This window comes from Stenotrophomonas maltophilia (genome assembly GCF_039555535.1).
GTDB classification, from domain to species: domain Bacteria; phylum Pseudomonadota; class Gammaproteobacteria; order Xanthomonadales; family Xanthomonadaceae; genus Stenotrophomonas; species Stenotrophomonas maltophilia_Q.
Window position 1 is genome coordinate 2,526,121 of the sequence record NZ_CP154630.1, and the last position, 115,343, is coordinate 2,641,463.

Annotated in this window: 103 protein-coding genes and 1 pseudogene (1 of these 104 running past the window's edge); 69 read left to right on the forward strand and 35 right to left on the reverse strand. The window is 65.2% G+C overall.

From position 1 onward, the window contains the following. Nucleotides 1-1,856 precede the first annotated feature (1,856 nt). The 3 genes from AASM09_RS11690 to AASM09_RS11700 form a co-directional block, all read right to left on the reverse strand. Complete coding sequence (locus tag AASM09_RS11690) at nt 1,857-2,417, reverse strand: cyclin-dependent kinase inhibitor 3 family protein (protein ID WP_026070517.1); 561 nt, start codon at nt 2,415-2,417, stop codon at nt 1,857-1,859. Between the two features lie 95 nt (nt 2,418-2,512). Beyond that, nucleotides 2,513-2,947 (reverse strand): NIF family HAD-type phosphatase, encoded by a 435-nt coding sequence (locus AASM09_RS11695; RefSeq protein WP_017354503.1) that lies wholly within the window; start codon nt 2,945-2,947, stop codon nt 2,513-2,515. A 95-nt stretch (nt 2,948-3,042) separates the two neighbouring features. Next, nucleotides 3,043-3,843 carry a hypothetical protein gene (locus AASM09_RS11700; protein ID WP_017354504.1) on the reverse strand — a complete coding sequence of 267 codons (801 nt, stop codon included), beginning with the start codon at nt 3,841-3,843 and terminating at the stop codon, nt 3,043-3,045. A gap of 95 nt (nt 3,844-3,938) precedes the next feature. Between AASM09_RS11700 and AASM09_RS11705 the strand changes: the two genes are divergently transcribed. Beyond that, nucleotides 3,939-4,184, forward strand: coding sequence for a helix-turn-helix domain-containing protein (locus AASM09_RS11705; protein WP_017354505.1), 246 nt, complete (start codon nt 3,939-3,941; stop codon nt 4,182-4,184). A 432-nt stretch (nt 4,185-4,616) separates the two neighbouring features. Here AASM09_RS11705 and AASM09_RS11710 read toward each other — a convergent pair whose 3' ends face one another. Further along, complete coding sequence (locus AASM09_RS11710; RefSeq protein ID WP_146257381.1) at nt 4,617-5,804, reverse strand: hypothetical protein; 1,188 nt, start codon at nt 5,802-5,804, stop codon at nt 4,617-4,619. 119 nt (nt 5,805-5,923) lie between these two features. On the opposite strand from AASM09_RS11710, the gene AASM09_RS11715 reads away from it, so the two are divergent. The 9 genes and pseudogenes from AASM09_RS11715 (at nt 5,924) to AASM09_RS11755 (ending at nt 15,713) form a co-directional block, all read left to right on the forward strand. Next, nucleotides 5,924-6,163, forward strand: a complete 240-nt coding sequence (locus AASM09_RS11715) for a hypothetical protein (protein WP_049399270.1) — start codon at nt 5,924-5,926, stop codon at nt 6,161-6,163. Between the two features lie 532 nt (nt 6,164-6,695). Continuing rightward, nucleotides 6,696-7,439, forward strand: a complete 744-nt coding sequence (locus AASM09_RS11720; RefSeq protein ID WP_343368463.1) for a hypothetical protein — start codon at nt 6,696-6,698, stop codon at nt 7,437-7,439. After that, on the forward strand, nt 7,436-9,286 hold the full coding sequence (locus tag AASM09_RS11725) for a hypothetical protein (protein ID WP_049399271.1): 1,851 nt from the start codon (nt 7,436-7,438) through the stop codon (nt 9,284-9,286). The genes AASM09_RS11720 and AASM09_RS11725 overlap by 4 nt, the downstream gene beginning before the upstream one ends. A gap of 80 nt (nt 9,287-9,366) precedes the next feature. Beyond that, entirely contained in the window at nt 9,367-10,290 is a 924-nt protein-coding gene (locus tag AASM09_RS11730) for an ATP-binding protein (RefSeq protein ID WP_329761816.1), read from the forward strand. A gap of 1,717 nt (nt 10,291-12,007) precedes the next feature. After that, a pseudogene (locus AASM09_RS11735) lies at nt 12,008-12,216 on the forward strand (integrase); the annotation flags it as partial. Between the two features lie 215 nt (nt 12,217-12,431). Continuing rightward, nucleotides 12,432-13,397, forward strand: a complete 966-nt coding sequence (locus AASM09_RS11740) for a CBASS oligonucleotide cyclase (RefSeq protein ID WP_026070609.1) — start codon at nt 12,432-12,434, stop codon at nt 13,395-13,397. 7 nt (nt 13,398-13,404) lie between these two features. After that, nucleotides 13,405-13,920: a hypothetical protein gene (locus AASM09_RS11745; protein WP_026070608.1), complete on the forward strand. Its 516-nt coding sequence runs from the start codon at nt 13,405-13,407 to the stop codon at nt 13,918-13,920. Beyond that, the gene (locus tag AASM09_RS11750) at nt 13,920-14,852 is read left to right on the forward strand and encodes an AAA family ATPase (RefSeq protein WP_017355006.1); all 933 of its coding nucleotides are present in this window, start codon (nt 13,920-13,922) and stop codon (nt 14,850-14,852) included. The genes AASM09_RS11745 and AASM09_RS11750 overlap by 1 nt, the downstream gene beginning before the upstream one ends. Nucleotides 14,853-14,987: 135 nt before the next feature. Then, on the forward strand, nt 14,988-15,713 hold the full coding sequence (locus AASM09_RS11755; RefSeq protein WP_026070607.1) for a DUF6602 domain-containing protein: 726 nt from the start codon (nt 14,988-14,990) through the stop codon (nt 15,711-15,713). An 888-nt stretch (nt 15,714-16,601) separates the two neighbouring features. Here AASM09_RS11755 and AASM09_RS11760 read toward each other — a convergent pair. Then, nucleotides 16,602-17,042 carry a hypothetical protein gene (locus AASM09_RS11760; RefSeq protein ID WP_049429269.1) on the reverse strand — a complete coding sequence of 147 codons (441 nt, stop codon included), beginning with the start codon at nt 17,040-17,042 and terminating at the stop codon, nt 16,602-16,604. Between the two features lie 393 nt (nt 17,043-17,435). Between AASM09_RS11760 and AASM09_RS11765 the strand changes: the two genes are divergently transcribed. Next, on the forward strand, nt 17,436-17,888 hold the full coding sequence (locus AASM09_RS11765) for a hypothetical protein (RefSeq protein WP_152906575.1): 453 nt from the start codon (nt 17,436-17,438) through the stop codon (nt 17,886-17,888). Then, nucleotides 17,885-19,393 (forward strand): S1 family peptidase, encoded by a 1,509-nt coding sequence (locus tag AASM09_RS11770; protein WP_100443508.1) that lies wholly within the window; start codon nt 17,885-17,887, stop codon nt 19,391-19,393. The genes AASM09_RS11765 and AASM09_RS11770 overlap by 4 nt, the downstream gene beginning before the upstream one ends. An 89-nt stretch (nt 19,394-19,482) precedes the next feature. On the opposite strand, the gene AASM09_RS11775 is transcribed toward AASM09_RS11770, so the two are convergent. Continuing rightward, the gene (locus AASM09_RS11775) at nt 19,483-20,490 is read right to left on the reverse strand and encodes a ComEC/Rec2 family competence protein (RefSeq protein WP_157805961.1); all 1,008 of its coding nucleotides are present in this window, start codon (nt 20,488-20,490) and stop codon (nt 19,483-19,485) included. A gap of 154 nt (nt 20,491-20,644) precedes the next feature. Next, a complete protein-coding gene (locus AASM09_RS11780; protein WP_157804744.1) occupies nt 20,645-22,174 on the reverse strand; it encodes a sigma 54-interacting transcriptional regulator in 1,530 nt (509 codons plus the stop codon). A 280-nt stretch (nt 22,175-22,454) separates the two neighbouring features. Between AASM09_RS11780 and AASM09_RS11785 the strand changes: the two genes are divergently transcribed. From AASM09_RS11785 to AASM09_RS11795, 3 genes are all read left to right on the forward strand, one after another. Next, entirely contained in the window at nt 22,455-23,063 is a 609-nt protein-coding gene (locus tag AASM09_RS11785; RefSeq protein WP_049429274.1) for a hypothetical protein, read from the forward strand. A 336-nt stretch (nt 23,064-23,399) separates the two neighbouring features. After that, entirely contained in the window at nt 23,400-26,315 is a 2,916-nt protein-coding gene (locus tag AASM09_RS11790; protein WP_343368464.1) for a hypothetical protein, read from the forward strand. Continuing rightward, the gene (locus tag AASM09_RS11795; protein WP_049429277.1) at nt 26,312-26,896 is read left to right on the forward strand and encodes a phage tail protein; all 585 of its coding nucleotides are present in this window, start codon (nt 26,312-26,314) and stop codon (nt 26,894-26,896) included. Before AASM09_RS11790 ends, AASM09_RS11795 begins: the two co-directional genes overlap by 4 nt. Nucleotides 26,897-26,913: 17 nt before the next feature. Here the strand turns inward: AASM09_RS11795 and AASM09_RS11800 are convergent, their stop codons facing one another. Next, nucleotides 26,914-27,474 (reverse strand): hypothetical protein, encoded by a 561-nt coding sequence (locus AASM09_RS11800; RefSeq protein ID WP_049429278.1) that lies wholly within the window; start codon nt 27,472-27,474, stop codon nt 26,914-26,916. Then, entirely contained in the window at nt 27,471-29,615 is a 2,145-nt protein-coding gene (locus AASM09_RS11805; RefSeq protein WP_049429279.1) for a serine/threonine-protein kinase, read from the reverse strand. Before AASM09_RS11805 ends, AASM09_RS11800 begins: the two co-directional genes overlap by 4 nt. Before the next feature lie 582 nt (nt 29,616-30,197). Between AASM09_RS11805 and AASM09_RS11810 the strand changes: the two genes are divergently transcribed. Both AASM09_RS11810 and AASM09_RS11815 read left to right on the forward strand, forming a co-directional pair. Beyond that, nucleotides 30,198-32,381 (forward strand): hypothetical protein, encoded by a 2,184-nt coding sequence (locus AASM09_RS11810; protein ID WP_049429280.1) that lies wholly within the window; start codon nt 30,198-30,200, stop codon nt 32,379-32,381. 74 nt (nt 32,382-32,455) lie between these two features. Further along, a complete protein-coding gene (locus AASM09_RS11815) occupies nt 32,456-32,941 on the forward strand; it encodes a TspO/MBR family protein (RefSeq protein ID WP_049429281.1) in 486 nt (161 codons plus the stop codon). Nucleotides 32,942-32,957: 16 nt separating this feature from the next. On the opposite strand, the gene AASM09_RS11820 is transcribed toward AASM09_RS11815, so the two are convergent. Next, a complete protein-coding gene (locus AASM09_RS11820; protein WP_049429282.1) occupies nt 32,958-33,251 on the reverse strand; it encodes a hypothetical protein in 294 nt (97 codons plus the stop codon). Between the two features lie 266 nt (nt 33,252-33,517). On the opposite strand from AASM09_RS11820, the gene AASM09_RS11825 reads away from it, so the two are divergent. The 3 genes from AASM09_RS11825 to AASM09_RS11835 are packed head-to-tail and all read left to right on the forward strand — an operon-like array spanning nt 33,518 to nt 38,611. After that, complete coding sequence (locus tag AASM09_RS11825; RefSeq protein WP_049429283.1) at nt 33,518-35,755, forward strand: ATP-binding protein; 2,238 nt, start codon at nt 33,518-33,520, stop codon at nt 35,753-35,755. Next, nucleotides 35,752-36,159, forward strand: a complete 408-nt coding sequence (locus AASM09_RS11830) for a response regulator (RefSeq protein WP_049429284.1) — start codon at nt 35,752-35,754, stop codon at nt 36,157-36,159. Before AASM09_RS11825 ends, AASM09_RS11830 begins: the two co-directional genes overlap by 4 nt. Nucleotides 36,160-36,211: 52 nt before the next feature. After that, entirely contained in the window at nt 36,212-38,611 is a 2,400-nt protein-coding gene (locus AASM09_RS11835) for a hybrid sensor histidine kinase/response regulator (protein ID WP_049429285.1), read from the forward strand. Nucleotides 38,612-38,613: 2 nt separating this feature from the next. Here the strand turns inward: AASM09_RS11835 and AASM09_RS11840 are convergent, their stop codons facing one another. From AASM09_RS11840 to AASM09_RS11850, 3 genes are read right to left on the reverse strand one after another with little or no spacing between them, the layout of a single operon-like run. Continuing rightward, entirely contained in the window at nt 38,614-39,306 is a 693-nt protein-coding gene (locus tag AASM09_RS11840) for an oxidoreductase (RefSeq protein ID WP_100443511.1), read from the reverse strand. A 17-nt stretch (nt 39,307-39,323) separates the two neighbouring features. Then, nucleotides 39,324-39,995, reverse strand: coding sequence for a ChrR family anti-sigma-E factor (locus AASM09_RS11845; protein WP_049429287.1), 672 nt, complete (start codon nt 39,993-39,995; stop codon nt 39,324-39,326). Beyond that, on the reverse strand, nt 39,992-40,615 hold the full coding sequence (locus AASM09_RS11850) for a sigma-70 family RNA polymerase sigma factor (protein ID WP_049429288.1): 624 nt from the start codon (nt 40,613-40,615) through the stop codon (nt 39,992-39,994). Before AASM09_RS11850 ends, AASM09_RS11845 begins: the two co-directional genes overlap by 4 nt. A gap of 132 nt (nt 40,616-40,747) precedes the next feature. On the opposite strand from AASM09_RS11850, the gene AASM09_RS11855 reads away from it, so the two are divergent. The 12 genes from AASM09_RS11855 (at nt 40,748) to AASM09_RS11910 (ending at nt 52,602) form a co-directional block, all read left to right on the forward strand. Continuing rightward, on the forward strand, nt 40,748-41,515 hold the full coding sequence (locus AASM09_RS11855; protein WP_049429300.1) for a hypothetical protein: 768 nt from the start codon (nt 40,748-40,750) through the stop codon (nt 41,513-41,515). An 81-nt stretch (nt 41,516-41,596) separates the two neighbouring features. Continuing rightward, entirely contained in the window at nt 41,597-42,547 is a 951-nt protein-coding gene (locus AASM09_RS11860; protein ID WP_049429289.1) for an acyl-CoA desaturase, read from the forward strand. A gap of 1 nt (nt 42,548) precedes the next feature. Beyond that, a complete protein-coding gene (locus tag AASM09_RS11865) occupies nt 42,549-43,826 on the forward strand; it encodes an NAD(P)/FAD-dependent oxidoreductase (RefSeq protein ID WP_049429290.1) in 1,278 nt (425 codons plus the stop codon). Continuing rightward, nucleotides 43,823-44,590: a DUF1365 domain-containing protein gene (locus tag AASM09_RS11870; RefSeq protein WP_049429291.1), complete on the forward strand. Its 768-nt coding sequence runs from the start codon at nt 43,823-43,825 to the stop codon at nt 44,588-44,590. The genes AASM09_RS11865 and AASM09_RS11870 overlap by 4 nt, the downstream gene beginning before the upstream one ends. After that, nucleotides 44,587-45,846 carry an SAM-dependent methyltransferase gene (locus AASM09_RS11875; protein WP_049429292.1) on the forward strand — a complete coding sequence of 420 codons (1,260 nt, stop codon included), beginning with the start codon at nt 44,587-44,589 and terminating at the stop codon, nt 45,844-45,846. The genes AASM09_RS11870 and AASM09_RS11875 overlap by 4 nt, the downstream gene beginning before the upstream one ends. A 1-nt stretch (nt 45,847) precedes the next feature. Next, entirely contained in the window at nt 45,848-46,396 is a 549-nt protein-coding gene (locus AASM09_RS11880) for a DUF2878 domain-containing protein (protein WP_049429293.1), read from the forward strand. Continuing rightward, complete coding sequence (locus AASM09_RS11885; protein WP_100443512.1) at nt 46,393-47,178, forward strand: DUF1295 domain-containing protein; 786 nt, start codon at nt 46,393-46,395, stop codon at nt 47,176-47,178. The genes AASM09_RS11880 and AASM09_RS11885 overlap by 4 nt, the downstream gene beginning before the upstream one ends. Then, entirely contained in the window at nt 47,175-48,248 is a 1,074-nt protein-coding gene (locus AASM09_RS11890) for an SAM-dependent methyltransferase (RefSeq protein ID WP_100443513.1), read from the forward strand. Before AASM09_RS11885 ends, AASM09_RS11890 begins: the two co-directional genes overlap by 4 nt. A gap of 8 nt (nt 48,249-48,256) precedes the next feature. Then, entirely contained in the window at nt 48,257-48,790 is a 534-nt protein-coding gene (locus AASM09_RS11895) for a lipocalin family protein (protein ID WP_049429296.1), read from the forward strand. 96 nt (nt 48,791-48,886) lie between these two features. Beyond that, nucleotides 48,887-49,393 (forward strand): GNAT family N-acetyltransferase, encoded by a 507-nt coding sequence (locus AASM09_RS11900; RefSeq protein ID WP_049429301.1) that lies wholly within the window; start codon nt 48,887-48,889, stop codon nt 49,391-49,393. A 30-nt stretch (nt 49,394-49,423) separates the two neighbouring features. Continuing rightward, on the forward strand, nt 49,424-50,281 hold the full coding sequence (locus AASM09_RS11905) for a response regulator transcription factor (protein WP_239669337.1): 858 nt from the start codon (nt 49,424-49,426) through the stop codon (nt 50,279-50,281). Between the two features lie 14 nt (nt 50,282-50,295). Then, a complete protein-coding gene (locus tag AASM09_RS11910) occupies nt 50,296-52,602 on the forward strand; it encodes an ATP-binding protein (protein WP_080355012.1) in 2,307 nt (768 codons plus the stop codon). Here AASM09_RS11910 and AASM09_RS11915 read toward each other — a convergent pair whose 3' ends face one another. The 9 genes from AASM09_RS11915 to AASM09_RS11955 all read right to left on the reverse strand — a co-directional run bounded on the left by AASM09_RS11915 (nt 52,603) and on the right by AASM09_RS11955 (nt 62,645). Beyond that, the gene (locus AASM09_RS11915) at nt 52,603-53,358 is read right to left on the reverse strand and encodes a SapC family protein (RefSeq protein WP_012480151.1); all 756 of its coding nucleotides are present in this window, start codon (nt 53,356-53,358) and stop codon (nt 52,603-52,605) included. 110 nt (nt 53,359-53,468) lie between these two features. Beyond that, the gene (locus tag AASM09_RS11920; protein ID WP_005409616.1) at nt 53,469-53,741 is read right to left on the reverse strand and encodes a hypothetical protein; all 273 of its coding nucleotides are present in this window, start codon (nt 53,739-53,741) and stop codon (nt 53,469-53,471) included. Between the two features lie 205 nt (nt 53,742-53,946). Beyond that, nucleotides 53,947-55,983, reverse strand: a complete 2,037-nt coding sequence (fusA, locus tag AASM09_RS11925) for an elongation factor G (RefSeq protein WP_049429298.1) — start codon at nt 55,981-55,983, stop codon at nt 53,947-53,949. 426 nt (nt 55,984-56,409) lie between these two features. Continuing rightward, nucleotides 56,410-57,159, reverse strand: a complete 750-nt coding sequence (locus tag AASM09_RS11930; protein ID WP_049429299.1) for a hypothetical protein — start codon at nt 57,157-57,159, stop codon at nt 56,410-56,412. A gap of 62 nt (nt 57,160-57,221) precedes the next feature. After that, a complete protein-coding gene (locus AASM09_RS11935) occupies nt 57,222-57,983 on the reverse strand; it encodes a heme ABC transporter ATP-binding protein (RefSeq protein ID WP_100443516.1) in 762 nt (253 codons plus the stop codon). After that, nucleotides 57,980-59,023, reverse strand: a complete 1,044-nt coding sequence (locus tag AASM09_RS11940; RefSeq protein ID WP_049432193.1) for a FecCD family ABC transporter permease — start codon at nt 59,021-59,023, stop codon at nt 57,980-57,982. Before AASM09_RS11940 ends, AASM09_RS11935 begins: the two co-directional genes overlap by 4 nt. Then, a complete protein-coding gene (locus tag AASM09_RS11945) occupies nt 59,020-60,066 on the reverse strand; it encodes a heme/hemin ABC transporter substrate-binding protein (protein WP_049432196.1) in 1,047 nt (348 codons plus the stop codon). The genes AASM09_RS11940 and AASM09_RS11945 overlap by 4 nt, the downstream gene beginning before the upstream one ends. A gap of 51 nt (nt 60,067-60,117) precedes the next feature. After that, complete coding sequence (locus AASM09_RS11950; RefSeq protein WP_049432199.1) at nt 60,118-61,494, reverse strand: YncE family protein; 1,377 nt, start codon at nt 61,492-61,494, stop codon at nt 60,118-60,120. Between the two features lie 122 nt (nt 61,495-61,616). Further along, nucleotides 61,617-62,645 carry an alpha/beta hydrolase gene (locus AASM09_RS11955; RefSeq protein WP_049432203.1) on the reverse strand — a complete coding sequence of 343 codons (1,029 nt, stop codon included), beginning with the start codon at nt 62,643-62,645 and terminating at the stop codon, nt 61,617-61,619. Nucleotides 62,646-62,925: 280 nt separating this feature from the next. On the opposite strand from AASM09_RS11955, the gene AASM09_RS11960 reads away from it, so the two are divergent. Then, nucleotides 62,926-63,300: a hypothetical protein gene (locus AASM09_RS11960; protein ID WP_049432205.1), complete on the forward strand. Its 375-nt coding sequence runs from the start codon at nt 62,926-62,928 to the stop codon at nt 63,298-63,300. 73 nt (nt 63,301-63,373) lie between these two features. On the opposite strand, the gene AASM09_RS11965 is transcribed toward AASM09_RS11960, so the two are convergent. From AASM09_RS11965 to AASM09_RS11985, 5 genes are all read right to left on the reverse strand, one after another. Then, on the reverse strand, nt 63,374-63,763 hold the full coding sequence (locus AASM09_RS11965) for a DUF805 domain-containing protein (RefSeq protein ID WP_049432207.1): 390 nt from the start codon (nt 63,761-63,763) through the stop codon (nt 63,374-63,376). A 189-nt stretch (nt 63,764-63,952) separates the two neighbouring features. Continuing rightward, nucleotides 63,953-65,230, reverse strand: a complete 1,278-nt coding sequence (locus AASM09_RS11970) for a replication-associated recombination protein A (protein ID WP_227199431.1) — start codon at nt 65,228-65,230, stop codon at nt 63,953-63,955. Nucleotides 65,231-65,447: 217 nt separating this feature from the next. Then, nucleotides 65,448-66,086, reverse strand: a complete 639-nt coding sequence (gene lolA / locus AASM09_RS11975) for an outer membrane lipoprotein chaperone LolA (protein WP_049432212.1) — start codon at nt 66,084-66,086, stop codon at nt 65,448-65,450. Nucleotides 66,087-66,197: 111 nt separating this feature from the next. Continuing rightward, nucleotides 66,198-68,141: a DUF3857 domain-containing protein gene (locus tag AASM09_RS11980; RefSeq protein WP_049432215.1), complete on the reverse strand. Its 1,944-nt coding sequence runs from the start codon at nt 68,139-68,141 to the stop codon at nt 66,198-66,200. A gap of 39 nt (nt 68,142-68,180) precedes the next feature. Beyond that, nucleotides 68,181-70,541 carry a DNA translocase FtsK gene (locus tag AASM09_RS11985; protein WP_100443517.1) on the reverse strand — a complete coding sequence of 787 codons (2,361 nt, stop codon included), beginning with the start codon at nt 70,539-70,541 and terminating at the stop codon, nt 68,181-68,183. Nucleotides 70,542-70,774: 233 nt separating this feature from the next. Between AASM09_RS11985 and trxB the strand changes: the two genes are divergently transcribed. Both trxB and AASM09_RS11995 read left to right on the forward strand, forming a co-directional pair. Next, nucleotides 70,775-71,746 carry a thioredoxin-disulfide reductase gene (trxB, locus tag AASM09_RS11990; RefSeq protein WP_014037154.1) on the forward strand — a complete coding sequence of 324 codons (972 nt, stop codon included), beginning with the start codon at nt 70,775-70,777 and terminating at the stop codon, nt 71,744-71,746. Between the two features lie 102 nt (nt 71,747-71,848). Next, complete coding sequence (locus AASM09_RS11995; protein ID WP_049432217.1) at nt 71,849-72,973, forward strand: GNAT family N-acetyltransferase; 1,125 nt, start codon at nt 71,849-71,851, stop codon at nt 72,971-72,973. A 121-nt stretch (nt 72,974-73,094) separates the two neighbouring features. Here AASM09_RS11995 and AASM09_RS12000 read toward each other — a convergent pair whose 3' ends face one another. Beyond that, the gene (locus AASM09_RS12000) at nt 73,095-74,363 is read right to left on the reverse strand and encodes a hypothetical protein (protein ID WP_049432220.1); all 1,269 of its coding nucleotides are present in this window, start codon (nt 74,361-74,363) and stop codon (nt 73,095-73,097) included. A gap of 71 nt (nt 74,364-74,434) precedes the next feature. Here AASM09_RS12000 and aat point away from each other — a divergent pair, with 71 nt between their 5' ends. The 3 genes from aat to AASM09_RS12015 all read left to right on the forward strand — a co-directional run bounded on the left by aat (nt 74,435) and on the right by AASM09_RS12015 (nt 76,066). Continuing rightward, nucleotides 74,435-75,175 (forward strand): leucyl/phenylalanyl-tRNA--protein transferase, encoded by a 741-nt coding sequence (aat, locus tag AASM09_RS12005; protein WP_049432237.1) that lies wholly within the window; start codon nt 74,435-74,437, stop codon nt 75,173-75,175. Between the two features lie 86 nt (nt 75,176-75,261). After that, nucleotides 75,262-75,480 (forward strand): translation initiation factor IF-1, encoded by a 219-nt coding sequence (infA, locus tag AASM09_RS12010; protein ID WP_005409596.1) that lies wholly within the window; start codon nt 75,262-75,264, stop codon nt 75,478-75,480. A 202-nt stretch (nt 75,481-75,682) separates the two neighbouring features. Then, nucleotides 75,683-76,066, forward strand: coding sequence for a hypothetical protein (locus AASM09_RS12015; protein WP_049432224.1), 384 nt, complete (start codon nt 75,683-75,685; stop codon nt 76,064-76,066). A 75-nt stretch (nt 76,067-76,141) separates the two neighbouring features. Here the strand turns inward: AASM09_RS12015 and clpA are convergent, their stop codons facing one another. Beyond that, on the reverse strand, nt 76,142-78,427 hold the full coding sequence (gene clpA, locus AASM09_RS12020; protein ID WP_049432227.1) for an ATP-dependent Clp protease ATP-binding subunit ClpA: 2,286 nt from the start codon (nt 78,425-78,427) through the stop codon (nt 76,142-76,144). A 138-nt stretch (nt 78,428-78,565) separates the two neighbouring features. Here clpA and AASM09_RS12025 point away from each other — a divergent pair, with 138 nt between their 5' ends. Next, a complete protein-coding gene (locus AASM09_RS12025) occupies nt 78,566-79,378 on the forward strand; it encodes an APH(6) family putative aminoglycoside O-phosphotransferase (RefSeq protein WP_049432229.1) in 813 nt (270 codons plus the stop codon). A gap of 201 nt (nt 79,379-79,579) precedes the next feature. On the opposite strand, the gene clpS is transcribed toward AASM09_RS12025, so the two are convergent. Further along, entirely contained in the window at nt 79,580-79,906 is a 327-nt protein-coding gene (clpS, locus tag AASM09_RS12030) for an ATP-dependent Clp protease adapter ClpS (protein ID WP_049432234.1), read from the reverse strand. A 112-nt stretch (nt 79,907-80,018) separates the two neighbouring features. On the opposite strand from clpS, the gene AASM09_RS12035 reads away from it, so the two are divergent. The 7 genes from AASM09_RS12035 to AASM09_RS12065 all read left to right on the forward strand — a co-directional run bounded on the left by AASM09_RS12035 (nt 80,019) and on the right by AASM09_RS12065 (nt 85,022). Beyond that, nucleotides 80,019-80,489, forward strand: coding sequence for a hypothetical protein (locus AASM09_RS12035; protein WP_049427058.1), 471 nt, complete (start codon nt 80,019-80,021; stop codon nt 80,487-80,489). A gap of 1 nt (nt 80,490) precedes the next feature. Next, nucleotides 80,491-80,952 carry an NUDIX hydrolase gene (locus AASM09_RS12040; protein ID WP_049427056.1) on the forward strand — a complete coding sequence of 154 codons (462 nt, stop codon included), beginning with the start codon at nt 80,491-80,493 and terminating at the stop codon, nt 80,950-80,952. Then, complete coding sequence (gene mnmA / locus AASM09_RS12045) at nt 80,949-82,091, forward strand: tRNA 2-thiouridine(34) synthase MnmA (RefSeq protein WP_049427054.1); 1,143 nt, start codon at nt 80,949-80,951, stop codon at nt 82,089-82,091. Before AASM09_RS12040 ends, mnmA begins: the two co-directional genes overlap by 4 nt. Then, entirely contained in the window at nt 82,088-82,702 is a 615-nt protein-coding gene (gene hflD, locus AASM09_RS12050) for a high frequency lysogenization protein HflD (protein ID WP_049427052.1), read from the forward strand. Before mnmA ends, hflD begins: the two co-directional genes overlap by 4 nt. A gap of 163 nt (nt 82,703-82,865) precedes the next feature. Beyond that, complete coding sequence (locus AASM09_RS12055) at nt 82,866-84,056, forward strand: methyl-accepting chemotaxis protein (protein ID WP_049427835.1); 1,191 nt, start codon at nt 82,866-82,868, stop codon at nt 84,054-84,056. 98 nt (nt 84,057-84,154) lie between these two features. Further along, nucleotides 84,155-84,370 (forward strand): hypothetical protein, encoded by a 216-nt coding sequence (locus AASM09_RS12060; RefSeq protein WP_049427834.1) that lies wholly within the window; start codon nt 84,155-84,157, stop codon nt 84,368-84,370. A gap of 124 nt (nt 84,371-84,494) precedes the next feature. Continuing rightward, nucleotides 84,495-85,022 (forward strand): hypothetical protein, encoded by a 528-nt coding sequence (locus tag AASM09_RS12065; RefSeq protein ID WP_049427832.1) that lies wholly within the window; start codon nt 84,495-84,497, stop codon nt 85,020-85,022. A 76-nt stretch (nt 85,023-85,098) separates the two neighbouring features. Here AASM09_RS12065 and AASM09_RS12070 read toward each other — a convergent pair whose 3' ends face one another. After that, nucleotides 85,099-87,858, reverse strand: a complete 2,760-nt coding sequence (locus tag AASM09_RS12070; protein ID WP_100443518.1) for a bifunctional diguanylate cyclase/phosphodiesterase — start codon at nt 87,856-87,858, stop codon at nt 85,099-85,101. A 131-nt stretch (nt 87,859-87,989) separates the two neighbouring features. On the opposite strand from AASM09_RS12070, the gene AASM09_RS12075 reads away from it, so the two are divergent. Both AASM09_RS12075 and AASM09_RS12080 read left to right on the forward strand, forming a co-directional pair. After that, nucleotides 87,990-90,092 carry a PAS domain-containing sensor histidine kinase gene (locus tag AASM09_RS12075; protein WP_100443519.1) on the forward strand — a complete coding sequence of 701 codons (2,103 nt, stop codon included), beginning with the start codon at nt 87,990-87,992 and terminating at the stop codon, nt 90,090-90,092. Nucleotides 90,093-90,096: 4 nt separating this feature from the next. Beyond that, complete coding sequence (locus AASM09_RS12080; RefSeq protein ID WP_049432160.1) at nt 90,097-91,869, forward strand: EAL domain-containing protein; 1,773 nt, start codon at nt 90,097-90,099, stop codon at nt 91,867-91,869. A gap of 44 nt (nt 91,870-91,913) precedes the next feature. Here AASM09_RS12080 and AASM09_RS12085 read toward each other — a convergent pair whose 3' ends face one another. The 4 genes from AASM09_RS12085 to flgA all read right to left on the reverse strand — a co-directional run bounded on the left by AASM09_RS12085 (nt 91,914) and on the right by flgA (nt 94,598). Next, nucleotides 91,914-93,134 carry an ATP-binding protein gene (locus tag AASM09_RS12085; RefSeq protein WP_049432157.1) on the reverse strand — a complete coding sequence of 407 codons (1,221 nt, stop codon included), beginning with the start codon at nt 93,132-93,134 and terminating at the stop codon, nt 91,914-91,916. A gap of 91 nt (nt 93,135-93,225) precedes the next feature. Then, nucleotides 93,226-93,564, reverse strand: a complete 339-nt coding sequence (locus AASM09_RS12090; RefSeq protein WP_006366325.1) for a flagellar protein FlgN — start codon at nt 93,562-93,564, stop codon at nt 93,226-93,228. Then, nucleotides 93,561-93,866, reverse strand: coding sequence for a flagellar biosynthesis anti-sigma factor FlgM (gene flgM, locus AASM09_RS12095; protein ID WP_049432154.1), 306 nt, complete (start codon nt 93,864-93,866; stop codon nt 93,561-93,563). The genes AASM09_RS12090 and flgM overlap by 4 nt, the downstream gene beginning before the upstream one ends. Nucleotides 93,867-93,941: 75 nt before the next feature. Beyond that, the gene (gene flgA / locus AASM09_RS12100; protein WP_049432152.1) at nt 93,942-94,598 is read right to left on the reverse strand and encodes a flagellar basal body P-ring formation chaperone FlgA; all 657 of its coding nucleotides are present in this window, start codon (nt 94,596-94,598) and stop codon (nt 93,942-93,944) included. A gap of 238 nt (nt 94,599-94,836) precedes the next feature. Here flgA and AASM09_RS12105 point away from each other — a divergent pair, with 238 nt between their 5' ends. From AASM09_RS12105 to rpoN, 21 genes are all read left to right on the forward strand, one after another. Then, nucleotides 94,837-95,781, forward strand: coding sequence for a chemotaxis protein (locus AASM09_RS12105; protein ID WP_049432150.1), 945 nt, complete (start codon nt 94,837-94,839; stop codon nt 95,779-95,781). Between the two features lie 146 nt (nt 95,782-95,927). Then, nucleotides 95,928-96,323 (forward strand): flagellar basal body rod protein FlgB, encoded by a 396-nt coding sequence (gene flgB / locus AASM09_RS12110; RefSeq protein ID WP_005409576.1) that lies wholly within the window; start codon nt 95,928-95,930, stop codon nt 96,321-96,323. 3 nt (nt 96,324-96,326) lie between these two features. Next, nucleotides 96,327-96,734, forward strand: coding sequence for a flagellar basal body rod protein FlgC (gene flgC / locus AASM09_RS12115; RefSeq protein ID WP_033835497.1), 408 nt, complete (start codon nt 96,327-96,329; stop codon nt 96,732-96,734). A 23-nt stretch (nt 96,735-96,757) separates the two neighbouring features. Next, a complete protein-coding gene (locus tag AASM09_RS12120) occupies nt 96,758-97,441 on the forward strand; it encodes a flagellar hook capping FlgD N-terminal domain-containing protein (protein WP_005413273.1) in 684 nt (227 codons plus the stop codon). A gap of 32 nt (nt 97,442-97,473) precedes the next feature. Further along, on the forward strand, nt 97,474-98,697 hold the full coding sequence (gene flgE, locus AASM09_RS12125) for a flagellar hook protein FlgE (RefSeq protein ID WP_049432148.1): 1,224 nt from the start codon (nt 97,474-97,476) through the stop codon (nt 98,695-98,697). A 32-nt stretch (nt 98,698-98,729) separates the two neighbouring features. Continuing rightward, nucleotides 98,730-99,479: a flagellar basal body rod protein FlgF gene (locus AASM09_RS12130; RefSeq protein WP_049432144.1), complete on the forward strand. Its 750-nt coding sequence runs from the start codon at nt 98,730-98,732 to the stop codon at nt 99,477-99,479. Between the two features lie 102 nt (nt 99,480-99,581). Further along, complete coding sequence (flgG, locus tag AASM09_RS12135) at nt 99,582-100,367, forward strand: flagellar basal-body rod protein FlgG (RefSeq protein WP_005409571.1); 786 nt, start codon at nt 99,582-99,584, stop codon at nt 100,365-100,367. 22 nt (nt 100,368-100,389) lie between these two features. Then, nucleotides 100,390-101,082, forward strand: coding sequence for a flagellar basal body L-ring protein FlgH (gene flgH / locus AASM09_RS12140; protein ID WP_049432141.1), 693 nt, complete (start codon nt 100,390-100,392; stop codon nt 101,080-101,082). Nucleotides 101,083-101,084: 2 nt separating this feature from the next. After that, the gene (locus AASM09_RS12145) at nt 101,085-102,221 is read left to right on the forward strand and encodes a flagellar basal body P-ring protein FlgI (protein WP_100443520.1); all 1,137 of its coding nucleotides are present in this window, start codon (nt 101,085-101,087) and stop codon (nt 102,219-102,221) included. Nucleotide 102,222: 1 nt separating this feature from the next. After that, complete coding sequence (flgJ, locus tag AASM09_RS12150) at nt 102,223-103,422, forward strand: flagellar assembly peptidoglycan hydrolase FlgJ (RefSeq protein WP_049432140.1); 1,200 nt, start codon at nt 102,223-102,225, stop codon at nt 103,420-103,422. Between the two features lie 8 nt (nt 103,423-103,430). Next, nucleotides 103,431-105,311, forward strand: a complete 1,881-nt coding sequence (flgK, locus tag AASM09_RS12155; protein ID WP_049432138.1) for a flagellar hook-associated protein FlgK — start codon at nt 103,431-103,433, stop codon at nt 105,309-105,311. After that, entirely contained in the window at nt 105,308-106,510 is a 1,203-nt protein-coding gene (gene flgL, locus AASM09_RS12160; protein WP_049432134.1) for a flagellar hook-associated protein FlgL, read from the forward strand. The genes flgK and flgL overlap by 4 nt, the downstream gene beginning before the upstream one ends. A 418-nt stretch (nt 106,511-106,928) precedes the next feature. Then, a complete protein-coding gene (locus AASM09_RS12165) occupies nt 106,929-108,149 on the forward strand; it encodes a flagellin (protein WP_100443521.1) in 1,221 nt (406 codons plus the stop codon). A 72-nt stretch (nt 108,150-108,221) separates the two neighbouring features. Then, nucleotides 108,222-109,412 (forward strand): flagellin, encoded by a 1,191-nt coding sequence (locus AASM09_RS12170; RefSeq protein WP_099482075.1) that lies wholly within the window; start codon nt 108,222-108,224, stop codon nt 109,410-109,412. 86 nt (nt 109,413-109,498) lie between these two features. Continuing rightward, nucleotides 109,499-110,677 (forward strand): flagellin, encoded by a 1,179-nt coding sequence (locus AASM09_RS12175; RefSeq protein WP_072166967.1) that lies wholly within the window; start codon nt 109,499-109,501, stop codon nt 110,675-110,677. 440 nt (nt 110,678-111,117) lie between these two features. Continuing rightward, the gene (gene fliD, locus AASM09_RS12180; RefSeq protein ID WP_049427437.1) at nt 111,118-112,536 is read left to right on the forward strand and encodes a flagellar filament capping protein FliD; all 1,419 of its coding nucleotides are present in this window, start codon (nt 111,118-111,120) and stop codon (nt 112,534-112,536) included. A 128-nt stretch (nt 112,537-112,664) separates the two neighbouring features. Continuing rightward, the gene (gene fliS, locus AASM09_RS12185; RefSeq protein WP_049427435.1) at nt 112,665-113,081 is read left to right on the forward strand and encodes a flagellar export chaperone FliS; all 417 of its coding nucleotides are present in this window, start codon (nt 112,665-112,667) and stop codon (nt 113,079-113,081) included. Then, a complete protein-coding gene (locus tag AASM09_RS12190; RefSeq protein WP_049427432.1) occupies nt 113,078-113,371 on the forward strand; it encodes a hypothetical protein in 294 nt (97 codons plus the stop codon). The genes fliS and AASM09_RS12190 overlap by 4 nt, the downstream gene beginning before the upstream one ends. Then, complete coding sequence (locus tag AASM09_RS12195) at nt 113,368-113,946, forward strand: PilZ domain-containing protein (protein WP_049427430.1); 579 nt, start codon at nt 113,368-113,370, stop codon at nt 113,944-113,946. The genes AASM09_RS12190 and AASM09_RS12195 overlap by 4 nt, the downstream gene beginning before the upstream one ends. A gap of 92 nt (nt 113,947-114,038) precedes the next feature. Then, nucleotides 114,039-114,671, forward strand: a complete 633-nt coding sequence (locus AASM09_RS12200) for a response regulator (RefSeq protein WP_049427439.1) — start codon at nt 114,039-114,041, stop codon at nt 114,669-114,671. 411 nt (nt 114,672-115,082) lie between these two features. After that, a protein-coding gene (rpoN, locus tag AASM09_RS12205) for an RNA polymerase factor sigma-54 (RefSeq protein ID WP_100443522.1) crosses the window boundary here: on the forward strand, nt 115,083-115,343 show its start. 1,149 nt of this gene lie beyond the right edge of the window; 261 of the gene's 1,410 nt are visible here — the first part of the coding sequence; its start codon is at nt 115,083-115,085; the stop codon falls past the right edge of the window.

A 115,343-nucleotide genomic window follows, 5' to 3' on the forward strand; every position in this document is an offset into this window, starting at 1 on the left:
GCTAAGTAGCTCAACAGTAGAGCCTCTGGCCAACGTGCAAACCCACGGCCGTACGGATCTTAACCATAGGTGGAAGCCCTCCCGCTCAAGCCTACGCCTTTCAGCAAGCTCCGCTCTGAGCTGACGCCGGCGAACTTGGCGGGCTATCTCCAAGTGTGGCGAGTACTCCCCCTTGCCATGATAGGCAACCTTCAGGACGTAGCCCCGGGCCCTGGTAGGAATCGGTGAGTACGAAGCTCGAACACGCGCAAAGAAGTACCCCGCGAAAACGGCAGTTGCGACGAGAACAACATGAAGTTCGCTCGGGGCGATACGGTATCCACTCGCGGTGAAGAACTGGACGCAAACAAGTCCATCACAACCCGTAGGAATCAACGTTCGATACAACGTCGTCCCGGGAACATACAAGAGAAAAATGAAGCCATAGGCGCACCATTTCCAGCAATGAACTCGCTGATCCAGCACCGGCTCCCAACTGAGCTCTCTTTTGGGGCGGCGCAGAACGTAAGCGCCAATGAAGAGCAGCGAAGGAACGCCCAATAGCAGCAGCAGGTCGATGATCTTCTGAATTGAGTACATGGCAGGGTACTTAGAACGTCGCTCCGGAGCTCCTGGGCAAACGGGATGCCATCGACTGGATTCGTGGCCGGGACGACCCGCCAGGAGTCTGGACAGGGCTGTATCGGCCGCGCGACATGGAACTTGAACCACTGATTCGTCCATGCTCAATGGCCTACTCGCGCTCCTCGGCATAGCACGGCTCCCCAAAGAACCTAGAACACCGCTGGAGGAAGCGACGGGACTTTCACTCACAACTCCAGCGCAGCCACGGACAGCAGTGTGGCGATATCTGAAGATCAGATAGACGCGGACTCGCCTCGCTGCTATGCTGGTGAGCTAGGCGAGCGATCTGAGAGACAAGTGGCCTATGTTGTCACCCAACCGACCCTCATTTCGCATTGGCCAGAGTTGGACGATTTCGTTCGTTCAATCGGCCCGTTCTTAGCCTGCGCCTGGTGCGCACTGGAGCGCTCAAGGACCGTAAGCGGGCCTGTTGCCGCCGAGGGCTTGGCCTCAGCCGCACTCGATACGCTTGCCTCACTTCGCGTACTGCAGCGCATTCCCATCGCAGCCCCCAATTCCGGGGCGAGGTCCTTGTATGAGCCTCTGGCATGGACCTATCAGGCCGCTTGGTCACGTCAGGACGTGAGTCTGGAGGCCAGGTTGACCAGTACGCTTACCCGATGGGCTGCCGAATGCCCGTCCACTGCCAAACGGACCTTGGGAACCTCGCTCGCAGAGAGCGAAGCCCGTGCATACCTGGCCAACCTGCTACGCAAGTATCGGCTATCTCCCACGCTGGGCAATGGCCTGAGATCGACCCAGCTCCCGGAGTGGAATGCACTGAGCTTGGGACGCAAGAGGTATGTACTGTGGGCCGGCATGCGCAACGTTGCGTCGGAGTTCCTGAAAGCTGATCTGGACGAGGAGGCCGCCCGTCGGGTACTTGATCGAGAGATCAGCAGGAGATGCACTTGGCTCGTTAGCCGAGTTCAATCGGGAGCACTTGGCCCGACTGACTTTTGCTTCGTGCCAGGCCATGGCTGGCGTCAGCCGTTGATCTTGGACGTGGCAATGGAGACGTTTATCCCTCTGGGCAGACAGTACTGGCTGCAGCCAAGTAGCGACTGGAGGCTTTAGCGGATACTCTCCGCGCCGCGTCCACTAGTGGGCGCGCGACCCAGCGAATCCGGTGTCAGCGGTCGACTAGATCGCGTAGGTATCGGTGGCGCCAATAGCCAGGGCTGGCCTTGAACGACTGATGAGCTCGCCACGCGTTTGATCTGGAAGGGCAACTACGAGCGCAGTCCCTGTGCCCATTGCTGCAGGAAATCCTCCTGGACAGCGGTCTCGATGGCACCCGGCCTGACACGTCGCACCGAGCCAATGGCAGCCTGCGCTGTTCGCTCAGCCCCTGACTGCAGTAGAAGCATCGCTGCGACAGTGCCGGCTCGCCCCAGCCCACCCTTGCAGTGGACCACAATGCGCAGGCCCGAATGCAAACTCCGAACGAGCATTGACCCCAGTACTGGCCATCGTTCGAGCAACCTCTGGTCAGGTGCTGCGCCATCCGTGATTGGAAGGCCATGCCATGAGATGCCCTGCCCTTCAACCACTTGAGGCAAGCACTCGATCCGCAACTCACTGAACTCCCACGGCTCGAGTAGCGTGATCAGGTGGCTGGCTCCCCAACACTGAATCACAGAGACATCCACATCGATGTCTCTCGCCCATGCCCCCGTCATCGCAACTTCTTGGTACTTACCTGGCGCGAAGGTCACACCAATTGCCCCTCCCCTTTCGCCAACCGGGAGTTCCGCGATAGCTAAAGGGTGGGTCAAACTTGTTCGAATCATGTCGGATCTCCTGAACGACAGCCCATTCCTATGCAGCAACCGGCGCTGCTGGCTGGAAGAGCTGCACCCGCCAACCCACTCACTAAGCACACCAACTACAACGGAACAACCAATCGTTCCTTCAGCATCTCAAGGGCCACTTCCAGGCCGGCGTCATCCGCGTCATATGGAGCGCCGAACAAAGAGACCTCAATCCAATAGCGCTCCTGCCCCGGATGGATGTAGTCCGCGTGATCGTCCAGCAACAGCGCTGCACCCAGGATCGGAGACACATACCGGAGGTCCTTCGTTGCCCCTCCCCAGAATGTATATGGCAACTCAGCGAACCAGCCTGGCGCGCTCCCTTCCTCGACCAGCAGCCGCGAAATCCTGCGGAAAGCTGCCTCAGGGACCGTGGTGTAGATGACCAGATGCTCGAAGAGTTCATGAGCGACCTCAAGGAACTGATAAAGCCCTGGGCGTGGAATCTGGCTGACAGCATTTGAGATCAGCGTCCCCTCGAGATCGAGAGCAAGGATGGTCGGTCGCATTGAGCGCTAGGATCCTCATCAGCAGTTGGACACTTGGATCTGGAGCGTTCCGCGCTGCGCTTGGTCATCGGACGCAGTTGCGGAACGCCAATGAGTCAGATATCTGAGAACTTCTCGGCTTGCTTAAGCTGATTCTCCAGAGACTGGATCTTTTCCCTATAGTTGGCAGCTATGTAGGGCTTGTCATTGAAGTCCAAAGCCGTCTGAGGAATTAGTTCGAGCTCGACTCGCGTTGAAGACGCTTGTCGAATTGCCAGTGTCGACCACGCATCATCACCTTTTACGAAGCCAACATTGAAGCGCGCCGTGACGCCGCGGCTCGGCTTGAGGCCATCAATCGATCGGAAGTCGCTGTGCACCCGCGACTTTGCCGTGGGCTGAGCTTCGCCATTGATGTAGAGCGTCGCCGCCCAGCTGGCCTGGCTGAGCGCCAAAGTTGAGCTATTCGCAATTCGCGCCTCAATGACCGGCTTCGGGCCAAAGAAGCTGTCCTCGATCCGTAACGTTGCGCCACTCGCACGCACTCTTTCTAGTTCGGTGATCGTCGGCCGCTGCGCGTTGGCCTGCTCCTGCAGAGCAAGAATTTCTTTTGGATGGGCATCCCTAATCTGCTTGATGTGCCCCCTAACCACCTGTCTTATAGATGCATTCGGGTAGGCCTTGTTCAGCTCAGCCAGATCAAGGCCGGCAACGGCCCAGTTGAAGGCATCCCGCTCATGGGCACTCAGCTCGGCGTCAATTGCGTCAATCGACGCTCTGTATTGCTCCTGCGTGCCGTCAGTGACCAACTTCCTGTCTACTGGACCGCTGCAGGCGGCAACTAGGACCGTCAGAGCAAGCAGCAAGCCCTGCCTGCCCCAGCCAGCTGCGTCGCGTCGACGTTGTTCTTTGATCATGCCCTTCCCCTGTCAATGAGAAGCACAGGATATCTGGTTTTTAGATATCGGAGAACTGGATATAGCTTCTGAAGCCGCTCAACCAGGGTGCGGCCGTGGCCAAGACAATCCATCGCAAGGAATACGCCGCCCTGATTGAGACCGTCAGAGACGCGCGCTTGGCTGCTGGCCTTACCCAAGTACAAGTGTCCAGCAAGCTGGGGCGCAGCCAGTCGTTCATTAGCGATGTTGAGACAGGGAAGCGCAGGGTTGACGTCGTGGAGCTTAGGGACATAGCGCGCCTGACAGGCCTATCCCTGGGCAAGCTCATTGCCGACTTTGAGAAGCGACTCAAAGACTGACTTTACTGAGCTAAGGCTCAGTCTTCTTCAGATGCGTACCACTAGGCTCACGCCTAGTGCCCACCCCACTATCCCGCTCAACGAGCATGCGACCACTTTGAGCAAATGGCTTCTTGCCAGTTCTGGCTACACAGGACTGGCTGGTCAAGTGGTGGCCTCCAGCGCACCATCCGAGCTAGAAGGGAAAGCATTCATAAGCCCTGTCGGCGCGCTTGACTGACGATTCCTTCGCAATAAGAGGTTCAGCGCTTCAAGGAAATCCCTTTGGGGCGACCTCTTCGTACTGACCATAGCTTAAAAGGCTCGGCATGCATTGCAGAACCAGCATGCGCATCTCCCCGCAAGAACAGTGACCTCCACCGCGCGGCTAGCGTTGATACCTCTCCCTTGTTGACGCCACTTCAAGGTAACGAAAGATCCTGGAGGCGCATCTCACGGCTCATCAACCATGGGATGCGGATGCTCAACGTCAACCAGCATGTCGACAGAACGCATGAACTTCAGAAGCACTGCGCCCAGAGGCTTGATGCGGGTGTAAGGCGAGCTTCCGATGCTAGAAGTGGGCAGGACTTCCGCCACGCATGCCGCTACCGGACTGATTGGCGCAAACTGCTTGAGAGTTGCAACCTCGCCGTGACAAACATCCTCCGGCACGTCCAGCAGCCCAAGAAACAGGTCGTCAATTGCATCTTGAGTCGGCAAAGATCCGCCGAGCTCAGTCCCAGCCAGCTGCGCGAATGCTCCTTGCCTTGTCAGATCATTCACGAAAGCAAGATAGTGCGAGTGAAACCGGGCGAAGAATGTATCCACCCCACCTGTGCGAGGAGTCACCGGAAGCATGCACGGATAGTCATCTGCGAAGAATACCCCCTTCGCCGAATTGCTACTAAACGCGCTGGAATCCGTATTGCCAAGTGGAAACCCAACATCCTTTGGCAACAGCGATCCCCTACGAAGCCTGACCACCCGCTGCTCCATCAACAGCTGGATTGCCGTGCATGCGTCGGGGCGCAATCCCCAAACAGCACAAAAACGAATAATTGCCCAGCGTAGTGCATCCCGGACATCTACTGCAGTCTCGAGCCTACCGCTGTCTATAGCTAACAGATAGTTACACGCACACAGGCCTATCGCGTCCAAGGAGCCACCTTCGGCCACGTTGAACATGGACTCCAAGGCATCTACCCGACTTGGCGCATAGCTGCTGAGGCCAGGGAGATTGTGATGAGAAGCCACCAGGCGTTCGGTGATGGACGGCATCAGTAGCCCAAGACGCTCCATTAGTGATCGACGTACGCCCCGCAATTGCTCCGCAGTGGGAGCCTCTGTGCTGCAGATCATCCAGATCGGATGCTCGAAGGCCTCCTTTGCAGCCGCGAACGCTGGATCCCCATGCACCGAGTCAATCAAGTATCCACCAGGACCGCGTAGCTTCCCTGGATGATGCCCCTTGCTGAAGAACCGGTAGAAGGATCGGGGACGACCGTTGGCCGCTTGCGCGTGTATATCGAGCCCAACTCTAGGCAAGAGCAACTGATCAAGATCATCCCAGGTCAGTCGATCGCCATGCAGCCTTCGCACAACGCAGGCCCACACGCTATTGCGGACGACCAGCGCCACGTCTGTTGGAATCTTGCCACGAGGCATACTTATGGATCTTCTGAAGCGGGACTAAAGAATCCCCTAGAACTGGCTGCAATTGTGCATGATGGGGTCCAACGGTAGCTAGGAGTTGCGTCATGCCTATCCAGAATCCAGAAGCAGCAGTCTCCACCGAACTCAGTCGCGAGCTGCTAGAGCGGCATGGGGAGCTCATGGGCGGCAGCGACCTCCAGCGGAACCTTGGCTTTCCAAACGGCCGCACCTTCGGCCGAGCCGTCCAGCGTGAACTTTTGCCGGTTCGCACCTTTCCGCTGCCAGGTCGGCGGGGGTTGTTCGCCAAAACGCGAGATGTCGCTGAGTGGCTGAACTCGCTGTAATTCCTGAGCACGCGAGCTGAGGCCGAAGCCAAAAGGCCCGCACCACTTCTGATCTGCTGAAACTCACCTAGGCGCACAGTGCGCCCCTGAACGGCTTGACGCCAAAACTCCAGCTTCAAAGGAGGCATTTAGCCCCCCAGTTCATCAAATCTCCGACCCCGGAAATGAAATCGCCCCCGCAGCAACGGGGGCGATAGCCTCTCGCCGGAGCGAGAGGGGGTGAAGCTCTACGATAACGTATGTAGGCTCCCGCAATTCCGACTTCGTGTCAAGCGGCAAAGCTGCTTGAGCGGGCATCTGCGCGCTCCGACTGCCATCGTATGGCAATCGGCACGGCACCCCATGCCCGAAATCCCCAATGACCCTGCTGGCCATTGCCGCCAGTACCGAGCCTCATTCTCCGAGGCCAACCGGGAAGTCGATCGATGAAGATCCAACACTCAGCTGACCATGCATTGAGTCATCCCTCAATCGCGATTGCGCAGCGCCACTCCTCGACCATGCGAACTGCAGTCATCCACAAGGAGGCAGCATGAGCAACCACGCGACCAATCCCGTGAGCCCGTTCCAAGGCGTAGCGTCTGCACGCGCCTCCGACCCGCTCCACAATGGGAAGGATCGACCGCTGCCCCCCCGTGAACTAACCGCTGGCCAGATCAAGAGGGGGGACATCTTCACCTTCTTTAGCCCGAAAGAGAACCGGACGGTTACCGTACACGGCCCCCTGCAACTCGCGCTTCGACTGCAATTGGAGTTTGATCCATCAGTGGCGGCCGTGACCGAGAGGCCTCGGTCCATCCCGGTAGGACTTGACAGCATGGAACTCCATTTCTGGTTTCAGAGGCGCGGAGGCCAGGAGATCTATGCAAACGTCATTCCGAATTCGCAGACAGTACCCGGCGTGGATGGCAAGCGTCGTCCTCGCGAGCTGGACCGGCTTCGTTCAGCAGCCAAGGATGCAGGCATCTCTTTGTGGCTAATCACGGAGGACGAACTCAAGGCGCCCGGCGGCAGGAATGAGCTCTGCTACCAACTGCTCGGGTTCTGCCAGTCAGCCAAGGATCTGGGGAGCAGCCTGGCGTTGCGACAGGAAATCGCCGCGACCATCGAGCGAAGCGGCAGCATCAGTGCAGATGAACTCATCCATGAGCTCAGGCACCACCCTCGAACTCACATTCAGGGGGTCGTGGCTGAGTTGCTTCACGTCGGATTTCTGGCGACCGATGCATTTCCTCGAATGACGGGGCGATCAAGGATCTGGAGGGCCGACCCATGAGTTCCAAGTTCAATGCCGTCGACCTCGAGTCGATCCGGGCAACTCCAAGGCCAAATGGGATCGTACTTCCAGCTGATCAACAGTCGGAATTTCAAGCCCGCCTGTCAGCACTCACCAGCGTCCTTGATGGGGCAACCTTGGTCGACGCAGCCCTTCGATGGGGCGTGCCGCGAAATACCCTCTCTCGAATGATCCGGACCGCACTGCTCTTCGACGAGAGCGGTCATCGAGTCGGATACCGAGCCTGCATTCCCTATGCGCGATTCAGCGTGTCAGATCGCAACAACTCGGTCGTCCCCGATAGTTCACATCCGTTCGCCATAGATGCTGTCCTGCAAGCGATCCCCGAACTCGGCGATGCAGTCGCAAGATTCAAGGGCGCCTTGCCAACACAGTCCAAAAGGAGCCCCGCGTTCGACAGGCTGCATTCCCAGTTCGTGAAGGTGCTGACTGGGAAGGGCTTTCAGGCCATGTATCCGCTCAACATCCGTGACAAGGGAAGACGAGCACTGACCTCCCTCATAAAGCGCATCCGAGGCACAAAGAGCGAAAATGAGATGCTCTTGGCTGCGGATGAGCCTACTTCCACCCGAATCGAGAACCTACTCAGCATTCGGCCATTTGATCGAGTTGAGTACGACGAGCATTCCGTCGACATCGACGCATGGCTGGCCATGCCGATGGCGGACGGCTCATTCCGGCTAGAGAAGATTAGTCGGATCTGGCTACTGGCAGTTGTTGATGTCGGGAGTGGCGCCATCCTTGGTTGGGAAATGGTGCTTGGCCGGAAGTACGAGCAACACGATGTAGTCAGCCTGTTCGCGAAGATCATGAGCCCCTGGCAACCAAGGGATCTGAGCACGTCGAACTTGAGCTACTCGACTAGTGCATGGATGCCGTCGATCTACCTAGTGGATGAGGTAGTGATGAGAAGCGCAATGATCGCAATGGACAACGACTCATCCCATCACGCCAAGATGACAGTCCGAAATCTCATTGATCATCACAAGGGAATCCTGCACTTTGGACGATCCGGGATGGGCGAAGGTCGCCCCTACATCGAGGCTCTATTCAAGAAGATTGAGAATGGCCTGCTGCGCCACATCGCCGGCGGCTTTGCTCCCGCAACGCAAGTGAATGAGCGTCAAGTCACTACAAAGCTTGACGGGAAAGACCACCCCATTCTCCTGGAGGTCTTGAAAGACCTCATTGACACCTATGTTACCTCGCACAATGTGACGAGCCGGTCCACTCGCGAACCCAGGTCGCCCAAGCGAATCATTGATGAGCATCTGGCATCTGGGGAGTGGGTGTGGCATGCACCTGGCACCGAAGATGACGTGAGAAACATGACCGTTAGGCGGATGAAGGTGACCATCAGAGGCTCCAGAAGGAGTGGTGTACCTCCCCTCGTCTATCTCGACCACGCTAGGTACAGGTCACCAACACTGTCTGGACAGTGGCACCTGATTGGGCAGTCATTTGACGCAACCTACGAAGACTGGCGAGACATTCGCAAGCTGACCCTCTGGAGAGGCGGTAAGCGTGTACTCACACTTCACGCTCTCGCCCCATATGCGAGCGTGGCCCACACGCTGTCGATCAGGAAGCGCGCGGCACGCTGGGCGAAGAGCGACGCGTCACGGGAGCCCGGTAACTACTGTTTAGCCGACAACATTGAGGCCTATCACGCAGCCGTCCGATCGGCGGCCGCTGGCGTCAGGGACAGCGCCTCGCTCATGGCAGCTGGCGATGTGCCCAAGCCACCTTCCACGACCAACAGTCAGGGGCAAGGCTCTCCACTGATGGGAATCCGCAGGGCCACGTTCAACACGAGGCTCCGCTGATGAAGGCCCCGGCGAGCCTTGAGAACCACCCAATGCACGCGCGACATCGCCCCAATATCCAGACTCTCCCCTTACTGCGAATGGCATCTGGATTCGCCACGTGCCTGGAGTATGGGCGGCCGAGCCTGAGGATCATTGGCGATGGCCGGTGTGGGAAGTCAACTGCCACGCGAATACTTGAAACCACCACTTCTTGGCGACCATTTCCTATTGGATTCCTCCGGATGGTCGTCGGAAAACCGACTACCCCTAGCGAAGGCAACTTCTTCCGCGAGGTCATCCTTGGACTGGGCATGAGGGCAACAACCGTAGCCAGCCCACAGGATCTCCTCCTCAGGATCATCCGGGCAATTGAGCAGGAAGCCGCTAGAGCATCGGCCGACGTGGTCGTGATTGCGATCGATACGGCTGAGCAGCTCACGCTCAAGGACTACGCCCACCTTGCAAAGCTTCAGAACCACTTCCTCGGATCATCAGTGCAACCGTTCTTTCTCTTCATCCACCAGAGCAACAGCGTGATTGGAGGCGCAGACGATCTTAGTCAGCTGGCGCCGCCACATCTGTATGGCCGATTCTTTGTCGACAGCCATCCTTTTACCGGGCTTCTCTGGGACATCCCGACGGAGGACGCTGACGTGCAGGACGCATGTGATGTCGCCTTGGCATTTCGCCAGCTTGACCAAGTTATGAGGTGGCCGGACGAGGGAGGAAAGACCTACACCGAAGCATTCGCACCCTATGCTTACAGCGTTGGCTGGCGCCTTGAGAAGGAGACCGAAGCGATACGCGAACGAATTGAGAACCTTGCCAATCAAGGCAACTATCCCGTTCCCAAGGATTGGCTCATGGCCTCCTTCAACCAGTTTGTCTACCACCTACTCACCAAGATCGCTGCTGGGCGCAACGATTTCGAAGGGCTTACTACCCAGCACATTGATGAAGCTCTCCTGCGCAGCGCATACGCCGGCTTCGAAAGCTCAAGAAATAGGGCCGTAGGCAAATGAGGAGCGGCGCTCAGCTGGTCGGCGGCAACCTCCGACTTGTTCCATACCAATCGGCTTTTGGCTGCGTCGCGAGGCTATCGCGACTGAACCAGGCCAGGCGGGTCACGGAGTACTCACAACTCCTCGGAATCAAGCCAAACAGAAACATCAACCTGCTCTTGAGCCTGACGACCTCGCAAGTACAACAAGAGGCACTCTCTACAACCCTTGGGATCGAGACTCCGCCCGAGTGGGACTTGGCGGCGTGGTATCCGTTCATGACGGACGACCCGAGACTGCCCTCCCATCTCAGGTTGAGGTACTGCCTTCCTTGCATCAGACTCGGGTATCACACCACACTGCATCAGCTGCCCTGGATTTCCACGTGTCCCTGGCATGGCGTTCGCCTGCGCCAGAGTTGCCCACGATGCAATGGATTTCCGGTGACAGTCGCTGGCACGCCCACGAAGTTGCTCACCTGTGCGTGCGGCTTTGACCTTATGAATGAGTCGGCTTCCGCCTTGCAGAGACACCCCCACCCCAATGCCACGGCGTATCTACAGGCCTACCTCAACTGGTGTGCGGAGCAAAGGCGTACAAGTCGGCTGATCGTAACTCCAGGGGTACACGTTGATCCCAGCAGGATTTCCAGCCTTGTGGACCTTCCTCCTGGCCTGGCGCTACGCCAGGCCAGGAGGGTCTGCAACGCTAAAAGGTACAGGCTCACGACACACCCAGATCAACAATCACCACCAGCAGGCGCAGATACAGCACTACGTGCAAACCATACGGGCTCTGAGGACGACTCAGGCCCAATCCTCCGTTACATTGACCAGAATGCAGCCAGAGGTTCCCGACGAGGTCGATCAGATCAGGCCTTTAGCCCTCAAGGCGAGCGAGTCGCCGGAGCTCGGGATCAACCGGCTCCGGATGGATGGAGCAGCTACGCCGCGACCAGGCCAGGCGGGCGCTATCGAGTGATTCACCCCAACTATTTGAACTTCGTAGATGAGCTCCTGGGCAAATTCAGCCATTCCAGCCCGCAGCGGGTGAGCAACTCGGGATTGGGACTACGAGTGAGACTAGCGGTGCTCGCCCAGGGCTACGCGGACGGCATCCTCCTCTCGGAGCATGAGGGCAACTTGAGCGCGCTTCCGGAGCGTTATAGATCGCCCAGTCCCATTGCGCTTTTGGATACGAGCCATCCACACGAATTGCGCGTGGCGTTCGGATAACGCAACCCTAAGCAAAGGCATCGATCGCCCCACCCTAAACTTCTGACGCACAACTCAGCTGCCGAGATAGAGAAGCCGCCTGTTTGCACCTGGAAATGGGCGGCACCCATTTATTCGTAGCATTTGCCAACAACAGCAATCGAATCCACGCCAGGGCCAGGCGCCTTCAATCCGTGATGCTGATGCACCAGTCAATGCCAGATGGCGCCATCGGGCAGAGACTCTGGCTGGTCTACCATCAGTAGATAGTCAGGAGCAAGATGACGCTGAGGGTTCGGCGCCGCGCGATAGGCCTGAATGACGTACTGGACCAGCGGGACTTCCACCCCAAACCGAAGACCTTAGGTGCCCCGCATGTACTCCTCGCGCACCATCTGCCGTTGTGCGCCAGTCAGTTGCGGATACTGCCCACCGCTAGGATCACCGATGACGCGCTGTCCTGCCGCGTGCGGGCACCCGGGTTGACTTGGCGATAGGCGCCCCACACCACCGCCGTGGTCATCCAGCACCGCGCCGCACTCGCCGGCCTGGAGGGGACTTCGGCGGACACAACCTGCGCTCGGGCTTCATCACCGAAGGGGCGCACCAAGGCTTGGCGCTGCCCGCCCTGATGGCGAATACCGATCACCGCTCGGTGGCCAGCGCGGCTGGCTACTTCCAGCAGGGCGGCGCCCAGCACAACCCGGCCGCACGGCTGCTCGACGCGGATTGAGCCCGTCCCAGGCGCGCCGCGTCCCGGCACCCACCCACGCCCTTGAAACTGTGAAAGCCATCCCAATGTTGATCGGGAGCTATCAGCTTTCCGGCCCGTGATCGGGGAAGAGTCGCAGTTCCTGCGACAACGAGCCGGCAAGTTGGCAGCGGGGAAGTCGCAGTACCACCTCACCTATCCGCCGGTCGGCACGCGCCCGGCTTGGAGATCGATGCATGGGAACGCAGCACGTAGGCCATAGGGAGCTTGTCAATTTTGCCGACGATCGGGTCAATCTGCCACGCGATAAAGCCAATGAGCTACGCGCGCAGGCGCGTGGACTGAGAGAGCGTCTGGAGACCTACCTAGGGCAGCACCCGGATTTCACCCTTCGAAAGATGATCCTTTCGGGAAGTCTGGCAAAAGGCACCGCATTGCGGTCGCTCAACGACATTGACGTGGCCTGTTACATCAGTGGGGCAGACGCCCCCAAGGACATTGGGAGGCTGCTGGAGTACTTGGCAGAGCGGCTTCGAAAGGCTTATCCAAATTTCAAGCCCGAACAAGTCAAGCCCCAGACTTACTCCGTAACAGTCTCGTTCCAAGGTTCTGGGCTGGATGTGGACGTGGTGCCGATCCTCTATGACGGCGATCCTGACTGGTATGGCAACCTAGTCAGTCAGGATGATGGCTCGTTCTTGAGAACCAGCATTCCCCGGCACCTAGAGTTTGCCAAGCGGCGTAAACAATTGCAGCCTTCGGATTTTGTGCAGGTGGTGCGCTTGGTCAAGTTCTGGGCAAGGCGCATGAAGACGGAAGTTCCCGGCTTTCGTTTCAAGTCCTTCATGATCGAGATGATCCTGGCAAAGCTGTGCGATGAGGGGCGTGATTTCTCCAACTACCCCGAAGCGCTCCAGCACTTCTTCACCTACGTGGCGCAGAGCGGCCTTCGCGAACAAATCGCATTCCAGGATTACTACCCTACCGCCATTATCGCCGCCTTCTCCGAGCCTATGCAGATCATTGATCCGGTGAACGAGAAGAACAACGTGGCCAAATTGTACGGTCACGCGCAGGTCGATGCCATTGTCGAGGCGGCATTGGATGCCGGCGACGCGATTGATGCGGCACTGGCTGCACCGACCAAGCAGGAGACCGTGCGCTACTGGCAAAAGGTCTTCGGCTCTTCCTTCCAAGCGTGAGGGCCCTATGACTGGCAGCTACACACAATCAAGCACCAGCACCTTTACGATCACTCATGCCCGCCACATGGCAGCGAAATTGGCCGCCGACCTCAAGCGTATGCAGCGCTTCTATGGGGCGCCCAGCGATGACAGAATCGCCGCTTATGAGACCGAAGTGGTTGAATTGTTGAAGGCCGGCTATCTGGACACAGTCACCTACGGTTTCAAGCGGGGTGATAACTGGATCGAGCCCACACTGCGCTACACCGCAAAAGATCTTGCAGGCATGTCCGGAATCGATGACGATCCCGGCAAGCTCCGCCCAGGCGCAGATGTATCCGGGGCGAGCTTCTACAACTACCTGACGTATTCCTCTGCCTGGTTCACGCTGTCGGCTCCTCAGCGGGAGTCATTTGAAAAGTCGCTTCCATTTCAGCGTACCGGGGCAGCCGAGCCTGGTATCAGCGGAAGCCTGGTGTCTGACCGCAGCTACTCTGCGGGTGGCAAGGCACTCGACCGCCTCAGTGTCAGGAGCTACTAATGCACTCAAAGCCAACCCTTGACGAGTTGTTTGATCAACGTCGCATCTATCCGGACATCGACGCCCGCACCCGATTGGATCGGCTGATTGGCGTGGACGATCAGAAGGCTCGCTTGTCGAAGATTCTCGGCCTGCTAGTCCACCCAGCTGGCCTGGAATTGTGGGCCAAGCGCCATCACCCAGGTGCCGCAACGCTGCTTGATTCCGTACTGCGCCGACCTCCTTTGGTCATTCTTTCCGGTGACGTCGGCTCTGGCAAAACCGAATTGGCAGAGACTATCGGTGATGCCGTGGCGCGACAGGAGAAGATTGATATCACCTTGTTCCCGCTCAGCCTGGCCACCCGAGGCAAGGGACAGGTTGGCGAGATGACCCAGCTACTCACCACAGCGTTCGACTACGCGCTGGCAGAAGCGACCAAATTGCAAGGTCGCGGAAAAAGCACCGGAGGGGTCATCTTGCTGGTGGATGAGGCCGATGCGCTGACCCAGTCTCGGGAATCGGCGCAGATGCACCATGAGGATCGAGCAGGGGTCAATGCCTTCATCAGGGGTATCGATCGTCTGGCGCAGACGAAGGTGCCCGCCGCCGTGATCATGTGCACCAATCGCCTCAACGCGCTGGATCCGGCCGTACGCCGTCGCGCCGCTGACATTTTGACCTTCAACCGTCCTGATTCAGCTCAGCGACGCTACGTCCTGGAACACCAGTTGCGACCGCTGGGTCTATCCTCCGTGCAGATCGAAGGGCTGGTAGAGGCCACTGGAGCGAAGGATGGACAAGAGGTCGGCTTCACCTACTCTGACATCACACAGCGGTTGATCCCCTCGATCGTACTAGATGCTTATCCAGACCGATCGATTGAGAGCAAACGCGCGCTTGAGATTGCTCGCCCAATGCAGCCAACGCCGGCGTTTCAGGATCATGGCTGAGATGCCTTCCCAGCACGCGCCGGGGCGCCGCTGACACTGTTTCGTGTGGCACAGCTGGCTGCCCCACCCCAGTCGCTGCTATTTCACATTGTTGACCAGGCAAGCGCCTGCTGCTGAGTGTATGGAGGTCCCAAGATGTCCCAATGGTCACTTTCACAGCTGCTTTCTTCATTGCATGAGGATGTTCAGCTGCGCCTTGCCACTGTCCGGAAGACGTTCAATCACCCAGGGTCCAAGGGGGATGCCAGTGAGAACGTGTGGATCAGCTTGCTGGATACCTACCTACCAAAGCGCTATCAAGCTGCGAAGGCACACGTGGTGGATAGTCAAGGAAATTTCAGCCAGCAGATTGATGTGGTGATTTTCGATCGGCAGTATTCACCGTTTATTTTCACCTACGAGGGTGAAATCATTGTTCCTGCCGAGAGCGTCTATGCGGTGTTCGAAGCCAAGCAGACAGCGAATGCAGAGCTGGTGGCGTACGCCCAGCAGAAGGTGGCAAGCGTTCGACAGTTGCAGCGCACTAGCCTGCCAATCCCGCACGCGGGTGGGGTCTATCCGCCAAAGGCCTTGATGCCAATTCTTGGCGGGCTGCTGACCTTTGAAAGTGACTGGAGTCCAGCGCTTGGGCCCTCCCTGGAAAGGGCACTGACCGCCAATCCCGGCGACGGGCGCTTGGACCTTGGCTGCGTTGCTGCGCATGGTCACTTCTTCTTTGACCATTCCAAGGATCGCTATCTCTTTGTGAATGAGAACAAGCCCGCGACGGCGTTCCTCTTCAAACTCATCGCCCAACTTCAGTTCAGTGGGACCGTACCGATGATTGATGTTGAGGCTTACGGCCAGTGGCTGACGAAGTGATGGCTTGGTCATGGCAGCTGTTGGGCGCGACATGAGGCATGCCTGCCCGGGTACTCCGCGCTGTTTAGCGAGGAAGCTTGCCTGAGGGAGACGCCTCTAGGCTTCACGCGCTTCGTGCCCAGCTCGAGGTGCACCGAGTGAGGTCGCTGCCTTCCGGCCCGGAGCACGGATGTTTCAACTTGGGGCGTCGCGCGATTAGCTTGTGCACAATCAGCGTCAGCGGGCCAGCGCGAGGCTGGCTGAATCTCTAGCGATGCCGCGACTATCCCTTCCTCCGAGTCCGAGTCCGAGCCCCACCTCGACCACGTGGCGGGGCCGACCTAAAGGAAGAGGTTCGCAACCTCCAATGGCCACCTCGACTGCTGCGAGAGCGGCTCGGCCACAATCATCGATAGCCTGCCGGACAAGAGCATTCCAGTCCCCACAGCATTGATTACGCTCGTTTGAACTACGCCGCCGGGCACAGCCGCTCCATTGGCTTTGCCTCAAATTAGAAGCCGTGCATTGGCGCCGCACCAAATTCATGCACTAGCGTTGTGCAATGTCCAACTACACAGCATTGGCGCGCGCGCGATTGTGGTGCAACACCGCATCGATCCATTGATTAATCAATGAGATACAGAATCATAGTTTTGCGCGTGCAACACCTGCTCAATCTTGGCGTTTGATTGTGGGTCATCGCAACCTGGCCGGGCCGTGGGCCTGTGTGATCAACCGTAAGGCATCGTAGTTGGGAGTGCTGCTCAGCTGCCCACCCTTGCCGGGATCATCTCGCAGCGGGACGACTGCAGAACGTGCAGCTGGATCTGAAGCCAGCGCCCCTGCAGCTGCTTGGCGCCTACAGCCACCGCCATTCGGTCACCGCTCGGGTCCGGGCGGCGCTGGAGTTCATACAGGCCCGGCTGCATCCGACTGTGCGAACAGCTCCATTCGCTCCGCGCCAAACGGATCGCTCTGGAAACAGGGCCGGTCAACCTCGGTGATGACATGTGCAGGCTTGTCACGCAGCTGATACTCACCTGCATCCGCCGCGTTGAACCTGGGATTCGGCGTGACGGCGGTCTTCTCGATGACGTTGAACTCCGGCCAGCCACATTCAGCGGCAATGCTGATCAAAAGCTCGTCGATCAGTGCGGCGTCATTGTCGCTGCTGGTCATCACTACCGCACCCTGCCCTGTATGCGTGTCGCCATACAGCTGAGTCCGGAAGCCACCGCTACCGCCGCAATGGCCGAAGCTGGTTCCGTCCCCCAGCTTTTCAACAAACAATGCCAGTTCGTAGTCGCCCAGTGCGCAGGTGAGGCCGCGCGACCCGGCTTGCCGCGCCATCGACAACAAGCCACGTGTTGGACATGTGTGCAGATTCTCGTGCAGAACCAGTAAGGGACGGGATCGGGTATTAATATCGAAGAATCAAATGGCTTTCAGTGATGGGTACCTGCCAGAACTCACGCAGTAGCGGCGGAGGCTGGGCATGGATATTGAGCGCTTCACCGCTCCTCCGGCACGACAGCACGCTTGCTATCAGCTGTGCCGCTCCACGGTACGCAGGCAGCCGTGCCTGGCGTAAGCCCTGAAAGGGCAATGCGCGTTTGTGAGAAAAGTCACGGTTGCCAATCGTGAGGGGAATTAATGTTTGATCCATCGGCATTATATTTAGCCGGAACGGGACTCTGATATTCCCAGCCTGGCAAAATGGCTTGAAGCGGAGGGGCAATGCGCATGGCATCCTGGCGTTTCTCAATCAGACGGGCAGCTTTCACGCTTGCGATGATCGCTGCCGGCATTTCAACCACCCCATCGGCAGTGGCTCGGGAGACCCGGTCGGTCGTGCTGGTCAGGCTTTCGCCCGCGGCCAGCGCAGTCCTCGCCACAGGCCTGCTTAGAGGCAGGCTGAAGCCCATCAACGGCTGTGTTTACTTCGTTGATCAGAATGGCACGGCCTACCTCGCGGCGTGGCCTTATGGCTACTCGCTGGCGCTGGATGGAGGGACGCCGATCGGCATTCAGGGCGCGGGATCAGGACAGGTCCTGAAATTCGGGGTTGCAGCCTCTTTCGGGGGTGGCCACGCGGCTGAACTGCCCCGATCGAGCCTTGCCACCAACATCCCGGCGGGCTGCAGCGGCCCGATGATGACCATGCACTTGATTCGCCAGGCAAAGGAGTCGCCATGATCAACCTGATTCCGAACAACTGCATCCGCCTGCTGACATGGCTGGCGCTCAGTTCAATTGCATTCGGTTCACATGCGCGTGCGGGAGTTGAGAACCCCTCCGCTTATACGTACTCGCGCATTTTCGGCGTGTCTGAGGCCGAGGCCAGGTATCGATCGTTGAAGTCGGTCGCTGCAGCGCCCTTGGAGGCGAGGATCCAAGCAGCGGAACCCGCAACCTTTGGCGGCCTGTATGTAGAACACCAACCAGACTTCAGAATCGTCGTCATGTTCACCAGGAAGCCTGCCGAGACGTTGGCGAAGTACACCCAGGATCCTGTCTTTGTCGCTGGCACGTCCCCCCAATCCCTTGAGATGCTGCTGGCTACCCAGGCCGAGGGCGGCGCCCAGCTCCAGGCAAGAGGTGTCGAGTTCGAGTCGGGGCTTGATGTCAAACGGTCTTTGGTGACCTTCTATGTGAAGGACGAGGTCGCCGCCAGGCGTACGCTACGGCCGCTGCTCGGTGCAGTCGATTTTGTGAAGATCAAGGCGGTCAAAGGGTTCACTGTCACCACAGCGATCCAGGGCGGCAACAGAATCGCCGGGGCTACCATTGCGTGCACCACCGGTTTCAACGTCTTCGACGCAGAGCGTGAGCTTGGCATTCTCACCGCAGGCCATTGTGACAATGCCGCCAGCTATCAGGGTGTCGCAGCGCCTATGGTATTCCAGGCGGAGCAGGACGCTGGCGACTACGATGTCCAGTGGCACAAGGAATCAGCCACCGGGCCACGCCAGCCACAGGCAAATGAGATCACCCTGATCAACGGACCGTCGCCGACCCTCGAGATCACCAGCGTACTCCCCTCGACGGCAATGCATCTGGGCGATGTTGTCTGCAAGAGCGGAATCAGCGGTCATTACGCGTGCGGCACCATCCAGGACATGAACTCAATGTCCAACTACAACGGAGTGATCGGGCGCTACATTCGTGCGCGCAACCTTTCCGCAGGCCCGCTGAGCGTCGAAGGCGACAGCGGAGGACCAGTCTTCTCCAATCACGCAGCCGTTGGCATCATTCATGGCCGCGGGGGGGAAGGGACCGGGTTCGAGAACGACTTGTACTACATGCCCATCGAGCGGGTTTCGGTACTGGGCGTTTCCGTGCTGACAGAGGCGTTTGAAGTTACCGGCATCGCTGATCGTACAGAAAACTATTTCAGGCCATTCTCCGTTCCGGTGACATACAGGGGAGTGCCGAAGTTCCCGATCGAGCTGACGCTCGAGCGTCCCGTATGCCCCAGCGGCCCCTGCGAACCTGCGACGGAGACGCTGTCCGAGAAAACGCCCTCTCCTCTCAACTACACCTGGGTCTGCTTCTATCCAATCGTGCTGTACCCGCCACCGGTCATCCCACCTCCGCCCCTGACCTGGAGGGAACGGGTGACCTTGAAGGATGCCTCTGGAATTGCGGCCGAGCCGGTGGAGTACAACCTGCACTGCAGCGGATGCCCTGATTGCCCATAGCTTGCTTGAGGCGGATGGCGATGGACAGTGAGACCGTCCGAGGCGGCTGCCCGCCGGCAGCCGCCTCGTTCAGCGCACCGCTTCGTCGATCAGAACTTCACCGGCAGCACCTTCATCGCGCCGTGGGTATCGGCTTCGATGACGATCAGTCCGTTGGAGTCGGTCACCAGGATGTTGTCCGTGGTCTTCCGGTTCTCGCCCGTACCGCTGTTCCCGCAGAAGTACTCGTGCTCAGGCAGTGCAGCGCCCACGGTGGTGTAACGATCCACGGCGTCGCAGCGCGGGTGGCTGTAGCGGAGCCCGGCGCTGAAGATCACGAAATCGGGGCTGGTCGCCTTGGCCCACTCCACCGAATTGCTGCCCTGGCTGGACGCGCCGTGATGTGCTCCGGTCAGCAGGTTGGCCTTGAAACTCTTGAGACCGTTCGGCAGCTGCAGCTTGTTCTCGGTCGCCTGGGTCATGTCACCGGTGAAGGTCGTGGTGAAGTCTCCATAGCGCATCGCCACCACCATGCTTCCATCGTTCTTGGTGGTGCCCGCGTTGACGCCCAGGATGTAGCTGGCCACCTGCATGCTGCTACCCCCGTGCTCGGGCTTCCAACAGCTCAACCCCGGCTCGGGCGTGGCGGATGCGTAGAACCCCGTGTACATGTTGACCTGCGCCGCACTTTTGATCCTCTGCGTCTTGACCCAGTCTTGGAAGGTGCTGTTGTACTGGCTCCAGTCACCGCCCAGATACAACGACGTCACCTTCATGTTGGCAAACACCGGGGCGATGTAGTTGTAGTGGTCCTCGTCGGGATGGCTGATACTGACCGTGATCTCGCTCTTGTCATCGATCAGCGTTTCGACGTAGCCCTTTACCTTGCCCGCGTCCCAGTCCTGGGTGCCGGCGCCCTTGGAGCCGCAGTCCATCACCACCAAGCGGTTACCCGAAGGGCATTGAGCGATCTGGCAGTTTCCAGCACCGATCGGCAGCGTATGCACGACCAGATTGCCAGGATCCACCACGTTGACGACGGGAGCGCCCACCAGTGGTGGTGGCGTGGGTTTGATGCTGCCTGTGCTGCAGGCGGCCAGTAACAGGATCGCGGACAACAGCAGCCCGCGACCGACGAAGTCGATGCGTGTCATGGGATGACCCTCGTTGGGTTGAGACAGGCCGGATGGCTGTCACGAGGGATAAACGCACGATCCATGCCAAGTCATCGGTCTGCCTGCAGCACACCGGTTCGCACCGCGATCGCGTGGTCTACAGGCGCTTGGCCAGGCCCAGTTGGCGCACGCGCCGGCGCAGGGATTCGCGCGGCGTGCGCAGCTGCGAGGCCCAGTGGCCCGGATCGTCAGGGGCCTGCGCGACCGCGCGGCTTATCTCGTCCAGCGGAATGTCATCGGCGCGGCGGATGCTCGGCGATGCGTCCAGCAGCACGTAGAAGGAAGCACGCGAGACGCAGAGATGCTCGGCCGCCTTGCGCACACACCACTGGTGTGCTTCCAGTGCAGCAATCACATCGTCCTCGCCGACCCGCGACGGTGAGCGATAGCGCACTGCCGGCGCCACAGCGGCCACCTGGCCTGCGTCCATCGCAGGCGCAGACAGGGAGACGGGCGCGGGCACGGGAGCCGGCAGCAATGCCTGCATGTCCGGCCATTCCTGTACCTGTGCCGCCAGGCTCAGTCGCCGCAGCACATGTGCCAGCTGGCGGACGTTGCCGGGCCAGTCATACAGGCACAACGCCTGCACCACCGAGCCAGGCAGCTCCACCGGTGCAGCGTCGCTGCCCTGCCAACGTTGCAGCAGCTGCACGATCAGAACACCGATGTCCTGGCGACGCTCGCGCAGTGGCGGCATTGCAATCACGAAGGCTTCAAGGCGACGTAGCAACGGCTGGTTGAAGCCTGGCGTGGATAGATCCCGATCGGTGGCCGCTATCAGGCGCACGTCGGCGCGCTCGTTGCGTGCACTTCCAAGCGGTCGGTATTCGCCGGTTTCCAGCGCCCGCAGCAGCATCGGCTGCACCGCCGCAGGCGTGTCGCCAATCTCATCGAGGAACAACGTTCCGCCGTTGGCTTCGGCGAAATAGCCTTCGCGCGCCACCTGTGCTCCGGTGTAGGCCCCTTTGTTCGCGCCGAACAGATCCGCCGCCGCCAGCGACTCGTTCAAGGCGGCCATGTTCACGCTCACCAGCATCCGGTGCGAACGCGCACTGGCGGCATGGATGGCCTGCGCCACGAGCTCCTTGCCGGTGCCGGTCTCCCCCAGGATCAGGGTCGGCATGTCGGTTGCCGCGACCTGGGCGATCGCTGCACGTACCCGCGTCATCGCCGGGCTCACCCCGACCAGTGCACTGCCGCCCTGCCCGGCGCTGCCGATACCGATATAGCCCAGGCACAGCAGGACACTGCCACCCAATCGAAGTACCACCCCACGGCGAAGCCGCGTCGTGTCGAATGCAATGGGCGTCCCGCGCATGTCTTCGCTGATCGGCACACCGTCGATCTCGACGCGCATCGTCGATGCCGGGGCGCTCAGCAGCACACTGCCGTCGTCGCCTGCACGAAAGCACAGGGATTGCCTCGAAACGCCCTGATGTTCAAGCGCCTCGCCGACGTCACTGGCGGCGGCGAAGAACGCGGGCGCATTCCGGTTCAATTCGGCCGCGCCACGCTCAAGGAGCAAGGCTGCCTGCTCACCAATGCGACGCCGACGCGGATGCCAGAGCACCGTCAATCCGAGCGTTGCCGTGGCCTGTGCCGCCAGCGCCTCGATCGGCGCGGACAACGTGGCTTCCCTGTCAGCTGTGCGTCGCGACACCGGTCCCTGCCCCCATTCCGTGGCCGTTGCCGGATCGTACCTGATGTCGGCGCGGACCGCGGAGGGACATGCCGGGCATGTCAGCCGACATGTCAGCCGACCCGCCAGCCCTGGCCATGGCCTGTCCGGGCTGGCGCGAACCCTTGCCATGGCGGGTTCGGTGGAGTTGGCACGGTTTGTGTGTACGCCCTCATCGAGGCGCACGCTGCGTCTCGCCCATCAACCCTCAATCTCAAGGAAGTCCTTCATGTCGACCATCACTCTGATCAACGAAACCGGCGAAACCGTTCGACTGGCCGTGTTCCAGAAGCCGGTGAGCAACCCGACCCTGGCCACGATCGCCTGGCAGGTTGCCGCACCGCCGCCGGGTGGCAACTCGGTCATCCAGATCCCGGATGACTTCGGCCTGCAGGTGCGTTACTCGAACGATGCTTCCCGTCCCGACCAGCTGGACACCTCGGCCAAGCCGGCCTCCTTCGCCGAGACCTCCGCCGCGTTCACCATCGACAGCGTCGCCTCGCAGGACCGCCGCTCCAATGGTGCGGTGATCAACCAGAGCTTTACCGACCTGGTGCTCAATGAGGTGCGCGTGGTCAACAACTTCAGCATCGGCGTGGAAGCTTCCATCCTGCGCGGCCAGGACGCGATCTACGAGCCGCAGGTCATCTGGCCGGGCGGCCTGTTCATGGAAGATGTACGCGCGAGCATGTTCGTCGCCGTGGTTTCCCAGTTCACCTACAAGGGCCAGCGCCTGGTGCAGGAAGAAATCAGCCAGACCCAGCTCGAGGTGCTCGAGGGCGATTCGCTGATCGTCACTGGGTCCAAGTGGAAGGGCTACTCGCTGACCAAGGCCTGATCCGCAGCGGGACGGGCCCTGGCCCGTCCCGCTCCACTCCAAGGAGTTCCATCATGACCACTGCGCCTTCGCTGCCCCCGCTCCGTGCCGACTCGCTCCCCCTGCCCAGCAACATCTGGGCGCCCTCGCCAGACGCCAGTATCGAGATCTACTGGAGTGATCCCGTGGATGGTGCATTCGATGTCGCCCTGCTGTTGATCGACCGGGCCATCTCCTCGATGGACCCGGTCAACCTCATCGCCCGCAGCATTCTGGACAGCACCACCCCACGATTGACGTTCTCGCTTGTGGACCCCTATTCCAACAACCGGATCCTGTGGGGACGGATCGAGCGTCGTGTCGATGCTGACGGCTGCATCGGAGTCTGGCTGGTGGACACCGGCTATCCCGGCGGCTTTACCGATCTCGCAAGGATTGCTGGTCCCTTCGAAGGAGGCGCGCATGGCGATGCCGGGCACTGACAACGCGGGGGTTTTCGAGCAGGGGCCGGTGCGCATCAACTGGACCTTCAGCGCCGATGCGCTGGCCTGCGATGTGGATGTGTCCTGGCAGGGGCAGCTGCTCGCACGCAAGCATCTGGTATCCAACGATCCGATACTGGCGTTCGATGCGCGCGGCGAAACCTCGCCGGGCATGATGATCGTCGGGCAGCTGCATTTCGATGCCAGTCGCGCCGCACTTCTGCTCGACCAGCTCCGCTATCCCGGCGGAAGCGCCCCGCCGCAACTGCTGGGCGAAGCAGTGCCGCCCGCCCCGGTGCCGGAATCGGCGCAGGGCGAAGTGGTGCAGTCGCGGCTCGAGGAGGCGGGCGACTTGTTCCCCTATATCCAGCTCCGGGCGTGGCCGGGCACTTCGACCCGGACCCAGGAGGACAACTTCATCGCTTACTCCGGCACCTGCACGACCGCCGACCCGCGCCTGTACTGCCAGCTGGCCGCGTTGCTTCCAGCGGGAGACAGTGCGCGCAGCCAGATGCTTGAGCAGGCGGTGATGTTCCTGCAGGGCGATGCGCCCTATACCGGCCAGTGCGTACCCACGATTGCCGTGCTGGGGCCGGACGCTGTTGCGCTGGAGCGCTTCGCGCTGGCCGCTGCAGCGATTCCGCTGCCAAGCCGCGAAGCGTTGATCGATCTGATCGTGCAGCTCTGGGGTCAACCCTGGCCGGCGATCACCGAGGCCATGGCCTCGACGGAATTCGCGCAGACGCTTGATCGGATCTGGCAGAACGTGTTCGCCTTGAACTGTGTGCTTGGCTATGACCGTCGCCAGCGCGACGCACTCACCCGCACCCTCCAGGCGGCAACACTGCTGGGCCGCCTGTCGCGCGATACCGCACCGGGTTTCGAGGGGCGTTGGCCACCAGAACGTCTGCGTAATGGCCTGGCCGCCACCCTGTTGTTGCCTTCTCCCGTCTTCCCGCTGCCCGCCGCCGGGCCCGCCCGGGCCGAAGAGCCGTCGAGCATCCCGATCCAGCCCTATGCGATCGGTGAGCTGCAGCAGGTCAAGCGCCGCCTGTTGGGCTACGCGCTGGGAGAAGTCAGCCACATCGAGAGCGTGATGGCCGATGAGCGCAAGGTGCGCGCCCGGCATGAGCGCGCTGACACGCTGAGCGAGCATAGCGCTCGGACAGGCGTGGCCGATACCCATGAGGATCTGCGCGACGGCCTCGCCAGCACGCTGGAGTCGGAAGTCCACAACGCGCTGCGCGAACAGTTCAAGCTCGAGTATTCAACCACCTACGGTCCGCCCACCCAGTGCCAGCAGGACGGAAGCTGCACGCTGATGCCGGTGGACACCCAGCCCACCCGTGATCGCCTGGCCGACAGCGCGACGCTGGCGCGGCGGATCGTCCAGCGTGCCGCACAACGGGTCACCACCCAGCTGGGCGAGCAGCGGCTGCAGCGGCATCGTCACACCCGCCGCAATGAAGTCTCACAGTGCTTCGATCGTCGCGGCCGCGCCAACAACCAGCGTGGCGTCTACCGCTGGCTCAATGCCCGCTACCGGTGCTGGGTGGTCTCCGTCGGCCATCGGCTGATGCTGGAATACCGTGTCCCGCGGCCGGGCGAGCGGCTGGTGCACGCTCGCCGTGACCAGTATGGGCAGGCGCTGGAACAGCCGCTGGCACCTGCACAGCTGGGCCTGCGCCAGTTCAATGACCTTTCGCTGGATCCGCAGAGCCCCTGCTACTACGCTGCGCTGGCGGCACGCTACGGCGTGGAGGTCACCGAGCTTCCGCCCACGCCCGAGGCACATGCCTGTACGGTGTTCGAGAGCGGCACACCCTTGTTGAGCCAGCAGCTGCCGCTGCCGCCGGGCTATCAGGCGGTCTCGGCGAGCATCGCCCTGGCCAGTGCCAGCCAGGGTTGGAGCATGCGAGGCAGCATCGGCACGGCCGGGTTCACCACCGAGGGGAATGCATCAGCCGTCCTGCCGGACATTGCCTTGGCCGGGCAGACCGGCGCGCTGCCCATCAGCATCGTCCTGGTCGCACCTGCCGGCGCGGAGGAGCCGTCCGACCCTGCACCGACGGCAACGCCGCTGCCCGTCTATGGATTGAACATCGATGTACGCCTGGCCAGCACGCCGGAGCTGCTCGCGGCCTGGAAATCACGACTCTACGATCGGCTGATCGAGGCCTGGCGGCGCGAGCTGCTCCGCTATTTCGATGCCGCCGGTGCATCGCCCCGGCGCCACCCCGACGGGCAGGCGCAACAGCGCAGCATCCGCCTTGAACTGCAACGGGCAGGAGTGCGCGGGCTGCTTGGCCTGTCCCGCCGGCGCACGGGTGCCGATGCGCCTGACCAGCAGGTGGCGCCCACCCTGCAGCTATGGCTGGACCAAGCGCTGGAGTGGCCGGAGCTGACCTATACCCTGATCGATGATCCGGAGGCTGCACCCGCGCCGGATCCTGATGACGCCGGGTTGACCCCGTTCCTGCAGGCCGCGCAGGCACGGGTACTGCTGCCGGTCGCGCCGGGCCATGAGAACGCGCTGCTGTACTTCCTCGCTACAGGCATGATGTGGCTGGGTGATGACGCGCTGGTGCCTACGTTCCAGGCAACACTGGAGGCAGCCCCCGCTAACCAACCTGCGACGCTGCGTTACCTGGACCTGGCGGACGATCTCAAGGTGATCTCGGCCACGCCGGCCCCAGCACCTCAGCGGGAGGCGTGGGAGCTGATGGTGGCCACCGATATCAGCGTCCTGCAAGACGGTGAAGCCCTGCCCGACTTCAAGGACGAGGCATGAACACCGCCCAGCCCATCGGCAGCGTCTGCCTCTATCTCGGCGACCTTGCACAGGTTTCGCAGGCCCCCAATCCGGCCTGGTCGAGCGGCGACAGTGCCGTTGCCGCGTCCGCCGCGAGCCGCACAGATGGCCCACTCCGCGCGTTGCTGGAACCGCTCGGTTGGATGCCCTGCGATGGCCGCGAAATGCGCATCTCCCGCTACCCGGACTTGTTTGCCGCGCTCGGCTGCCTGTACGGCGGCCAGTACGAACGCGGCATCTTCAACCTGCCCGACCTGCGCGGCATGTTCGTCCGCGGGGTTGACGACGGCGCCGGCGTGGATCCGGACCGCGACCAGCGTCGTTCCCCGGACGGCAACCCGGACTATTCCGGTGTCGGCTCGCTGCAGTGGGATGCCCTGCAGGCGCATCAGCATGACTACAGCGAACCCACCGGCAGTACGGTCTCCGGCGATGCAGCGCAGGCCTGCAATCTGCCAGCCAAGCCCCAGAAGACCACCGATCCTGTCACCGGTCGCGTGAGCGTGCATGAGACACGCCCACGCAACATGGCCGTCCACTACATCATCCGTGTTGAGTAGTGGTGACCGCCAGGGGCTTAGACCGGCGGCTCGGTGCCCGACCCCACCTCGGCTTCTGGGTCGAACGAGAACACCCGGATTTCCTGCTGCGGGCCCGCCTTGGTCAGGCGTTCGATCACCACGGTGAGGATCAATGACAGCTTCCAGCGGCCGTCGTCCTGCACGACGGTCAGCGGGGTCAGCGAGTGCTGCACCGACGCACTGAAGCCGGGTTCACGGTCATGCTCGATCCGGGCCGGCTGCCACTGCTCGATCGGCGTGGTGGCTCGCACGCTTGAGAACGGCGATGGCGCCGAGAACCGTTCGCCCGAGGTGTGCGGAACCGTGTAAAGCATCGCATCGAGGATATTGGTTGACAGCAGCGTACCGCTGCGGCCAAAGCCGGTGACCTCCACGCTGACCGTATCGCCTTCACGGAAATGCACGGCACCGGCATAGCGGCCGACCGGCGAATAGAGATCTCGGTGCGTCTTTGCGACGGCAGCCTGCCACAACAGGTCCGAGCTGACCTGGTCGATATCGAAGCTGACCCGGATGATCGCGGCATCGGCCGCGGGCGGGGTGATGTTCACACTCATTCTGTCTTCCCTGTAAGCATGCGGTGGTAGCGCCGATCCCGGCGTAGAGCCAGAAGATCCGGCTCCCCGGCGATCATATGCGGGGGGTAGCCGCGCGCGATAGCGTCCTGCAGGTGAGCCAACGCAGCTTCGCGACGGCCGCCAAGTTCGGCCACCAGCGCTGCGCGAAACTGCAGGTCTGCATTGTTATTGCCACCGGCGAGTGCGGCGTCGATGCGCTGCCGTGCCAGCGAAGCCTGTCCCAGCCGGGCGGCGTACAGCGCGCTGCGACTCTGCAGCGTTGCGCTGTCAGGGCTGCGCTGCAGCAGCGTGTCCACCATCTGCAGGGCGCGCTGGTGGGCCGCGCGCGCCTGCGCTTCCTGGCCAGGCAACCAGCGCAGGGTATCGCCCAGATTGGCCCATTTCAGGTAGTCGTTGGGGCTGCCCTTCGCATCGGACAATGCACGCTCGAACGCCGTGGCGGCCTCAGCGTAGTCACCCCGCATGTACAACAGGGTGCCGAGGTTGCCATACAGGCGGCCATTGCTGCCCTGCCGAAGGCCCTGCTGCAGCACATGAAGCGCCTCATCGAGACGGTTCGCGCGCAGCAGCACGCCGCTCAAGCTGACGTAGGCCTGCACGCCATTGGGCTTGAGCAGGATGCTGCGGTGGAACGCCTGCTCGGCACCGGCGAGGTCGCCCTGCTGGTAGAGCAGCGTCCCCTGGGTGTCGACAAAGCCGCGGTCGGCAGGGAGCCGCCGCATGGCGTCGGCCAGCACCTGCTGGGCCTGGCTTGCGCGGCCCGACTGCGCGTACAGGCGCGCCAGGCCCAGCAACGCATGGCGATCGCCCGGGTCCAGCATCCGCGCCCGCAGATAGTGGGCTTCTGCGTCGGCCTTGTTGTTCAGATACTCCTCCACCCAGCCTCGCGCCGCCTGCACGATGGCCCGCTGCGGTTCCTCACGCTCGGCCTGCTGGGCTGCCGCGCGTGCGCGACTCAACCAGACCTCATCGCGCTCATCACCGGCGTAGCTCAGGCAATACCCGATGGCCAACAGCGCTGCGGCACCGGCATCGTGCGGGTCGCTGGCCAGTCGCTGCTCCAGCAGCGCCACCGCTTCGGCTACAGTGCCGGCCTGGTCGAAGTCAGCCAACAGGCGTTCCGCGCGGACCAACGGGTCGATCGCAGCACCGGCCTCCGCCACAGCCTCTGCCCCCGCCAGGCGCACGTCGCGCGCCTGGATGAACACAGCGAGCAGTCCGAACAACACGATCAAGCCCAGCACCCCACGCTGCTCCGCACGCTTTCGGCTTCGCTCGTGCCGCTGCTCCTGCGCCTTCAGCAGCGCCCTGTGCACATCGGACATGGAGCGTGGACGGTCCTGCGCGTGACGGCGCGTCATCCGCTCGACCAGATCGGTCAGCGCGGCGTCGGTACCGCGCGGCAGCCGTCGCCCTGCCGCTCCACCATGCAGGCGTCGATGTAATCCGCCCCACGCCGCGCTGGCCTCGAAATCACGGCTGCCCTTCAGCGCCTCGTGCAGCACCAGCCCAAGCGCATAGATGTCACCGGATGCGCCCGCGCGCGCGCCCAGCAGGCGTTCGGGGGCCAGGTAAGCCAGCGTCCCTGCCGCGCTCTGGGCAGTCACCGTGCTGACGGTCTGCTCGGGGTCGATGGCCGCAGCAGCACCGAAATCCAGGATGCGCACGTCCCCGCATTCGGTGAGCATCACGTTGGAGGGCTTCAGGTCACCATGCGCCCAGCCATGGCGATGGGCCACAGCCAAGGCTTCGGCCACCGCCGCACCCAGACGCAGCACACGCTCGGCGGGCAACGCGCCGGTCCGGTCCAACGCCTGCGCCAGAGTGATGCCGCGGATGCGCTCCATCACCATCGCCAGCTGACCGGCGTGCTCCTCCAATGCATAGACCGTTACAAAAGCACGGTGCGCCTGCGCGGCCAGCCGCTGGGCCTCGTAGCGCAGACCTCGTTGGCCGGATTCATCGCCTATCGAGAACTTGATCGCGACTTCGCGCGCCAGCCGCTCATCCCAGGCCAGGCAAACCCGACCGAAGCCCCCCTCGCCCAGCGTGCCTCCGATCCGATAGTGACTGAACTGCTGTCCCGCCCCCGTAGAGGGTTGCTCCACAACGTTGTCCATTCCCACTCCTGATTGATTGAGAGGGAGCAAGGATCAGTCACTTTTCGCGACTTCACGGGGTTGAACGCGCGTGTGCGATTGCAGTCCTCCACGTGCCGGGTGCGTCACCCTACCGCAGCAGACACTGCCAGAAAATTGACAGGCGCCGCTGCACAGGCTGGCTGCAGAAGCCACCAGCATTGCCACCGCCGCTGCACGCCATGGCTGCACCGATCAGGCGCACGCCACCCATGATCTTGTGCGATCGTGGCAGCGATGCCGCGCTGCGACTGGCGACCTCCTGGTACGTGGAAGCAGCGTGGGGGTGTCTGGGCCTGGAACCAATGCGTGCGAAACGTGCTGCCCTCAAAAGCGCCCGCGAATGGCCGTCTTGAAAAGGCAGCACATCCTGCGTCGCGCATGCCCCACATCACGTCGAAATCGCCTGCACGGGCGGGCCGGATCTCCATGCGTCTACTGCAGATCTGTGGTCGTGACCAGGCCGGGTACTAGCAGATTCCAGCAAGCGCCCCGCACCCGCTTCACGCGCCACCGCCATCGGTTCGGCAATAGTTGAGTGAATTCCGGCCCTTAGAGCAGTACATGCCCCCTACTTCCGCGCGCATCCCGCACCGGCTCCGCCGATGGCGCGTCGCTGGCTACGTCCTGCTGGGCATCTACCTGCTGTATCTGCTGGCCGGCAACATCTTCCTCAACACGCCACTGTTCGACCAGGTCACCAACCGCAAGCCGCACAAGTTCGTGATGACCACGGGCCCAGCCCTCACCTTGCTGCCCGGCCACGTGATCGCCTGGAACGTGCACATGCGCGGCCACGTCAACCACACCGTCTACGTGCTGCATGCCGACCGGGCAAGCGCCAGGCTGGCAGTCCTGCCGCTGTTCCAGCGCGAAGTGCGGGTTCCGCGCCTGCAGGCCACGGGCGTCTCGGCCGAGATCAGCCGTGTTGAAGAGGCCATCCCGCCGCCCCCGCGCAGCGACCAGGGCTGGACGCTGCGGTTCGATGCCATCCACAGCGACAGCATCCGCAGCGCCCGTTTCGGCAAGCTGCTGATCATCGGCAAGGGCCAGGGCACGGTCGGCTTCGTCAAGCAGCTGCGCGGCGGTCCTTCGGAACTGCTGGATTCAACAGTCACATTCAAGGGTGCAGACACCAGTTTCGACGGCGTGCAGCTGCTGGGCGACATGAACCTGGCTGCGCGCTTCAGCTACCCACGCCACTACCGTGACCAGGCGCCTGGGCTGGCCAAACTGAAGATCCTGCATGCCCAGCTGGACGTTGATGCACGCAGCCAGGGCCTGCGTATGGATACGGATGCCACCACCCCGAAGATCTCCAGCGCCCCGGTGCCGGGCCGCCTGCAGCTCTCGGCACACCTGATCGATGGTCAGCTGCAACCCGGCGACCGCGCTCTCTGGCAGGTGCCGCTCTATCTTGGCGACGGGGCTCCAGACCGCGGCGTGCTGGCCCTTCAGCTCAACGTGGCCAACGACCTGCGCCTGCAGGCACGCCTGCCACCACGGCCCGACTCAGGCAGCGAAGTGGACGCGGACCTGCACATCACCGGCCGTGAAATCCCCTTCCAGGATCCGGGCCAGTTGCTGGAGCGCAGTTCAGGTACGGTACGCGGCGAATGGACATTCACCTCGCTCAACTGGATCCCTGCCCTGTTCGTCCGCAAGCCGTGGCTGCAACTGGACGGCGGCGGCACGCTGAAGGCCGACCTGCGGCTGCACAATGGCGAGCTGAGCGAAGGCAGCACGGTGGACATTCCCTCTGCCGAAGCAGTTGCCGAGGTCGCCGGCGTCCGGCTTGCCGGTACCGCCAGCGCGCATGGGGAACTGAAGTCAGGTACTCCGAATCAGGCGCTGCTTGCGGTCCGCCTGCCCCGCTTCACCGCGCGTCCCACCGATGCCAAGGACGTTCGGCTGTTCGACGGCCGCAATCTGGCGCTGGACCTGACCGGCGACGGTCGTCTGCAGGAACTGCGCAAGGGCGTGCGCGCGCACCTGAGCTTCAGCGAAGCCACCATTCCAGATCTGTCCGCCTACAACCGTTATCTCGGTTCAAAACAGGTGCGCCTGCTGCGCGGCACCGGCTTACTCAGCGGTGATGCCACCCTCGATACCGATGGCCGCGTTGGCCATGGCACGGCCCGCCTGCAGGGGCGCGGCACCAGTGCGAGGGTGGCAGGGCTGGACATGGGCGGCGATGTGGACGTGAACGCAACGCTGCGCCGGGGCGACTTCAACCAGCGTCATTTCGACCTGTCCGGCACCACGGTCGAGCTACGCAACGTGCAGGTGGCCGGCACGGAACGCTCGACGGCGTGGAAAGGGCGTGCCACCTTCAGACGCGGCCGCATCGATGCGCAATCGCCCTTCCAGGTGGACGCCACCACCGACCTGGCGCTCAGTGATGCGCGCCCCTTGCTGGCGTTGTTCGCCGAGCGCACGGACTACCCGCGCTGGACCTTGTCGCTGCTGGACTCCGGCCAGGTGGATGCGCAGGCCAGGCTGCGCTGGCGCCCGGGCCATCTGGTGATTGATGGCCTGCAGGCCGAGAATGATCGGCTGTCGGTGCGCGCGCGACTGGATCTGCTGGAGCAGCGCAAGCGCGGCGACCTTTATCTGCGCTGGGGGCTGTTGGGCGCGGGCATCGAACTGGATGGCGACCAGCGCCAGTGGCACCTGGCCAAGGCGCGCGAGTGGTTTGACGAGCGCCCTTCCCTGCTGCCAACAGGCACTGGCGGATCCTCAGACTGAATGCCGCGGCATCTGCATCCATATGCCGCGTTCATGCGTATGCAGGGGCATACGGAGCATGGAGCGGTATCGGGATGAAGCGCGGCACACAGATTTCCGGGTTTCTGGGCTGGTTGGCGATCACCTTCGCTGCGGCCGCATTGGGCGCGTGGGCATCTTCATCGGCGGCCACCTTCTATACCACGCTTGCCCTGCCCGCGTGGGCGCCGCCGGCCGGCGTGTTCGGCCCGGTGTGGACGCTGCTCTATGCGCTGATGGCGGTTGCGGCTTGGCGGGTCTGGCGCGAGCGCGGCTGGCGCGGCGCGCAACCGGCACTGCGGCTCTATCTGTTGCAGTTGGCCGTCAACGCACTGTGGAGCTGGCTGTTCTTCGGCTGGAAACTTGGCGCCCTTGCGTTCGCGGACATTCTTCTGCTGATTGCGCTGGTGTGCGCCACGATCGTCAGGTTTGCGCGCGTCAGCCGCATTGCGGCAGTAATGCTGCTTCCCTACCTGGCCTGGATCGTGTTTGCCTGCGCGCTGAACTACGCGGTGTGGCGCGCCAATCCCGCACTGCTGTGAGCGCAACAGATCTGAGTCAAGCCTGGGCAATGGCCTGCGGGCGCCACGCCCGCAACAGCGACGACTTGAAGGCCTGCTGACCACAGCCGGTGGGGCAGCGCACCACTCTGGCTGCAGAATGGCTCACCAACCCTTGGCCTTCCTCTGCCTTGAACACCGTTTCGCAGGAAAGGCAGCGGGCCACCAGCGAGTACAGGTGCAGAAGACGACCGCTGGCAGGATCCTGCAGGGCATCCACATCCAGCAGTTCAAACTGGCAGCTGTCAGGCAGCATGCGGTACGGAAGAGGTGGGAGCGTCTGCAGGTTCACGGGCGTGGCAACGGTTGGAGGTGGATTCACCCTAGGACAATCGCTGTCGAGCTGGCGTGCAGCCGATATGCATTGGATGCAAAACCTCTGCACGGGCGCCTTACACATCGTCCGCCGCTGTGTAGATGAAGAATTCAGGTTTGAATGAAACGGCCTTCACGGGCATCAGGTGGTAGGCGAATGCGCGATTTTGCTTCACCATCCCTGCTAGCCGGATGTATCGCTGGGCTTTTCCAGCCATCCATGAAACATGAGCCCCTCCGTTGATGCCTTCTGCCCAGTCCACGCCCGACCTTGCGCTGTCCCGTTGTGCGCGCGAACCCATCCACACACCCGGCGCGATCCAGCCCTACGGTGTGCTTCTGGTGCTGGAGCCGCAGTCGTTGCGGGTGCGCGAGCGCGCCATCAGTCAGCCGAGCGTCCTTCAGCAGTTCGGCGAGCCGTTGCTTCAGCACGTCAGTGAGGTACTCGGTGGCGTGCTGGCGCCCTTCCAGGCGCTGCTCCGGCAGACCACCATCGGCAGCAGTGCGCATGTGGGCGCCGTGCACCTGGATGGCCACGGCCGCCATCAGCTGCTGGTGCATCGCTCCGCCACCGACCTCCTTGTCGAGCTGGAAGCGCCGGTTGCGGGCCAGCCCGGTTCTCTTGAAGAGCTGTATCCGGCCATCCGCGAGCTGATGACCGCCATCGAATCGGCCTCGACGGTGGAAGACCTGTGCCAGCTGGCCGCCGCGCACATGCGCCGGCTCACCGGCTTCGATCGCACCCTGGTCTATCAGTTCGACGCCGGCTGGAACGGCATCGTGGTGGCGGAAGAAGGCAATGGCCTGTTGCCCTCGTACCTGGACCTGCGTTTTCCTGAATCTGACATTCCCGCCCAGGCACGCGAACTCTACCGCCGCAACCGGGTGCGCCTGATCGCGGACAACAACTACACCCCTGCCCCGTTGATGCGGGCCGAGGAGCATCGCGACGCACCGCCGACTGATCTGAGCCTGGCGGTGCTGCGCAGCGTATCCCCGGTGCACCTGCAGTACATGCGCAACATGGGCACCGGGGCGTCGATGTCGGTCTCGCTGGTCCATGAGGGCCAGTTGTGGGGGCTGATGTCGTGCCATACGGTGCAGCCGCGCCGCCTGCCCTACCACGTGCGCACGGCCTGCGAGTTCATGGGCCAGATCCTGTCGCTGCAGATTGCCCTGAAGGAGCGTGCGCGCGCGATCGAGGAACGCGTGGTTCGCCGTTCCGTGCTGGTCAAGCTGCTGGGACGCATGGCCGGTGACGAGGACTTCATTGCCGCGCTGCGCCTGGATGAGACCAGCCTGCTGTCGCTGACCGGTGCCGCTGGCGCGGCCATCGTGCACAAGGGCGACTGCATGCGCGTTGGCCGGTGCCCTTCTGCCAGCGACGTCCTGGCGCTGACCGACTGGTTGTCCGCGCAGCATGCCGGCCAGGAAATCTACTGCACTGATCATCTGGCCGCCGACTGGGCGGAGGGCGCTCGCCTGGCGGAGGTGGCCAGTGGCCTGCTGGCGGTCTCCATCTCGCAGCTGCATGACAGCTACCTGATGTGGTTCCGCCCAGAGGTGGTGCGTACTGTCAGTTGGGGTGGCGATCCCCGAAAGACCGCAGCGCCGGATGTCGTGCTGTCTCCACGCCATTCCTTTGAGGCATGGAAGGAGACCGTGCAGCAGCGCAGCCTGCCATGGGGTGACGCCGATCGCGATGCCGCGCACGAGATGCGAACCGCCATCGTCGACGTCGTGTTGCGCAAGGCCGAGGAAATGGCCGAGCTGAACGAGCAGCTCCTGCGCAGCAACAAGGAACTGGAGGCATTCTCCTATTCGGTCAGCCACGACCTGCGCGCCCCCTTCCGCCATATCGTCGGTTATTCGGAGCTGCTGGGCAGCTCGGCCGGTGAACGCCTCAACGAGACCGAGCGCCGCTTCCTGGACACCATCGTCGAGTCGGCAAAGTCCGCCGGAACGCTGGTGGACGACCTGCTCAGCTTCTCGCAGATGGGACGCTCCACGCTGGGACGGGTGCGGCTGGACATGGCTGCGCTGGTCGGGGATGTCCGCAAGAGCCTGGCGCTGGACTACGCCGGTCGCGATGTGCAGTGGACGATGGCGCCGCTGCCGGAGGTGGAAGCCGACCCGACCATGCTGCGCCTGGTCTGGCAGAACCTGTTGTCCAATGCGGTCAAGTTCACCCGCGAGCGCGACCAGGCGGTGATCGAGGTCGGCCACGAACGCAGCGACGATGAAGATCACTTCTTCGTGCGCGACAACGGCTGCGGCTTCGACATGCGCTATGTGGACAAACTGTTTGGCGTGTTCCAGCGCCTGCATCACGTCGAGGAATTCGAAGGCACCGGCATCGGCCTGGCCAACGTGCGTCGCATCATCGGCCGCCACGGCGGCCGCACCTGGGCCGAAGGCGAACCCGGCAAGGGCGCCACGATCCACTTCACCCTACCCCGTTCCACAGGAGATTACCCATGAGGGACCTGCGGCCGATCCTCCTGGTCGAGGACAGCCCAAAGGATGCCGAACTGACACTGGCCGCGTTGTCGCGCTGCCAGCTGCTGAATGACGTCATCCATGTACGAGACGGCGCCGAAGCGCTGGACTACCTGCGCTGCGAGGGAAAGTTCGCCGGGGCCAACCATGGTGGCCCCGTGGTGGTGCTTCTGGACCTGAAGCTGCCCAAGGTCAACGGTCTGGAAGTGCTGGAACAGGTTCGCGGAGATCCGCAGCTGAGCAGCACCCCGATCGTCATGCTGACCTCTTCCCGCGAAGAGCAGGATCTCGTGCGCAGTTACGAACTGGGTGTGAATGCCTTCGTGGTGAAGCCTGTCGACTTCAAGGAATTCTTCGACGCGATCCAGGGGTTGGGCATGTTCTGAGGCATCACCAACCAGCCACCGCCACATCGCCCCTCCGGTACGGGGCAGCACAATGCATGATGGATCGCGCAGCAGCGAGCGCCTGCGCATCCTCATGCTGGAGGACAGTGCGCTCGATGCGGAGCTGATCACCGCACAGCTGCAGCGCGCCGGCCTGGACTTCGAGGCCGAGCGCCTGTGGACCCGCAACGCCTTCATCGAGGCAATCGACAGCCGACCGTTCGACGTGATCCTCGCCGATCATGTCCTGCCTGGCTTCGATGGCGACGCTGCACTTGCCCTGGCACGCGAGCGCGTGCCACAGACGCCTTTCATCTTTGTCTCCGGCACGCTGACCGAGGAGCTGGCGGTCCAGGCTCTCACGCGCGGTGCCCGCGACTATGTGGTGAAGCAACGCCTGCAACGCTTGCCCGATGCGATCCGCCGCGCCCGCCAGGAGGCGCACGAGCGCACCCAGCTTGCCAATGCGCAGGCCGCGCTGAACGACAGCCAGGCCCAGCTGCAGCAGGTGACCGACGCCGTTCCTGCACTGATCGCCCAGCTGGACAAGGACCATCGCTACAGGTTTGCCAACAAGGCGTTTCTGGACTGGCATGGCTTCAGCCTTGCCGAACTGCTGGGCCGCACCGCACGGGAAGTCAGTGGCATTTCTGCGTTTGAACATGCGTTGCCCAGCCTGGAGCGCGTGCTTCAGGGCGAGCGCTCCAGCTTCCAGGTGGAGCTGATCCATCGCAGTGGCCAGTCACGATTCGTGCAGATGGATTGCGTGCCGGAACATGCGGCCGACGGCAGTGTGGTTGGCTACATCTGCATGGCCAGCGACGTATCCCTGCTGAAGCAGGCCGAACTGGCGCTGCGCGAAGACAACCAGGAACTGGAGCGGCAGGTCCAGGCGCGCACGGCCGAGTTGAGGGCCAGCAAGCGTCGCCTGCAGGCCATTTTCGAATCCAGCTTCCAGCACCAGGTACTGCTCGATCTTTCCGGCGGCGTGGTTGATGCCAACGTCGCCTCGCTGGCCGCCGTACTGGCCGACAAGAAGGATGTGGTGGGCCAGCCTTATGTGCAGTCGCCGTGGTTCGCCACGACCGACGAGGTTGCCACCACCGTTGATCAGGCCGTCACCGATGCCGTGCACGGCCACAGCTCGCTGCATGCGCTGGATATCGAGCTGCCGACCGGGCGGCGCAGTTTCGACTTCTCGTTCCGCCCCCTGCTGGACGCAGACGGTGCGGTTACGGCCGTGGTCTCCGAAGCGGTGGAAACCACCGCCCGGCTGCAGGCCGAACACGCGCTGCGCCAGTCGCAGAAGATCGAGGCCGTGGGCCAACTGACCGGTGGCATCGCCCACGACTTCAACAACATCCTGACGGTCATCTCCGGCAACGTCGAACACGCCATGCTGCTCAGCGAGCGCGCTGGTGAACCGGCCGCGCTGGTCGGTCGCGCCCTGGACAATGCCCTGAAGGGCGTGGGACGTGCCGCCAGCCTCACCCAGCGGTTGCTGGCATTTGCCCGCCGCCAGCCGTTGCATAGCCAGGCGGCCAACCTCAACGACCGCCTGCTGGACATGCACGACATGCTGCAGCGTGCGTTGGGCGAACTGGTGCAACTGGAGATCCGCAGCGCCCAGGACATCTGGTGCGTGGAGATCGACGTCAGCCAGTTGGAGGCCTCTGTGCTCAACCTGGCGGTCAATGCCCGAGATGCAATGCCTCACGGTGGCCGGCTGGTCATCGAGGTCGACAACAGCCACCTGGACCATGACTACGCCGCGCTGTTCCCCGATGCCGAACCCGGCGAGTACGTGATGCTTCGCGTGCGCGACAACGGGCACGGCATGGATGCAGCCACGTTGGCGCGCGTGTTCGAACCGTTCTTCACCACCAAGCAGGTCGGCCGTGGCACTGGGCTGGGCTTGTCGATGGTGCACGGCTTCGTCAAGCAGTCCGGCGGTCATGTCCTGATCGATTCGGTGGAAGGCGGCGGCACCAGCATCACCATGATGTTCCCGCGCTCGCCGCTGGCGCTGCCCAGCGAAGCGCGTGCGCCACAGTCTGGCTTGGCCGGCTACGCGCCGCGTGAGGAAACCATCCTGGTGGCCGAGGACAACGACGATGTGCGCGCGCACACGGTTGATTCACTGCGCCTGCTGGGCTACCGCGTACTGGAAGCGCATGACGGACCGTCCGCGCTGCGATTGCTGGAGCGCCCGGACACGAGGGTCGACCTGCTGTTCTCCGACGTGGTGATGCCCGGCATGTCGGGCTGGGAACTGGTCCGCGAGGTCCGCGAGCGCTGGCCTGAAGTTGCTGTGCTGTTCACTTCGGGCTATCCACGCGACCACGAGGCGGTGGGTAGTCAGGGTCGGTTCGCTGCGCTGCTGCCGAAGCCGTTTACCCGCAGTGACCTTGCACAGGCGGTACGCACCGCGCTGGACGCTGCCGCGCACTGAGCTCACGCCGCCGGATCACGCGTGCCTGCCGCGATCCGGTTGATGTCCGCGCACTCCACCGTGGCAGGCGGATGCTCTCTTCCTGCCAGTGCGATCATCGCCTGGCCCACCGCCAGATTGCTGGTGACCAGTGAAGGGACGAGTGCGCCCGCCAGTTTCATCAGCGGCGCGCCACCCCAGTACAGGGGCTTGAGCACCGCGTGGCGCGTGCCGGTTCCCGATACCGGCCGCACGCCTCCCGGGCGCAGCATCACGGTACGCACCGGCATCCTGCGGAGCGCCAGTTCGATTTCGCCCTTGATCCGCAGCGGCATCACCCGGCTCTGCGGGTCCGCGCCGGCGCCGGACACATACAGAAAGCAACCGTCGGGATTCACTGCCGCCCACGCGCGGGCCACGGCCAGTGTGGTGTCCAGCGTCACCCGCCGGTACTCGGCTTCGGCGGTGCCCACCGGAGGCGCGCCCGCGCAATAGAAGCACGCGTTGAAGCCAGCCAGATCGTCACGCTGCTCATCGATGCGCAGGAAATCCGGCACGACCCGCTCGCTTCCCGCACCGCTGAGGCTGCCCGGACGCCGTACCAGCGCGGTCAGATGGCCGACCTGCGATGAGCGCTGGCAGGCCAACGCCACGCCCTGCCCCACCAACCCGGCGGCGCCGGTCAACAGAACACGCAATGCTTCTGCCCTCGCCATCACCGTCTCCCGCCCCGCTAGAGCTTCACGAAACGCTGCACCTTCCGCGCCAGCCAGCCACTGAACACCAGGGGTGCATCCAGCGCCGACACGCAGATACACGGCACCCCTGGCGCGGTCACCGGCTGGTGCTCCACGTCCCCATCCAGGTCCGCCACGTCGCCGGGCGCGAACAACCCCAACGCATCATTGTACGAGCCCCGCAGGATCTGGGTCAGCTCGCTTCGGCCGTGGCTGTGCATCGGCAGGCACTTGCCCGGGGCAATCTTCAGCATGATCAGCGAAGGCATCTGCTCGGCACGGATGCAGTGCACGCCCGGCGCCATCCAGCGCCAGCGCAGGCCACTGAGCGACGCGCCGAAATACGGGTGAAGTGACGCAGGAAGATGGTCCGGATCGGCTTCGGGGCGCTCTCTGGAAACGGTCCGTGATGACACTGCCGCGGCAGGCACATCCGTCGCCAGGCGCATCAACATCGCGTCGCGCAACTGCTCGCGGCGTAGATCGCCCGTGGATGGCTGGGTCTGTTCCAGCAAGACCGATCCGATCGCCTCGGCCTCGCGCAGGCGCTGGCGACAGTGCGGGCACTGCTCCAGATGGGCGCCCGCCACGATGCTCAACGGCGCCGGAAGCGCGCCTGCGGCGTAGCTCATCAGTGTGGATTCGTGCAGATGGTGGTGCGGATTCACAGCGCACCTCCCACTTTCGACTGCAGTTGCAGGAACGCACGCCGCAGGTGCGATTTCACCGTGCCCAGCGGCATGCCCAGTGCCTCGGCGATCTCGCTGTGGCTCTTGGCCTCGAAGTAGGACATGCGCACCAGCCGCGCCTGCACTGCCGGCAACTCATTGATGCGTTGGCGAAGCCGGGCCTGGTCGGCGAACTGTTCGGCGCTGCTGCGCTCGACCACGTCCATCGTTGCCGCGTCTTCCACCGCCACCTGTACCTGCATCCAGCTGCGCTCGCGGCGCACGCGGTCGATATGCAGGTTGCGGGCGATGCGGTACAGCCAGGTGCTCAACGCACCCTGCGCGGCATCATAGTCGGCCGCGCGCAGCCACAGGCGCAGCAGGCACTCCTGCGCCAGCTCCTCGGCCACCGCCTCGGGCGCGCCCAGCCCGCGCAGATAGACGCACAGGCGCGGCATGAAATGGTCGTAGATCCGCATGAAACAGTCGCGGTCGCGCAGCCGCGCGACACCGTCCATGTCGCCGGCCCAGTTTTTCGGCTCGCTGCTGGGCTGCTGGGAGCTGGACACGATGCGTGCGCTGTTGAAGTTGGCGAGGGTGCTGGCGGCGTCAGGATACATCTGCGTTCGCGGCGGGCGGGTGAAGGTCTGTCCCCTGTACGCGCGGGAATGGCAATCGGATGCAGCCCGCATTGCGCATCCAACCCGCCCCGCCCGCCGTACGACCTGGACCCGCCCTTACGGATGAATGCCATGCGCATCGCCTGGCTGTTGTTGTGCCTGCCCCACGCCGGACTGGCGACCCCTTGGCTGCGCAGCGAGGGCGTGGCGACGTCCTCGCAGGGCCGGATCCTCTACCACGAAGTTCACTGGCGCCGCGACGCCAGCGAGGGGGCCGAGCACTGGGTGCTGTACCAGTGCCCCGGTGGCCAGCCGTTCGCCCGCAAGCACCTGCCGGCCAGCCCCCTGGCGCAGGCTCGTGGCTATACGCTGCAGGACCGGCGCAGTGGCCAGACGGCCGAGATCGAGGCCGCCAGCGTCGCTGTGTCCGTCGTCTGGAAGGAGGATGCCGCCAGCCCGCCCCGGCAGCGCAGGCTTGATTTGCCGCCGGATGCGGTGATCGATGCGGGATTCGACGCGGCGGTGCGCCTGCACTGGACAGCGCTGATGCAGGGCGAGCGCGTGTCGATGCCGTTCCTGGTGCCCGGGCGGCAGCGCTACTTCCCGGTGCAGGTGCGGCATACCGGCGCCCTGCGCTGGCAAGGCATCGACGCCCAGTCGATCGAGGTCAGCCTCGACACCTGGTATGGCGGCGTCGCACCCCGCCTGTCGCTGGTCTATGCCAACGCCGACAGGCGCCTTCTGGAATTCAATGGCACCAGCAACCTGCGCGATGCACGCGGCACCTATCCGCGGGTGACGGTGCGCTTCAGCGCACCTCCCGCGCAACGCCCCGCGTCTGAGTGGCAACAGGCATGGGCGCAGCCACTGGTCGACCGCTGCCCTGTTACGAACACGTGAAGCCAACATTCACCGCAACACGTCGCATCCATTGCGCATTCTGGTGCGTACAGGAAGACACGACACCCGCCGAGATCCGCCATGGCCTCTGTATCGCCCCTCCCCCGTCGACGCTGGCGCCTGCTGCGCACCCTGCAGCGCTGGGTTGATACCGGCGAAGCCGCGGACGTTGGCGCGGAACAGTCGGGCCGCATCGACTGGCTGCGTGCGGTGCCGTTCGCACTGATGCATGTGGCGTGCATCGCGGTGATCTGGGTAGGTGTCTCATGGACGGCTGTCATCGTGGCCGCAGCGCTCTACGCGGTGCGCATGTTCGCCATCACCGCGTTCTATCACCGCTACTTCTCACACCGCACCTTCCAGGCACCGCGCGCGGTGCAGTTCGTGTTCGCGGTGATCGGCGCGGCCAGCGTGCAGCGCGGCCCGCTGTGGTGGGCGGCTCATCATCGCCACCATCACCGCCACGCAGACCAGCCACTGGACCCGCATTCGCCGCGCGAGGGAGGCTTCTGGCGCAGCCACATGGGCTGGTTCCTGACCCGCGAAGCCTTCGCCACCGACCTGTCGCGGGTGCCGGACCTGGCGCGCTTCCCGGAACTGCGCTGGCTGGACCGCTTCGACACCGCCATTCCCGTGCTGCTGGCCATCGGCCTCTATGCATTGGGCGCAGCACTGGAACACTGGGCGCCGGGCCTGCACACCTCCGGCCCGCAGTTGCTGGTGTGGGGATTCTTCATTTCCACCATCGTGCTGTTCCACGCCACGGTCACCATCAACTCGCTGGCCCACCGCTTCGGTCGTCGCCGCTTCGAGACCCGCGACGACAGCCGCAACAACCTCTGGCTGGCCCTGCTGACGTTCGGCGAAGGCTGGCACAACAACCATCACTTCTTCCCCGGCACCGTACGCCAGGGCTTCCGCTGGTGGGAGATCGACCTGACCTGGTACGGGCTGCGCGTGATGGCGGCGTTCGGCCTGGTCAAGGGACTCAAGCCCATCCCCGAATGGGTGCTGGCAAAGGCGAGGTACTGACATGCGCATCGCCATCATCGGTTCAGGCATCTCGGGGCTGGCCAGCGCCTGGTGGCTGCAGGAGCGGCACCAGGTGACGCTGTTCGAGGCCAACGATTACCTGGGCGGCCACACCCATACCCACGACGTGCAGATAGACGGCACGCGCATGGCCGTGGACACCGGCTTCATTGTCTTCAATCCCCGGCACTACCCGCTGCTGACGGCACTGTTCGATGAGCTGGGCGTGGCCTCGCAGCCGACCACCATGAGCTTTTCGATGCACAGCGAGCGCAGCGGCGTGGAGTACAACGCCACCTCGCTGGATGGCCTGTTCTGCCAGCGACGCAACCTGGTATCGCCGCGCTTCTGGGGCATGCTGGCCGACCTGCGCCGCTTCTATCGGGATGCCCCGCTGTTGCTGGGCGAGGACGAAGGCCCAACGCTGGGCCAGTACCTGCGCGATCAGCGCTACGGCGAGGCCTTCATTGAAGAGCACCTTCTGCCGATGGCCTCGGCACTGTGGTCGTCTCCCACCGCCACGGTGCAGGACTTCCCCGCGCGCTATCTGGCCCAGTTCATGGCCAACCACCAGATGCTGCAGATGACCGGGCGGTCCTCCTGGCGGGTCGTTACCGGCGGGTCGGCCCGTTACGTGGATGCACTGCGCCGCCGTTGGCGGGTGCATGAGCGCCTGCAGTGCCCGGTGCAGCGGGTGGAGCGCACGCCTGAGGGCGCACGCGTGCACAGTGCCGCCGGCGTCGAAGCCTTCGACGAAGTCATCCTGGCCTGCCATAGCGACCAGGCCCTGGCCCTGCTGGGTGATGCCGACCCCGTCGAGCGCGAGGTGCTGGGTGCCATCCGCTACCAATCCAACGAAGCGGTACTGCATACCGATGCCTCGCTGCTGCCACGCAACCGCAAGGCCTGGGCCGCCTGGAATGCACATGTACCGCGGGATCCAACCGCGCCCTGCACGGTCAGTTACTGCATGAACCTGCTGCAGGGCCTGCCCGGCAGCACGCCATTGGTGGTCACCCTCAACCGCAGCGAAGCCATCGACCCGGCCAGGGTGCTGCGCACGCTGCACTATGCACACCCGGTGCACGATCATGCTGCGGTTCGCGCGCAGCAGCGATGGGCAGACCTGCAGGGCCATCGCCACACCTGGTTCGCAGGGGCCTACTGGGGCTGGGGCTTCCATGAGGATGGTATTCGCAGCGCCCGCCGCGTGGTGGATGCGCTGTTGGCCTGCGCACCGCATCGCCAGGTATCGCTGGCGCGCGAGGTGGCGGCATGAGCGCCAGCGCACTCTATTTCGGGCAGGTGATGCATCGCCGGCATCACCCGCATCCGCATACGTTCCGTTATCCGGTTGCACAACTGCTGCTCGACCTGGATGAACTAGAGACCGTGTTTGCCGGGCGCTGGCTGTGGTCGGTCAATCGGCGCAACCTTGCCGAGTTCCGGCGCAGCGACTATTTCGGCGATCCCGCACAGCCTCTGGCCGACGCCGTGCGCGACCATGCCGCGCAGACGCTTGGCCATCGACCTTCGGGGCCGGTACGCCTGCTGACGCACCTTCGCTTTGCCGGGCATGTGTTCAACCCGGTCAGTTTCTACTACTGCTACCAGGCCGACGGCAGCTCGCTGGACTGCATCGTGGCCGAGATCACCAATACGCCCTGGAAGGAGCGGCACGCGTACGTGCTGCCGGTCGCCACGGCCGTCCACGAAGGTGCGTCACTGCGTTGGCAGTTCGACAAGCGATTCCACGTCTCGCCGTTCATGCCGATGGACTGCCGTTACGACTGGCGCTTCAACAGCCCCGATGAGGACCTGCGTGTGCACATGCAGGTCTGGCGAGACGGCATTCGCCAGTTCGATGCCACCCAGACGCTGCAACGCCGCCCTCTGGATGGCCGCGGCCTGGCGCGGGTTCTGGCCTGCTATCCACTGATGACCACCCAGGTGGTGGCCGCCATCCACTGGCACGCACTGCGGCTGTGGCTGAAGCGCAACCCCGTACACGACCACCCCACCCTTGCCGGGAAACCGCGATGAACTCGATGACACCTTCGGTGACCCTGCCGCGCCCCAGCGCGCTGGACGCCTTCCTGCGCCGCCGGCTGCTGGCACAGCTTGCCCCCCTGCGTGACGGCCACCTGTGCGTGCGCGATGCCCTTGGCGAGGTCCGGCTGGGCAACGCCCATGCCGGGCTGCAGGTGACGGTGACCATTGATGACCCGGCGTTCTACCGGAAGGTCGCTGCGCAGGGCAGCGTCGGCGCCGGCGAGAGCTACATCCAGGGCGAATGGCACTGCGATGATCTGGTGGCTCTGATACGCCTGCTGGTCCGCAACCGCGACCTGCTTGATGGCATGGAGCAGGGCCCGGCCCGTGTGGCTGGCTGGCTGCTGCGCGGCTGGAACCGGCTGCACCGCAACAGCCGCGAGGGCAGCCGGCGCAACATCGCCGCCCACTACGACCTGGGCAACGATTTCTTCGCCCTGTTCCTGTCGCCGGACCTGATGTACTCGTCGGCGCTGTTCACCAGCGAATCCGAATCGCTGGAGTCTGCCTCGCGCCGCAAGCTGGACCGCATCTGCCAGCAGCTGCAACTCACGCCGGGTGACCGGGTGGTGGAAATCGGTACCGGCTGGGGTGGCTTCGCGGTGCACGCGGCGCAGCACTATGGCTGCCACGTCACCACCACCACCATCTCCGCCGAACAGCATGCGCTGGCCGTCGAGCGCGTTCGGGCCGCCGGCCTGCAGGACCGGGTCACGTTGCTGATGCAGGACTACCGTGACCTGCAGGGCCGGTTCGACAAGCTGGTTTCGATCGAAATGATCGAAGCGATCGGCGCCGAGTACCTGGACACCTACATGGCCACGCTGCAGCGGCTGCTGAAGCCCGATGGCGTTGCCCTGCTGCAGGCCATCACCATCGAGGACCATCGCTACGAGCAGGCCCGGCGCAGCGTCGACTACATCAAGCGCTACGTGTTCCCCGGCAGCTTCATTCCCTCCATCAACGCGATCATGGCGGCCAAGACGCGGTCCAGCGACCTTCAGCTGATCGCCCAGCAGGATTTCGGCCATTCCTACGCGCTGACCCTGCGCACCTGGCGCCAGCGCTTCCTCGCCCAGCTGCCCGCCGTGCAGGCACAGGGGTTCGATGCGCGCTTCTGCCGCCTGTGGGACTTCTACCTGGCCTACTGCGAAGGCGGCTTCCTGGAGCGTTCGATCGGTGTTTCGCATCTGCTGCTGGCGCGCCCGGGCCATCGACCCGCGGTCCCGGCTGGCGAAGGCAACTGAAATGCGCCGGTTCTGGGCCAACCTGCTTGGCAACCAGCTGGTCTGGCTGTGCGCGGTGGCTGGTGCCGGGCGCGGCTGGCAGTGGCCCGCGTTGCTGGCCGCGTCGCTGTATATCGGCAGCCAGCTGCTGACGTCGGCGCATCCCCGACTGGACCTGCGGCTGCTGCTGCTAGCGTTGGCCTGCGCCTGGCTGGTCGACGCCAGCGCCGCCGCCAGCGGCACCGTGCGCTACGCCGCTGCCCCGCTGGGATGGGCGCCGCCGCCCTGGATCATGGCCTTGTGGGCTTCATTCGCCATGACCCTGAGCACCTCGATGCGCTTCCTGCAGCGACACCCTGCCCTGCCGCCCCTCTTCGGCCTGGTGCTGGCGCCACTGGCCTACCTGTCGGCCGCGCGTGGATTCGGCGCGGTGCAGTTCAACAGCCCGACGTGGCATGGCGTCCTGGTCCTCGGCACGGGCTGGGGCATTGCGCTTTCCCTCCTGTGCCGCGCCGCCCTTGGCGGCACGCGTACTACGCCACACCCCCCTCTCGCCGGAGCGTCATCATGATCAACCTGCTCTGGGTGCTGCTCTACGCGCTACTGGTGATGAGCTGGGGTTGGGCCTGGCAGCGCCGCCACCACAACATCGGCGTTGTGGATGTGCTCTGGGCCAAAGGCGTGGCTGCCGCCGCGCTGTTGCTGGCGCTGCTGGGCGATGGTGCGGTGACGCCACGGGTGGCGCTGGCTGTGCTCGGCGGCCTGTGGGGCGGTCGCCTGGCCCTTCATCTCTGGCATCGGGTCCGGCACGAAGCAGAGGACGGGCGCTATCGCTACCTCCGAGAGCACTGGCAGGGACACCAGGGAAAGATCTTCGCGTTCTTCATGGCGCAGGCACTGCTGGTGGTGCTGTTTGCGCTGCCCTTCGTCGCGGTCGCTGCCAATCAAGCCGCTGGCACCCCCCCCTGGGCGTTGGCGGCCGCGTTCGTCTGGCTGCTGAGCGTGGGCGGAGAAGCGCTGGCCGACCGCCAGCTGGCCCGGTTCCGCGCGAACCCGGCCAACAAAGGCCGTACCTGCCGTGATGGGCTCTGGCGGTATTCCCGCCACCCCAACTACTTCTTCGAGTGGCTGCACTGGTTCACCTACGTGCTGCTGGCCGTCGGCTCCCCGCTGTGGTGGCTGGCCTGGCTCGGCCCCGTGCTGATGTATGTATTCCTGCGCTATCTGAGCGGCATCCCGTTCACCGAAAAGCAGGCCCTGCGCAGCCGCGGCGACGACTACCGCGCCTACCAGCGCAGCACGCCGATGTTCTTCCCCTGGTTCCCCCACCCTTCCAAGGAGCATTCCGCATGAGCGCGATACCGTCACTGAATCCGGCCGAGGAAGCAGAAACCGGGCTGACCGCCTGGGCCGAACGCGGCCTGGTGCCGGACGCTGCGCTGCGTGCCGGTATCCGACGGCTGTGCGCGCAGCGCCTGCAGGAAGAATCGGCAGGTGGTATCGAAGCGCAGTCCGCGCGCTTCAGCCGCCGCATCGCCGAACTGGCCGACAGCCCGCTGGCACTGCATACCGATGCAGCCAATCGCCAGCATTACGAAGTGCCTGCGGCGTTCTTCCAGGCCTGCCTGGGCAAGCGTTTGAAGTACAGCAGCTGCTACTACCCCAACGGCCACGAAACGCTGGACCAGGCTGAAGAGGCGATGCTGGAGCTGTACGGCCAGCGCGCTGGCCTGGCCGATGGACAGCACATTCTCGAACTGGGCTGTGGCTGGGGCTCGCTGACGCTGTGGATGGCCGAGCGCTACCCGCGCGCAACGATCACGGCCGTGTCCAACTCACACAGCCAGCGCGAACACATCATGGCCCAATGCCAGGCGCGCGGACTGCCCAATGTGGAAGTGCTCACCCGTGACGTGAACCAGCTGGAACTGCCCACCGCGCAGTTTGATCGCTGCGTTTCGGTCGAGATGTTCGAGCACGTGCGCAACTACGAGCGCCTGCTGGCGCGCATTGCACAGTGGCTGAAGCCGGACGGTGCGTTGTTCGCGCACATCTTCGCCCACCGCACGCTGATGTACCCGTTCGAAACCGAGGGCGGCGACAACTGGATGGGCCGCCACTTCTTCACCGGCGGCCTGATGCCCGCCGCCGATACCTTGCTGCATTTCCAGCGCGACCTGCGGCTGGATCAGCGCTGGTTGCTGGACGGCACCCACTACCAGCGCACTGCCGAACACTGGCTGGCCAATCAGGACGCGGCACGCGATCGGGTGATGCCGGTGCTGGCGGCGACCTATGGGCCTGCGGCTGCGCGCATCTGGTGGCAACGCTGGCGGATGTTCTGGATGGCGTGTGCCGAGTTGTTCGGTTACGACGATGGCCAGCAATGGCTGGTGGCCCATTACCTGTTCCGTCCCCGCTGAGGTGTGACATGCGCATGTTCTCGCTGCTTCCGCTGATCGCGGTCGGCCTGTTCGGCTCGGGCTGCTCGTCCAGCGACACCCGGCCACTTCCGCGTGCGCCCTCGGTGGATGTGCCGCGCTTCATGGGCGACTGGTATGTGATCGCCCATATTCCGTCCTGGCCCGAGCGCGAGGCCTACGATGCGGTGGAAAGCTATGCCCTGAAGCCGGACGGGCGCATCCAGACCACCTTCACCTATCGCAAGGGCAGCTTCGATGCCCCGCCGAAGTCGATGCACCCCATCGGCCGTGTCGAAGAGGAAGGCCATGGGGCGGTCTGGGGCATGCAGTTCATCTGGCCGATCCAGGCCGAGTACATCATCGCCTGGCTGGATGACGACTACCGACAGACCATCGTGGCACGCAGCAAGCGCGATTACGTGTGGTACATGGCGCGCACGCCCCAGGTGTCCGACGGCGACTACCAGAAAGCCGTGCAGCGCATCGCCGACATGGGTTACGACATCCACCGGCTGCGGCGTGTGCCGCAGTCCATCCGGTAGTGCATGGCAGCGAAGTGCCGATTGCGTTCTTCGTCATGCATCGCCCGGCAGAGGGTGCCAGAATTGCCGGACAGACCTGAGCCGGGGATCAGCATGATGGGCAGCCACGCAGAGGCGACATGGAACGGGCTTGAAGTGCGGCAGATCCGTGCGGGCGACCTGGATGCAATCTGCGCCCACCGCGAAGCCATGTTCCGCGATAGCGGGCGAACCGAGGAGGTCCTGCGGGCGATGGCGGCTCCTTTCCGTTCCTGGCTGGCGCCGCGCCTGGCCTCTGGCGAGTACTTCGGCCATGTCCTTGCAGACCACGGCAGAACCATCGCCGGCATCGGCCTGATGCTGATCGACTGGCCGCCCCACCCTGCCCATCCGGACCAGGGCTACCGCGGCTACGTCCTCAACGTCTACGTGGAACCGGAGTATCGCCGCCGCGGTATCGCCCGGAAGCTGATGGCCCTGGCAGACGACGCCTTCACCGAACGTGGCGCCACTTACGCAGTCCTGCATGCCACCGCGCAGGGGGCGCCACTGTACGCCGACCTTGGCTGGGCTGGAACCAGCGAGATGGCGCGCAGCCTGCACGGCAACGATCAGACACCATGAAGTCGATCCCGGTGGGCGCGGATCGGCGCCGTGCTGCCCCAGATGTTTCCCGATGACATCCGCACCAGGCGCCATCTCGCTTGCGGAAACGGATTGCCCCCGGCCTGGCAATCCATACCATCGATGGATAGCCCGGAATCGATGGATGCAGCACATCGACTCTTAGGAATAATCGCAAAAATCAAGCAATTTCGATGTTCGACGCGACAGCAGCGCCAGAATGATCATCACGCCCCACGGGCGCCGATCACCTCCCAGCGCATGAATGGAATTCCTGCACCGCGTCGGCTGCGGCTGGCGCTCCTGGACGACCATGAAGTCGTTCGTCGTGGTACCGCCCTGCACCTGTCCGGCGATGACCGTTTCAGCATCGTCGCCAGCCATGCGTGCAGCGACGAATTCATCGGCAGCCTGCGGAAGATGTCCGTGGACGTCGCAATCATCGACCTTGCACTGGGCCGCGAAGACCGCAGTGCCACAGAACTGGTAAGCCTGCTGCGTGACTGCTTCGCTCGCGTGCCCCTGCTCGCCTTCGCCACCCTCTCGCCCACCACGCACGTCAGCCAGCTGATCGCCAGCGGCATCAGTGGCATTGTCAGCAAGGCCGAACCGCTGGCAATGCTTTCGGATGCCATCGTGCGGGTGTCGCAGGGGTTGTCACGACTGCCTCCCGATTGCACGCTGCCGGCCGCTTTCGACGAACTCAGCCGCAACGAGCGTGAAGTGCTCGATCTGCTGCTCGCAGGCCTGACCGTCTCCGAGATTGCGCTTCAACGCCATCGCAGCGTAAAGACGATCAGCACGCAGAAGACCGCGGCCCTGCGAAAGCTCGGGCTGCGCAACGATGCCGAGATCTACGCCATGCGACGACAGCTGGAGGCGATGTGAGAACGACCAGTCGAATGCGCCTGCACATGCCGGCCCTGCTGCTGGCGCTGCTTCTGTTGCCTGTGGCTTCCGCAGAAGACGCGCCAATCCGGCCATGGGAGTCCGGCCGCGAGGTCCGGGTGGCCACCGCACCCGCCCTGCGCCAGATGCCCGCCACCCTCGCTGATTCGGCGCCGATGCCGAGCCTTGCACATGGCTATGCCAGCCTTGTGGAACGACACGCACGGCTGCGCTTCCTGGAGCAGGCCTATCCCAGCGGCAGCGCCTCGGTTGTCGCGGTCTGCCAGCACAAGGCCGATCTGGTACTGGTAATGGGGCAGTCCCGCCAGCAGCCACGCCCGTGCCCCGGGCTGCTGGAGTCGGTCGCGTTTCCCGGAGGAAGAACCATGCTGGCCGGACGCGCCGGCCAACCCCTGCCGCACGATATCGTGGAGTTGGGAACAAGGGTGCTGGCCGTCGTCGAAGGCGGGCCCTACGCCGATTGGCTTGCCCTGCACCATCCCAGCATCAAGCGGCTGCACCTGGCCGATCGGCATGCCGCGCTGGCGGCGGTCGAGAGCGGCATCGCCGACGTCGCAATCGGCCTGGAAACGACCTTGCGGCCCCTGATCCGCCATCACTTCCGCGGGCAACTGCAGCTTCAGCGGTTCGACAGCGACTTTTCCACCGACCTTCACCTGCTTACGCGCAACGAGGACCGGCAACTGCTGTTGCGCATCGAGCAGGGCCTGCGCGACATCACACTGGAAGAACATGCCAGTCTGTTGCAGGCATGGGCTCAGCAGGCAGTGCCAGCGACCGTCGAGCGCGCGTTGGACTGGATGCGCGCGCCCTCTTCGCCCTGGCTGCTCACCCTGCTTGCCACGCTGGCCGGCACCCCTCTGCTGTGGCGCGCGGTGCACAGCCACCGGGCCCGCAAGGGACGGAGCCACGCGCGCGCAGTCGGCATGATCAGCCACGAGATGCGCAATGCTGCGCAGGCCGTGCTGGCCTCGATCGACCTGCTCGGCCAGTCTCCATCGCCCAAGCGGCAGCGTGAGCTACTCGCGGCCGCGCATGCGGCTGGGCATTCGCTGCGTGGCCTGCTGAATCGATCGCTGGAATTCTCACGATTGGCCAGCGGAACCTACAGACCCCAGGCACAACCCTGCGACATTGCCCGGCTCTGCCGTCAATCGCTGGATGCCCTGCGGCCACACGCGCGACAGAAGGGGTTGGCGCTTCGCTTCGAGTGCCAGCCCGACCCCGCCCCGGCTGTTGCGCTTGATCGGGAGGGGTTTCGCCAGATTGTCGGCAACCTGCTTGGCAATGCGTTGAAGTTCACCGATATCGGCGGCATCGAGCTACGCCTGCAATTGACACCGCCTGACCATCCGCAGGAGCTGCTGCTGGATGTGATCGACAGTGGCATCGGCATCCCGGCCAGGCAGATGCCCCTTCTTTTTCGCCCGTTCGAACAGAGTGAAGGCGGGCAGGCGCGCGGCGGTAGCGGGCTGGGCCTGATGATCGCGCATGAACTCAGCCGGGCGATGGGCGGCAATCTGTCCGCGCACAGCGTGCATGGGCGTGGCAGTCGCTTCACCCTGCGCCTGCCGGTGCAGGCAGTCAGCAAGAGCGAAGGGCCGGTCGGCACGCCCGAAAGCGACACGCCACTGGCTGGACTCGACCTGCTGCTGGTCGAGGACCATGCGCTCAATCGCCGGATCATCGGCGAGCAGCTGCGACGGCTGGGCGCCGACGTGCGCGCGCTTGCCGACGGCGCCAGCGCGCTCGCCGAGCAGGCCGCACAACCGCGCAGCGTGGTGCTGCTCGACATCGGGCTGCAGGACATGGACGGCTATGCATTGGCCACACAGCTGCGCCGTCAGGCACAACAGCCATTGCGACTGATTGCGCTATCAGCAAGGAAGGGGCCCCGGCACGCAATACGCGCCCGCAAGGCTGGCTTCGATGCCAGCCTGGCCAAGCCGTTGCAGGTCGCGGACCTGCTGCTGGCACTGGACCTGCCCATTGACGGCTACACCGAGCGGTCCGTAGCCCCTGCCTGCCGGGATCTGATCTATCGGGAAGACATCCGCCACGAACTGGCGCAGATTGAACAGGCCGTGGAAGCCGCTGATGCAGCCTCCCTCTGCCACCATGCCCATCGCCTGCAGGGCGCACTGCAGATGTGCGGCGCCGCCGCGCAGGCCGACACTGCGGCCGACCTGTGGGACCTGGCTGGCGAGCCCACGCCCGACTGGGTCGATGCGCGACGCCTGCTGCAAGCCCTGCAGCAATGGCATGGCTCCCGCACTGCGGAAGCCATGCCCAGGGCCTGATCAGGCCGCCAGACGCTCGACCTGGCGACGGGTCAGGTCGTTGAAGCGACCCAGCGACATCAGGTGCTGGTGGATCAGGGCCAGCCAGCCGCTGCGGTGCCACTCGACCACGGTGGCTTCCGGCAGCGCGACGAACTTCTCGACGTCGACGACCTGGAAGCCATTGAGGTTGAACTCACGGCCATCCGGGGTACGCACGGTTGCATTGCGCTCGACCAGCAGGCCGTTGTCGATCAGGGCCTTGGAGAAGGCCTGGGTCTGTTCGTGCTCACGGGTGAACTGGCCACAGAACTCAAGCGCCTGCTGCACCATGTCGGTGGCCTTGCCGTCGACGAACAGCGGCTGGCCTTCGTCACCGCCCTTGACCACGCGCGAGCTCTCTTCGTCGATGCCCAGCAGGAAATCATTGTCCGAGCCGGTGTCGATGAAGATGAAGGGATGGCGACGCAGATAGGCCGGGATATAGGCCTCGTCTTCCCACAGGCCGTCCTTGATGAACAGGTTCTGGTCGGACACGCCAACGGCGGCCATCGGCACCGCGGTCGGGCCAGCGAACAGGATCGGGAAGTGGTGCAGTGCCAGCGAGAACTCGCCGAGCACCAGCGGAATGGCGTTGTTGCCCGCGGCAAACTCGAGCCTGCCCGGCAGGATGCGCAGGTCGGCATGCACATCGGCCTGCAGCGGCACCGGACGGGTGTAGAACAGGGGGGCGTTGCTCGGCGCCGCTTCGGTGGTGGTGTCGCTGGTGGTGGTCATCTTGGGAACCGTTCGATCATGCGCGCCTGCCATCCCGGGCGCGCCAGCGGGAACAACCTGAATCCCGCATTATCAACAAGCTCGATGACAACGGCCACCCCATCGTTGGCCTATTTCAGCTGCAGGGGGTACCGCTGCCAGAGCACATGCACTAGGAAACCGGCCAGCTCAGTGTCGCGGGCGCTGACCGCCGCGCGGATCTTGTCCAGCAGCACCATGTCCGAGCAGGAACGCACATCGGCATGGTTGGCCTGCCCCGCCCGGCGCGCGCGATAGCGTGCGGCCCGCTGCGCATCACTCATGGCGTACCCGAACTTGGGCGGACGACCGCGCTTTCGCGGCAGGGTCAGCTCCAGGGTTCCGGGGTCTTTGTCATCACGCATGAGAGGGGTGCGGGCGGCGGCGAGCAACGGGGGGTGCGCAATTTATCGTGAGGCATCACTTTAATCCAGCTTTTTCTGCAGTTTTGTTGCAGTGCAGTGCAAAAAAGAAAGCGACCCGACGAATTCATCCACGCATGGCGTGGACACGAAACGCCATCAACACCCACAAAAAAGGGAGCCCGCGCACGGGCTCCCCTCGCCTTCCTCATGCAACCCGCACCGGCTCGTAGCCATGCAGGTGCGCTTCGCTGCTGGCGCGTCCCTGGCTGAGCGAACGCAGCGAGGTGGTGTAACCCACCAGCTGCGCCAACGGCGCGAAGCCACTGACCTCAGCCCGACCTTCCTGGTCGTCGATGCGGGTGATGCGGCCGTGGCGGCGGTTGAGGTCGCCAACAACGTCACCCACCGACGCCGACGGCGAATGCACCGTCACCGCCATCACCGGCTCCAGCAGCTGCGTGCCACCCTCGGCCAGCGCCGCCTTGATCGCCTCGGCACCCGCGCGATGGAACGCCATTTCGGAGGAGTCCTTCGCATGGGTCTGGCCATCGACAAGACTGACCTCGATACCGACCACCGGATGGCCCTGCGGACCCTCCGACAGCGCGGCACGCACGCCCTTCTCCACCGCTGCAATGAAGCTGCGCGGCACCACGCCACCGACGATGCGGTCGTTGAACACCACCTGGTCGTCGTCGCGCGGCGCCACATCCAGCACCACGTGCGCGAACTGGCCCTGGCCGCCGGTCTGCTTGACCAGCCGCCCGACTACACCGGACATCGCGCGCATCGGTGTCTCCTGGTAGGCCACGCGCGGCGCACCCACGCCCACATCAACCTTCCACTCGCTGCGCAGGCGCTCGACCATCACCTCCAGGTGCAGCTCACCCATACCCCAGACCAGGGTCTCCGCCGTGTCGCGGTCGGTTTCGACGCGGAACGAGGGATCTTCCTGGGCCAGGCTGGCCAGGCCCTGCGCCATCCGGATCAGGTCGGCCGCACGCGCCGGCTCCAGCCGCCACGCCAGCACCGGCGCCTGAGCCTGGATGTTCTCCAGGCGCAGCGGCTGTGCACGGCCGCTCAGCGTTTCACCGCTGACTGCATCCTTCCAGCCCAGCACCGCCACGATGTCGCCGGCCACGGCCTGTTCGATGTCATGGGTCTGGTCGGCCTGCACCCGCACCAGCCGGCTGACACGCCTGCCCTGCGGATGCTGCGAGCTGGCCACCGCGTCGCCCACCTTCAAGGTGCCCGAGTACAGCCGCACGAAGCTGAGGGCGCCGTGCTGCTGATGGGTGATCTTGAACAGCAAGCCTGCCAGCGGACCATCCGGGTCCGGCGGCAGTACCACCTCGCCGCGCTCGCTTTCAGCGGTCACCGCAGGCCGGTCCAACGGCGATGGCAGGTAATCGACCACGGCGTCCAGCAGCGTCTCGATGCCCTTGTCCTTGAACGCGGCACCGGCCAGAACAGGCACGCCCGCACCCGCCAGCGTCGCCCGACGGATCGCTGCGCGCAGCTGTTCGGCATCGATAACGCGCCCTTCCAGCCAGGCATCGGCCAGCTGCTCGTCGTGATCAGCCACGGCTTCGACCAGCGCATCGCGCTGTGCCTGCCACTGGGCGCGCACCGCGTCGTCCCACGGGGTCATCGTGGTTGCGTCGCCCTCCTGCCACTGCAGCACGCGCTCATCGACCAGATCGACCCAGCCGTTGAACGCGCTTTCGCTGCCCAGCGGTACGCCCAGCGCCCACGGGCGTGCCTGCAGCTTGCCCTGCAACTGCTCCAGCACGCGCTCGAACGAGGCGCCGACGCGATCCATCTTGTTGACGAAGGCGATCAGCGGCACGCGATGGCGGCGCGCCTGGCGCCACACCGTCTCCGACTGCGGCTGCACGCCGTCTACGGCCGAGAACACGGCCACGGCGCCGTCGAGCACGCGCAGCGAACGCTCGACTTCAATGGCGAAGTCGATGTGGCCGGGCGTATCGATCAGGGTCAGCCGATGCGGCGGCAGGTCGCGCGGCGCCCACTGCGCCTGCACGGCGGCCGCGCCGATGGTGATGCCACGTTCTCGCTCGATCGCCGAGAAATCGGTGGTCGCGTTGCCGTCGTGTACTTCGCCGACACGATGGATCTCGCCGCTTTTCCACAGCAGGCGTTCGGTCAGCGTGGTCTTGCCGGCGTCGATGTGGGCAATGATGCCAAGGTTGCGACGGCGGGAAAGGACTTGGGTGTTCATGTAAGGATTCCTGCAAAGCCAACTTCGGGGGCCGCGCACCCCGGTTGGCGACAGGGTGCGCGGCTAGCGTTCGGTCTCGGCGATCTGGTGCATGGCACGTTCTCCTTGGGTACTGGGTAGAGTCGACTGTTGGTCGACTTCCGGGAAAGCAGAAACGAAAAGAGCGCCCCGGAGGGCGCTCTGTCGAAGGTCCATCGATGGCCGTTTCAACGGCCCCGTGGGGCTCCAGGCAGACACGCCCGTTCCGCGCTTGCGCGGGTCAGGGTGAAAAACTTCAGGAGCGGCATCCGGTTCATGGGGTGCATTCTAGACCTGCCAATCTGGCGCGCAAGTGGATATTGCAAACATAAATAGAACGATGAGGCCGACAACGATCGGGGTCAGATCCCTTTGCCTCTGGCAAAGGGATCTGACCCCTGGCAGCCCTCACTTGCAGCCGTGCAGCTTGCGCGCCTCGGCCACCGTTGCAGCCCGGTCATCCCCCATCGAGACCCAGCCCTGCAGCGACATCGCCGGATCCACATGCGGCTGGCGCGCGCCACCGCGCACCACTACTTCGGTCCAGCTGCCCACCGGCGCCAGTTCGGACAAGCGCGCCGCCTGGTCGTCCTCGGTGCTGAACATATCGTCCGGGCCCGCCGGAGGCGTGGTATTCACGGCTTCTGTCTTGCGGGTCCGGACCCGAAGTGCACCGTCCGGCAGCCGCTGGGTGATCACCTCGTATCGCTCAACACCGTAGGCCCAGCTATTTTCGCCAACGCTGCGGGTCTCGCTACCGTCATCCGCCACGGCCACCACTTCGCCTGCCGGCCCGACAATGCCCGCGACAGCCCCCAGACCGGACATCAGCGCCTGATAGACGATCATCTGCCGCTGCTCGGTGGTCAGCGCACCGCCCTCCAGTTTGGCAGCAGGAATCTTCAGGTACGCCGCCTCCTTGCACAGCACCAGCACCTGCTGGTCGTCCCAGCTCACCGACATTTCCTCGTTGGCGAAGTACTGCGTCCTGATCGAGGTGACGGCAGCGCCCTCGCCAGTGGCATGCCGGGTCTCGATCAGCGAGGCGTTCTCGGCCGCATTGGCCAGCGAAACCTGGGAGGTCGACGCTGCATTGGCAGCGCACACCGAAGCAACCATCGCAGCAAGCAGCACGCCGCGCGTAACGGTACGGATCATGGCATCAGTCCATTGAAGAAAACGAAGCAACCATGATACCGGAGCAACTTGGCGACCTTCGCTCAGGCAACCACCACCAGCGGCACCCCGCGCCGAGGATGCTCCAGCACCACTACATCCTGCTGGTAGACGCGCTGCAGGTTGTCTTCGGTCAGCACCTGCAAGGGCGTGCCATCGGCCGCCACCCTGCCCTGCTCCAGCAGCACGATGCGATCGGCATAGCCGGCCGCCAGATTCAGGTCATGCAGCACCACGATCACGCAGGCACCTGCCTCGGCACAGGCACGCACACTGCGCAGCGTACGCTCCTGATGGCGCAGGTCCAATGCGGCGGTCGGCTCATCCAGCAGCAGCAACGGGGTGTCCTGCGCCAGCACGCGCGCGAACGTGGTCCGCGCGGATTCGCCACCGGACAGCTGCTGCACTTCGCGCAGCCGCAATGCCTGCAGTTCAGCGGCATCGATCGCCGCTTCCACCTGGGCATCATCGGCCACCGCGTCCGGCGGGTGCGGTAGGCGCCCCATCGCCACCACCTCTTCGACACTGAAGGCAAACCGCACGCCGTGCTCCTGTGGCATCACCGCGCGCTCACGTGCCAGTGGCCCGGCCTTGTAGCTGGCCAGCGGCTTGCCCAGAAGGCTCACCTCGCCCGCATCGGCGCGCAGATCGCCGGCCGCAACCGCCAGCAACGTGGATTTGCCTGCGCCATTCGGGCCAACCAGCGCCGTCACCGTACCCGGCTCGAACGCCAGCGAAATGCCATGCAGGATCACGCGCTGCTGGCGACGCACCACCACGTCGTGCAGCTTCAGCAACACGCTCATGGCGTCGCCTTGCGGCGCTGCTGCAGCACCAGCCAGAGGAAGAACGGCGCGCCGAGCGCAGCCGAGAACAGGCCCAGCGGAATCTCCGCCGGCGGATCAAGCGTGCGGGCTGCAGTATCGGCCACCACGATCAGCAGCGCGCCGAGCAGGCCGGACAGTGGCAGCAGCCAGCGATGGCCGGGGCCGACCAGGAGGCGCGCCACGTGCGGCACCACCAGGCCAACGAAGCTGATCGAACCGGCAAAGGCCACCGCCGCGCCCACCAGCAGCGCACTGAACGCCACCAGGCGACGACGCGTGCGGGCCACATCCAGCCCGAGGTGCTGTGCCTGGCGCTCGCCCAGCGCCAGCATGTCCAGCGGCGTGGCCAGCCGCTGCAATGCGCACACGCCAATGGCGAACAACGGCACCACCGCCGCCACGTCGGCCCAGTTGGCACGCGCCAGCGAGCCCATCTGCCAGAACACCAGCGACTGCAGTTCGCTTTCGCTGGCGATGTAAGTGAGGAAACCAATCAGCGCCGAGCAGAACGCGGCCATCGCGATGCCGACCAGCAGCAGCGTGGCGTTACCCATGCCCTTGCCGGGCCGGGCCAACGCATACGTCAGGCCGATCGCCAGCGCACCGCCGGCGAACGCGGCCACCGGCACCAGCCAACCCGCAGCGCCCGCCGCGCCCAGCACGATGGCGGCCACCGCACCCAATGCAGCACCCTGGCTGACACCGACGATGCCCGGATCCGCCAGCGGGTTACCGAACAGGCCCTGCAGGCTGGCACCGGCCATCGCCAGCGACGCGCCCACCATCGCACCCAGCAGGGCACGCGGAATGCGCAGTTGCCAGACCACGGCCAGATCGCGGCTGCTGATTGCCTGCGGATCCAGCAGGCCCAGCTTCACCGCCAGCGCCTGCATCACCTCCAGCGGCGGCAAGCGCAGCGGCCCCACGGCAAACGACGCCAGCACTGCCCCCAGCAGTGCCAGCAACGCCACCATCAACATCGTCCGCCCGCGACGGCGGCGCCGATCCGCCGGACTCATGCCTTCGGCAACGCCGCCAGGGCCTTGGCCAGCGCCAGTGCGCCAGCACCGGAACCGACACTGGTGTACTTCAGCTGCACATCCGGCATCACCCAGACCCGGTTGGCCTGCCCGGCCGGCGTCTGCTTCAACGTCGGGTACGCCTTCCACAGGCCCTCGGCGCCGCCGAACAGCTGCAGGTCATGCTCGGTCACCAGGATCACCTCCGGTGCCGCAGCGACTACGCCCTCGTTGCTCAGCTGCGAGTAGTTCTTCACCCCGGCTTCGGTGCCGATGTTGACGCCACCGGCCAGTGCGATCAGCTGCGCCGACGCACTGTCGGCACCGGCGACGGTCGGAGAGCCACCGGCGCCGGTGGCCGAGACGTGGATCACTCGCGGCGCATGGCCCAGGCCCTTGCCAATCGCTGCAGCCTCGTCCAGCTGCCGCTGCACCTGCGTGGCCAGTGTTTGCCCCGCTTCGGCCAGCCCTAGTGCCGCGGCGACCTTGCGCACCTTGTCCGGCGCCGGCTGCAGGTCATCGATGACCACCGCCGGCTCGCCCACCTCGCGCAGCTTTTTCGCCAGCTCGGTGTGGCGGCGCAGGCTGTTGCCAAGGAACAGCGAGCCCTTCAGGCTCAGCACGCCTTCCACGCCCGTGGTGCGGTTGAACAGGAACTGGTGCGGCGCGGCGAGGCCAGCCTGGGTGGTGGTGTTGGTGGGCGCAGCGAACACCTGCCTGCCCAGCCCCAGCGCCTCGATCACCGCGATGACATCGTCGCCACCGGCAATGATCCGGCTGGTGTCGGTCACTTGGACGTCGGCGCCATCATCGGAATGCACCTTGGCCGGCAGCACGGCCTTCTGGTCGTGCACCGCCGGCATCTTGGCACCGGCCACGCGCTGCCAGCCTGCCGGCAACGCGGTTTCCGCAGCCGACGCTGTGGCCGACGGCTCGACAGGCTTCGCGGCATCCGAAGGAGCCGAGGGTCCGCCACAGGCAGCCAGCGCCAACGAAACAGCCAGCGGAAGCGCACACAGGCGCAGACGGGACGCGATGTTCATGGAGGTTCTCCTTGCTGGCGGGGCGACGTGCACGCCGCCCCGCCGGATGACTTACTGCTTGGGGGTGATGCGGGTGATGCGATCACCCTTCGGATCTTCGGCGCCGCGCGACTTGTTCACCGCGAACACATTGCCCTTGCCATCGGCACGGACATGGTTCGGCAGCGTGCCGCCGTCGAGGTTGGCGACCACCTTGCCGTCGCCGTTCACCACGGTGACGGTACCGGCGCCGCGGTTGCTGACATAGGCCAGGCCGGAGGCATCATCGAAGGCGACGTTCAGCGCACCGGCGCCGACCGGGACATCGTGCAGCACCTTGCCGGCGGCCACATCGACGATCAGCAGGTTGTCGGTGCCCTGCGAAGCCACGTACAGGCGGTTGCGCGCCGCATCGAAGGCCACGCCCGAGGCGCTGATCGAATTACCCAGGTCGATGACCTTGTCGACCTTCCCGCTGGCCACATCAATCACCGCTGCTTCCGGCGTACCGATGCTGACGGTGAACAGCTTGCCGCTTCTCTCGTCCAGCACCAGGCTCATCGGGGTGAACTTGCCGTCATCGACGCCGGATTCCAGCGTCACCTGCGGCAGCTCCTTGAAGGTCCTGGCGTCGAACACCGACAGGTGGTCCTCACCCGTGGCCGAGGCGAACACCTTGCCGCGGGCGCCGTCGACCACCACGTCGCGCGCGTGCGGCACGGTGTCGACCGGGAACTGGTGGACCAGCGACAGGTCCTTCTGGCGATAGACCGCGATCGAGTTCTGGCGGGTATTGGTGACCCAGACATTGCCGTTGGTGTCATCCACGCCCACGCCATAGACCGCGTACACCGCACCGTTGGTGCTGCCTGGCACCTGCGCCGGGGTGATCGCCTTGGTCACCTTCAGGGTCTTCGGGTCCAGCTTCAGCAGCTGCGACTGGGTCACCGGCGGGCGGCCCACGGCCGAGGTGACGAACACGGCATTGCTGGCCGCGCTGTAGGCGGACTGGTACAGGCCCGGCACCAGCTTGTTGGACTGGGTGGCGAACTGCGCCTGGCCCGACAGCGGCAGCTGCGGCGACACACGCAGCTTCAGCAGCGTGGCCGCGGCCGGCTGGCTGGCGCGCACCACCACCGGGTGGGTACCAGGTACCGCATCGGCCGGAATGCTCAGCTGGGTCTTGAAGTTGCCATCGGCATCGACCACCACCGGCTGTGCGTTGAGCACGCTGTCGCCACGCAGCAGGCTGACCTTCTGGCCGGGCACGAAGCCACGACCGACCACTTCGGCGGTGCTTCCGGGAACCACGTTCTCACCGCGTGAGACGACCTCACCCTTGAAGGTGGCGTTGGCCGGCTGATCGAACACCGGTTGCGCGGTGGCAGTCACCGCCAGCAACAGGCCGGCGGCGAGAGAGGTGAGACGGAAAGACGGACGGAACGACATGGAAGGCTCCTTGCACACGTAGGCCGCGCCACATGGCGCGGGATTCATCGGTTGCCTGGGCCGCTGCACGCCGGCAGCCTCGCCTGGGTAGTGGGGACGCACGGCATTGCGTGCGAAGGGATTCATTCGGCGGCGTTGTCACCGCCCGGGGCGGCGCCGTCACCGGCACTGCGATCGGTCACGCCGTACAGCTCGTGCAGCGCCGCGTGGAACGAGGCCGGCAGCATCGGGCCGTGGCCCAGACCCTCGAACTCGCGGTACTGCACGCTCAGTCCCGGCACCCTGGCCAGCCGCTCGGACAACTGCATGGCTGCATCCGGCGTGGCACCGCCAATGCGGCGCAGGTGCGCGACCACGCGCGGGTTGTTCATGTCGCGCTTGCCGCGATCACCAACGCGCTCGGCACCGCCGAGCATCAGCCACAGCTTCGCCGGCTGGCCATGCACGTTCTGCACGAACTGCTGCTCTGGATCGCCCAGCGCAGCGCTGTGGCTCCACCACAGCGACGGGCTGGCGGCCAGATAGGACTGGAACGCGGCAGGACGGGTGTACAGCGCATTGAGCACGAACAGTCCCCCCAGCGAGTGGCCCCACAGCGCTTGCTGCTGCGCATCGATGCGTGCGCGGCGCTCGACTTCCGGCTTGATGCGGCGCTCGATCACATCGAGGAAGGCCGCTGCACCGCCGCCAACTGCCTGCGTGCTGCCGCTCTCGTCGTCGGCGCGGTCGATCCACGCGGTGTAGTCACGGGTGCGCGCCTTCGAATCGATGCGCAGATCGTTGTCGTAGCCGATGAGCACCAGCACCGGCGGCGCCTTGCGCGCGGCCAGCTCGGCCAGGATCGGCTGGTCCAGCACCATCGCCACGGCATTGCCATCCAGCGCGTACAGCACCGGCAGCGGCGCCTTGCCGGCCTTGGCAGGGATCGCCACATTCACCCGCCAGCGGCGTTGCTGGTCGGGGCTGTCCACCACGAACTGCTCGAAGCGATAGCTGGCCGCCGGCTCGTCGAGCACGGTGTGGCCGATCTTCTGCAGCGGATTGCGCTGCTGCGCATGGGCGTAGGGGGTGGCCAGGAGCAGACCCATCATCAAGGCGGCCAAGCCGCGGGCCAGCGGACCACGGCACGAAAGCGGGACGAAATGCTTCATCAGCGGCGGCAGGAGCGGCCCACGGCCGCCGGTTCACAAGGGACCGCAGTCTACCTTAAACGCGAATGATTATCACATCGATCAAACGTCACGCTATGTATCACGCGCGCGCACGGCCAGTTGCACAGGAGGCGGCACTTCCCCTATTTTGCCGGCCACCGGGGCATTGGATCGCCCCGCTTCCAGCGCAGCCATGGATGGCGGGCACTTCCCGCCATCCGGGTCGCGCTCATCTGCACACAAGCGCCATGGGATTGGATCCCATGATTGTGAGACCCCCTTGAAGCACACCGCACTGATCGCCCTTACCTTCGGCCTGCTTGCACCGTTGGCCGCCCACGCCGCGCAGGATCTGCCGTCGCTCTACCAGGCCTTTGAAGAGGCCGGCAATTCGACGTTGAGCATGGACCAACTCAACCAGACGGTGACGTTCACCGCCGTGGCGCTGGGCGTTTCCAGCAACCTGGCGGGCGAACCGCTGATCGAGGCCGGCGATGACCAGGGCAATGTCCTGGCCCGGCTGACCACCGACGACGAGCAGCAGGCGGCCAAGCTGGGCGCCCTGGAAGAAGGCGCAACGTTCACCGCCAGCTGCACGCTGCAGTTCAGCTCCGGCACGGACTACCTGTCCTTCGGCGATTGCACCGTCAAGTAAAAACGAAGCCGGCAAGATGCCGGCTTCTCTTCCTTGCCTCTGTAGAGTCGAGCCATGCTCGACTCGCACAGCGTCACGGCCCCGAAGGCACCGGACCATAGACATTCTCGTGCGGCGTGCCCGGCAGCAGCGAGAAGATCATGATCACGATTCCACCGCCCGGCACCAGCGCCAGCAGGAACAGCCAGCCCGACTGATTGCAGTCATGCAGGCGCCGTACGGTCACTGCGATCAGAGGAACGATCGTCGCCAGCCACATCACACACAGCAGTACCACCATGCCGATCAGGATGCCGGCCAGCGCATCGGGACTGTTGCGCAGCAGGATCGCCAGCACGCCGGCCAGCAGCATCACCGCCGTCGCCACCAGGAACAGGAACAGCTGGTACATCCAATATTCGCGGCGGTTGGCGCGGCCCTCGAACTGGGCATAGCGCTTCAACGGCAGAATCATTTCCTGCACGGCATCAATCCTTGAAAAAGTGGCCGCGCAGTGTGCCAAATGCACGCGCACAGAACAATGTGGCGACGAACCATGCTCGACTGCCATTGCCCTCTGTAGAGCCGAGCCATGCTCGGCTGCTGTTCCAGAAGGCACCCGTAACCGGCGCAGGAGCGAAGTCGAGCATGGCTCGACTCTACAGAAGCTGGGTCAGCGGCCCTTCGCGGCCCTTGCCGCCTCGCGCTCGGCGCGCAGCCGGTCCAGCTTTTCCTTCAGCTTGATTTCCAGGCCACGCGGCACCGGGTTGTAGTACACGCGCTCGCCCATCGCGTCCGGGAAACCGGTCTGGTCCAGCGCGATGCCCCCTTCGGCATCATGGTCGTACTGGTACTCAGCGCCGTAGCCGAGCTCTTTCATCAGTTTGGTCGGCGCGTTGCGCAGGTGCAGCGGCACCTCTTCGGTACCACTCTCGCGCACGTCGGCCTTGGCCTGGTTGAAGGCCGCGTAGCCAGCGTTCGACTTGGCGGTGCTGGCCAGATAGAGCACCAGCTGCGCGAACGCCAGCTCGCCCTCCGGGCTGCCCAGCCGCTCGTAGATGTCCCAGGCCTCCAGCGCCATGCTCTGCGCACGCGGATCAGCCAGGCCGATATCCTCGATGGCCATGCGGGTCAGCCGGCGCGCCAGATACGACGGATCGCAACCGCCATCGAGCATGCGGGTCAGCCAGTACAGCGCTGCATCGGGGTTGGAGCTGCGTACCGATTTGTGCAGCGCCGAGATCTGGTCGTAGAACTGCTCACCGCCCTTGTCGAAGCGACGGGTACGATCGGCCAACACCTGGGTCAGGGTCTGCGGCGTGATGCGCCCGCCCTCCCCGCCTGCCAGCTCGGCGGCGATTTCCAGCAACGTCAGCGCACGGCGCACATCACCGTCGGCAGCGGTGGCGATTTCCAGCAGCAGCTCGGGCGCGACCTCGATGCCCTCTTCGCCCAGTCCCCGCTCGCGGTCACCCAGTGCACGCTCCAGCGCCTCGACGATATCGGTTGGCGAGACCGCCTCCAGCACATGCACGCGGCAACGCGACAGCAGCGCCGAGTTCAGTTCGAACGATGGATTCTCAGTGGTGGCACCAACGAACAGGATGGTGCCGCGTTCAATGTGCGGCAGGAACGCATCCTGCTGCGCCTTGTTGAAGCGGTGCACCTCGTCTACGAACAGCACGGTGCGGCGGCCTTCGGCGAAGCGCTGCGCGGCCTCGGCCAGCACCTGGCGCACTTCCGGCAGACCGGACAGCACGGCGGAGATGGCACGGAATTCAGCGTCGGAGTACTCGGCCAGCAGCAGCGCCAGCGTGGTCTTGCCGCAGCCGGGCGGCCCCCACAGGATCATCGAATGCACGCGGCCGGATTCGACCGCGCGACGCAGCGCGCTGTCCGGCGCCAGCAGGCGCTTCTGCCCGACCATCTCGTCGAGGGTTCGCGGGCGCATGCGCTCGGCCAGCGGGCGCAGGTGATCCCGATCGACGCTCAGCAGATCGGGGCCGGGGAAGGAAGTTGAACGATGTCTTGCCACCTGCCCATTGTACCGTGAGAGCGTGCCAACCAAGGTTGGCACCCACCAGGGCGGTGCTGGTCGACACCCACCAAGGCGGTGCCGGTTGGCACCCCCAGAGCAGGTAGCGCCGGGCCAGGCCCGGCGTCACCCATCAATTGCCGATGACGTCGGTGCCCTTCGGCGGGGTGAAACTGAAGGTGCCGGCGGCGAAGCCCGGGTTGCGCTTCCAGCCACTGAAGCTGATCACGGTACGCTGGCCCACGGCGTCGGTGATCTCCATCTTCGCCAGGCCCTGGGCGTTGAAGCCCAGCGCGGCGTACTGGAAGCTGGCCTCGGTTTCGCGCTTCGGCGACAGCGACAGCCACTGCAGGCCATCACGCTGTGCGGCCTCTTCGCTGACGTCGTACTGCTGTTCCAGCAGCGCCGGGTTGATCAGCGCGGTCAGCGGGCTGTTCTGCTCTTCCTTGCCCTGCTCGCGCACGGTGGCCTGCTCCAGGTCCGGCTCGTACATCCAGACCTTCTTGCCGTCGGCCACGATCAGCTGCTCGTGCGGGCGCACGTACTCCCAACGGAACAGGCGCGGCGCCGACAGCGCCACACGGCCACTGGTCGATTCCTTCACCTTGCCGCGGCTGTCGAACACCTGCTGGTTGAACTGCCCATCCAGGCCCTTCAGGCCACTGGTGAAGGTCTTCAGGTCATCGCGGGCGCCGGCCCAGGCGCTGCCGGCGGCGGCGCAGGCCACGGCCAGGGTGGTGGTGGCAAGGAAACGGCGGAAGCGGAAGTTCATGCGGAAATCCTGTGGGCGCGGGCGCCAGGAAAGGTGGTTGCCAGTGTGGCCGGGTAAAGATGAATGGGCGATCAGGGCGACATTATGCCGCCCCTAACGTCCATCGGCGATTCAGCCGCCCGAGCCGGGCAGCTTGCCGTACAGCACCTGGCCACGGAAGCCGCGCCGCACTTCGCGATACAGCGCGCGGAACGCCGGATAGTCCTGCGGCTGGCACAACGCCTCCGGCCCGCGCACCGCGTTCTGCTGCAGGCGATGATGCACGGTGACCTCCTGGCCTTCGCGGCTCCAGTCCACCCGATACTCGCCGGCCGCGTTGGCGAAGCGCTGGCTGGCCGGAATGGCGATGATCGGTGCATTGGCCGGGAACTGCAGGCGGTAGGTTTCCTCGCGCAGGCTGGCATTGCAGTAGAACGGCGTCTCGTTGGCGGGCGCCGAGGCGGTGGCGTACAGGCCGCGCACCGACTCCCCACCTGGCGGATCCGGCACCGCCATGCCACCGGCCACGCTGAAGTCGGCGTAGTCCTCGGCCTGGAACGCCATGCGATAGCCGAACGGCCGGGTCAGGTCGACCGGCACGCCCTGGATCTGCAGCTGTCCTCGCCCGTCGAAACCGGACGCGGCCATGATCTGCTCTTCAGCGCGCGCACGGTTCTGTGCGTTGAGCTGGGAGAACTGGGCGCGCATGCCGATCTCGGCGTTCTCGCCAAGCTTCGGAATGGTCTCGCCGCGCAGGTTGCCGTTGGCGTCGAAGGTGAAACGCACGTCCATCGAGGTGGCATTGCGTTCCGGCGTATTGGCCGGGGTGCGCGCCAGCGTGGCATCGCGCGTGCGCATCACCGGCGCACCGAGGTCACCTTCCGGCAGCTGGCCGAAACGCGCCCACGCGGTGGTCGAATCCAGGTACAGATCGAACTCGGGAATGTAGGTGATGGCGTGGTTGAAGCGGCCCAGCACCGGGATCTTCGGCAGCGTCGGTCCACCACCGGCACCGATCAGCACCGGCGAACTGGCGATGCCCTTGGCCGCCAGCAGCGCCTCCAGGATCGTGACGTGATCCTTGCAGTCACCGTAGTGGTTGTCGAGGATGCTCTGCGCACTGTTCGGCTCCAGGCCGCCATTGCCCAGGTACACCGCCACATAGCGGATGTTCTGCGCAACCCAGCGGTACAGCGCGTCCGCCTGCTCGCGGCGGTCGCTGATACCAGCGGTGATCTCATCAGCCAGCGCCTGCAGCGCCGGGGTCACCTCGGCCGCCGGGCCCGCCTTGAGCTGGTAGGCGCGACCCATCTGCGACCAGTCACGATAGGTACTGGCCATGATGTTCGGGCCGAACTCCCAGCCCGCCGCCGACCAGTTCTGTGCCGGCATGGCTTCGCGACGCTGGTAGCGCCAGCGCCACTGCGCCTGGCCGTTCTTCACCGTCGGGCGATCACTGCCCTGCACGCCACGGCTGTCGACGAACATGGGCAGGTTGGCCGGCGCACTCAGGGTGACCTCGGCGTCCTCGTACTCGGTAAACACATTGAACGTCTCCCACAGGCCGAAGTAGCCCGGGAAGTACGGCGTGGCCTGCGTGCGGCGCACCTGGTAGTACAGGCGCGTGCCCGGGGCCAGGTTGGGGAACACGATCACCCGCACCTTGCGATCGGCGTACATCGCCGCCGAAGCGCTGGAGTAGCTCTCCTGGGTGTAGATGCGATCGGCCGGCACGTCGCGGCGCTGGCCGTCGGCGGTGATGGTGTAGGCGCCGAGCACTTCCAGCGTTTCCATCTTCTCGCTGTAGCTCAGCCGCACCTGGCTGAACTGCTCGACGGAGGCCTTGGTCTTGAGCAGCACTTCGTAGGTTTCGGTCTGCACATTGCCCGCATCGGGCCGCACCTGGTAGTCGGCGCGGTAACGGACAATGCTGAAATTATTGCTGGCTTCGGTATCGCCGCGGGTGGAAGGCGGCGCCGTGGCGGGCGCGGAGGTGGCGGTGTCTGCCAGTGCCGGGCCGGCAGCCAGGAAGGCTGCCAGCGCCAGCGCCAGCGCGCTTGGTACGGGGTGAAGCATGCGTCGGTTCCTTGGACGTCGTGGGGGATACGTCGGTTCTTACTTCGGCGGCGGCGGTGCCAGCACCGTGCGGTCGCCGTTGTGCTCGGGCGGGCTGACCACCCCGGCCGCTTCCATGGCCTCGATCAGTCGCGCTGCACGGTTGTAGCCGATCTTCAGCCGGCGCTGCACGCCGGAAATCGAGGCACGGCGGGTCTCGGTCACCACCCGCAGTGCTTCGTCATACAACGGGTCGGACTCGTCGCCGGACGAACTGTTCTCCGGCAGCCCGGTGGCGCCGACGACCACGCCGTCGCCCATTGTCTGCACTTCGTCCAGCACGCCGTCGACATAGTCGGCCGGACCCATCGCCTTGAGGTGCTCGACCACGCGATGCACTTCATCGTCGGACACGAACGCACCATGCACGCGCTCGGGCAGCGCGGTGCCCGGCGGCAGGTACAGCATGTCGCCGTGGCCGAGCAGGGTTTCCGCGCCGGACTGGTCGAGGATGGTGCGCGAGTCGATCTTGGAGCTGACCTGGAAGGCGATGCGGGTCGGGATGTTGGCCTTGATCAGGCCGGTGATCACGTCCACCGACGGGCGCTGCGTGGCCAGGATCAGGTGGATGCCGGCCGCACGCGCCTTCTGTGCCAGTCGCGCGATCAGCTCTTCCACCTTCTTGCCGACGATCATCATCATGTCGGCGAATTCGTCGATGAAGATGACGATGAACGGCAGCGTTTCCAGCGGGCGCGGCGCCTCGCCCAGCTCGGGGTTCGGCTTGAACAGTGGGTCCATCAACGGCTGGCCGGCATCCTGGGCTTCCTTCACCTTCTTGTTGAAGCCGGCCAGGTTGCGCACGCCCACCGCGCTCATCAGCTTGTAGCGGCGCTCCATCTCGGCCACGCACCAGCGCAGGCCGTTGGCGGCCTCCTTCATGTCGGTGACCACCGGCGCCAGCAGGTGCGGAATGCCCTGGTAGACGCTCAGTTCGAGCATCTTCGGGTCGATCATCAGCATCCGCAGGTCTTTCGGCGAGGCCTTGAACAGCAGGCTCAGCACCATCGCGTTGACCGCCACCGACTTGCCCGAACCGGTGGTACCGGCCACCAGCAGGTGCGGCATGCGCGCCAGGTCGGCCACGGTCGAGCGGCCGGCAATGTCCTTGCCCAGCGCCAGGGTCAGCACGCTGGCCGACTTGTCGTATTCCTTGGAACGCAGCAGCTCGGACAGGTAGATCATCTCGCGGGTGACGTTCGGGATTTCCAGGCCGATCACCGACTTGCCCGGAATCACGTCCACCACGCGCACCGACTTCACCGACAGGCCACGCGCGATGTCCTTGTCCAGCGAACTGATCTGGCTGACCTTGATGCCCGGCGCGGGCTCGATCTCGAAGCGGGTGATGACCGGGCCGGGGTTGGCGCCGACCACCTGGGCGTCGATGCGGAAGTCCTTCAGCTTGAACTCGATCTGTCGCGACAGCGCGTCCAGGGTTTCCTTGTCGTAGCCCACCGGCTGCGGCTTGGGGTCGTCCAGCAGGGCCAGCGGCGGCAGGTCCGAACCATCGCCGTTGACGCCACGGAACATCGGAATCTGCGTATCGCGCTTGGCCCGGTCACTCTTCTCGATCACCGGTTCCGGGCGCGGCTCGATCTTCACCGGCTCGCGCTTGGCGCGCACCTCGGCGTCGGCCTTGCGCACTTCCTGGCGCTCCTCGCGCATCACCCGGGTCTGCTGCCACTCGGTGACTTCTTCCTTCTTGCGCGCCAGCAGCGGCGCCAGCGACATCACGCCGCGGCCGATCTTCTCCATCACCGTGAACCAGGACAGCCCGGTGGCCAGGGTGATCGAGGCCAGCAGCAGCACCAGCACGAACAGGTTCGCACCCAGCGCGCCGAAGCCCACCGTGAGCGAATTGCCGACCAGCTTGCCGAGGATGCCGCCGGCACTGGAGACATCGCCACTGAACAGGCGCACATGCAGGAAGCCGGTGCCGGCAATCAGGAAACCGACCAGGCCGACCAGGCGCAGCGCCGGGTCCAGGTCGTTCTCGCCCTTGCTCTCGCGCTTGAGGCCGAACATGGCGATCCACGCCAGTGCGCCGAGCACCACCGGCAGCAGGAAGGCGATGTAGCCGAACAGCTGCAGCAGCACGTCGGCGATCCAGGCCCCGGCGCGGCCGCCGAGGTTGTGAACCGGTGCGACCACGCTGCCGGTGTGCGACCAGCCCGGGTCGGTTGCTGAATAGGTGAACAGACTGGCCGCCAGATACAGCAGCGCTGGCGCGATGGCGATAAGGCCAAGGTCGCGCCAGAGGCGTTGGCGGCGTGGATTGTCGGTCGTCACCGCCGCGGCCGTGCGACGTGACGCCTTGCTGTCGTCGGACTTGGAGCGTTCGGGGACCTGCTTCGCCACCTTAGACCATACCTTTGGAATGCGCTGTTAGTGATTGATAATAAATGAGACGGCGTCAGTTTTCAGTTATGCGACATCTGACAGGGTCTGCGGAGGGCCGGAACCACCGCGGGATGACGGCGTTCTGTTCATCGGCTTGAATCGCCCTGCCCCAGCCGCCACTCTATGACCAGCCACGGATGCTGCGCAAATATCGCCAGCGCCTTGTCCCATCTACCTTTTCGCGAGTCTACATGAGCACCAGCCTGCCCTCCCGCCACCAGCGCCTCGTCATCCTCGGTTCCGGCCCGGCCGGTTGGACCGCCGCCGTCTACGCCGCCCGCGCCAACCTGAAGCCGGTTGTCATCACCGGCCTGCAGCAGGGCGGCCAGCTGATGACCACCACCGAGGTGGACAACTGGCCAGGTGACGCCCACGGCCTGATGGGCCCGGACCTGATGGCGCGCATGCAGGCCCATGCCGAGCGCTTCGAGACCGAGGTCATCTTCGACCACATCCACACCGCCGACGTGTCCCAGCGCCCGTTCAAGCTGATCGGCGACAGCCACGAGTACACCTGCGATGCGCTGATCATCGCCACCGGCGCCACCGCCAAGTACCTGGGCATTCCGACCGAAGACGAGTTCAAGGGCCGCGGCGTGTCCGCCTGCGCCACCTGTGACGGCTTCTTCTACCGCGACCAGGACGTGGTCGTGGTCGGCGGCGGCAACACCGCCGTGGAAGAGGCCCTGTACCTGTCCAACATCGCCCGCAAGGTCTACCTGGTCCACCGCCGCGACACCCTGAAGGCGGAAAAGATCATGCAGGACAAGCTGTTCAAGAAGGTGGCCGAAGGCAAGATCGAGACCGTCTGGCACCACCAGGTGGAGGAAGTGCTGGGTAACGACGCCGGCGTGACCGGGGTGCGCGTGAAGTCCACGCTGGACGGCAGCACCCGCGACATCGATGCCCACGGCTTCTTCGTGGCCATCGGCCACCACCCGAACACCACCCTGTTCGATGGCCAGCTGGCGATGAACAACGGCTACCTGGAAATCCGCTCGGGCCTGGGCGGCAACGCCACCCAGACCTCGGTGGAAGGCGTGTTCGCCGCCGGCGACGTGGCCGACCAGCACTACCGCCAGGCGATCACCTCGGCCGGCTTCGGCTGCATGGCTGCCTTGGACGCCGAGCGCTACCTGGACGCCCAGGGCAAGGCCAGCTGAGAGGCTGACCCGCTCCTGTAGGGTCGAGCCACGCCCGACTCCGGATGATAGGCCGACGCCAGTGCGTCGGCCTTTCTGTTTCATCTGCCCTATCCTTCCCCCATGTCTTCCCCCCGCTTCCTCGACTCCCTGCAGTCCATTGCCGCGACCGACTGGGATGCCCTGCACGACGGCCGCAACCCCTTCGTCAGCCACGCCTTCCTCTCGGGCCTGGAACAGCATGGCTGCCTGCGCGAGGACTGGGGCTGGCAGCCCCGGCACTTCACACTGTGGGAAGGCGGGACGCTGGTCGGCGCCATTCCCGGCTACCTGAAAACCAATTCGCACGGCGAATTCGTGTTCGACCATGCCTGGGCCAACGCGTATGCCCGTCATGGCCGCGACTACTATCCGAAGTGGCTGGGCGCGGTGCCGTACTCGCCGGTCACCGGCCCGCGGTTGCTGGCCCGTCACCATTCAGGGCGCGCCACGGTGCTGTCGGCATTGCGCGAGGCGCTGCCAACGCTGGACGTGTCCTCGGCCCATATCAACTTCCACACCGCAGTGGACGAGGCGCTTTTCGGCGATGACTGGCTGCTGCGCGAAGACGTGCAGTTCCAGTGGCAGAACCCCGGTGACTGGACGACATTCGACCAGTTCCTCGGTGCGATGAACCACAAGCACCGCAAGAACATCCGCCAGGAACGCGCCAAGGTCACCCGCCAGGGCATCACCTTCCGCGTGGTGCATGGCGACGAGGCCAGCCGCGCCGACCTGCAGGCGATGTACCGCTTCTATCTGCAGACGTTCCTCGAGTACGGCAACGCCCCGGCGCTGACCGAGGCCTTCCTGCGCCATCTGGCCATTTCATTGGGCCGCGGGCTGGTGCTGTTCCTGGCCGAACAGGACGGCGAGCCGATTGCCGGCGCGCTGTGCCTGCGCGGTGGCGACACCCTGTACGGCCGCTATTGGGGCGGCGCCACCCTGCCCGGCCTGCACTTCGAAGCCTGCTACTACCAGGGCATCGAATACTGCCTGCGCGAAGGGTTGATCCGTTTCGAGCCGGGCGCGCAGGGCGAGCACAAGCTGGCGCGGGGCTTCCTGCCGACGCTGGTACGCAGCCGGCACTGGGTGGCTGATGCGGACTTTGCAGAAGCACTTCAGGACTGGTGCCGGCAGGAGCGTCGCGATGTGCGTCGCTACCAGCAGGAGTTGCAGGGGCATGGGCCGTTCCGCGTAGAGCCGTAGAGTCGAGCTTGCTCGACTTGGGCACAGCCAAAAGCGTGCCAACCAAGGGTGGCACCCACCAGAGCAATAGCGAGAGCCGCACGCATTCGTAGAGTCGCGAGCGATGGCGAGGACGCTGTACTCAGGTGCACTGCCAGAAGTGCCCGCTCACCCGGCACTTCGCACACCAGAACGTGTAGAGCATGCCGCCACTGCCCCATAGCAGCGCGCCTCCACCGGTGGTCGGCAGCGTCGAGTCCAGCTGCATCACGAAGTGCATTTCCTCGCCGCAATCGATGCACGCCGGATACCAGGCACTCTGCACCCAGCTCGGTGCGCCGCCCACGCGCGACAGGTTCTGCCGATGATTGGACTGTCCCCAGTCCTGCTGCCGCCAGCGCGAGGTATCCATGGCGGCCAGGCCGACCTCGGCCTGCATCAGGTCACCGCTGTCGGTCGGCGTCGCCGGCACCTCCAGACGCTGGCTGGGGTGGCAGCTGGGCAGGCCGCTGGCATCGTGGCGATAGAAACGCACGGGCGGATCTTCCCAGCCGCAGCAGTCCAGGCACAGGCCCAGCGTGATCTCACCCGCCGCGCCTGGCTGCAGCGCGGCAGCGTCGGTTCGCAACAGGCGCTGCAGCGGCGCATCGCAGCTGCCACACAGCGCCTCCAGCGGTCCTCCCATGTGCCCAGCATGATGCACCCGTCCCCCATTCCAGGTCGGGTGCAGGCGCCAGATGCGCTTGCGCCAGCTCGGTTCGTCCGCCTGCTGCGCGCGATGCTGCTCGCGGCCGAAGCGGATGTGCAGCGGCCGCTCCCCATGCAGGCGCCGCGGCTGCGGTCCGTCGGCGACGCCGGCCCAGTGCGCCCAGACCTCGGCATCCAGCCGCCCCCAGTCGACCACGTAGCCGCGGGCAACGGCGTAGGTCTCTGGCTGGTCGGCCAACAGCAACGCCCTGGCCCTCGCCATTTCGCGATCATCGTCGGCTTCGGCCAGGACCTGCGCCCAGTGTGCGGCAATGGCAGGGGGCAAGCCCTGCCACACCTGTGAGGCCAGCTGCAGCTCATCTTCAATGGCCACCGCCAGCAACGCCTCCCAGTCATCCTGCAGCACCTGCGGCGCCTGGTAGCTGGCGAACTCCAGCACGCTGGCCAGCAGTTCACCGCGCTCGCCGTCACGATAGCGGCGCCAGGCGTCTGCACAGACCGGCTCGACAGCTTCATCGGGCAGCAGGTCCAACGCCATGTCGAGAAAGGCTGAAGCCGGTGAGCGACGCGCCAGCGCAACCCGGATCAGTTCGCCGAGCTGATCCGGCGCCTCGCCGGCCAGCGACAGCAGCATGTTCTGGCTGTCGTTGCGGGTGCGCGGGGTGTCGTGCACATCGAGGATGGCACTGATCGACTCACTCATGCGGGGCTCCTTGCCGATGGAGACTGATGGTGCCAGACATCGCCGATCACCACGACGAATACAATGCCGGCATGACCCGCCAGCTGCCCTGGCGCCTGGCCGATACGCCGGACGCCCCCTTTCCTCCGGCCGAGACCGCGCTGCGCCAGCCTGATGGCCTGCTCGCCATCGGTGGTGACCTGCACCCTGTGCGCCTGCTCAATGCCTACGCTGGCGGCATCTTCCCATGGTTCAGCGAGGGCGAGCCGATCCTGTGGTGGTCACCGGACCCGCGCGTGGTGTTCCGCACCGAGGGCGTGCATCTGTCCAGCCGGTTCCGCCGCCAGCTGCGTAGCAGTACGTGGGAGGTCACCGCCGACACCGCTTTCAGCCGCGTGATGCGTGCCTGCGCGGCGGCACCACGGCCCGGCCAGGATGGCACCTGGATCAGCCCGGCGATGGTCGAGGCCTACAGCCAGCTGCACGACCTGGGCTTCGCCCATTCGTTCGAAGTCTGGGACCGGCAGACCCTGGTCGGTGGCATCTACGGGGTGGCAATCGGGTCGATGTTCTTTGGCGAGAGCATGTTCAGTGGCGCCAGCGGCGGCTCCAAGATCGCCCTGGCCGCCCTGGCCTCCACTCTGCATGGTTGGGGCTGGGAACTGATCGATGCCCAGGTGGAGAATCCGCACCTGCTGCGGATGGGTGCCGAGCACCTTCCGCGCGCGGAATTCCTGCAGCACGTGCGCCGGGCCGTGCGCGGTGACGGCCGGGAAGGCCCATGGACCCAGGCGGTCGGGCGCTTGCCAGCACGGGGTTTGGCCGGGGGTTAACACAAACTTTGCAAGCTGGCGCCGTCACGCGTAAAATACTGCGCCTTAGGCCCAGCGTGGCCGTTTTCTGAACCGCACAGGACTACATGTCGAAAGACGATTCCATCGAGTTCGAGGGCACCGTCAGCGAGACGCTGCCGAACACCACTTTCCGCGTTCGCCTGGAAAATGGGCACGAAATCATCGCCCATATCTCCGGCCGCATGCGCAAGAACTACATCCGCATCCTCACCGGTGACCGGGTCAAGGTTGAAATGACCCCGTACGACCTGACCAAGGGCCGTATCACCTACCGCATGAAGTAAGCGGTCGGCGCCTGGCGCCATTTCGACAAGGCCAGCCCTGGTTGCTGGCCTTTTGTCATGTCCGCAATCCGGCCCTGCCGGAGGTCACAGTGACCGAGCTCACCGTGGCGTCGGTCAGCCCTGCTTGCGGCAGATTCGCGCTTGCAGCCGCCGCGGCATCGTGGGATCCGATCCAGTCCGGATCGCCACCCCCCGCCCGATCATGAACGCCCTGCTCCCGCACGTCCTGCTGCCGGCAGTTCTGCTGGTCAGCCTGCCCCTGGCGGCATTCGCCGCTGAACCCACAAAGCCCTCCAATGCATCCGAGTGCATCGCTCTCGGCGCCAATCGCGATATCCGCCCTTCCAGCACGGAACGCGAGGTGCTGCTGCGCGACGGTGACAGCCACTATCGGGTGCATCTGCAGAAGCGCTGCCTGGGCGCTGCCGCCTCGGCCAGCTACGTCTTCTTCACCCCCAGTACCCCTGAACGGATCTGCGGTGACGCCCGCAGTACGCTGAAGACAGACAGCAACCACTGCACTGTGACCCGGATCGAGCCGATCGACGCGGCAACCTTCAGGCGGCTGGCACAGCAGGGGCGGTGAGTTTTGGTACATGCAACAAGGGCGGCCGAAGCCGCCCTTGTCGCTGCCCACATCGGGCACCGGCCCGACGTGGAATTACTCCACCGTCACCGGCAACAGGCGCTCCGGCTCGGCCTGGGTTTCGACCACCAGCTCGTCGTCGCGCACGTCGATGCTGACCTTGCCACCGTTCACCAGCTTGCCGAACAGCAGTTCGTCGGCCAGCGGGCGCTTGACCTTGTCCTGGATGACCCGGGCCATGGGCCGGGCACCCATCAGCGGGTCGAAACCGTGGTGGGCCAGCCAATCGCGCGCAGTCGGGGTGGCCGACAGGCTGACGTGCTTCTCCTGCAGGCGCATCTCCAGCTCGATCAGGAACTTGTCCACCACGCGCAGGATGTGCTCGAAGCCCAGCGCCTGGAACTGCACCACCGCGTCAAGTCGGTTGCGGAATTCCGGAGTGAAGCTGCGGCGGATGGTCTCCATCGCGTCGGTGGCATGGTCCTGCTTGGTGAAGCCGATCGAGCGCCGCGAGGCCTGCGCCGCGCCGGCATTGGTGGTCATCACCAGCACCACGTTCTTGAAGTTGGCCTCACGACCGTTGGTATCGGTCAGCACGCCGCGGTCCATCACCTGCAACAGGATGTTGAAGATGTCCGGGTGCGCCTTCTCGATCTCGTCCAGCAGCAGCACGCAGTGCGGCGTCTTGACGATCTTCTCGGTCAGCAGGCCGCCCTGGTCGAAGCCGACGTAGCCCGGAGGGGCACCGATCAGGCGACTGATCGAATGCGGCTCCATGTACTCGGACATGTCGAAGCGGACCAGCTCGATGCCCAGCTGCAGCGCCAGCTGCTTGGTCACTTCGGTCTTGCCCACACCGGTCGGGCCGGCGAACAGGAAGTTGCCGATCGGCTTTTCCGGGTTGCCCAGGCCCGAACGGGCCAGCTTGATCGCCGAGGACAGCGTCTCGATGGCCGGGTCCTGGCCGAAGATCACCATCTTCAGGTTGCGCTCCAGGTGCTGCAGCACATCCTTGTCGGTGGCACTGACCTGCTTGGCAGGGATGCGCGCCATCTTGGCCACGATCGCCTCGACCTCCTCGACGTCGATCAGCTCCTTGCGCTGCCCCTCGGGCAGCAGGCGCTGGCGGGCACCGGCCTCGTCGATCACGTCGATGGCCTTGTCCGGCAGCAGGCGGTCGCCGATGTGCTTCACGGACAGGTCCACTGCGGCCTGCAGGGCCTCGTCGGAGTAGGTCACACCGTGATGCAGCTCGTACTTGGACTTCAGGCCCTGCAGGATCTCGTAGGTCTCGCCCACCGTCGGCTCGACGATGTCGATCTTCTGGAAGCGGCGGGCCAGTGCCCGGTCCTTCTCGAAGATGCCGCGGTATTCCTGGAAGGTGGTCGAGCCGATGCAGCGCAGCTCGCCCGACGCCAGCGCCGGCTTGATCAGGTTGGACGCATCCATGGTGCCGCCCGACGCCGAACCGGCACCGATGATGGTGTGGATCTCGTCGATGAACAGCACCGCGTTGGGCACCTTCTTCAGTGCCGTCAGCACGCTCTTCAGGCGCTTCTCGAAGTCACCACGGTACTTGGTACCGGCTACCAGTGCGCCCAGGTCGAGCGAGTAGATCACCGCGTCGGCCAGCACGTCGGGCACCGAGCCTTCGATGATGCGACGGGCCAGGCCTTCGGCGATGGCCGTCTTGCCCACGCCGGCCTCACCCACGTACAGCGGGTTGTTCTTGCGACGGCGGCACAGGACCTGGATGGTGCGCTCGATCTCGTCGGCACGGCCGACCAGCGGGTCGATGCGACCTGCCCGCGCCTGGTCGTTGAGGTTGCTGGCGAACTCGGTCAGGGCATCTCCCTTGGGCTCGCCCTCCCCGCCTTCCATGCGGCTCTCGCCCTCCGAGGACGAAGACGGCTGCTCGCCCTCCTCGCCCAGCTTGGCGATGCCATGGGAAAGGTAATTGACCACATCCAGCCGGGTCACATCCTGCTGGTTGAGGTAATAGACGGCATGGGAGTCCTTTTCGCCGAAGATGGCGACCAGCACGTTAGCGCCGGTGACCTCCTTCTTGCCCGAGGACTGCACGTGGTACACGGCCCGCTGCAGCACGCGCTGGAAGCCCAGCGTCGGCTGGGTATCGCGGCCGTCATCCTCGGCCAGGCGGGACACGGAGGCCTCGATGGCCTGCTCCAGCTCCTGGCGCAGGCGTTCGGCGTCGGCACCACAGGCCTTCAGCACGGCCTGGGCGGACGGGTTGTCGAGCAGTGCCAACAGCAGGTGTTCGACCGTCATGAACTCATGCCGGGCCTCACGGGCGCGCTTGTAGCACTGGCCGATGGTGTGTTCGAGGTCTTTGCTGAACATGGATTACTCCGGCGGCAGATGGGGACAATATGCGGCCTGACTACGCGTTTTCCATCACCCTAGCGGATTGCTGCGTTCAGATGGCGTTAGCAGTACACATCGCTTGATCTTCATTCACTCCAGGACAGCCCGCCCAGCATGAGCGAACCCTACCTGAGCCTCTGGCGATTGCGGCGTGATGGCGAGGCCATCGAAACGCCGCGCGCCCACCTCTGGCCGGTGCTGACCGCCGCCGGCGAACCGGCGATGCTGAAGGTCAGCGACGAACCCGAGGAACAGAACGCCCATCGGCTGCTGCGCTGGTGGGCTGGCGACGGCGCTGCCCAACTGCTGGCCCACGAGGGGCCGGCAATCCTGATCGAGCGTGCCGGTGGCGACTCGCTGCGGCAACGTTCGATCCAGGGCGACGACGACGCCTGCACGACGATCCTGTGCGAGGTCCTGCAGCGGCTGCACCGGCCACGGAGCGCAACGCCAGCGGAACTGGTCTGCCTGCGTACATGGTTCGCCGACCTGCTGCAGCCAAGGGCTGCGCTGCCGCCACTGCTGGAACAGTGCAGATCACTGGCGGAGGGGCTGCTGCAGGACGAACGGGAGATCAGGCCACTGCATGGCGACCTGCACCACGACAACGTGCTGGATTTCGGCGCGCGCGGCTGGCTGGCGATCGACCCGAAGCGACTGCTGGGCGACCGGGCCTTCGACTACACCACGCTGTTCAGCAACCCGGACCTGTGCGGTCCCGGCATCCATGTCGCGACGCGATCGGAGCGCTTTGCCGCCCGGCTGCAACAGGTCAGTGCGCTGGCTGGGCTGGAACGCACGCGCCTGCTGCGCTGGATCGCAGCCAGCACGGGATTGTCGGCGGTCTGGTTCCGGGATGACGGCGACCCCGCCGACATCGATGAGACGGTGGCGCAAATGGCGTTGGAGGCACTCGCGGAAGCGTGACCCAGCTGTAGAGCCGAGCCTGCGCTCGGCTGCTTCTGGCTGAAATCTGGCTGAAATCTGGATGCCTGGGCGAACAGCAGCCGAGCGCGGGCTCGGCTCTACAGGCTCCTGCCCTGGTAGGTGCCCACCTTGGTGGGCACGATGCGTCAGGCGTCGGAACGCCTTGACGATCGGTGTACCCGGACGAGAACCGGCAGCCGGTCAGGCCTTTTCCATCGTGCACAGCAACGGATGCTGGTTCATCCGCGAGTACTCGTTGACCTGGGCAACCTTGGTCTCGGCCACCTCGCGGGTGAACACACCGCACACGCCGCGGCCGCGGGTATGGACGTGCAGCATCACCTGCGTGGCCTTGTCCAGGTCCATGCTGAAGAACTGCTGCAGGACGTCCACCACGAAATCCATCGGGGTGTAGTCGTCGTTGAGCAGCATCACCTGGTAGAACGGCGGCGGCGCCACTTCCGGGTGCGCGGCCTCTACGGCGACGCCGTGCTCGTGCTGGGAATCGGGGGAAGACTCATGGGGCATCGGGTCATTATAGAGGCTCGGGCGAGCCTGCGTCGGCCCGCCGCAGATTGGACGGCACGCACGCCCGCCGTCACAATTGCACCCTCTCTCAGTAATGTTTCACAGGATCTTCATGAAAAGGACGCTTCTCTCCACCCTGCTGATCGCCCTGGCTGCATCCGGCTCCGCCGCTGCCGCAGACGCCGACAAGGCCGTGGCCCGCCACCTGGACAAGCTGGGCTACACCTATGAAGTCGACGAGGACGGCGACTACCGCATGGTCTTCGACGTCGAGGGTGACCGCACCCAGATGGTCTACGTACGCTCGGCGGTGGAAGATTTCGGCACCCACAACATCCGCGAGATCTGGTCGCCGGCTTACAGCGCCAAGACCAAGCAGTTCCCGGTGGCCGTGGCCAACCGCCTGCTGGAAGATTCGCAGGACGCCAAGATGGGCGGCTGGGTAAAGCAGGACACCACCGCCATGTTCGTGGTGAAGATCGACGCCGATGCCACGGCCGACCAGCTCAGCGACGCCATCGATGCGGCCATCCGCACCGCCGACGCCATGGAGCTGGAACTGACCAAGAAGGACGAGTTCTGAGTTGAACGCCACGCCGGACCCGCGCTGGGCACCGCACGCCACCGTCGCCACCGTGGTGGTCGACGGCGGCCGCGTGCTGCTGGTTGAAGAGACCATTGACGGCCGGCAGGTGCTCAACCAGCCGGCCGGCCACCTCGAGCCCGGCGAAAGCCTGGCCGAGGCAGCCCTGCGCGAGACCCGCGAGGAAACCGGCTGGACGGTGCAGCTGACCCATTTCATCGGCTGCTACCAGTGGACTGCCGGCGACGGCACGACCTTCCTGCGCTTCTGCTATGCGGCGCGCCCGGTCTCGCACGACCCGGCGCAGCCGCTGGACACCGGCATCGACCGCGCGCTGTGGCTGACCCCGGCAGAACTGCAGGCCGCAGGCGAGCGCCAGCGCAGCCCGCTGGTATGGCAGGTAGTAGCGGATTACCTGGGTGGCCAGCGCCACCCGCTTTCGCTGGTCCGGGAGGTTGCATGAGCACTCCGCGCGTGATGGTGGGCGTCTCTGGTGGTGTCGACTCTTCGGTCGCCGCCTGGCGCCTTGTACATCAGGGTGAGGCCGTGGCCGGCCTGTTCATGCAGAACTGGGCCGACGATGGCAGCGGCGACTGCCGCGCCGAGGACGACCGCCGCGATGCGGTGGCGGTATGCGGCCTGCTCGGCATTCCCTTCCACTTCCGAGATTTCTCCAGCGAGTACTGGCAGGGCGTGTTCGAACACTTCCTGGCCGAGTACGCGGCCGGCCGTACGCCGAACCCGGACGTGCTGTGCAACCGCGAAGTGAAGTTCAAGCACTTCCTGGATGCCGCCCGCGAGCTGGGCGCCGAGCGCATCGCCACCGGCCACTATGCACGGGTGACCCAGCGCGGCCACCAGTGGCTGCTGCTGCGTGGTGCCGACCGTTCCAAGGACCAGAGCTACTTCCTGCACCAGCTGGGCCAGGAGCAGCTGGCGGCCACCCTGTTCCCGATCGGCGACCTGGAAAAGAGCGACCTGCGCCGGATCGCGCGCGACGTTGGCCTGCCGACCCACGCCAAGAAGGATTCCACCGGCATCTGCTTCATCGGTGAGCGCGATTTCCGCGAGTTCCTTGGACGCTATTTGCCGGCCAAGCCGGGCCAGATCCTCGACCCGGCCGACGGCAGCGTCATCGCCGAACATCCGGGCGTGTTCTATTTCACCCTTGGCCAGCGCGAAGGTCTGAACATCGGCGGCGTGCGCGGCCGCCCGGCCGCACCGTGGTACGTGGTCGGCAAGGATGTGGCCAGCAACGTGCTGTACGTGGACCAGGACCGCGACAGCAAGTGGATGCTGTCCGATCGCCTGCGCTCGGAGACCGCACACTGGATTGCCGGCGCCCCTCCGGCCCGCCGTTTTGAGTGCACGGCACAGACCCGCTACCGCCAGCCCGATGAGCCGTGTACGGTCGAGGTGCTGGACGACGGCAGCGTGCTGGTCACCTTCGCGCGCCCGCAACGCGCCGTTACCCCCGGTCAATCGCTGGTGCTGTATGACGGTGAAGTGTGCCTGGGTGGCGCGGTGATCGCCGCCACCGATGCGCCGCTGGAGCAGCGCCTGCGCACCACCCCTTCCCCTTTTGAGGTAATCGCTGCATGAGTTTCACTGTCGACGACCGCGTCCTGGCCTTGGCCGGCATTGCCCAGGCCCTGCAGCAGGTACGCCGCATCGCCGATACCGGCCATTCCGACGCCGCCGCCGTGCGCACCGCCGTGGACAGCGTGTTCCGTGTCGATGCGTCCTCGCCGCAGGAGGTGTTCGGTGACCGTCATGCACTGAAGGCCGGGTTGCGCCTGCTGCACAACTACTTCCGCAGCCAGGGCCAGGACCCGATCCTGCCCAAGCTGGCCCTGTCGGTGCTGCAGCTGGAGCGCCGCTTCGTGCAGGACGGCGCCACCGTGAACAAGGTCGCCTCGGGCATCGAGCGCGCCCAGCGCCAGGCCACCGAACTGGGCGACAGCGGCCACCCGGACGTGCTGGCCAACCTGGGCGGCCTGTATGCCGACACCATCAGCCACCTGAAGCCGCGGGTGATGGTGCAGGGCAACCCGCATTACCTGGGCCAGGCCGGCGTGGTCGCCGAGATCCGCGCCCTGCTGCTGGCGGCGGTGCGCTCGGCGGTGCTGTGGCGCCAGCTGGGCGGCAGCTACTGGGACTTCCTGTTCAGCCGCAGGGCGATGATCGAGGCCGTGGACCGCCTGCTGGCCTGAGGGTGTGGGGTCGGATCCCTTTCCGGCACGGAAAGGGCTCTGACCCTGAAGCCGCCAGAGCGCCGGAAAACCGGCGCATTCAGAATGCACTTCGAGGCACATCGACGTTAAAGAGAAAGGGGGTACGGCCGATACATCCTCCGTGCACCTCCCGAGAACGTCCATGTACTCACGCATTTTCATCCGTCTGGCCGCCCCCCTGGCTCTGACCCTGCTGCTCCCCATCGCCATCGGTTTCGAATGGCCGGCCGCCCTGCGCTGGGCGATCCTGACCACGATGACGCTGAGCTGGCTCGGCTTTGCGTGGTGGACCACCCGCGCCCAGGCGCACCGTTCCCCGGAACATGCCCGTGTCCTGCGTGAGCAGGACCAGCTGCTGACCGAACTGCGCAACTTCGTCGGCAACGAGATCGACGGTTCGCGCGGCGAAGTGGAACGCGCCCGTGACCTGATCCGCCAGGCCGTCTCCAGCCTCGGTGGCAGCTTCGATGCGATGAACCGCAAGTCGCGCCAGCAGAGCCAGGCCCTGTCGCGCATCGTCGACCGCGCTGGTGATGAAGGCAATGCCGGCCTCGACGTTGCCCGTTTCGCCCAGCACGCCAGCCACCGCATGGAACAGCTGGTGGAAGCGCTGGAACAGGTCAGCGGCCAGAGCAGCACCACCGTGCAGCACATCGACCAGATGGCGCAGCACCTGGATGGCATCTTCGCGCTGCTGGAAGACGTCAAGTCGATCGCCGACCAGACCAACCTGCTGGCGCTGAATGCTGCCATTGAAGCGGCGCGTGCCGGTGAAGCCGGTCGTGGCTTCGCGGTGGTCGCCGACGAAGTGCGCAACCTGTCCGAGCGCTCGACCACGTTCAACGAGCAGATCCGCAAGCTGGCGCACAGCTCCAAGGACGCCATCGCCAAGGTGCGCGAGACGGTCTCGCACATGGCGTCGCGTGACATGGATCGCTCCCGCGAAGCGCGCCTGGAAGCCGCGGCGATGCTCGACAACGTCGCGCAGATCAATGCTTCGCTGGGCGACGGGATGCGCGAAGTCTCCGAGTGCGCCCGTTCGATCGATGGCAGCGTGGCCGAAGCCGTGCGCGCCCTGCAGTTCGAAGACATCGCCACCCAGGCCCTGGGCGGCGTGCACACCCACCTGGACCGCCTGACCGCGATCAACCGTGAAGCGGTGGCCCTGCAGGAGCTGCTGCACCGCAATGGCGGCGTGTTCGACGAAGAGATCGCCACCGCCCTGCAGCGCACCGGCAGCCGCCTGCGCGAACTGCGCAGCGAGTGGGAACGCCCGCCGCACAAGCCGGTTGCCCAGCAGAGCATGGGCGCCGGCACCGTCGAGCTGTTCTGATCCTGATGTCCGCTGCCGTTGCCGGCAGCCCGCAAGGCCCCGGTCATCCCGGGGCCTTTGCCTGTACCCTGCCGTTGGATGCATCCTGTACGCGCACCATGACCCTGATCCGTGCCCTGCCCTCCCTCACCGACACCGAGCGCCCGCGCAACGCGAGCGTGCGTGAGCAGCTGCAACAGCTGGAAGAGGTCGCCCGCGAAGAGATCCGCGAACTGCAGCAGCTGGCCGATGCACGTCCGGCGCCGTCCCGCGCGGACGAGGAACTGCTGGGGCTGGCGTGGGACCTGGGGCTGGATGGCGAAGCCCTGAGGTAGATCCACGCCATGCGTGGATGGCGTCCGGGAACACGCGCTGCCACATCATCCACGCATGGCGTGGATCTACCAGATGGGCTGAATCTCTGTGGCATGATGCGCGGGTCCCGCTCATGGAAGACCGATGGCCATCGCCCTGATCGCATTGATGCTGTTGGAGCTGCTGCTTCTGTTGTTCTGGGCACCGTTCTTCTTCCGAACCGGCATCGTCCTGTTCAACCAGCGCATCGCCGCCTCTCCGGCTGAACTGACCCAACTGTCACTGATCGGGCTGGAGCACGACCTTCCTACCGACAAGTGGCTGAGCTTTGTGTTCCGTGTACTGCCCGACCGCAGCGTGGCGTTCCGTGAGAGCTTCGCACCGGGCTATGGCGGCCGCTATTTTCCGTTGATGCACGGCCAGCTGTTGGTCGACAAGCGACGCCGCGAAGTGCGTGTGGTCGGGCGATGCAGCTGGTTCGCGCTGGCCCTGACCGTGCTGGTGCTGCCCATCATTCTGGTGCGCCCGGTGGCATGGCCGATGCTGGGCATGCTGCTGGTGTTCTATATGGGGTATCGCATCCAGCTGCGGCGCTATGCCGAGGTTGTCGAGGCAGTGCGGGCGCGGGTGCGGTCGGAGTTCCCGCAGCGATTCGTTGACCCAAGGCGGTAGATCCACGCCATGCGTAGATGGTCGCGCGCGCAGGCATTCGTGCCGACCAACGGTCGGCACCTACCAGAGCGCGCTTTCAGCGCACCAGCACCACTTCCCCACTAGCATCGGTGCGCAGCGAAACCGGCTGTGGCTGGCGCAGCCACTGCGCCAGATCGCGAGGGCTGAGCGGGCGTGAGTAGAGGTAGCCCTGGATCTCGTCGCAGCCCTGGCGGCGCAGCATGTCTTCCTCCTGGTGCGTTTCCACGCCCTCGGCCACCACCTTCATGCCCAGCGCGTGGCCCAGGTGCACGATGGCCTGGGTCACTTCGGCCGTGCCCGAATCGTGCAGCATGCCCTGCACGAAACTGCGGTCGATCTTGAGGCGCCCCACCGGGAAGCGGTTGAGGTAGTTGAGGTTGGAGAAGCCGGTCCCGAAGTCATCCACCGCCAGCGGCACGCCGTGACGTTCCAGCACGTCGAAGCAATGCCGCAGGATGTCGGTGTCACGGATCAACGCCGACTCGGTCAGTTCCAGCTCCAGCCGCTGCGGCGGCCAGCCATGGGCGTGGCAGATCTCGATCACGCGCTCGGCAAAGCCGCGGTCACGCAGCTGCACCGCCGAGACATTCACGGCGATGCGGTCGAAGCGCAGGCCGGCGCGGTCCCAGGCGGTGGCCTGGCGGCAGGCCTCGTTCAGTACCCAGTCGCCGATCCGTACGATCTCGCCGCACTTCTCGGCGATGGGGATGAACTCGGCCGGGCTGCAGTAGCCGATCCCGGGCCGGTGCCAGCGCAGCAGCGCCTCGATCGCCGGCGGCTCGCCGTGATGGGCGTGCAGCAGCGGCTGGTAGGCCAGGCTGAACTCTTCGCGCTCGATGGCGCCGTGCAGGGCGTGCTCGAGCTCCAGCTTGCGCTGGATGCGGGCCAGCGCGTCCTGGCTGTAGTACTGGTAGGTATTGCGGCCGGCTTCCTTGGCCGCGTACATCGCCGCATCGGCGGCACGCAGCAGGGAGTCGAAGTCGGTCTGCGCGTCACCCAGCATCGCGATGCCGACACTGGCGCCCACTTTCAAGGTGGTTTCGCCCCGGCGCAGCGGTTCGGCCAACGAAGCGATCAGTTTGCGTGCCACATGGCCGGCGTCTTCCGGCTCGGCCAGATCGCGCAGCACCACGATGAATTCATCGCCACTGAAGCGCCCGAACAGATCGTTGTTGCGCAGGTTCTGGTGCAGCCGGGTGGCGGCCGCCTTCAGCAGGGCGTCGCCGGTGGCGTGGCCGAAACTGTCGTTGATGGTCTTGAAGCCATCCAGATCGATGAACAGCATCGCCAGCGATGTCCCGCGGTCGCGCGCTTCCTCGATGGCTTCGGCGGTCTGTTCGCCGAGCAGCACGCGATTGGGCAGGCCAGTGAGCAGATCGTAATGCGCCAGCAGCTCGATACGCTCGTTGGCCTCGCGTTCGCGGGTGATGTCACGGAACAGCACCACGAAGCGCGGCGGCAGCCCATCACGACGGTCCAGTTCGATCAGCACCTGCACCCAGACGCGCAGGCCGGACTGGCGGTAGAAGCACAGGTCCAGCTGCTCGGGCAGCCCGCCATCGGCGATGCGCCCCAACGCCGCTTCGAAAGCGTTGCGTGAGTCCTCGGTGTACAACGCCAGCGCCTGGTCGAGGGTGATGGGTTCCTTGCGCAGGCCGTGGATGCGATAGCACTCCTCGGTCCACTGCATGTGCCGGGCCTGCACCTCGATCTCGCAGCCGCCGATGCGGCCCAGCGCAGAGACGCGGTTGAGCAGTTCGGTACGCCAGCGGATCAGCGCATCGGTCTGGTGCTGCTCGGTGATGTTCTGCACCTGTCCGAGCAGCCGCTTGGGCTGTCCGTCCATGTCCAGCAGCGGCTGCATCCACAGCCGCAGGTGCTGCGACGGTTCATGGCCGCGGGTCAGTTCCAGCTCGAGATTGGCGGCGCGGCCATCGCGCCACAACCGTCGCCAGGCTGCACGCAGTGCACCACGTGAACGCGGGTGCAGCTGCTTCAGCCAGCGGCGCTGGCCGGGCACGGCGCCCTGCTCCAGCGCCAGCAGCGAACGCAGCTCCGGCGACCACCAGAAGTGACCGCTGTTGGGATCGAACGACCAGCTGCCCATGCTAGCGATGCGCTGGGCCTCGCTCAGGTGCAGCTGCTGTTCCTGAAGCAGCCCTTCCAGCTGCTTCTGCTGTTCGATATCGGTATGGGTGCCGACCATGCGCAACGGCTGGCCATCGGCGGTGCGTGCGACCACGCGGCCCCGGTCCAGCACCCAGCGCCACTGGCCATCGGCCTGGCGGAAACGGAACTGTGCGCTGTACTGCTCGCTCAGTCCACGCAGATGCTCGTCCAGTGCGCCCCGTACCTGGGCGATGTCCTCGCTGTGCACGCGCGCCAGTATCTCGGTGGCGGTTTCATCGCCCAGTGCGGGAGTCCGCACCACACGGTCGCTGGGAATGTCCCAGTCCCACAGGCTGTGGCCGGCACTGTCCAGCGCCAGCTCCCAGCGCCCACCGCCGCCGAGCGGCACCGGTTCGGGAATGCTCAGCGTGAAGGCCAGCAGATTGCCGGCGCCATCATGCACGGCGCGCAGGTGGCCGTCGTAGTGCCCGTGCGGGCCACCCGGCAGCGTGCAGGCCACGATGCCGCCATCGGCCGCCATCAGGCGCAGATCCTCCAGCATCGGCGCATAGGCGGCCACGGTGGCCGGCAGGCCATGCTCGCGCGCAGCCGGATTGGCCGCCAGCGGGCGGCCCGTGCGGTCGACGATGACCAGCGCCGACGCAAGCGGGTGCTGCAGCAGGCTGGCGATGATCCCTTGGTCCACGCGATCTTGCTCCGGATGACACGCCCGTCAGCGGGGCACGCAGTGGTTAACGGCGCCTGCGGCGGATAATTGAGTGGTCAGGGCACACCCGCGCGGTAAGATGGCCGGCACCCCTTTCATCCAGCCCGTCCATGCCTGCAGAACCGACCTGCATCGCCCCTGTTCCCGACCCGCGGATGGCGCAGGCGCTGAGCCGCGACCGGCGGCGGGTCGTGCTGAGCTACCTGGTGATGGCATTGGCCTGGATGATCGCCTCCGACAGTGCCGTGCAGGCGCTGGTGCCGGATCCGCAGCAGGCGGCGATGTGGCAGAGCGTGAAGGGCTCGTTCTTCGCACTGGCCAGTGCCGGCCTGCTGTACCTGCTGCTGCGGCCGCTGGCCGAGCACGTGCTGCACACCCATGCGCGCCAGCAGGCATCGGAGCTGCGCCTGCGGCAGATGTTCGAGGGCAACCCCGGCCCGATCCTGGTCTACGACCTGGACACGCTGGCGATCCTCGACGCGAATCCGGCGGCCTGCAGCGCATTCGGCTGGGAGCGCGATGAACTGCTTGAGCAGACCATCGACTCGCTGTGGCCGCCCGGCCAGGACCAGGCGTTGCAGACCAAGCTGGAGGCGATCCGCGAGGCACCCGAGGAGCTCTGCATCCTGCGGACACAGCTGCAGCTGCGCGACGGCTCGCTGCGGCAGATGGAACTGCGCTCCAACGCCATCAGCTATGACGGCCACAATGCCCGGTTGCTGATCGCCATCGACCGCACCGCGGAAGACCTGGCCCAGCTGCGCCGCGACCAGGCGCTGGCGCGGGTCGAGGAAGCGCACGAGCTGGCGCGCATCGGCGCCTGGGAACTGGATCCATCCACCGGCATGGGCCGCTATTCCAACCAGGTCTACCGCCTGCTTGGCCGCCGGCCGCCGGAAGCCCGCCGCTGGCACCGCTTCGACGAGCTGCTGGTGCCCGCCGACCCCACCACCTCCACGCAGACTGAGCAGCTGCTGGCCGACCTCTGCTCGGGTGATCCGGTGCAGGTGGACGTACTGCTGCCCCTGCTGTCGATGGACGGCCGCGCCCTGATGGTGCACCTGCGTGCCGCCAGTGGTGTCGATGAGTCCGGCCGCAGCCGCGTACTGGGTACCCTGCAGGACGTGACCGAGCGGGAGCAATCGCGACGCCTGCTGCGCGAGCGCGAAGAACAGTTCCGCGAGCTGGTGCGGGTGCTGCCCGATGGCGTGGTGATCCTCTCCGACGAGCACGTGCTGTACACCAATGCCTGGGCGGCCAGCCTGTTCGGCTATGGCAGCCACACCCTGCTCGGTGAGCCGTTGTCGGCGCTGGTCGCTGCCGATGACCTGGCCCGCGTCCGCAGCCAGCTGCGCGCCGGGAAGCCACATCTGGGCCCCGGCCACAGCAGTGTGGTGGCCATGCAGCGCGCAGACGGACGCAGCTTCCATGCCGGCCTGGCGGTGGGCGAGGTGCGCTACGGCGGCCGCGACTGCAAGCTGCTGATCGTGCGTGACCTGAGCGATTCCGAACGGACGCGCAGTGCACTGGAAACCAGCAACCGCGAATTGCAGGCGATGGCTGGCCGGCTGTTCTCGCTGCAGGAGGACGAGCGCCGCGCGATCTCGCGCGACCTGCATGACGACATCGGCCAGGCGATCACTGCGATCAAGCTGTCCGCCCATGCGGCGCAGGACGAGCACGATCCACAGCGCCGCAGCGAGGACCTGGCACAGATCGTCAGCCTGGCCGATACCACGGTGGCAAAGCTGCGCGACATCTCCACCCTGCTGCGCCCGCCGCAGCTGGACGCGCTGGGCCTGGAAGCGGCCCTCAGCTGGCAGGCACGGGTGCTGTTCCGTTCTTCGCCGGTGGAGCTGATGGCCGAAATCGAGCCCCTGCCGCACCGCCCTGACAACAGCATCGAACAGGCCTGCTTCCGCATCGCGCAGGAGAGCCTGACCAATGTGCTGCGGCACGCGCGCGCCAGCCAGGTACAACTGCAGCTGCGCGACGTCGGCAAACGCGGCCTGCACCTGCAGATCCGCGACGACGGCGAGGGTTTCGACCCGGACGGTCCGCGCGGCCTGGGCCTGATCGTGATGCGCGAGCGCGCGCAGAGTGTCGGCGGCCATGTGCGGATCGAGTCCGCACATGGCGAGGGCACCCTGATCGACGTCCACCTCCCCTACCAGGCGGCCAGCATGGCTGCCGTCGATTCACCGGAATACTGAGCCTATGTGGAATCCCAACCAGCCCCCGGTCAGCATCGACGATGCACCCGACCGCCTCGGTGCCGGCAACCCCGAGCTGCAGGCGATGGTCGCCGAGGCGGCCTCCGGTGGCACCGCGCTGATGCTGATGCACGTGGACATCGACCACTTCGCTTCGGTCAACGAAAACATGAGCGCCGAGGTGGGCGACCAGGCGCTGGTGCTGGTGGCGCAGCGGCTGCAGTCCTACCTGCGCGGGCGAGGCAAGCTGTGGCGCCACGGCAGTGACGAGTTCCTGATCGCGGTGCCGCGCGCCGCCGACGTGCCGCTGCCGGAGGACTTCGCCGAGGAAATCCGCCAGCAGATGGAGCTGCCGCTGTCGGTGCTGCCGTACACGCTGTTCATGACCGGAAAGCTGGGCGTGAGCCTGTGCCCGGAGCATGCCAGCAGCACGTCGCGCCTGCTCGATCACGCCGAAGATGCGCTGTACCAGGCGGCCCGCGAGGGAGGCAACGCAGTGCGCATCCATGCGGTGGACACCCCGCCCAGTGCGCACAGCGAGAGCATCATCGCGCGCCAGATCGTGGATGCCATTCCCAATGGCGAGCTGAAGCTGCGCTACCAGCCGCTGGTCAGTGCCCGCGATGGCCACGTGGTGGGCATGGAAGCGCTGCTGCGATGGCAGTCCCCTACCCTGGGCATGCTGGTGCCGGAGCGCTTCATGCGCACCGCCGAGCGCCTGGGCATCATCGTGCAGATCGGCACCTGGGTGCTGGAAGGCGCACTGAAGCAGGCCCGCCTGTGGCGCGACCAGGGCTTCGACGACTTCACCATCGCCGTGAACGTGTCGACCCTGCAGCTGCTGCGGCCCAATTTCTTCGCCGAAGTGATGGGCCTGATCCAGGCGGCAGGCGTGCCGGCGCAGATGCTGACGCTGGAGATCAACGAGAGCGCGCTGACCAACAACGTCAACTTCGTGCACGAGACGCTGGCCAACCTGCGCAACGAAGGCATCAGCCTCAGCCTGGACAACTTCGGCACCGGCGATTCCAGCCTGAGCGCGCTGGTACGCTATCCGGTGGACAAGCTGAAAATCGACCGCAGCTTCATCAAGAGCGCGCCCGCCGGCAACCGCGAGGCCGCCATCGCCCGCGCGATCATTGCCATGGGCCACCAGCTGGGCATGACCGTGATTGCCAACGGCGTGGAATCGCAGGCCCAGCTGGGCTTCCTGAGGCGCAACGACTGTGACGTGTTCCAGGGTTACTTGTTCGGCGAGCCGATGTCAGCCGATGCCGCCGGCATGACCCTGCGCCGCCGCTACCTGCGTCCGGAGGCGTTCGCCGAAACCCGCCCGGACCGTACTTTGCTGCTGCTGGACGACGAGGAGAACGTGCTGCGCTCGCTGGTGCGCCTGTTCCGCCGTGATGGCTACCGCATCCTGGCGGCCGGCAACGTGCGCGATGCGTTCGACCTGCTGGCGATCAACGATGTGCAGGTGATCCTGTCCGACCAGCGCATGAGCGACATGAGCGGCACCGAGTTCCTGGGCCGGGTGAAGATGCTCTACCCCGATACGATCCGCCTGGTGCTGTCCGGCTACACCGATCTGAACACGGTGACCGACGCGATCAACCGTGGTGCGATCTACCGCTTCCTGACCAAGCCCTGGAACGACGATGAGCTGCGCAAGCACATCCACCAGGCCTTCCGCACCTACGAGGAACAGCGCCGCAGCAATGCGGGGCCGGCGCCGGTGGAAAGCGGAGATGGTGGCGAGGACCGCCCGTTGCGGTAACCGGCCATGTAGAGTCGAGCCATGCTCGACTCTACAGAATCGCCTTAGCGCGGCTGCTTCACCGGCAGTACCACGCGGAAGCGCGAACCGACGCCTGGAGTACTGTCCAGATCGATGCGGCCATGGTGCTTGTTGATGATGCTGTAGGAGATCGACAGGCCCAGGCCGGTGCCGCTGCCAACGGGCTTGGTGGTGAAGAACGGATCGAAGATGCGCTGGCGCAGTTCCGGCGAGATGCCGCCGCCGGTGTCTTCGAACTCGACCCACACCTGGTCACCATCGACACCGGTACGCACAGTGATCGTGCCGCGCTCGGCAATGGCGTGGCCGGCATTGAGCAGCAGGTTCATGTAGACCTGGTTCAACTCCGACGGCAGGCACTCCACCAGCGGCAGCTGGCCGAACTCGCGGTGCAGGGTGACCTTGTACTTGAGCTCGTTCCAGATGATGTTGATGGTCGATTCCAGGCCTGCGTGCAGGTCGACCAGCTTCCACGATTCGTCGCGGCCGGAATATGAGAAGTCCTTCAGGTCACGCACGATGCGGGTGACCCGCTCGATGCCCTCGCGCGATTCGGCCATCAGCTGCGGCAGGTCGCGGCTGATGAAATCGATGTCCAGGCGGTCACGTATATCGTCGATTTCCGGAATCAACGCCTTCGGGTCCGGCGCGCGCAGGGCGCGCTCGTACGCCTCAATCACGGTGAAAAGGCTGCGCAGGTATTCCTGCAGGCTGCCCAGGTTGGAGTGCACGTAGCCGATCGGGTTGTTGATCTCGTGCGCGACACCCGCCGCAAGCTGGCCGATCGAGGCCATCTTTTCCGACTGCAGCAGCTTCTCCTGGGTACCGTTGAGGCGCAGGTAGGCCTGGCGCAGCTCGGCGTGGCGCTGCTGCAGCTCGCGCTCGTAGTCTTCCTGTCCTTCGATATGGCGGAACAACGCCAGGAAGTGCCCCTGGCCCACCGGACCGTGGTGGTACAGGTGGGCAATGACCACGCCCTCGCCCAGCGGCAGGCTGCCGTTCCAGTGGCCATGCTGCCGCGCCTGTTCCAGCGCATCGGGGGGCAGCAGTTCGCGCAGGCGCTGCGGTGGCGGCAATGCGCCATCCTCGCCACTGGCCAGCAGGTTCTGCGCGGCCGGATTGGCCAGCGCCACCTGCCCGTCTTCAGTGAACAGCAGCAGCCCTTCGCGCAGGCGCTCAAGCAGGGCCTGCAGCACCGGCTGAGGCGGAAGGGGGGCGGTAACCAGGGCGTTGGCAGCGGACACGGCGACTCGGGGCATTCGAACAGGCGCCCAATATACGCGGTCACGCAGCGGGCTTCAGCCCGCGGGGGTGGGTAGTGCGACCGCCGTCGCGTCAGGCGACGGCGAGTGGGCGGCGGGCAGTGACGGTGTGTGACTGGCCCTTGGCGTCATAGGCCGAGGCGTCTTCGGTACGGCCCAACTGGCGCAGTGCCCAGTTGACCTCGCGCCGGCGCCGCGAAAGCAGCACGCCGTTGGCGCGGTTGCGCTCGGCCAGTTCCTGCAGCTGTTCGCCCTCGCCGACCGGCGGTGCGCCTTCCAGCGCCCGCAGCGCCTCCAGCTTGGCGCCGGTGGCACGGATCAGGGCGTGCACGTCGTGCTCGACCAGGGCCTGGCGTTCAACGTCCAGGGCCTGGGCGAGACGCTGCAGCGGCTCGCTCATCGCTGCGGTCATCCCTGCAGCTGCTGGTCCAGATCGAGCATGCGCGATGCGATCGCGTCCGGATTGATCTTGTAGGTGCCGTTCTGCAGCGACTCGCGCACGGCGGCCACGCGCTGGGCGTCGATCGCCGGGGCGGTGGTCAGCTCACGCTCGATGGCCTGCAGATTGGTGGCCTCGCCGGTCAGGCGCAGGCTGTCGGCTGCCTCGACCGGGCGCGCCGGCGCATCGCTGCTGACGCCGGGCTTGCTGGCCGGGGTCGTCACGCTGCGCAGTGCCTGGGGGACCTGCAGGTTGCCGTCGATTTTCTGGCTCATGGGGTGTCCTGGAGTTGCCGTTCACAAGGGATAACGGCCTCAGGGCCGCGATCTTTAGGGCTATTTTGCGGTAAATCAACGCGCCACGATTACGTCACCTGCGGCATCGACCGTGCCCTGCACGATCCGCCGCGAGGACAGGTTCTCCACCGAGACCCGTTCATTCTCACCGGCATCGCCCATCGCGCGACCGGCAATGCGGACCTCGACCGAGCCGCGACGCGATACCAGGGCCACATTGTCTCCTCGCTTGATGAGACGCTGCACCACCAGATCGTTGTTCGACAGCAAGGCCCCGGCCTGCAATGGACGGCGGGCGATGCGACCGATCGCCGCGTTGGGATCGGCCAGCACCGCACCGGCAATCCGGGCAGCGTCACGCTGGGCAGTGGTGATATCGGCGGCAGTGAGGGTTTCTCCAGTGCCGATTCCACGATTGAGCACCAGCACGGTCTGGTTGCGCCGCACTTTCACCGGCACGAACAGCCGCCAGCCGCCCGCATCGGGGCAACTGACCTCCACGGTGGTGTTGGCGGTGGGCTGCACCTGCAGTGCGCCGCCGCACTTCGGCAGGCGCAGCGCATCGGCCACCTGGGCCTCACCCTCGCTACCCGTCGGCAAGGTCGTCAGCGCCGCGGCGCGGATGCTGGCCACGGGCTGCCAGTCGGAGGCCACCGCCCACGGCGAGGCCAGGGCAAGCGCGATGACCAATAGAGATGTGACCCGGCGCATGGCGCCTCCTGTCGTTGGGACCTGGCCCAGCTGCGTGCAAGGGGCGTGCCAGAGGGGCAGCGCTGCCTTTTGTAGCGTCGAGCCATGCTCGACTGCTTTGCGCCCAACAGCCAGTCGAGCATGGCTCGACGCTACAAGGCCCTCGGTCGAGCATGGCGCAGCGCCACAATTGCGGTGCGGACCACGTGGGCGGCAGAGCGCCCTCAAGTTCCGCCACTGCGGCGCCGATACAGCAGCCATGTCCCATGACCTGCTCAACCGGATCGACCAGCGAACCCGTCTGGCCGGCCACAACCGACTGGCGCTGCTGCTGTTCCGTCTCGGCGGACGTCAGCTTTTTGGCGTCAATGTCTTCAAGGTGCAGGAAGTCCTGCGGCGCCCGGAGCTGTTCCAGGTGCCCGGGCTGCCCAGCCAGTTCTCCGGCGTGGCCGACGTGCGCGGCCGCTCGGTGCCGGTGCTGGACCTCGGCCTGGCCATCGGCCATCCCGAGCGCGAGCCGGAGGCGGACACCTCGCCCGGCTACCTGGTCGTGACCGAGTTCAACCGCTCGATCCAGGGCTTCCTGGTCAGCGGTGTGGAGCGCATCGTCAACATCGCGGTGGAAGACATCCATCCGCCACCGGAGTTGGGCGCCGAATCGAGCTACCTGACCGCCGTGACCCGCTTCCAGGGCGAGCTGATCCAGGTGATCGACGTGGAAAGCGTACTGGCCGACATTGCCCAGGTGCGCGGCGAGGCAGTGCTCGACCCGGCGATGGCGATGCCCTCCGACGGCCCGGAGCTGCAGGTGCTGGTGGTGGATGACTCGCGCGTGGCCCGCCAGCAGATCCGCAGCGTTCTCGACCAGCTGGGCGTGGGTGCCACCCTGCTCTCCGACGGCAAGCAGGCGCTGGACCACCTGCTGCAGATCCATGCCTCGGGCGAGAACCCTGCCGAACGCTACGCCATGGTCATCTCGGACATCGAGATGCCGGCCATGGACGGCTATACGCTGACGACGGAAATCCGGCGCCATCCGGGCCTGGCCGGCCTGTATGTGCTGCTGCACACCTCGCTGTCAGGCGTATTCAACAATGCGATGGTCGAGCGCGTGGGCGCCAATGCCTTCGTCGCCAAGTACTCGCCGCACGAGCTGGCCGACTTCGTGCTGGACCGCCTGCGCAAGGTCGCGATGGCGGCGTAAGGCCCTCTCCTGTAGAGCCGAGCCCATGCTCGGCTTGTGCGGCGCCTGAACGAAAGGCAGCCGAGCATGGCTCGGCTCTACAGGATCGCGCGCACTTTGGCACACCCCTTGCAGCTTCCCGGGCAACGTTCCCGTGGGAGTGCACCGTGCGCAACCTGATTACCGACTACCTGGGCGTCCACGCCCAGGCCATGCCGTTGCGCGAACAGCGGATGAAGCTGATCGCCAGCAACCTCGGCAATGCCGACACTCCCGGCTACAAGGCCCAGGACCTGGACTTCGATGCCGCCCTGCGCCATGCCCAGGGGCAGGATGCCAATGGCCTGATGGCCACCACCCATGAGCAGCACTACGAAATCAGTAGTGGCCTGAACCCGTTCCAGATCGCGCGCGAAGGCGTGCAGCCCAGCCTGGACGGCAACACCGTCGATCCCGATGCCGAGCGTGCGGCCTATGGCCGTGCCGCGCTCGAGTACCGCGCTTCGCTCAGCTTCGTCGAGAGCAAGGTGCGTTCCATGTTGACCGCGATCACGGGGCAATAAGCCATGAGCAACCTGCCGATCTTCGATATCGCCGGCTCCGCGCTGCAGGCGCAGTCGGTGCGCATGAGCACCATCGCCTCCAACCTCTCCAACGCCGACACCGTCGCCGGCTCCGCCGACGCCGTGTACAAGCCGCTGGAGCCGATCTTCCAGGCCGTCACCAGCAAGAACGATCCGAACATCACCTCGGTGAAGGTGAAGGAGATCACCCAGAGCGATGCGGCGCCGATCAAGCGCTACGAGCCCGGCCATCCGCTGGCCGACGCCGACGGCTACATCTACCAGCCCGACGTCGATCCGGTGGCGCAGATGGTCAACCTGATCTCGACCTCGCGCAATTACCAGGCCGGCGTGGAGATGCTGACCACCGCCAAGGAACTGGCCCTGGCCACCCTGACCATGGGCCGCTGAGGCCCGCAGTACCGGATACCGCCATGACCACCGCCGTCAACAACCAGACCAACCAGGACGTCTACACCGCACTCGGTCTGAACGCCCCGAACAGCAACGCTACCAAGAAGAAGAACACGCTGGACCAGGCCGATTTCCTGCGCCTGATGACCGAACAGCTGCAGCACCAGGATCCGCTGAAGCCGATGGACAACACGCAGATGGTCGCGCAGATGGCGCAGATGTCCACCGTGCAGGGCATCACCGACCTGAACAAAACGGTGAAGGGTTTCCAGGAATCGATGGCCAGCGACCAGGTGCTGCGTGGCGCGGCGCTGGTCGGCCACCAGGTGCTGGTGCCGTCGGAAAAGCTGGTACTGGAAAAGGAAGGCAACGTTGAAGGCACGGTGGCCGCGCCTTCTGCCGGCATCATCACCGTGGACATCACCGATGCCACCGGCGCCAAGGTCACCTCGCTGAGCGTGGAAGCCAAGGCCGCCGGAGAGACCGCGTTCCAGTGGGACGGCAAGGATGCCAACGGCAAGCGCATGGAGCCGGGCAAGTACTCCATCGTCGCCAACCACGTCGACACCGCCGGCAAGAGCACCAAGTTGTCCACCTACGTGCAGGCGCCCGTGGAAAGCGTGACCGTCGGTTCCGACGGCCTGTACCTGAACCTCAAGGGCCTGGGCACGGCCCCGATCGACTACGTGCTCCGCGTCAGCTGAGCCGCACACCCCGTACTTACCAGGAGCATCCCATGGGCTTCAATGTCTCGCTGTCCGGCATCAATGCCGCCAATTCCGACCTGAGTGTCACTGCCAACAACGTCGCCAACGTCAACACCACCGGCTTCAAGGAATCGCGCGCCGAATTCGCCGACCTGTTCTCGGCCACCGGTTACGGCCTGTCGAAGAACGCCGTGGGTTCGGGCGTCCGCGTCTCCAACGTTGCCCAGCAGTTCAAGCAGGGCCACAACGAACAGACCGGCCGCAGCCTGGACATGGCCATTTCCGGTGAGGGCTTCTTCACCATGAACATGAACGGCACCCGCGTGTACTCGCGCGCCGGCAACTTCCAGACCGATGCATCGGGCTACGTGGTCAACCCGCAGGGCGCGCGCCTGCAGGTGTTCGCACCGAATGCCGACGGCACCAACTTCGATGCCGGGCGCATGGTCGACCTGCAGCTGCTGACCACTGACAGCCCGCCGAAGCAGACCAGCGAAGTGAAGGTCGGCTTCACCCTGCCGGCCAACGCCAAGCAGCCGACCGTCACCACCTTCGACCCGACCGACTCCAACAGCTACAACCACTCCAGCGGCGGCATCACCGTGTACGACTCGCTGGGCGTGAGCCACATCCAGGTTTCGTATTTCGTGAAAGGTGCCAACCCGAACGAGTGGACCGTGCGCAACTACGTGGACGGCCAACCGGCGGGTACACCGACCCCGGTCACCTTCGACAACAGCGGCAAGCTGGTCGCACCAGCCAACGGCAAGGTCAGCCTCGGCACGTTCACCCCGAACACGGGCGCCGGCGTGTTGAACATGACGCTGGATATCAACGGTTCGACCCAGTACGGCGAGAAGTTCGCGCTGCGCAACACCCAGCAGGACGGCTATGCCGCCGGCAAGCTCAATGAGATCACCGTGTCGGAAACCGGCGTGGTCTATGCCCGCTATTCCAACGGTGCCGACAAGCCGCTGGGCCAGGTCGCGCTGACCACCTTCAACAATCCGCAGGGCCTGGAATCGAAGGGCAACAACCTGTGGGTGGATACCTTCAGCTCGGGCACGCCACGCACCGGCATGCCGGACACCTCCAACCTCGGCAAGATCCAGGCCGGCTCGCTGGAAGCGTCCACCGTCGACCTCACCGAGCAGCTGGTCAACATGATCACCGCGCAGCGCAACTTCCAGGCCAACGCGCAGATGATCACCACCCAGGACCAGATCACCCAGACCGTCATCAACATCCGTTGATGAACTGCTGACCCCGTCTCGGAACTTCCCGCATGGATAAAGCCCTCTACGTGGCGATGACCGGTGCCCGCGCCTCCCTGCAGGCGCAGGGTACGCTCAGCCACAACCTCGCCAACTCGGACACCCCTGGCTTCAAGGAAGCGCTGGCCAACACCGAAGCCTTCCCGATCAAGGGCCAGGGCTTTGCCTCGCGGGTGGATGCACTGCACGTCGACGCCGGCTTCAACCGCCGGCCCGGCGCGCAGCACATCACCGGCAAGCCGCTGGACCTGGCGCTGCAGACCGGCACCTGGCTGGCCGTGCAGTCCACCGATGGCACCGAGGCGTACACGCGTGGCGCCGCACTGTCGGTCACGCCGAACGGACAGCTGGTGACCTCCAGCGGCCGCGCGGTGCTGGATGACAACAACAACCCGATCGCCATTCCGCCCTACCAGGCGATGGAGATCGGTGCCGACGGCACGATCTCGATCATTCCGCAGGGCGAAGGCCCGCAGACGATGGCGCAGGTCGGACGGATCAAGGTGGTGCAGGCGCCGGACGAGCGCCTGGAGCGCGGCCTGGACGGGCTGTTCCGCAACACCGATCCGCGCCAGCCGTTCGCACCTGCGCAGGGCACGGCGGTGCACAGCGGCCAGCTGGAAGGCAGCAACGTCGATGCCGCCGGCGCGCTGGTGCAGATGATCCAGCTGCAGCGCCAGTACGAAATGCAGGTGCAGGTGATCAAGCACGGCGACGACAACGCGCGCAGCGCCAACAGCCTGCTGCGCCTGGGCAGCTGACGGAATTCCGGCGCCGCTTGAATGCGGCGCTGGCACACCGCTTGCACACCCGAAGACAAGGGCCGCACCGCGCGGCCGGCTCCACCAGACAGGACACCGAAGATGAACCAGGCATTGTGGATCGCGAAAACCGGACTGGATGCGCAGCAGATGCGCATGTCGGTGGTTTCCAACAACCTCGCCAACACCAACACCACCGGCTTCAAGCAGGACCGCGCCAGCTTCGAGGACCTGCTGTACCAGCAGGTGCGCCAACCCGGCGGCTCCTCCTCGGCACAGACACAGCTGCCGACCGGCCTGCAGCTGGGTACCGGCGTGCGCGTGGTCGCCACCGCCAAGAACTTCGAACAGGGTGGCCAGCAGCAGACCGGCCGCGCACTGGACGTGATGGTCAACGGCCGCGGCTTCTTCGAAGTGCAGATGCCCGATGGCAGCTCGGCCTATACCCGTGATGGCTCGTTCAAGATCAACCAGGACAGCGAGCTGGTCACCAACAGCGGCTACCCGGTGCAGCCGGGCATCCAGATTCCCGAAGGCGCGCAGTCGGTGACCATCGGTACTGACGGCACCATCAGCGTGAAGATGGCCGACGGCGCGGCCTCGGTGGAAGTGGGCGCGCTGACCCTGACCGATTTCGTCAATCCGGCCGGCCTGCAGGCACGGGGTGAAAACCTGTTCCTTGAGACCACCGCATCGGGCCCGGCGCAGAACGGCAATCCCGGCCTCAACGGCCTGGGCACCGTGGTGCAGGGCGCGCTGGAGGGCAGCAACGTCAACGTGGTGGAAGAGCTGGTGTCGATGATCGAAACCCAGCGCGCCTACGAAATGAACGCCAAGGCGATTTCCACCACTGATTCGATGCTCGGCTACCTCAACAACAAGCTCTGACCGGCCAACCCGGGAAACCGCCATGTCGCCCATTTCCAACTTCGCCCGCACTGCCCTCGCCTGCACCGTGGCTGCCCTGCTCGGTGGCTGCGTGATTGCCGGCGACGTGCGCCCCTATCCGGCAATGGCACCGATCCAGCCGATCATGCCACCGCAGGCCGAGCCGACCGCCGGCGCCATCTATGCGGCCGGTCCGACCCTGCAGTTGTATTCGGACCGTCGCGCACGCGATGTCGGCGACCTGCTGACCATCACCCTGCTGGAAAACACCACCGCGCAGACCAGTGCCAACACGGCCACCAACAAGGAATCCAACCTCAGCCTGGGCACGCCCTCCATCCTCGGCGCGCCGGTCACCCTGGGCGGCAAGGACATCCTGAGTGCCACGGCCAAGGGCGCGCGTGACTTCACCGGCAAGGGCAACAGCGCGCAGAGCAACCGCCTGCAGGGCAACGTGACCGTGACCGTGGTGCAGCGCCTGCCCAATGGCAACCTGGTGGTGCAGGGGCAGAAGAACCTGCGCCTGAACCAGGGCGACGAGCTGGTGCAGGTACAGGGCATCGTGCGCCCCGGCGACATCGGCGCGGACAACACTGTGCCTTCCAGCCGCGTGGCTGAGGCACGCATCGTCTACGGCGGCCGCGGCCCTGTCGCGCAGTCCAACGCGATGGGCTGGCTGAGCCGCTTCTTCAACTCCGGCCTGACGCCGTTCTGAGTATGGCCATGAAACTCTTCTTTTCTTCTTCCTGGCAGCGGCGCACGGCGTCGTTCGTCGCCTTGATGCTGCTGATCGTTGCAGCCCCGGCCAGCGCCGAACGCATCAAGGACCTGGCCCAGGTCGGTGGCGTGCGTGGCAATGCGCTGGTGGGCTACGGCCTGGTGGTGGGCCTGGACGGCAGCGGCGACCGCACCAGCCAGGCACCCTTCACCGTGCAGAGCCTGAAGAACCTGCTCGGCGAGCTGGGCGTCAACGTACCGCCGAACGTCAACCCGCAGCTGAAGAACGTGGCGGCGGTGGCGATCCACGCCGAACTGCCGCCGTTCGCCAAGCCGGGCCAGCCGATCGACATCACCGTGTCCTCGATCGGCAACGCGGTGTCGCTGCGCGGCGGTTCGCTGCTGATGGCCCCCCTGCGCGGCGCCGATGGGCAGATCTATGCCATCGCCCAGGGCAACCTGATCGTGGGTGGCTTCGGCGCGCAGGGCAAGGACGGCTCACGCGTCTCGGTGAACGTGCCCAGCGTCGGCCGCATTCCCAATGGCGCCACCGTGGAGCGTGCCCTGCCCGACCCGCTGGCCAATGGCGGCGAGATCACCCTGAACCTGCACAACAATGACTTCACGACCGTCTCACGCATGGTCGCGGCACTCAACAATGCATTCGGCGAAGGTGCGGCACGCGCGGTCGATGGCGTGACCGTGGCGGTCACCGCACCGACCGATCCGGGCGCACGCATCGGCCTGCTGGCGCGCATCGAGAACCTGGAACTGACCCCGGGCAGCGCCCCGGCCAAAGTGGTGGTCAATTCGCGTACCGGCACCGTGGTCATCGGCCAGCAGGTGCGGGTCGGACCCGCCGCGATCTCGCACGGTTCGCTGACCGTGACGATCCAGGAAAACACCAATGTCAGCCAGCCCAACGCGCTGTCCGGCGGCCGTACCGTAGCCAGCCCGCAGTCGACCATCACCGCCACCAATGACGGCAGCCGCATGTTCAAGTTCAGCGGCGGCACCACCCTGGACGAGATCGTGCACGCGGTGAACGCGGTAGGCGCGGCACCGGGCGATCTCATTGCGATCCTGGAAGCCCTGAAGCAGGCCGGCGCCCTGAGTGCCGAGCTCGAGGTGATCTGACATGCGCATCAATCCCGCATTCGATCTGCACCCGGCGCAACAGAATGATCCGGCCAAGATCGACAAGGTCGCGCGACAACTGGAAGGCCAGTTCGCGCAGATGCTGGTCAAGAGCATGCGTGATGCCAGCTTCGGCGACTCGCTGTTCCCCGGCGAGAACAAGATGTTCCGCGACATGTACGACCAGAAGATCGCCGAGGCGATGACCCGAGGCAAGGGCCTGGGCCTGTCCGGCATGATCAGCCGGCAGCTGTCCGGCCAGGCCGCCGATGGCCCGGCGCTCGATACCCGCGTGGACCCGGCCAAAGCCAGCCGTGCCTATCAGCTCAATGCGCCGGCCAAGCCCGCGCCGTCGCTGCCGTTGGAAGACGGCAGCCAGGCGGTGCGCCTGCTGCAGCAGATGGCGGCCGGCGCCCAGTCGGGCGCACACGCGGCGGTTGCACCGATGGAACAGGCGCTGGACCTGATCGCCGGGCGCGAAAGCAGCAGCATGCACCGCTCGCTGGGCACCGAAGATCCGTACATCGGCAGCCTGCAGGGCGAGGACTGGGCCGCCAACAGCGATCAGTGGTCGGCCACCGCCAGCAACCGCGGCACGGCCATCAGCCCGGCCGATGCGATGGCTACCCGCACCGCCGTCGCCCAGCTGGGCGAGCACACCCCGGAAGGTTTCGTCGCAAGCATCTGGCAGCACGCGCAGCGTGCGGCCAAGGAGCTGGGCGTAGATGCCCGCGCCCTGGTCGCCCAGGCAGCGCTGGAGACCGGCTGGGGCAAGCGCCACATCAAGCATGCCGACGGCAGCACCTCGCACAACCTGTTCGGCATCAAGGCCAATGGCTGGAACGGCCAGCGCGCCGTGGCCGGCACCCACGAGTATGTCGATGGCGTGCGCCGCAACGAGACCGCCAGCTTCCGCGCCTACAGTTCGCCGGCCGAGAGCTTTGCCGACTACGTGCGCCTGCTGAAGACCAGCCCGCGCTACCAGCAGGCCCTGCAGGCCGGCACCGATGTGCAGGGCTTCGCCCGCGGTCTGCAGCGCGCCGGCTATGCCACCGACCCGCGCTACGCGGCCAAGATCGCCGCGATCGCCGGCGGACCGACCATCGAGCGTGCCGTCAGCGCCGTGGCAGACGCCGGCTCGCGCCTTGGCCAGACCTTCGCCAGCACCGCAACCGCGGCGCTGGGTATCACCCGTCGTTGAGGAACCCCATGTCCAGCGTACTTTCCACCGGTACCGGTGCCCTGCTCGCCTTCCAGCGTGCGTTGGCGACCACCAGCCACAACGTGGCCAACCTCAATACCCCGGGCTACAGCCGGCAGAAGGTCAACTTCGCCACGGCTGATCCCCAGAACTACGGCTACGGCACGGTCGGCAACGGCACCCGCATCACCGACATCCGCCGTACCGCCGACCAGTTGGCGATCTCGCGCCTGCTCGACAGCAGCGGCGAGCTGGCGCGCCTGAAGCAGCTCTCTGGCATGGCCGACCGGGTCAACTCGCTGTTCTCCGACGCGGCAACCAACGTGTCCGGCGTCTGGTCGAAGTTCTTCGATTCGGTCAGCGGCCTGTCCTCCAATGCGGCCGGCACCGCCGACCGCCAGAACATGCTGGACGGTGGCAAGGCGCTGGCCAACCGCTTCGTGCAGCTCAACACGCACCTGAACAACCTCAACAGCGAGGTCAACAACGGCCTGCTGGCTGGTGCCACCGAGGTCAACCGATTGGCGCAGGAGATCGCGCAGATCAACGGTGCGATCGGCACCAACATCGCTACCGCCGCACCGGACCTGCTCGATCGCCGCGACCAGCTGATCACCCAGTTGATCGGCTACACCGGTGGCACCGCAGTGATCCAGGACGGCGGCATCATGAATGTCTATACCGCCGGCGGGAACGCGCTGGTGGTGGGTACCACGGCAACCAAGGTCACCACGGTTGCCGACCCGTACCAGCCGGAGCGGCTGCAGCTGGCGCTGGAAACGCAGGGCAACACCATCCGGCTCGACCCGAAGGCGGTCGGTGGCCAGATCGGCGGCCTGCTGGAGTTCCGCGACACCGTGCTGACGCCGGCCCAGGCCGAACTGGGCAAGCTGGCGGTAGGCCTGGCCGAGAGCTTCAACCAGGTGCATCACCAGGGCGTGGACCTGTATGGCCAGCTGGGGGGGGACTTCTTCAACATCGGCAACCCGCGCGTCACCGCCAACAATGCCAATACCGGTACCGCAAGCCTCAGCGCCGCTTACGGCGACCTCGGCAAGCTGGACGCGCAGAACGTGGTGCTGCAGTTCGATGGCACCAACTGGAAGGCCAGCCGTGCCGACACCGGCGCCAACGTTCCGCTGACCGGCACCGGCACGGCCGCTGATCCACTGGTGATCAACGGCGTCAAGCTGGTGGTCGGCGGTACGCCGGCAGCCAACGATCGCTTCCTGCTGCAGCCGACCGCAGGCGTGGCCGGCAGCATGGAAGTGGCGATCACCGATCCCTCGCGCATCGCCGCCGCAGCGGCGGTGAAGGGCGCGGCAGCGACGTCCAACACCGGCACCGGCAAGCTGAGCGGTGTCACCGTCAGCGATTCGACCAACGCCAACCTGCGCAATCCGGCCGCGATCGTGTTCACCTCGGCCACCACCTACACCATCGATGGTGGCCCGCCACAGACCTACACGCCCGGCCAGACCATCAGCGCCAATGGCTGGAGCTTCGTGCTGGACGGTGCGCCAAAGGTCGGCGACACCTTCAACATCACCCCGACCCCGGCGGGCTCTTCGGACAACAGCAATGCCTCCAGGCTGTCCAAGGTGGAGAGCGCCAAGGCGTTCAACAGCGGCACGGTCACCCTCAACGGTGCCCTGGGCGGCCTGACCACCCAGGTCGGTGCAGCCGCCCGCTCGGCCGAGTATTCGCTGGAAGCGCAGCTGGTGATCAACGACAAGGCGCAGGAAGCGCGCGATGAGGTGTCCGGCGTCAACCTGGACGAGGAAGCGGCGGACATGCTGCGCCTGCAGCAGGCCTACCAGGCCGCGTCGCAGCTGATCTCCACCGCCGACAGCATGTTCCAGACCATTCTGGGAGCCGTCCGTCGATGAGCAGCCGTATCTCCACCAGCATGATGTTCAACCAGTCCGTGTCGCTGATGATGGCCAAGCAGGCCAAGCTCAGCCACCTGGAGCAGCAGATCGCCACCGGCAGCAAGATCGTCAGCGCCAAGGACGATCCGGTCGCCGCGGGTGCGGCCGTGGGGCTTGACCGCAGCCTGGCCGCACTGGACCGGATGAAACTCAATGCCGGCAACGTGCAGAACCGGCTGGGCGTGCAGGAAAACACCCTGGCCCAGGTCAACGACCTGATGGCGCGCGTCAACGACCTGACCATCCAGGCCAGCAACCCCGCGCTGGGCGCCGCCGACAAGAAGACGCTGATCACCGAATTGAACCAGATCCGCGAGGGCCTGCTGTCGCTGGCCAACGCCGACGACGGTACCGGCCGTTACGTGTTCGGCGGCACCAACGATGGCGATCCACCGTTCGCCAAGATCAATGGCAAGGTGGTCTACCGTGGCGACCAGACCCAGCGCCAGATTGAAGTCGGCCCCGATACCTATGTGCGGGACGCCCTGCCCGGCAGCGAAATCTTCATGCGCATTCCTACCGGCGACGGCTTCGTCGATGGTGGCGCCGCGGCCGGCAATACCGGCAACGGCGTGCTGACCAACATCACCCGCGATGGCAGCGACAGCTGGAACGGCCAGTCCTTCAGCATCCGCTTCACCGCCGCCGACCAGTACCAGGTACTGGACGGCGCTGGCAACGTGACTGGCACCGGCACGTTCAAGGCCGGTGACAACGTGGAAGTCAACGGTGTACGCCTGCAGATCACCGGCGCACCTGCTGCCGGTGACAGCTTCAACGTGAAGCCGGCAACCAGCCGCGACATCTTCGACACCATGGACAAGCTGATTGCCGCGCTTGATGCCGACACCGGCACCACCGCGAAAATGAGCGCGCAGCAGAACGAACTGCAGAGCGCCCTGCGCGATGTGGCCCGTGCATCGGAACGGATGATCGATTCGCGCGCGGCCGGCGGTGCGCAGCTGAAGGCACTGGACAATGCCGCCGACATGCGCGAAGCCAACAGCGTGACCCTGAAGACCACGCTGTCGCAGATGCGCGACCTGGACTACGCCGATGCGCTGAGCCAGTACCAGCTGCAGAGCACCGCACTGCAGGCGGCACAGACGATCTTCTCGCAGATGCAGTCGATGTCGTTGTTCAACAAGATCCGCTGACGCTTCCCAAGCGTCACTCCCTGAAGGCCGCGATGCCCTGCATCGCGGCCTTTTTCGTTCCTGCGTGCCCGTTCCGTCGCGCTCGTCGGGCGTGGCCCGGCGCTGCCGGAAAGGTGCTCCTGCGCATTTTCCGTGATTGCCCATCAAGCCCGGCCCTGCCCCGCCGATACCTTCATCAGCGCTGGTTGGGCATGCCCAACCGCCCCTTCCGGGGTCGCCTTCACGCCCGACAAGGGCTGAAAAACCCCGGGAAAACAGCCGCCGGCACCGGATTTCAGCATCGACGGAATTCACGGCTAAAGGTTGTTGACAAAGCGCCGTTATTCATTTGGCAACAGCGAAGCACACAGCCACACAAAAAAACAGGCGGCGCTTCGTTTCATTCACCAACGGGTTCCATATAAGAGGAGACGACCCCATGGCACAGGTAATCAACACCAATACGATGTCGCTCAACGCTCAGCGCAACCTGAGCACCAGCGGCAGCTCGCTCGCTACCACCATCCAGCGCCTCTCGTCCGGCCTGCGCATCAACAGCGCGAAGGACGACGCGGCCGGCCTGGCCATCAGCGAGCGCTTCACCACCCAGATCCGCGGGCTGGACGTGGCCATCCGCAATGCCAACGACGGTATCTCGCTGGCCCAGGTCGCCGAGGGTTCGCTGAGCGAAGTCGGCAACAACCTGCAGCGCATCCGTGAACTGGCCGTGCAGTCCTCCAACGCCACCAACTCGGCCAGCGACCGCAAGGCCCTGCAGGCTGAAGTGACCCAGCTGGTCTCGGAAGTCGACCGCGTGGCCAAGCAGGCCGACTTCAACGGCACCAAGCTGCTGGACGGCTCCTTCACCAGCCAGCTGTTCCAGGTCGGCGCCAACGCCGGCCAGGCCATCGCCATCAACAGCGTGGTCAACGCCAAGGCCGATTCGCTGGGCGCGGCGACCTTCGCCAATGGCTACACCGGCACCAGCCTGGCCGCGGCCGACAAGGCCACCGCCGACACCACCTACTCCGGCCTGCAGATCTCGGTGACCCCGCCGGGCGGCACCGCCACCACGGTCACCATCAACGACTTCACCGTGAAAGCGGGTGAATCGATCACCTCGGCCACCTCTGCCGCGATCAACAACAAGCTGGGCGAAACCGGCGTCATGGCCTCGGTCAATGCCGGCGTGATCAGCCTGGCCTCGGTCAAGGACGGCCAGACCTTCACGCTGGGCGTCAGTGCCGCAACCCCGCCGGCCGGCGCCACCGCCGCGACCATCGCCGGCCTGGGCCTGACTGAAACCAGCACCAACGGCGGCCTGCTGACCGGCGCCACGTCCAACTTCGTCAAGGACCTGAACGTCACCACGGCCGAAGGCGCGCAGAAGGCGCTATCGATCGTCGACAAGGCCCTCGAATCGGTCAACAGCGTGCGCGCCGACCTTGGCGCGATCCAGAACCGCTTCACCTCGGTGGTGGCCAACCTGCAGACCTCCTCGGAGAACCTGTCGGCCTCGCGCAGCCGCATCCGCGATACCGACTTCGCCAAGGAAACCGCCGAACTGACCCGCACCCAGATCCTGCAGCAGGCCGGTACGGCCATGCTGGCCCAGGCCAACCAGGTACCGCAGAACGTGCTCAGCCTGTTGCAGCGCTGACATGAGCCGCCCCCGGGGCACGTCGGGGGCGTCTAACCCAACTCACGTGCAACCGCTCAAGGACCTCTCCTCATGGCACAAGTCATCAACACCAATACGATGTCGTTGAATGCTCAGCGTAACCTGAGCACCAGCGGCAGCTCGCTGGCCACCACCATCCAGCGCCTGTCCTCCGGTTCGCGCATCAACAGCGCCAAGGACGACGCCGCCGGCCTGGCGATCTCCGAGCGCTTCGGCACGCAGATCCGCGGTACCGACGTTGCCATCCGCAACGCCAACGACGGCATCTCGCTGGCCCAGGTCGCCGAAGGTTCGCTGACCGAAATCGGCAACAACCTGCAGCGCGTCCGCGAGCTGTCGGTGCAGGCCTCCAACGCCACCAACTCGGCCAGCGACCGCAAGGCCCTGCAGGCCGAAGTGACCCAGCTGGTCTCGGAAATCGACCGCGTCGCCAAGCAGTCGGACTTCAACGGCACCAAGCTGCTGGACGGTTCGTTCTCCAGCCAGCTGTTCCAGGTCGGCGCCAACGCCGGTCAGGCGATCGCCATCGACAAGACCATTGATGCCAAGGCCAATGCCCTGGGCGGCGCCAAGTTCGACACCAACGCACTGGCCCTGGCCGACCCGGGCACCAACGCTGACTTCAGCACCAGCGGCCTGTCCATCAACGGCGTGGCCATCGCCGATGTCTCGGTCAAGCAGGGCGCCGACGCCGCTGCCACCGGCAAGGCATCGCGTGAAGCGCTGGTGACCGCGATCAACGCCAAGATCGGCGAGACCGGCGTCTACGCTGAAGTGAACGGCACCGCTGGCGTGACCCTGACCTCGGTCAAGGACAGCACCAACGCCGACGGCTCGTTCAAGGCCATCACCGCCACCCCGGGCACCTGGACCGGCGCCACCGCGCCGACCTTCACCGCCACCACCGCTGCTGCGGCCCCGGCTGCGAAGTACGCCAGCAACCTGGACGTCAGCACCGTGAAGGGCGCCCAGCAGGCAATGGAAATTGTCGACAAGGCGCTGGGTGCGATCAACAGCACCCGCGCCGACCTTGGCGCCGTGCAGAACCGCTTCACCTCGGTCGTGGCCAACCTGCAGACCTCGTCGGAAAACCTGTCGGCTTCGCGTAGCCGCATCAAGGACACCGACTTCGCCAAGGAAACCGCAGAGCTGACCCGCACCCAGATCCTGCAGCAGGCCGGTACGGCCATGCTGGCCCAGGCCAACCAGGTGCCGCAGGGCGTGCTCAGCCTGCTGCGCTGATCCGCTCGCTGATCGACCTCCGGGCGCCGCATGACGCGGCGCCCGGATCCTGAAATACGTTCCACCTTCGCCAAAGGAAAAGCACCATGGCACAAGTCATCAACACCAACACCATGTCCCTGAATGCTCAGCGCAACCTGAGCACCAGCGGCAGCTCGCTGGCTACCACCATCCAGCGCCTGTCCTCCGGTTCGCGCATCAACAGCGCCAAGGACGACGCCGCCGGCCTGGCGATCTCCGAGCGCTTCGGCACGCAGATCCGCGGTACCGACGTCGCCATCCGCAATGCCAACGACGGTATCTCGCTGGCCCAGGTCGCCGAAGGCTCGCTGACCGAAATCGGCAACAACCTGCAGCGCGTCCGCGAGCTGTCGGTGCAGGCCTCCAACGCTACCAACTCGGCCAGCGACCGCAAGGCGCTGCAGGCCGAAGTGACCCAGCTGGTCTCGGAAATCGACCGCGTTGCCAAGCAGTCGGACTTCAACGGCACCAAGCTGCTGGACGGCACCTTCTCCAGCCAGCTGTTCCAGGTCGGCGCCAATGCCGGTCAGGCCATCGCCATCGACAAGACCATCGATGCCAAGGCCGGTTCGCTGGGCACCTCGACCTTCGCCACCGGTGCGACCGCTGCCCTGGCCGCCAGCACCGACGGTGCCCGCTTCTCCGGCACCGTGATGGGCGTGGACATCGGCACGGTTGAAGTGAAGGCCGGCGCCACCACGGCTGATGCCTCCAAGGCCGTCGCCACCGCCATCAATGCCAAGATCGGCGAAGCAGGCATCTACGCCGAAGCCAATGCCGACGGCTCCCTGAAGCTGAGCTCGGTGAAGGAAGGCAAGGCTGTCGCCGCCGCCGATATCGCCCTGATGCGCAGCGACTACGACGCGACCGCCAAGACCTGGGGCACCGCGGCAGCTGCGGGCGCCTACACTGCCGGCACCGATACCTCGGCCAACGTGCAGAAGCTGGACGTGAGCACCGTGCTCGGCGCCCAGCAGGCCCTGGAAGTGGTCGACAAGGCCCTGGGTGCGATCAACAGCACCCGCGCCGACCTCGGTGCGATCCAGAACCGCTTCACCTCGGTGGTGGCCAACCTGCAGACCTCCTCGGAGAACCTGTCGGCGTCGCGCAGCCGCATCAAGGACACCGACTTCGCCAAGGAAACCGCAGAGCTGACCCGCACCCAGATCCTGCAGCAGGCCGGTACGGCCATGCTGGCCCAGGCCAACCAGGTGCCGCAGGGCGTGCTCAGCCTGCTGCGCTGATCCACGGCAAGAAGGCGCCGCTACCGTCGGATCGAACCGACGGTAGCGGCAACCCGGAAGCCACGGTGCACGAAGGCGCGGGCCATGCCCGGCCCGGGATCACTCCCGAACCGGCCTGGCATCGCCCGCTCCTGCGGACCTCTCTTTCAGCGCTGTACCTTTGACTGTACGTACCGGGCGGCTTCGTCTCCCCCCGATTGTCAGTAGCCTGATCCCTCCCCTGCCTTGGGGGAGGGTTTTTTGCAGACTCCCGGCAGCCTGCGGTGATTCCACCCGCACCCTGCCCCAGCCCTCCTGCAAACCGCGTGCCAGATCCGCCGCCAGACAACTGGCACGGCGCATGCATCAACGAAGTCCTCAAGACCCAGCGGCGCAGGCCGCTATTTTCGTTGACGACGGGCCACCGCACGGCGGCCAGGCCCGGATACCAGGAGAATCACATGGCAAGCTTTGGATACGGTGGCATTGGCTCGGGGCTCAACATCTCGGACATCGTCAACCAGCTGGTCGCAGCCGACCGCAAGCCCGCCGACAACGCGCTGAACCTGCAGCAGTCCAAGGCCAAGATGCAGCTGTCGTCGATCGGCACCGTCACTTCGGCCTTCGACAAGCTGAAGACCGCACTGACCGCACTGAAGGCCACCACCGCGTTCGATACGCGCACCGTGACAGCCACCGGCAAGGCCGGCCCCACCAATGCCGACGACGTTCTGACAGCCTCGGTGGCGCTGTACGACCTCGGCACGACCAAGGCAGCCGCCTCCAACGGCACGCACCAGGTGGAGGTCACCTCCCTGGCCACCGCGCACAAGCTGATTGCCGACACCTCATTCCCGAAGACCGACACCTTCGGTGCCGGAACCATGACGCTGACCGTTGGCGTCGGCGACAAGGCCAAGACCATGAACGTGGCGGTGGAGGACGGCGATACGCTGACCACCATCCGCAACAAGATCGATGCGGCCGGCCGCAAGGAGGGCGTGCAGGCCACACTGATCACCTCGGGCGACAACCAGTATCTGTCGATCGCCCAGGAAAAGACCGGCGCTGCCAACGCGATCAAGCTGGAGTACGGTGGCAGCGACCCGAAGCTGGGCGCACTGGTCGGCAGCCTGAAGCAGAACACGGCCGCAGCGGACGCCGAACTGACCATCGATGGCGTCAAGGTAGTCAGCGCCAGCAACACGGTGGCCGATGCGGTTCCGGGCCTGACCCTGAACCTCAAGGTTCCCGGCAAGAGCACCGTGGTGATCAGTACCGACACTGCCGCCGCGACCAAGGTGATGCAGGAGTTCGTGACCGCCTACAACGCGGCGATCGCGGCGATCAACACCGAAACCAAGTACGACGCCAAGACCAAGGAAGCGGCCACGCTGACCGGTGACGCGCAGATGCGCGGTGCCTCCAGCCAGCTGCGCTCGATGATGTCCGGCGTGCTGAAGGAGCTTTCCGCTGACGGGCTGGACCCGAAGGTGCTTGGCCTGCAGACGCGCGGCTATCCCAATGCCGACGGCAGCCTGGTGCTGGATACCACCAAGTTTGCCGCTGCACTGGCCAGCCAGCCGGAGAAGATCCGCGCCGCCATCACCGGCGACACCGGCGGTGCCGGCACGCTTTACACCATGGTTGACGGCTACGTCAGCACCACGGTCGGCAAGGAAGGCGCCTTCGTCGCCCGCACCAAGGGCCTGAACACCACGCTGGACAACATCGACAAGCGCCGCAAGGACCTCGACACACGCATGAAGAACGTGGAAGAGCGCTACAAGAAGCAGTTCATCGCGCTGGACAGCCTGATGGGCAAGCTGCAGCAGAGCAATACGTCGCTGCAGCAGCAGCTGGCACAGCTGAACCGTTAAAGGACGGCGTGCAACGCTCAAGTTTGGCGTGCAACGCACCGATAACGGACGCAACAGCAATCAACGCCGCACCGCCGGTAACGGTCCCCACGACCTGCCGGCGGCACCCAGCGCAAGGAGAATCACGAATGTACGGTTCCAGCCGTCAATATGCCGAGCAGTACCGCCAGGTGGGAGTGACCAGTGCGGTTGCCGACGCCGATCCGCACAAGCTGGTGGCGATGCTGCTGGCCGGCGCGCTGGAGCGCGTGCGGCGCGCACTGGCCAGCCTCGAGCGTGGCGACCAGGCCGGCAAGGGCAAGGCGATCGGCGAGGTCTGCGCGATCGTCGGCCACCTCAACGGCTCGCTGGACCACGAGGCCGGCGGCGAGATCGCCGGCAATCTGTCGGCGCTCTACGACTACGTGCTGCAGCGCCTGACCGAGGCCAACCTGCACAACGACCGTGCCGCCCTCGACGAATCCCTGCAGCTGCTGGGCGAGATCGACAGCGCCTGGAATGCGATCCCGATGGAACAGCGCCGCTCGGCCGCGGTGGCACCATGAGCCTGCACGAACTGCACGCCCAGCTGGATGCCTTCGAAAAGGCCCTGGGCGAAGATGCGCTCGACCAGGCCGACAGCCTGCTCGACGGCCACGACAGCACGCTGCATGCCCTGCTCAGCCAGCCGCTGACCTTGGACGACCACGCACCACTCAGTGCGCTGTTCGAGCGCCAGCAGAACCTGCTGGGCCTGCTGCGCCAGCGCCGCGATGCGGTGGCTGCACTGATGAATGACGGCCAGCGCTCCCTTCGCGCGGCGCATGCCTACCTGCAGGCAGAATCGCTGGCATGACCCAACTGCCGACAACGTCGCTGCACCATCCTGCCGAAAGCGAGCTGTTCGACGAAACGCTCAGCTGCGAACTGGCCCTGCCCGCCGAGTTCCAGCCCGGCAGTGCCGCCGGTCGTACCAGCAGCGCCGAAGGCCTGCTGCGCAGCCTGGCGCTGGTGGAAGACAGCCGCGTTGACGAGCATGACGACCGCAACGAGGCCAGCCTGCAGCTTCAGCGGCTCGAGGCGAAGCTGGATCTGGCGATGGTGCTGCTTGGCCGCCTGGTCCGCCAGCAGGGCCAGGAGCTGACCCTGCGCCCGGTGCGCTGGTCACGTCGCGGGATACGCCTGCAGCTGGGCCCGCGCAGTGGCGCCAGTTCCGGCCAGGCAGGCCTGGTGCGCCTGCAGCCCAGCGACTGGCTGCCCGACCATATCGACCTGCCGGTGGAAGTGATCGCCGAAGCAGCGGATGGCGGGGGCGGCCACTATCTCTGGCTGCGCTTCCAGCGCCTTGGCGATGGCCTGGAAATGGCCATGGAGCGCCACCTGTTCCGCCTGCACCGTCGACAGGTGGCCGAAGCACGCCGGGCGCGCTGAAACCTGCCACCATCACGCTTGGCGGGCAAGCCTTGGCGGGCCCGTTCAGCTAAGTTAAGGTGGACTCCCCTACCCGGACCTGCTGCGTGCCTGTGCGAGTTCTCATCGTCGACGATCACACCCTGGTCCGCGCCGGCCTGGCGCGGCTTCTGCAGGGGTTTGCCGACGTGCAGCTGGTGGCCGAAGCCAGCAACGCCGAGCAGGCGCTGCAGCTGGCCCTGCACCACGCACCGGACGTGGTGCTGATGGACCTGTCACTGCCGGGCCGTACGGGCCTGGAAGCGCTCAGCGATATCCGGCTGCGCGCGCCTGGTACCCGGGTCGTGATGATGACCATGCATGACGATGCCGCGCACGTGCGCGATGCGCTTGACCGCGGCGCGGTCGGGTTCGTGGTCAAGGATGCGGCACCGCAGGAACTGGAACTGGCGCTTCGCGCGGCGCATGCCGGCCAGGTGTTCCTGAGTCCGCAGATCTCCGCCAAGATGCTGGCACCGATGCTCGGCCGCGAGAAGCCCACTGGCATCGCCGCGCTGTCACCACGCCAGCGCGAGATCCTGCGCCGCATCGGCAAGGGCGAAAGCAACAAGGAAATCGCCGCCGACCTCGGCATCAGCGTCAAGACGGTGGAAACCCACCGCGCACGCATGATGGAGTCACTGGGCTGCCGTCGCGCCAATGATCTGCTGCTGCTGGCCGCGCGCCACCAGCACGAGCTGGAGTGATCGGCTGTCGGTAGAGTCGACTGTCAGTCGACTTGCGCGCGGAGCGCGGGACTTTTCCAGAGCCTGATCGGAGAGCAGTCGACTAACGGTGCAGTCGACTAACAGTGCAGTCGACTAACAGTCGACTCTACTACCAACCTGCGACATCCCGCATCCGCGACGAAATCCCGTCATCCCGACACTCCCCGACGGGAATCCGTACACGGCACACGGCGGGATCGACGGATCTGGCACCGCGAATCAATGCCTTAGCTCCACCCATCGTCAATATCCCGCAACCATGTAGGGAAAACCCCTACACACTGTCGGGGCAACCACCAAGCCCCTCAGGAACCCCCTGATTCCGCCCCCGCCGGATCAAAAGCAAGATGCGTTCCACAAGGCGCCGGGGAGCGGTGCCGGGGAACCACGATGAAGGCTGCACTCTCGACCCAGCTGGGCCAACAACTCCACCTCACCCCGCAGCTGCTGCAGTCGATCCGGCTGCTGCAGCTTGATGGCCTGCACCTGGAACAGGAAATCCAGCGCCTGCTGGACTCCAATCCCCTGCTGGAAATCGAAGAACCCGAAGCACCGACCGCCGACGCCACCGAGGTTGCCGCCACGACGCTGGAAACCGCCGCGTTCGATGAGCTGCCGGAGTCCTCGATGTGGGACGTTGCCGGTACCAGC

Coding starts and splice junctions, on each gene's coding strand:
- AASM09_RS11690 (WP_026070517.1), bottom strand. CDS start 2,417: ATGATTCGAACAAGTTTGACCCACCCTTTAGCTATCGCGGAACTCCCG.
- AASM09_RS11695 (WP_017354503.1), bottom strand. CDS start 2,947: ATGCGACCGACCATCCTTGCTCTCGATCTCGAGGGGACGCTGATCTCA.
- AASM09_RS11700 (WP_017354504.1), bottom strand. CDS start 3,843: ATGATCAAAGAACAACGTCGACGCGACGCAGCTGGCTGGGGCAGGCAG.
- AASM09_RS11715 (WP_049399270.1), top strand. CDS start 5,924: ATGCCTATCCAGAATCCAGAAGCAGCAGTCTCCACCGAACTCAGTCGC.
- AASM09_RS11720 (WP_343368463.1), top strand. CDS start 6,696: ATGAGCAACCACGCGACCAATCCCGTGAGCCCGTTCCAAGGCGTAGCG.
- AASM09_RS11725 (WP_049399271.1), top strand. CDS start 7,436: ATGAGTTCCAAGTTCAATGCCGTCGACCTCGAGTCGATCCGGGCAACT.
- AASM09_RS11730 (WP_329761816.1), top strand. CDS start 9,367: ATGGCATCTGGATTCGCCACGTGCCTGGAGTATGGGCGGCCGAGCCTG.
- AASM09_RS11740 (WP_026070609.1), top strand. CDS start 12,432: ATGGGAACGCAGCACGTAGGCCATAGGGAGCTTGTCAATTTTGCCGAC.
- AASM09_RS11745 (WP_026070608.1), top strand. CDS start 13,405: ATGACTGGCAGCTACACACAATCAAGCACCAGCACCTTTACGATCACT.
- AASM09_RS11750 (WP_017355006.1), top strand. CDS start 13,920: ATGCACTCAAAGCCAACCCTTGACGAGTTGTTTGATCAACGTCGCATC.
- AASM09_RS11755 (WP_026070607.1), top strand. CDS start 14,988: ATGTCCCAATGGTCACTTTCACAGCTGCTTTCTTCATTGCATGAGGAT.
- AASM09_RS11760 (WP_049429269.1), bottom strand. CDS start 17,042: ATGGCGCGGCAAGCCGGGTCGCGCGGCCTCACCTGCGCACTGGGCGAC.
- AASM09_RS11765 (WP_152906575.1), top strand. CDS start 17,436: ATGGCATCCTGGCGTTTCTCAATCAGACGGGCAGCTTTCACGCTTGCG.
- AASM09_RS11770 (WP_100443508.1), top strand. CDS start 17,885: ATGATCAACCTGATTCCGAACAACTGCATCCGCCTGCTGACATGGCTG.
- AASM09_RS11785 (WP_049429274.1), top strand. CDS start 22,455: ATGTCGACCATCACTCTGATCAACGAAACCGGCGAAACCGTTCGACTG.
- AASM09_RS11795 (WP_049429277.1), top strand. CDS start 26,312: ATGAACACCGCCCAGCCCATCGGCAGCGTCTGCCTCTATCTCGGCGAC.
- AASM09_RS11800 (WP_049429278.1), bottom strand. CDS start 27,474: ATGAGTGTGAACATCACCCCGCCCGCGGCCGATGCCGCGATCATCCGG.
- AASM09_RS11805 (WP_049429279.1), bottom strand. CDS start 29,615: ATGGACAACGTTGTGGAGCAACCCTCTACGGGGGCGGGACAGCAGTTC.
- AASM09_RS11810 (WP_049429280.1), top strand. CDS start 30,198: ATGCCCCCTACTTCCGCGCGCATCCCGCACCGGCTCCGCCGATGGCGC.
- AASM09_RS11815 (WP_049429281.1), top strand. CDS start 32,456: ATGAAGCGCGGCACACAGATTTCCGGGTTTCTGGGCTGGTTGGCGATC.
- AASM09_RS11825 (WP_049429283.1), top strand. CDS start 33,518: ATGCCTTCTGCCCAGTCCACGCCCGACCTTGCGCTGTCCCGTTGTGCG.
- AASM09_RS11830 (WP_049429284.1), top strand. CDS start 35,752: ATGAGGGACCTGCGGCCGATCCTCCTGGTCGAGGACAGCCCAAAGGAT.
- AASM09_RS11835 (WP_049429285.1), top strand. CDS start 36,212: ATGCATGATGGATCGCGCAGCAGCGAGCGCCTGCGCATCCTCATGCTG.
- AASM09_RS11840 (WP_100443511.1), bottom strand. CDS start 39,306: ATGGCGAGGGCAGAAGCATTGCGTGTTCTGTTGACCGGCGCCGCCGGG.
- AASM09_RS11850 (WP_049429288.1), bottom strand. CDS start 40,615: ATGTATCCTGACGCCGCCAGCACCCTCGCCAACTTCAACAGCGCACGC.
- AASM09_RS11855 (WP_049429300.1), top strand. CDS start 40,748: ATGCGCATCGCCTGGCTGTTGTTGTGCCTGCCCCACGCCGGACTGGCG.
- AASM09_RS11860 (WP_049429289.1), top strand. CDS start 41,597: ATGGCCTCTGTATCGCCCCTCCCCCGTCGACGCTGGCGCCTGCTGCGC.
- AASM09_RS11865 (WP_049429290.1), top strand. CDS start 42,549: ATGCGCATCGCCATCATCGGTTCAGGCATCTCGGGGCTGGCCAGCGCC.
- AASM09_RS11870 (WP_049429291.1), top strand. CDS start 43,823: ATGAGCGCCAGCGCACTCTATTTCGGGCAGGTGATGCATCGCCGGCAT.
- AASM09_RS11875 (WP_049429292.1), top strand. CDS start 44,587: ATGAACTCGATGACACCTTCGGTGACCCTGCCGCGCCCCAGCGCGCTG.
- AASM09_RS11880 (WP_049429293.1), top strand. CDS start 45,848: ATGCGCCGGTTCTGGGCCAACCTGCTTGGCAACCAGCTGGTCTGGCTG.
- AASM09_RS11885 (WP_100443512.1), top strand. CDS start 46,393: ATGATCAACCTGCTCTGGGTGCTGCTCTACGCGCTACTGGTGATGAGC.
- AASM09_RS11890 (WP_100443513.1), top strand. CDS start 47,175: ATGAGCGCGATACCGTCACTGAATCCGGCCGAGGAAGCAGAAACCGGG.
- AASM09_RS11895 (WP_049429296.1), top strand. CDS start 48,257: ATGCGCATGTTCTCGCTGCTTCCGCTGATCGCGGTCGGCCTGTTCGGC.
- AASM09_RS11900 (WP_049429301.1), top strand. CDS start 48,887: ATGGGCAGCCACGCAGAGGCGACATGGAACGGGCTTGAAGTGCGGCAG.
- AASM09_RS11910 (WP_080355012.1), top strand. CDS start 50,296: ATGCGCCTGCACATGCCGGCCCTGCTGCTGGCGCTGCTTCTGTTGCCT.
- AASM09_RS11915 (WP_012480151.1), bottom strand. CDS start 53,358: ATGACCACCACCAGCGACACCACCACCGAAGCGGCGCCGAGCAACGCC.
- AASM09_RS11920 (WP_005409616.1), bottom strand. CDS start 53,741: ATGCGTGATGACAAAGACCCCGGAACCCTGGAGCTGACCCTGCCGCGA.
- fusA (WP_049429298.1), bottom strand. CDS start 55,983: ATGAACACCCAAGTCCTTTCCCGCCGTCGCAACCTTGGCATCATTGCC.
- AASM09_RS11930 (WP_049429299.1), bottom strand. CDS start 57,159: ATGATCCGTACCGTTACGCGCGGCGTGCTGCTTGCTGCGATGGTTGCT.
- AASM09_RS11935 (WP_100443516.1), bottom strand. CDS start 57,983: ATGAGCGTGTTGCTGAAGCTGCACGACGTGGTGGTGCGTCGCCAGCAG.
- AASM09_RS11940 (WP_049432193.1), bottom strand. CDS start 59,023: ATGAGTCCGGCGGATCGGCGCCGCCGTCGCGGGCGGACGATGTTGATG.
- AASM09_RS11945 (WP_049432196.1), bottom strand. CDS start 60,066: ATGAACATCGCGTCCCGTCTGCGCCTGTGTGCGCTTCCGCTGGCTGTT.
- AASM09_RS11950 (WP_049432199.1), bottom strand. CDS start 61,494: ATGTCGTTCCGTCCGTCTTTCCGTCTCACCTCTCTCGCCGCCGGCCTG.
- AASM09_RS11955 (WP_049432203.1), bottom strand. CDS start 62,645: ATGAAGCATTTCGTCCCGCTTTCGTGCCGTGGTCCGCTGGCCCGCGGC.
- AASM09_RS11970 (WP_227199431.1), bottom strand. CDS start 65,230: ATGCGCCCGCGAACCCTCGACGAGATGGTCGGGCAGAAGCGCCTGCTG.
- lolA (WP_049432212.1), bottom strand. CDS start 66,086: ATGAACTTCCGCTTCCGCCGTTTCCTTGCCACCACCACCCTGGCCGTG.
- AASM09_RS11980 (WP_049432215.1), bottom strand. CDS start 68,141: ATGCTTCACCCCGTACCAAGCGCGCTGGCGCTGGCGCTGGCAGCCTTC.
- trxB (WP_014037154.1), top strand. CDS start 70,775: ATGAGCACCAGCCTGCCCTCCCGCCACCAGCGCCTCGTCATCCTCGGT.
- AASM09_RS11995 (WP_049432217.1), top strand. CDS start 71,849: ATGTCTTCCCCCCGCTTCCTCGACTCCCTGCAGTCCATTGCCGCGACC.
- AASM09_RS12000 (WP_049432220.1), bottom strand. CDS start 74,363: ATGAGTGAGTCGATCAGTGCCATCCTCGATGTGCACGACACCCCGCGC.
- aat (WP_049432237.1), top strand. CDS start 74,435: ATGACCCGCCAGCTGCCCTGGCGCCTGGCCGATACGCCGGACGCCCCC.
- infA (WP_005409596.1), top strand. CDS start 75,262: ATGTCGAAAGACGATTCCATCGAGTTCGAGGGCACCGTCAGCGAGACG.
- AASM09_RS12015 (WP_049432224.1), top strand. CDS start 75,683: ATGAACGCCCTGCTCCCGCACGTCCTGCTGCCGGCAGTTCTGCTGGTC.
- clpA (WP_049432227.1), bottom strand. CDS start 78,427: ATGTTCAGCAAAGACCTCGAACACACCATCGGCCAGTGCTACAAGCGC.
- AASM09_RS12025 (WP_049432229.1), top strand. CDS start 78,566: ATGAGCGAACCCTACCTGAGCCTCTGGCGATTGCGGCGTGATGGCGAG.
- clpS (WP_049432234.1), bottom strand. CDS start 79,906: ATGCCCCATGAGTCTTCCCCCGATTCCCAGCACGAGCACGGCGTCGCC.
- AASM09_RS12035 (WP_049427058.1), top strand. CDS start 80,019: ATGAAAAGGACGCTTCTCTCCACCCTGCTGATCGCCCTGGCTGCATCC.
- mnmA (WP_049427054.1), top strand. CDS start 80,949: ATGAGCACTCCGCGCGTGATGGTGGGCGTCTCTGGTGGTGTCGACTCT.
- hflD (WP_049427052.1), top strand. CDS start 82,088: ATGAGTTTCACTGTCGACGACCGCGTCCTGGCCTTGGCCGGCATTGCC.
- AASM09_RS12055 (WP_049427835.1), top strand. CDS start 82,866: ATGTACTCACGCATTTTCATCCGTCTGGCCGCCCCCCTGGCTCTGACC.
- AASM09_RS12060 (WP_049427834.1), top strand. CDS start 84,155: ATGACCCTGATCCGTGCCCTGCCCTCCCTCACCGACACCGAGCGCCCG.
- AASM09_RS12065 (WP_049427832.1), top strand. CDS start 84,495: ATGGCCATCGCCCTGATCGCATTGATGCTGTTGGAGCTGCTGCTTCTG.
- AASM09_RS12075 (WP_100443519.1), top strand. CDS start 87,990: ATGCCTGCAGAACCGACCTGCATCGCCCCTGTTCCCGACCCGCGGATG.
- AASM09_RS12080 (WP_049432160.1), top strand. CDS start 90,097: ATGTGGAATCCCAACCAGCCCCCGGTCAGCATCGACGATGCACCCGAC.
- AASM09_RS12090 (WP_006366325.1), bottom strand. CDS start 93,564: ATGACCGCAGCGATGAGCGAGCCGCTGCAGCGTCTCGCCCAGGCCCTG.
- flgM (WP_049432154.1), bottom strand. CDS start 93,866: ATGAGCCAGAAAATCGACGGCAACCTGCAGGTCCCCCAGGCACTGCGC.
- flgA (WP_049432152.1), bottom strand. CDS start 94,598: ATGCGCCGGGTCACATCTCTATTGGTCATCGCGCTTGCCCTGGCCTCG.
- AASM09_RS12105 (WP_049432150.1), top strand. CDS start 94,837: ATGTCCCATGACCTGCTCAACCGGATCGACCAGCGAACCCGTCTGGCC.
- flgC (WP_033835497.1), top strand. CDS start 96,327: ATGAGCAACCTGCCGATCTTCGATATCGCCGGCTCCGCGCTGCAGGCG.
- AASM09_RS12120 (WP_005413273.1), top strand. CDS start 96,758: ATGACCACCGCCGTCAACAACCAGACCAACCAGGACGTCTACACCGCA.
- flgE (WP_049432148.1), top strand. CDS start 97,474: ATGGGCTTCAATGTCTCGCTGTCCGGCATCAATGCCGCCAATTCCGAC.
- AASM09_RS12130 (WP_049432144.1), top strand. CDS start 98,730: ATGGATAAAGCCCTCTACGTGGCGATGACCGGTGCCCGCGCCTCCCTG.
- flgG (WP_005409571.1), top strand. CDS start 99,582: ATGAACCAGGCATTGTGGATCGCGAAAACCGGACTGGATGCGCAGCAG.
- flgH (WP_049432141.1), top strand. CDS start 100,390: ATGTCGCCCATTTCCAACTTCGCCCGCACTGCCCTCGCCTGCACCGTG.
- AASM09_RS12145 (WP_100443520.1), top strand. CDS start 101,085: ATGGCCATGAAACTCTTCTTTTCTTCTTCCTGGCAGCGGCGCACGGCG.
- flgJ (WP_049432140.1), top strand. CDS start 102,223: ATGCGCATCAATCCCGCATTCGATCTGCACCCGGCGCAACAGAATGAT.
- flgK (WP_049432138.1), top strand. CDS start 103,431: ATGTCCAGCGTACTTTCCACCGGTACCGGTGCCCTGCTCGCCTTCCAG.
- flgL (WP_049432134.1), top strand. CDS start 105,308: ATGAGCAGCCGTATCTCCACCAGCATGATGTTCAACCAGTCCGTGTCG.
- AASM09_RS12165 (WP_100443521.1), top strand. CDS start 106,929: ATGGCACAGGTAATCAACACCAATACGATGTCGCTCAACGCTCAGCGC.
- AASM09_RS12170 (WP_099482075.1), top strand. CDS start 108,222: ATGGCACAAGTCATCAACACCAATACGATGTCGTTGAATGCTCAGCGT.
- AASM09_RS12175 (WP_072166967.1), top strand. CDS start 109,499: ATGGCACAAGTCATCAACACCAACACCATGTCCCTGAATGCTCAGCGC.
- fliD (WP_049427437.1), top strand. CDS start 111,118: ATGGCAAGCTTTGGATACGGTGGCATTGGCTCGGGGCTCAACATCTCG.
- fliS (WP_049427435.1), top strand. CDS start 112,665: ATGTACGGTTCCAGCCGTCAATATGCCGAGCAGTACCGCCAGGTGGGA.
- AASM09_RS12190 (WP_049427432.1), top strand. CDS start 113,078: ATGAGCCTGCACGAACTGCACGCCCAGCTGGATGCCTTCGAAAAGGCC.
- AASM09_RS12195 (WP_049427430.1), top strand. CDS start 113,368: ATGACCCAACTGCCGACAACGTCGCTGCACCATCCTGCCGAAAGCGAG.